Below are 113133 nucleotides of genomic sequence, written 5' to 3'. Positions count from 1 at the left end.
GATCTGCTGGTGATCAACAAGAAGGATCTCGCCCCTTACGTCGGTGCCGACCTCGGGGTCATGGAACGCGATGCGGCACGGATGCGAGCCGAAAAGCCGTTCGTGTTCTCGGATATGAAACGCGGCGACGGGGTGGAGCGGATCGTCGAATTCCTGACGGTGCACGGGGGACTCTGAGGAGAGCACCCCGGCGCAGCTCTCGTCCTATTCCGCGGCCAGCGCCGGATGGCTGATGACCTTGCCGTCGGACTTGCGGCGCTTCTCGTCTTCCAGCGCCTTGATGCGCTCTTCGAGGCTCTCGATCGTGCTGCCCTGTTCGGCGGCAAGCTTGCTCAGCGCCTCCTGGTCGAGCGGCGGTTCTTCCTCGTCCTTCTTGCCGATGTAGCGGCCGAAAGCCCAGGCGAGGAGACGCGACAGGTCGTCCATGATCAGGAAGAAGGACGGAACCACGACGAGGCTCAGGACCGTCGAGACGATAATGCCGCCGATGACGGCGATCGCCATCGGTGCACGGAAGGAACCGCCTTCGCCGACGCCCAGGGCCGAGGGCAGCATGCCCGCGGACATGGCGATCGATGTCATGACGATCGGACGGGCCCGCTTCCGTCCCGCCTCGATCATGGCAAGCGTCCGGTCCATGCCGTGATGCATCATCTCGATACCGAAGTCGACGAGCAGAATAGCATTCTTGGTGACGATGCCCATCAGCATCAGGATACCGATCAGCACCGGCATGGACAGCGCGTTCTGGGTGAGGATCAAGGCGGCTGCCACGCCGCCGATCGCGAGCGGTAGCGAGAACAGGATGGTGAAAGGCTGTATCACATCCTTGAACAGGAGGATGAGCACGACCAGAACCATCATCAGACCCAGCAGCATGGCGTTGCCGAAGCTCTCCTGCATCTCGGCCTGCACCTCGGCGTCGCCGCTTTCGAGGAACTGGACCGTCGCAGGCAGATCGGCGTCGGCGGCGATTTCCCTGAAGCGGGCCGATGCCGTGTCGAGCGCCACGCCGGCGGGCAGATCGGCGCCGAGCTTGACGACGCGGTAGCGGTCGTAGCGCTTGATCGAACTCGGCCCTTCCGCATAGTTGATGTCCGCGACGCTCGACAGCGGCACGGTCGCTCCGGATGCCGTCTGGACCTTCAGGTTGCGGATCGCCGCCAGGTCTGTGCGAAAATCACGGTCGAGCTGCACCCGGATCGGGATCAGGCGCCCATCGAGCGCGATCTTCGCCAACTGCGCGTCGATATCGCCGATCGTGGCGATGCGGATCACCTCGGAGATCTGCGCCGTCGTAATGCCAAGGCGCGACATCTGGTCGTCGCGGGGCCGGATCTGCAGTTCCGGTCGGGGCAGCGCCCCCTCGGGGCTGACGTTGGCAAGCAGCGGGTCTCGGCGCAGATCCGCTTCCAGGGTGGCGACCGCCTTGTCGAGATCCTCCTCGTTGTTGGAAAGCAGGTTGAACGACAGGTCACGTTCGCCGCGATCGTTGAGCTTGGTGACGCGGACATCGGGAATCGATCGCAATCGGGCGAAGATTTCCCTCTCGATCTCGGATTGCGGTTTGATCCGCCCGGCCGGGGGCAGCTTCGGCAGGTATTCGCCGATCAGCGGAGTGCGGCCGATCACGTCGTTGACGACCTTGTTGATCAGCGAATGATCGAGCTTCTCGAGCAGCACCGTGACGGCAGCGCGTCGCAGCTCGAGGTCGCCCTTGGGCGAGGCGCCGCCGAGCACGAAGACGTTTTCCACGCCGTCGATATCCTTGACGCGATTGTAGATCTCCGTGGTGGTCCGGTCCGTATCCGCGAGCATTGCGTCCGGCGGCAGTTCGATCGACAGGCTTACCCGCGAGCTGTCTTCCGGCGGCAGGAAGCTGCCCGGGACGAAGACGAGCAGCGCGACCACCGAACCGACCGAGAGCAGGATGGCGACGAGCAGCGTGGAGTAGCGCGTGTACCAGCGTTTCGTGGTGAAGCGTACGAGGCGCGTGTACTGGCGCATCATGAAGCCTTCATCATCATGATGCCCGCCGGCATCCGAAGGCTTCATCAGATAGGCCGCCATGACCGGCGTGATCAGGCGGGCGACCAGGAGCGAGAAGAACACCGAGACGGCGACCGTCAGGCCGAACTGGATGAAGTACTGTCCCGGAATGCCCGGCATGAAGGATACGGGCACGAAGACGGCGATGATCGTGAAGGTGGTGGCGATCACCGCAAGTCCGATCTCGTCCGCAGCCTCGATCGCTGCGCGGTAAGGCGACTTGCCCATCCGGATATGACGCTCGATGTTCTCGATCTCCACGATCGCATCGTCGACGAGAATACCCGTCGCGAGCGTCATCGCCAGGAAGCTGACGAGGTTCAGCGAGAAACCGAGCAGTTCCATCACCCAGAAGGTGGGGATCGCCGAGAGCGGCAGTGCGACCGCCGAAATCAAGGTCGCGCGCCAATTGCGCAGGAACAGCATCACGACGATGACGGCGAGCAGCGCGCCCTCGATCAGCGTATGAATCGCCGCCTCGTAATTGCCGTAGGTGAAGTAGACCGAATCGTCCACCATCTCGATGGAGACGTCCGGGTGCTTTGCCCGGATTTCATCGAGCGTCTTGCCGACGGTTTCCGCGACCGAGACTTCGCTCGCCCCCTTGGCGCGGAACACGGCGAAGGTGACGCCCGGCTGCCCGTTGAAGCGGGAGAACGACTTCGGCTCCTCATAGGTGTCGATGACATTGCCGAGTTCCGACAGACGGACGAAGCGGCCGTTCGGCAGCGAGATCATCGTACTCGCCAGCGCCGTTACGTCGCGCGTGTCGCCCAATGTGCGGATCGCCTGTTCGCTGCCGCCGACCTGGCCCCGGCCGGAACCGAGGTCCATGTTCATCCGGCGAAGTTGGGCGTTGACGTCGGCGGCGCTGATGCCAAAGGAATTCAGGCGGTCCTCATCGAGCTCGACCCGGACTTCGCGGTCGGAGCCGCCGTAACGGTCGACACGGCCGATGCCGGTCTGGCCCTGGATGGCGCGCTTGATCGTGTCGTCGACGAACCAGGAGAGCTCTTCCAGCGTCATGCCCGGCGACGAGACGGAAAATGTCTGGATCGCCTGGCCCTCCACGTCGACCTTGGAAACGATCGGCTCTTCGATCGAGGTCGGCAGATCGCTGCGGATGCGGTCGATGGCATCCTTGACATCCTGCACGGCCTGCGTCGTCGGGACTTCCATGCGAAAGATGACGGCGGTCGTCGAAATGCCGTCGGTGATCGTCGACTCGATATGGTCGACGCCGGAGACGCCGGCGACCGCGTCCTCGATCTCCTTGGTGACCTGGGTTTCCAGTTCGGCGGGCGCCGCACCGCTCTGCGTGACGGCGATCGAAACGATCGGCACGTCGATGTTCGGGAAGCGGGTGATGGGCAGCGAATTGAACGACTGCCACCCGAGCACCACGAGCACGAAAAACGCCAGGATGGGCGCGACCGGATTGCGGATAGACCAGGCGGAGAAATTCATGGTCTCATATTCCCGTCAGTTGGTTGCCGGCTCGGCGGATTCGACCGGATTGATGCGGTCGCCATCGCGCACATAGGCACCGGCCTTCGCCACCGCCTGTTCACCCGGTTCGATGCCGGAGAGTATCTCGATGAATTGTCCGTCCTGGATGCCCGTTTCGACAGGTACCAGGCGCACGACGCCGTCTTCTACCTTGCGGACGATGGACTTGCCGTCTTCCGATGTAACGGCCGTTTGCGGCAAAACCACCGTCTCCTTCTGCTCCGCCACGATCACGGCGCTGGCATACATGCCCGCGCGCGCCTTGGATGCGTCGGTCAGGCTGATACGCACCGTGCCGAGGCGCGTCTGCGGGTCGACCGTAGGGGCGATCAGGCGGATCTTCCCCTCGATCGTGGTGGTGCTGCCGGCAAGCTTGACTGTTGCGGTCTGCCCCACGGCAAGCTTGATCACATCGGACTCGGCGACATCGGCCCACATCTCGATTTCGCCGTCGCGAATGATCGCGAACAGCGGCTCGCCGCTGCCGCTGGCGATCGCACCGACCTTGGCGTTCTTTCGCGAGACGACGCCGCTGACCGGCGCCTTCACGGCGGTCCGTGCAAGACGCAGGTCGACGTCGTCTATCTGGGCCTGCACTACCTTGATATCTGCCGTTGCGACGCTCACCGACTGCTCCGCCGAGCGGACGCGTGCGCGGCCCGCTGCGGCAAGCGCTTTCAAGCGGTCGGCCTCGGCAGTCGAGACGGTACCGTGTTCCGACAGCTGCACAGCACGGTTCGCGACACGCGTCGCCTCTTCCGAATTGGCCGTCACTTCGGCAAGCTGGGCGTGCAACTGGGCGAGCGATGCCTCGGCCTTGGCGAGGTTGGCTTCGAGCTGACTTCTTTGCAGAAGCAGGGCGTCCTGGTTGAGGGTGGCCAGCGTGCTGCCTTTTTCCACCCGGTCACCGACGTCGACATTGAGCGACCGTATGGCGAGGCCATCCACCAGGGGAGAGACATAGATCTCCTCCACCGCCTCGATGGAACCGGTGGCGATGACGCGGTCGGTGATCGCACGCTTCGTCGCTTCGGTCACGACGATGGAGGGCGGCGCCTGTTTTTGCGGCGGCTTGGCGGCCTCTTCGGCCGAAGCGCTCACAAGCGCGGACAGGAGCATCGCTGCACAAGCGCCGATAAGAGGCAGGAGTTTCTGAGCCATAGGCCTGTTTTCCCGAAGCTGAAGCACACGTGCCCGATCACGCCCGCGCAGGGCGAATATCCGGCCGCAATCACGCTATTTCACCTACAGCGCCGCGCGTCTCTTTTCGGACGCGCAAGGACCGCTGCAGCATTTTGAATCGCTGCCCGGGCAGCGGTTTCAAGCCACAGGCACCGGATGGGAAGAAAATTCCCTGATGGGCAATCCTAAAGAAATAAAGATTCCTCCATTCGCTTGCCCTCCAGTCAAACGTTCCGGCCTATGTAGTCGCCGGAGCAAATGCTTACAAGAGCAGCGAAGCAATGGTGCCTCACTATTTCTACTGTCATGCGTCTTCGGATGCAATACGGGTGCAACCTGAAGGTAGTCTTAACAACCACAGCGTGGTGAGCGATTTTCGCCGTTCGACAGCGGACCCGCCACGCTAAGCCATTGGAATCGAGCCTTTGCGCGCGGGCGGGCGCTGATCGGTGCGCTTCTCCGGGAGTAACGCTGCGACCTTTGACCACGGGGTGCGAGTTCGCGGCAAGCGGCACGCCTCCGCATAGGGAGCGCGCGGCGAGTGCCACGCGCTCCTGATCGTCATGCGGCGCCTTATTTCAGCGCCGCGTCCGTGATCTCGTGGGTCCAGGCGCCTTCCGGCTCCTTGGAAATGACCGGGTCGGAGCCGCCGGCCAGCAGCGACTGGACGGTGCGCTGGTAATCCGCCTCGTCGAGCGCGCCGTCGGATCCTGCAGTCAGCTTGGCGACTTCGCCCATCATGCGCTTCTGGTGCTTTTCCGTCTGCGCGCCGGTGGAGTCGTTCTCGAGCACGATATCGGCCGCCTCGTCCGGATTCTCCTCGGCATATTTCCAGCCCTTCATCGAGGCGCGGACGAACTTCACCATCTTGTCCTTGAAGGCCTCGTCCTTGAGCTTGTCCTCGAGCACGTAGAGGCCGTCTTCGAGCGTGGCGACGCCCTGGTCCTCGTATTTGAAGGTGACCAGATCCTCCGGCTTGATGCCGGCATCGATGACCTGCCAGTACTCGTTGTAGGTCATGGTGGAGATGCAGGCGGCCTGCTTCTGAATCAGCGGATCGACGTTGAACCCCTGCTTCAGCACGGTCACGCCGTCCGGCCCGCCATCCGTCGGGATCTTCAGATGCGACATCCAGGAGAGGAACGGATATTCGTTGCCGAAGAACCAAACGCCGAGGGTCTTGCCCTTGAAGTCTTCGGGACCCTTCACTCCGGATTCCTTCAGACAGGTGAGCATCATCCCCGATGTCTTGAAGGGCTGGGCGATATTGACGAGCGGCACGCCCTTTTCGCGCGTGGCGAGGGCGGATGGCATCCAGTCGACGATGACGTCGGCGCCGCCGCCGGCGATCACCTGCGCCGGAGCGATATCCGGTCCGCCGGGCTTGATTTCGACGTCGAGGCCCTCTTCCTCGTAAAAGCCCTTGTCCTTCGCCACGTAGTAGCCGGCGAACTGCGCCTGGGTCACCCACTTCAGCTGCAGCGTGACCTTTTCGGCGGCATTGGCGTGGAAAGCGGCAAGCGAAAAGACGCTCGCTGCCAGCAGAATTCCAAGTTTCTTGTTCATTTCAGTTCCCTCTTATCGTTGCCTTGTCGTTCTAACACTTTGAAACTACGCATTTCGGCCGGGAAGGCCATTACGCATTTTCCCGGAAGTGCCCTGGAGCATTTCAATGTTTCATGGAAACACTGAAATGCTCCAACCCTTTGGTCCAACGCACTTCCGGACGGAAAACCGTTACACACTTTTCCTGGAAGTGCTCTAGGCTCGCCCACTGCGGATGGACGGATGCCAGAACGTGACCGCGCGCTCGATGAGCGCGACCACCCCGTAGAAGACGGAGCCAGCCACCGCCGCTACGGCGATTTCGGCCCAGACCATGTCGACGTTCATGCGGCCCACTTCCGTGGAGATCCGGAAACCCATGCCGACAATGGGCGTTCCGAAGAATTCGGCCACGATCGCACCGATCAGCGCCAGCGTGGAGTTAATCTTGAGAGCGTTGAAAATAAAAGGCCAGGCGGCCGGCAAGCGGAGCTTGACGAGTGTCTGCCACCAGGATGCGGCATAGGTGCGCATCAGATCGCGCTCCATGTGGCTGGCGGCTGCAAGGCCAGAAACCGTGTTCACCAGCATCGGGAAGAAGGTCATGATGACGACGACCGCCACTTTCGACTGCCAGTCGAAGCCGAACCACATGACCATGATCGGGGCGACACCGATGACGGGGAGGGCGGAGACGAAATTGCCGAGCGGCAGCAGCCCTTTCTGCAGGAATGGCGAACGGTCGATGAGGATTGCGACGACGAAGCCGAGGCCGCAGCCGAGCGCGTAACCGGTCAGCACGGACTTCAGGAAGGTCTGCCGGAAATCGGCCGCGAGTGTCGGCAGCGAGTTGATCAGCCGCTGCCAGATCATCGATGGCGCCGGCAACAGCACCGATGGGACGGCGAAGCCGCGGACGATGCCTTCCCAGAGGACGAGTATGGTGATGCCGAAGAGGAGAGGCACGGCAAGTCGTGCCGCGTTGTTTGCGGCGTCGCTTGCGAACTGACGCCGGACCAGCCATTCGTTGAAGGCCCAGGCAGCGAGCCAGAAGAGGATGGCGCCGGCGAGAGCGGCAATACTCATGGTTTTGCCCCCATGCGCTTCAGGACGGTCGTATGCGCCAGGCCGACGATCATGACGAGGACCGCGGCGAGTGCCGCAGCCATGAACAGCGCCGCCCAGATCTGCACGGTCTGTCCGTAATAGGACCCGGCGAGCAGGCGTGCGCCGAGCCCGGCAACTGCGCCGGTCGGCAGCTCGCCGACGATGGCGCCGACGAGCGAGATCGCGACGGCAACCTTCAGCGAGGTGAAGAGATAGGGCATGGACGAGGGCCAGCGCAGCTTCCAGAAGGTCTGGGCGGGCGAGGCGTTATAGGTGTGCATCAGGTCGAGCTGGATCGTTTCGGGGCTGCGCAGTCCCTTGACCATGCCCACGACCACCGGGAAGAACGAAAGATAGGTGGAAATCAGCGCCTTCGGAAGCAGGCCGGAAATCCCGATGGCGTTGAGCACGACGATGATCATCGGCGCGATCGCCAGGATCGGGATGGTCTGACTGGCGATCACCCAGGGCATGAGCGATCGGTCCATTGCGCGGTTGTGGACGATGCCGACAGCCAGCAGCACGCCGAGCACCGTGCCGATGCCGAAGCCGAGCAAAGTGGCCGAAAGCGTGATCCAGGCATGATAGACGAGGCTGCGCTTCGAGGTGATGGCCTTATTGGCAGTCGTATCCCAGATTTCGGCGACCACCTGATGCGGAGCGGGCAGCACCGGGCGTTCCTGGGCCATGGTATTGCGGAGGATTTCGGATAAGCCGATCTCGGTGCCGGCACGCGCGGCGGTATCTCTTTCAAAAGGTGCGTTCAGGAAAACCGCTGCGACGTACCAGCCGGCGATCAACAGGAAAACGACCGTGGAGACGGGAAGCAGTTTGTCCTTAAGGAAGCTCTCCTCGCGCATGGTCACGCTCTCCCGCCAGTCGTCGGACGCAGGTCGCGCAGCATGTTCCACATCGCCGCTTCGGCTTTGGTCATTTCCGTGCGCAGCTTCTTCGCGGGTTGTCTGGTCTTCGGGTCGATGTTCGAATGTGCCGAAAACCCCTCCCGGTTCGCTTCGCTCACCACCCACCCCACAAGGGGGAAGGACGACCCTGCCGCACCGGTTGCGGCACACGCCGCTAAGCCTCTCCCCCTTGTGGGGAGGGGTTGGGGAGGGGTCATCTCCGCCCGGCGGCTACTCGTCATAGCTGTGCCCCGCTCTCAAGCCCTCGCGCACGCGATGCGCGATCTCGAGGAATTCCGGCGTTTCCCGAATGCCGAGCGGCCGTTCCCTCGGCAGCGTCGATTCGATCACGTCCGTGACGCGGCCCGGGCGGGGGCTCATGACGATGATCTTGGTCGAGAGGTAGACCGCCTCCGGAATGGAGTGGGTGACGAAACAGATGGTCTTGTTGGTGCGCGCCCAGAGTTTGAGGAGTTGTTCGTTCAAATGGTCGCGGACGATCTCGTCGAGCGCCCCGAAGGGCTCGTCCATCAGCAGGAGATCGGCATCGAAGGCCAGCGCCCGGGCAATCGACGCGCGCTGCTGCATGCCGCCGGAAAGCTGCCAGGGATATTTCTTTCCGAAGCCCGAGAGGTTGACGAGTTCCAGCGTCCGCTCGATCCGCGCCTTCCGGTCCTCGCTGGAGTAGCCCATGATCTCCAGCGGCAGCGCGATGTTCTTTTCGATCGTGCGCCAGGGATAAAGGGCGGCCGCTTGGAAGACATAGCCATAGGCGCGCTGCCGGCGGGCCTCCTCCGGCGTCATGCCGTTGACGGAAATGGTACCGGCCGTCGCCTTTTCGAGATCGGCGATGACGCGCAGAAACGTCGTCTTGCCGCAGCCGGATGGGCCGATGAAGGAGACGAAGTCGCCCTTGACCACGTCGAGATTCACGCCGGTGAGTGCATTGACCGGACCGTCGCTGGTCTCGAACGTCAAACCGAGGTTCCGGGCCGAGACCACGGAGGCGGGATTGGATGTCATGGACGGATTCTCATTATCGACTGCCTGTGTCAGACTGCTATCCGGACCCGCAACATGCAATGGCGGATTTGCCGGCGAGGTCGCCTGCTGCTGGTTTTTCAGCGTATTCTGGAGGACGGTCATGTCTCGATCACCCAATCCTGGCTGTCGCGTGGTTCGCCCGGGCGATGCCTTTGCCGGCAAGCAGGGGCTCGATTATTTCGAGGGTATCGCCGCGGAAACGGTCGGCTCCACCGGCATCTGCATGCATCTCGTGACCATGCCGCCCGGTGCGCGCGCCAAGGCGCATCTTCACGAGACCCACGAAACGGCGATCTACGTGCTCTCCGGCGAAGCGCATACCTGGTTCGGCGAGCGGCTCGAAGAACACGTGATCACCAGGGCCGGAGATATGCTCTACATTCCCGCCGGCGTGCCGCACCTGCCGGCGAACCTCTCGCACGCCCCTTGCACGGCGGTGATCGCCCGGACGGATCCGAAAGGAAACGAGAGCGTCGTGCTGCTGCCCGAGCTCGACGGGCTCGTGCCCGCCTAGATCAATTCCGGGAAAAGTCATCAGCGCGATCGCCGTTTCTCGCATGCGATAAGGTTGCGGCATCTCTCAGACGCCGCTTGCGGGAATGCCGCTGCGCTGCACCGCCCGTGGCGCCGTCACTTCCTTCCAGGTGGAAAGCGCGGTGCTGACCGCCGGGAAGGGATCACGCCGGACGAATTCGCCGTGGCCCTCCCGGGTCTTCACGGTTCCGTCCTCGATCGAAACCACGCCGCGCGTCAGCGTGAAACGCGGAAGACCGGTGACCGTCTTGCCCTCGAAGACGTTGTAATCGATCGCCGATTGCTGCGTCTTCGCCGAAATCGTCTTGGAGCGCTTGGGGTCCCAGACGACGAGGTCCGCATCGGCGCCGACGAGGATCGCTCCCTTCCTGGGATAGATATTCAGTATCTTTGCGATGTTGGTGGAGGTTACCGCCACGAATTCGTTCATGGTGATGCGGCCGGTCGCAACACCATAGGTCCAGAGCATCGGCATGCGGTCTTCCAGTCCGCCGGTGCCGTTCGGGATTCTGGTGAAATCGCCGACGCCGAAGCGCTTCTGCTCGGTCGTGAAGGCGCAATGGTCGGTCGCGACCACCTGGAGCGAACCGGAGGCAAGCCCCGCCCAGAGGCTGTCCTGGTGAAGCTTGTTGCGGAAAGGCGGCGACATCACCCGGCGGGCGGCGTGGTCCCAGTCCTTGTCGAAATATTCGGTCTCATCGAGCGTCAGGTGCTGGATCAAGGGCTCGCCGAAGACACGCATGCCCTTGGCGCGGGCGCGCCGGATCGCTTCATGCGCCTGTTCGCACGAAGTATGAACGATGTAGACGGGACAGCCGGCCATGTCGGCGATCATGATCGCGCGGTTGGTGGCCTCTCCCTCGACCTCCGCCGGCCGCGAATAGGCATGTGCCTCCGGGCCGCTGTTGCCTTCCGCCAGCAGCTTCGCCTGCAGTTGCGCCACCACGTCGCCGTTTTCGGCGTGGACCAGCGGCAGCGCGCCGAGCGCCGCACAGCGCTGGAAGGAGGAAAACATCTCGTCGTCGTCCACCATCAGCGCGCCCTTGTAGGCCATGAAGTGCTTGAAGGTGTTGATGCCCTTTTCCTTTACGATCGTCTCCATCTCGTCGAAGACCTGCTCGCCCCACCAGGTGATCGCCATGTGGAAGGAATAATCGCAGTTGGCGCGCGTCGACTTGTTGTCCCACATGGTGAGCGCCTCAAGCAGCGACTGGCCGGGCGAGGGGAGCGCGAAATCGACGACCATCGTGGTGCCGCCGGCGAGTGCCGCGCGGGTCCCGCTTTCGAAATCGTCGGAGGAATAGGTGCCCATGAAAGGCATTTCGAGATGCGTATGCGGGTCGATGCCGCCCGGCATCACGTAGCAGCCGGTGGCGTCGAGCGTTTCGGCGCCGGAGAGATTCGGTCCGATTTCGACGATCTTGCCGCCTTCCACCTTTAAATCGGCCTTGTAAGTCAGGTCGGCCGTGACGATGGTTCCACCCTTGATGACAGTGCTCATTGGTTCGTTTCCCTGGAAGGTGCCTTCGGCGGCTCAGGCCACCACGAAAAAGGGCGGAACCACCGTCCCGCCCGCAAAACTCATTCCACGATCTCCGCCGTCTCGAGCACGGCGTGGAACAGGACGTCCGCGCCGGCCGCGGCCCATTCCCTGGAGATGTCCTCCGCCTCGTTATGGCTGAGCCCGCCGACGCAGGGGCACATGATCATCGTGGTCGGCGCGACCTTTGCGGCCCAGCAGGCATCGTGTCCGGCGCCGGAAACGAGATTCATGTGACTGTAGCCGAGCTTCTCGGCGGCCCCGCGTACCGTCTCGACCAGTTTGGGGTCGAAGGTGACGGGATCGAAATGCCCGACCGCCTCGATGGAACAGCCGACGCCGAGCCGCTCGCAGATTTTTGGCGCTTCGGCTTCGATCCGGGCGCGCATGCCGTCCAGTTTGGCCTGATCGGGCGAGCGGATGTCGACGGTGAACACCACTTGGCCGGGCAGGACGTTGCGCGAATTGGGCGAAAAGAACATCTGGCCGACGCCGCCGACGGCGCCCGGCTGGTTCTCCATGGCGACGGTCTGGACCATTTCGAGGATCCGCGCCATTGCGAGGCCCGCATTGACGCGCATGTCCATCGGCGTCGAGCCGGTGTGTGCTTCCCTGCCGGTCAGCGTGAACTCCAGCCACCAAAGACCCTGACAGTGCGTGACGACGCCGATCTGCCTGTCCTCGGCCTCGAGGATAGGTCCCTGCTCGATGTGGTATTCGAAATAGGCGTGCATCTTGCGCGCGCCGACCTCTTCATCGCCAAGCCAGCCGATGCGCTTCAGTTCATCGCCGAAGCTCTTTCCTTCGGGATCCTTGCGGGCATAGGCGTATTCGAGGGTATGGACCCCGGCAAAGACGCCGGATGCGAGCATGGCAGGCGCAAAGCGCGCGCCTTCCTCATTGGTCCAGTTGGTCACGACGATCGGGTGCTTCGTCTTGATGCCGAGGTCATTCATCGTGCGTACGGCCTCGAGGCCGCTCAGGACGCCGAGGACCCCGTCGAACTTGCCGCCGGTCGGCTGTGTGTCGAGATGCGAGCCGATGTGGACGGGCAGCGCATCCGGATCCGTACCGGGTCGGGTGAGGAACATGGTGCCCATCTTGTCGACACCCATGGAGAGCCCCGCCTCTTCGCACCAGGACTGGAAACGCCGGCGACCTTCGCCGTCCGCATCCGTCAACGTCTGGCGGTTGTTGCCGCCGGCAACGCCGGGGCCGATCTTCGCCATTTCCATCAACGAATCCCATAGACGGTCGGCATTGACGCGCCTATTCTCGCCAGGTGCTGCCATGGCGTTCTCCTCTATTGTCGGCCAGTCCCTCCCCGGGATAGCCCTCATGTTCCCGTCGGCCGAATCGGGGCCTTGTTGTGATGCCCTTCGATCAGGCGTTGCCTTTGTCGGCAATCTGACTGATAATTTGACCGGTTGGTAAACATTACAACTTCCGTGGCGGCACTCAAGCCGGAAAAAGAAAAAAACAGGAGTTACTGCTCAAGAAATCGGCGCGTCCGAATATTGGGCAAATTGTGCCGACGTCTTTCGCTGGGGACTTGGACAGGGGACGAGATGGTACTTCCGAGAGCGGCTAGAACCCAGAGGCGCACGCGCATTCAGGAGGAGAAGGAGGAGCAGATCCTCGAGGCGGCGCTGGAGGTGTTTTCCGCAAACGGCTTTCGCGGGTCGACGATCGATCAGATCGCTGACGTGGCGGGCATGTCGAAGCCGAACCTGCTCTATTATTTCCGCACCAAAGAGGCGATGCATCGCGCGCTGATAGACCGCGTTCTCGACACCTGGCTCGATCCTCTGCGCGCGTTCGATGCCGAGGGCAACCCGGTCGCCGAGATCCGCAGCTATATCCGGCGCAAGCTCGAAATGGCGCGCGACTTCCCGCGCGAAAGCCGGCTGTTCGCCAACGAGGTCCTGCAGGGCGCCCCGCGTATCGTGGACGAGCTCAAGGGTCCGCTGAAGCAATTGGTGGACGAGAAGGCCGAGGTTATCCGCAGCTGGGCCAAGGCCGGCAAGATCGCAAAATGCGACCCTTATCACCTCATCTTCGCCATCTGGTCGACGACGCAGCATTATGCCGACTTCGACGTTCAGGTGCGCGCCGTGCTCGGCCAGGAGAATGCCGGCGAAGGGCGCTTCGAGGACGCCGCGCGCTTTCTCGAGCGGCTATTCGTCGACGGGCTGCAGGTGCGGGAGTAGCCTATCCGGCTGTGGGCAGGGATCGGGAGAGCTGCGCGGCGTCACCGATGATCCAGGTTTCAAGCGTTGCCTTGCGGCCCCGCAGGCTGATTTCGAGCCGTCTGTGGCCCTCGAAGCTCAAACCCGCGCGCTCGACCAGTTCGGCCGAAACGGCAAGCTCGACGTCGTGCTCCTTCGCGAGGCCTTCCAGTCGGCTCGCGGTGTTGATCGTGTCGCCGACGACCGTGAGCGAGGTTGCCTGGCCGTAGCCCATTTCGCCGATGATTGCCGGCCCCGCGTGAAGGCCGATGGCGAGCCTCAGCGGCTGCTCGAGCTCCCCTTCGAAAGTCTGGTTGAGCGCCCGGATTCCTTGCGACAAGCGGGCGGCGGCCGAGAGGGCCTGGCGGCAGGCCTCCGGCAGAGGGGCCTTCAGTCCGAAGATCGCGAGCGCCCCGTCGCCGATGAACTTGTCGACGACGCCACCGGAACTTTCGACGGCTTCGCCGACGACCTCGAAGTAGCGGTTGAGCAGAAAGACCGTGTCGTAGGGCAGCCGGTGTTCGGCGATGCGGGTGAAATCACGCAGGTCGCAGAAGAGCACTGCGACGCGGCGCTCGCGTCCGCCGGCGTTCTGGCGGGCAAGCTGCGTCTTGATCCCGAGGCTGTCGGTGTCGAGGATGGGCACGACGCTCACATTGTGCACGGGGCGGAACTGGCAGGCGAGGCGTACGTTCTCGGGAGCGCCGATGCGGGTCAGCGTCGCGAGTTCTGCGGCTTCCGGCGTCGGTTGGCCTTCGAGCCCCTGCGTTATCCGCACGCGACAGGTCGAGCAGCGGCCGCGTCCGCCGCAGACGGACACATGCGGGATTCCAGCCGCCCGACTCGCCTCCAGAACGCTGAAGCCGAGGCTGACGGCAGCGACCCGGCCGTCCGGATAACGAATGCGAATACGGCCGCGCGCCGGCAGGGCGCGCAGAACGAGGGTGCCGCCGATCAGGCTTGCGAAGGCGCCATAGAATGCCAGCCTGATCCTATCGAGGAGGGCAGGGTCGACGCGAGGTGCCTCGCTGGCATAGGCCCTGTCGCCATAACCGCCATGTTCGGCGTAGTCGCGCTCCAGCGATCGGGCGCCGTTGACGAAGCCGAGCAGTGCGAAGATCGGCACCAGCAGGGCGACGGTATAGAGCAGCGTTTCGTACTTCGGAAACCAGGCGCGGCCGCGCATCCAGAACCAGGCACCAAGGCAGGCGTGACCCCAGACGACGATGAGTGCAAGCGACTGGCGAGAGGTGTTGAACGAGCTTGACCAGAGAGTGCGCAGGATTGCGGGGTAGTCGGGGTAAACACCTGAAAGAAGCGGCTCCACGCGGGCGGCGACAACGTGAGGAATGAGCAGAAAGGGCAGGCTCAGGCCGAAGATGATCTTCAGGGCTTCGCCGACAGGCATCCGGAAGGTTTGCCGCCGGTAGAGACTGTCGAGCGCCATCAGGAAATGCAGCAACAACGCGCCGTAGAGGAGGGCCGTTCCGGGGATGCTCTGCCAAACCGAGGTGAAGAGCCGCCGGCCCGTTTCCATGGCTCCGATCGACACCAGGCCGAGCGCATGGTTCGAGAAATGGAGGAGCACAAAGACGCCGAGCACAGCCCCCGAAATCAGGTGCATCTTCTTGCGCGTGCTGGCGGATAGGATCGTCAAACAATCTTGCCTGGGTCTGGCGGCCTCGAAACAGGCTCGCGTCAATGTCCTCCTTATTAACCAGATCACCGATGCCGGCAACTTACGTTTTCTAAACGAATTGTTTCGCTTTTCGGGTCTTGCGCGGAGTGCGCATCTCCCATGCCGTCCTACTCCATGATGCGCGGCAATCCTGCGGCGAGTTTGTCGATCACCACCCGCAGTTTCGGCAGCATGTGCTGCGTTCGCGGCCAGACCGCATGCGCCTTGAAGATCAGCCCGGGGCGGTCGGTGAGGACGCGGACAAGCTCGCCTTTCTGCACGCGCTCGCGCACCAGCCAGCAAGGCAGCCAGGCAAGGCCGTGCCCGGCGGAAGCCGCATCGGCGATCGCGGCGAGATCATCGAGCCTCAGCCGCGTTTGCGGCAGCACGATTTCGGCCGCTTTGCCGTCGGATGGAAAGGACCAGGATAGCGGCTCGCCTCCACGGGCGTAGACGATGCCTTCATGTGCTGCGAGTTCGGCCACCGTTCTCGGCGTGCCGTGCATTTCAAGATAGGCAGGGGAGGCGCAGACGGTCATCCGCTGTTCCGCCACCGTGCGCATCATCAGGCCGGAGCCGTTGCCGAGCGGGCTGTTGCGGATGGCGAGATCGAAGCCTTCGTCGAGAAGGTCCACGACCCGGTCGTTGAAGGAGAGATCGAGTTCCAGACGGGGATGCGCCCGCAACAGGTCGCGAAGCAGCGGCGCCACGCATTGGCGGCCGAAGAGGACCGGCATCGAGATGCGCAGGCGGCCGCGAATTTCCCGCTTCCCGGATTCGAGGAGGTCTTCGGCCGTTCTGATTTCGCCCAGCGCTTTTTGGCAGCTCTCGTAGAAGAGCTGCCCTTCTTCGGTAAGACTCTGCGTCCGTGTGGTGCGATGGAAGAGGCGCACGCCGAGCCGTCGTTCGAGCCGGGATACCGTCTTGCCCACGGCCGAGCGCGAAAGGTTGAGTCGCGCGCCGGCGGCGGAAAAGCCGCCGGCATCGGCAACTTCCACGAAAACTGAAATGCCGTTGAAGCGCTCCACGAATTGCGTCCTCCTGGGAACCAATGATGGGAAATCATATCGCAACCGAAGACGAATGTTCAACAGTATGCTCGCTTCACCGCAACGGATGAAAAGGAACGAGCATGTCCAAATGGATGCAGGAATGGAGCACGCAGACGGTGGGCCCCCACAATCTCAAGCGTGCCGAACGGCCGGTGCCGGAGGTCGGCGAGCACGATATACTCGTGCGAACGCTTGCCGTATCGCTCAACTATCGCGACAAGCTGGTACTGGAGACCGGCATGGGGCTCGATCTCGCTTTCCCCTTCGTGCCGGCCTCGGATATGAGCGGAGTGGTCGAGGCCGTCGGCAAGAGCGTGACACGCTTCCAGCCGGGCGATCGCGTGATCTCCACCTTCGCCCCCGGTTGGCTTGACGGCTTACGACCCGGCACCGGCAGGACGCCTGCCTATCAGACGCTCGGAGGGGCGCATCCGGGCGTCCTGTCCGAATATGTGGTTTTCCCTGAAGGCTGGTTCGTCGCAGCGCCGAAGAGCCTCGACGCGGCGGAGGCGAGTACCTTGCCCTGTGCGGGCCTGACCGCCTGGTTCGCTCTTGTCGAGAAGGGGCATCTGCGGGCGGGCGACCGTGTCGTCGTGCAGGGCACCGGCGGCGTTGCGCTGTTCGGGCTGCAAATCGCCAAGGCGACCGGAGCCGAGGTCATCGTGACCTCGAGCAGCCGCGAAAAGCTCGATCGGGCTTTTGCGCTCGGTGCCGATCACGGCATAAATCGCCTGGAGGAGGACTGGGTGGAGCGCGTCTATGCGCTGACCGGGGACCATGGGGCCGACCACATTCTGGAGATCGCCGGCGGCGCCGGGCTCGGCCAGTCCCTGAAGGCAGTCGCGCCGGACGGGCGCATCTCGGTGATCGGCGTGCTCGAGGGCTTCGAGGTCTCAGGTCCCGTCGGGCCGCTTCTCCTGAAGTCTCCCGTCGTGCAGGGTATCAGCGTCGGTCACCGCAGAGCACTCGAAGATCTGGTCGGGGCCGTCGATCGCCTTGGACTGAAGCCCGTCATCGACAGCCGTTACAAGTTCACCGAGGTCCCCGAGGCCCTCGCGCATCTCGACCGCGGCCCCTTCGGCAAGGTGGTGATAGAGTTTTGACGCGATAGAATACCGGAGGGCCGCCGGCGATGCCGGCGGCCCTCCGGTCCGACTTGTATGTCTTCACTCGGCGGCCTGGCGGGCCATCGGGTTATTCGGATGGGTCGTCCAGTTGGCGTAGTTCGGGTCGACCGGTTTCCCGGTGCGCCGGTCGAGCGTGCCGGCCGCGAGCGGCTCCATGGTGATGCAGTTCTCCACCGGGCAGACATTGACGCAGAGGTTGCAGCCGACGCATTCCTCCTCGATCACCTCGAAATGACGCACGCCATTGACGAATTGGGTGATCGCCTGATGCGAAGTGTCCTCGCAGGCGATATGACAGCGGCCGCATTTGATGCAGGCGTCCTGATCGATCTTCGCCTTGGCGATATAGTTGAGGTTGAGATATTGCCAGTCGGTGACGTTCGGGACGGCACGGCCGCTGATGTCGTCGAGCGACCGATGGCCCTTGGCGTCCATCCAGTCGGAGAGGCCCGTAATCATCTCCTGGACGATCTTGAAGCCATAGGTCATCGCCGCCGTGCAGACCTGCACGTTGCCGGCCCCGAGCACCATGAATTCCGCCGCATCCCGCCAGGTGGTCACGCCGCCGATGCCGGAAATCGGCAGGCCGTGGGTCTCGGGATCACGGGCGATCTCGGCCACCATGTTGAGCGCGATCGGCTTCACCGCCGGGCCGCAATACCCGCCATGGCTGCCGCGGCCGTCGATCGAGGGCTCCGGCGAGAAAGTGTCGAGATTGACCCCGGTAATCGAGTTGATCGTGTTGATCAGCGATACCGCGTCGGTGCCGCCGGCCTTGGCAGCGCGGGCGGGCTTGCGGATGTCCGTGATGTTCGGCGTCAGCTTGGTGATGACCGGCATGCGCGTATATTGCTTGCACCAGCGCACCACCATCTCGATATATTCCGGCACCTGGCCGACCGCCGAGCCCATGCCGCGCTCGGACATGCCGTGCGGACAGCCGAAATTGAGCTCGATGCCGTCGGCGCCTGTCTCCTCGACCAGCGGCAGGATCGCCTTCCAGGCGTTCTCCTCGCAAGGCACCATGATCGAGGCGATCAGGGCGCGGTCCGGCCAGTTCATCTTCACCTGCTTCATTTCGCGCAGGTTCACATAGAGATCGCGGTCGGTAATGAGTTCGATATTGTTGAAACCCAGCAGCCGCCGGTCGGCGCCCCAGATCGCGCCGTAGCGCGGGCCGTTGACATTGACAACGGGCGGTCCTTCCTCACCCAGGGTCTTCCAGACGACGCCGCCCCAGCCTGCCTTGAAGGCGCGCTCGACGTTGTAGGCCTTGTCCGTCGGCGGCGCCGAGGCGAGCCAGAACGGGTTCGGGGATTTGATGCCGACAAAATTGTTGCGAAGATCAGCCATTGTTCTCGTCCTCTCGATCCTGTTCTGCTTTTCAAGCAACGGCGCTCGCCAGCGGCTGAGCCGCGGCGAAAGCCCGGTCGATCGATCCGGCGGCATCGCGTCCCATCGCGACGGCGGAAACGGTGAGGTCCTCGCCCCCGAGCACGCAGTCACCGCCGGCCCAGACCTTGTCGAGCGAGGTGCGCCCTTCCGCATCGACGACGATGCGTCCGCTTTCCATGCGTAGCGCACCGAGGCCGGAGGCCTCGAAGGTCTGGCCGATGGCCTTGAAGATCTGGTCGGCGGCAATGATTCCGGTCTCGCCGGTCGTCGTCAGCCTACCGTTCTCTAGCGTGGTGTAGTCGAGTTCGATGCCGGCGACCTTGCCGTCCTTGACGGCGATGCGCTTCGGCTGCAGCCAGTGGCGGATGGTGACGCCCTTGGAAGCCGCGAGATCCTGTTCGAATTCCGAGGCGTTCATGTGCTCCTTGCCGCGGCGATAGCAGATCGTCACTTCCTCGGCGCCGAGCAGCTTCGCCTGGACCGCCGCGTCGATCGCAGTCATGCCGCCGCCGAGAACCACGACGCGCCGGCCGACCGGAATGTCGGCCTTTGTCTTCGACTGGCGAAGTGCGGCAATGAAGTCGACGGCATCCTCGACGCCTTGGGCATTCTCGCCTTCGATCCGCAGTGCATTGACACCGGCAAGACCGAGGCCGAGAAAGACGGCATCGAATTCTTCCGCCAGATCGGCAAGGGAGAAGTCGCGGCCGAGCGCCTTGCCGTGGCTGACCTCGATGCCGCCGACCGAAAGCACGTATTCGACCTCTTTCTGGGCGAAGTCGTCGACCGCCTTATAGGCGGCGATGCCGTATTCGTTGAGGCCGCCGGATTTTTCGCGCGCGTCGTAGATCACCACGTCGTGGCCTTTTACGGCCAGCCGATGCGCGCAGGCGAGCCCCGCCGGCCCGGCGCCGACGACGGCGACCCTGCGGCCGGAACGAGCGGCGCGTGTATAGAATTGCTTGTTCTCCCGCATTGCGATGTCGGTCGCGTAGCGCTGCAGGCGGCCGATTTCGACCGGCCGCTCCTCGGCCGTGTTGCGGACACAGGCCTCTTCGCAGAGCGTTTCGGTGGGACAGACGCGGGCGCACATGCCACCAAGTATGTTCTGGTCGAAGATCGTTTTCGCCGAGCCGATCGGATTGCCCGTCGCGATCTGGCGAATGAAGAGCGGGATGTCGATGGAGGTGGGACAGGCAGTCATGCAGGGCGCGTCATGACAGAAATAACAGCGGTCCGCGGCGACCAGCGCCTCGTGCCTGTCGAGTGGCGCATGAAGGTCGGAGAAATTGGCTTCGTACTCGGCAAGCGGCAGCCGCCCGCCGAGAATCCCAGATTGCGTCGTTCCCATTTTTGGCTCCCAATGTTTTCTCAGGATGACGGAACGGTAACACGCTTTATTTTTTTATCAAACGGTAAAATTTCCTTCCAAACCGCTGCAAAAGCCTGGAAAAGCGGACCTTGCCGGTGCCAAGGCGCGCCGCATATCGCCCCCCGTTTGACAGCGCATGGAAAATAGTGGCAGCAAATCAAGGGGAAGGGAGGCAATCGATGGCACGCAAGGCGGAAAGCAGCAACAGGCTGGACGATGCAGCCCGCGCAGGCTGGCTCTATTATGTCGCCGGCCGGACGCAGGACGAGATTGCGTCGGTCATGGGAATTTCGCGGCAATCGGCGCAACGGCTCGTGTCGCTTGCCATGGCCGAGCGGCTGATCAAGGTGCGCCTGGACCATCCGATCGCCGCCTGCCTCGAAATGGCGGCGCGTCTCAAGGAGAAATACGACCTCAAGCATGTCGACGTCGTTCCGAGCGACCCCGGTTCCCAATCCACGACCGTCGGAATCGCCGAGGCCGGAGCGGCGGAAATCGAGCGCTGGCTGAAGTCGGCCGAGCCCGTGGTGCTCGCGATCGGCACGGGCCGGACGCTGAAGGCGACCATCGACCAGCTTCCGTCGATGGAATGCCCGCAGCACCGTATCGTTTCGCTCACCGGCAATATCCGGCTCGACGGGTCGGCTGCCTATTACAACGTCATCTTCAGCATGGCGGATACGATCAAGGCGCGGCATTTTCCCATGCCCTTGCCGGTTCTCGTCTCCTCGCCGGAAGAGCGCGAAGTCCTGCACAAGCAGAGCCTGGTGCAGATCGCCCTGGAACTCGGCGCCGAGGCCGACGCCGCCTTCGTGGGCGTCGGCGAACTGGGGCCCGACGCGCCGCTTTGCGAAGACGGGTTCCTGGCTCGCGATGAAATGGCACGGCTGATGGCCGCGGGCGCTGCCGGCGAGATCTGCGGTTGGATGTTCGACCATGAAGGCGTGCTCCTGCCCGACAGCATCAATGAGCGCGTCGCCTCGGTTCCGCTGCCGCCGCGCGACCGCGCGTCGGTCATCGGGATCGCCAAAGGCAGGCGCAAATACGAGGCGCTGCGCGCCGCACTCAAGGGCAGGATCATCAACGGTCTCGTCACCGATGAGGCTACGGCCGACTATCTGCTCCGCGTCTAGATCGCGCAGCCGGCCGCGGGGCCGCGGCATCGGCGTCGTTCTCGTGAAATCCCTGTAAAAAATCCAAAGCTAAAACATCTTCTTAGCTGCTCTGCCGCACCGGAACGACAAATGCGGATTGACATTTCGTCTCAATCGGTGAGTAATTGCTCACGAGCAAGGCAAATGCTCAATTTCTTCTGGGAGGAAGTCGATGAATTTGAGAACTTTCCTGCTGGGCACGTGCTCGGCAGTCGCTCTGGCGGGTCTGGCCCAAGCGGAGACGCTGACCATTGCCACCGTGAACAATGGCGACATGATCCGGATGCAGAAGCTGACGGACGATTTCACGTCGAAAAATCCCGACATCCAGCTTGAGTGGGTCACTCTCGAGGAAAACGTGCTGCGCCAGCGGGTCACGACCGACATCGCGACCAAGGGCGGTCAGTACGACATCATGACGATCGGCACGTATGAAGTGCCGATCTGGGCGAAGCAGGGCTGGCTCCTGCCGCTCGACAATCTCGGTCCCGAATACGACGTCGACGACCTTCTGCCGGCGATCCGCAGCGGCCTGACGATCGACGGTAAGCTATATGCAGCACCGTTCTACGGCGAGAGCTCGATGGTCATGTACCGCAAGGACCTGTTCGAGAAGGCCGGGCTTAGCATGCCCGATGCGCCGACCTGGGATTTCATCGCCGATGCGGCCCGCAAGATCACCGACAAGGATAACGAGATCTACGGTATCTGCCTGCGCGGCAAGGCCGGCTGGGGCGAGAACATGGCTTTCCTGACGGCCACGGCAAACGCCTTCGGCGCCCGCTGGTTCGACGAGAACTGGAAGCCGCAGTTCGATCAGCCGGAATGGAAGAACACACTCGACTTCTACGTCAAGCTGATGAATGACGCAGGCCCGCCCGGCGCCTCGTCCAACGGTTTCAACGAGAACCTGTCGCTGTTCCAGACCGGCAAGTGCGGCATGTGGATCGACGCGACCGTGGCCGCCTCCTTCGTGACCAATCCGAAGGAGTCGACCGTTGCCGACAAGGTCGGTTTCGCGCTCGCTCCCGACACCGGCCTTGGCAAGCGCGGCAACTGGCTCTGGGCCTGGAATCTCGCCATTCCGGCGGGATCGCAGAAGGCCGAGTCGGCGCAGAAGTTCATCGCCTGGGCCACGGGCAAGGATTATCTGAAGCTCGTTGCCGAGAAGGAAGGCTGGGCGAACGTTCCTCCCGGTACCCGCACCTCCCTCTATGAGAACCCGGAGTACCAGAAGGCGGCCCCCTTCGCGAAGATGACCCTGGACTCGATCAATGCCGCCGACCCGAAGAACCCGGCGGTGAAGCCGGTGCCATATGTCGGCGTCCAGTTCGTCGCGATCCCGGAATTCCAGGGTCTCGGCACGGCGGTCGGGCAGGTGTTCTCGGCGGCGCTGGCCGGTCAGATGAGCGTGGATCAGGCGCTTGCCAGCGCGCAGCAGCTGTCGACCCGCGAAATGACCAAAGCCGGCTACATCAAGTGAGCTCCCAAGGAGCCGGAGCGTCTGCTGGAAACAGCGAACGCCCCGGCTACCTCCAGAGCGGGACGGGGAAAGGGGCAACCCGCCTTCGATCCGCGTTCCGCTCTGACTTTTCCAATTCATGGCGCGCGTTCGGATGGCGATACGCTTGCCGTTTTTGAAGAACCGCGTCGACTTCACACGGGGGACGCCATGGCGACCTTGCACACCCGCTCCGCCGCGCGATTGATGATCGCGCCCTCGGTGCTCCTGCTTCTGGCCTGGATGATCGTGCCGCTGGCCATGACGGTCTATTTCTCGCTGCTGCGCTACAACCTGCTGATGCCGGGGATGGAGGAGTTCGCCGGGCTTACGAATTACACCTATTTCCTCACCGACCCGGCCTTCTTCCAGGCGATATTCAACACGCTCGCCATCGTTCTCGGCGTGCTCTTCATCACCGTAGTCGGCGGCATCGGGCTGGCGCTTCTTCTCGACCAGCCGATGTTCGGGCAGGGGATCGTGCGCATCCTGGTGATCGCGCCCTTCCTCATCATGCCGACGGTGGCGGCGCTGGTCTGGAAGAACATGTTCATGAATCCCGTGAACGGACTTTTCGCCTGGCTTGCCAAGCTGCTCGGATTGCAGCCGTTCGACTTTCTCGCCAACGCGCCGCTTCTCTCGATCATTCTGATCGTCGCCTGGCAGTGGCTGCCCTTCGCCACGCTCATCCTGCTGACGGCGCTGCAGTCGCTCGACGAGGAGCAGAAGGAAGCCGCACAGATGGACGGCGCAGGCGCGGTAAGCCGCTTCATCTATCTCGTCCTGCCGCATCTCTCGCGTGCGATCACGGTGGTCATCCTGATCCAGACGATCTTCCTGCTGTCGGTCTTCGCCGAGATCCTCGTCACCACCAATGGCGGTCCGGGTACGCAGAGCACGAACCTCACATTCCTCGTCTACGCCCAAGCCCTTCTGCAGTTCGATGTGGGCGGCGCCTCGGCGGGCGGGATCATCGCGGTCATCCTCGCCAATATCGTCGCATTCTTCCTGATGCGCATGATCGGCAAGACGCTGGAGGCTTGAGACCATGGCACGCAATGTCTCTACCGGGCGCAAGCTCATCACGACCGTGGTGGCCTGGACGATCGGAATCCTGATCTTCTTTCCGATCCTCTGGACCTTCCTGACGAGCTTCAAGACGGAAGCCCAGGCGATCGCCTCTCCGCCGGTCTTCCTCTTCTTCGACTGGACGACAGAAAACTATTCCGAGGTGCAGAGCCGGTCGGATTACCTGAAGCACTTCATGAATTCGGTGGTCGTTTCCTTCGGCTCGACCCTGCTCGGCCTGTTGATCGCGATCCCGTCAGCCTGGGCGATGGCGTTTTCGCCGACGAAGCGCACCAAGGACGTGCTGATGTGGATGCTTTCCACCAAGATGATGCCGCCGGTCGGCGTGCTGGTGCCGATGTATCTGATATTCCGCAACTGGGGACTGCTCGACACGCGCACAGGGCTCGTGATCGTGCTGACGCTGATCAACCTGCCGATCATCATCTGGATGCTCTACACCTATTTCAAGGAGATCCCCGGCGAGATCCTCGAAGCGGCGCGCATGGACGGCGCCTCGCTCTCCAAGGAAATCATCTATGTGCTGACGCCGATGGCGATCCCCGGCATCGCCTCGACGCTGCTGCTCAACATCATCCTTGCCTGGAACGAAGCGTTCTGGACCTTGAACCTGAGCGCCGCGAAGGCCGCGCCGCTCACCGCGTTCATCGCCTCCTATTCGAGCCCGGAGGGCCTCTTCTACGCCAAGCTGTCGGCGGCCTCGACGATGGCGATCGCCCCTATCCTCATCCTCGGCTGGTTCTCGCAAAAACAGCTCGTGCGCGGCCTCACTTTCGGCGCAGTCAAGTAAGGGCGACGCGGTTCAAACAAGGGTAAAACCATGGGAAGCATCACTCTCAAGAACGTATCGAAGGTCTTCGGCGCCCACGCCGTCATTCCCTCGATAGACCTCGATATCACCGACGGCGAATTCGTCGTCTTCGTCGGCCCCTCGGGTTGCGGCAAGTCGACGCTTCTGAGGCTGATCGCCGGACTGGAGGACGTCAGCGACGGCGAGATCGTCATCGACGGCCGCAACGCCACCGAGCTGCCGCCGGCAAAGCGCGGCCTTTCGATGGTGTTCCAGTCCTACGCTCTCTATCCGCATATGAGCGTGCGCTCCAACATCGCCTTTCCGCTGAAGATGGCGGGCGAGGACAAGGCCACGATCGACAAGAAGGTCGAGGACGCGGCGCGCGTCCTCAACCTCACCGACTATCTCGACCGCAAGCCCCGCCAGCTTTCCGGCGGCCAGCGCCAGCGCGTCGCGATCGGCCGGGCGATCGTCCGCCAGCCGGAAGCCTTCCTTTTCGACGAGCCGCTGTCGAATCTCGACGCCGCGCTGCGGGTCAACATGCGACTGGAGATCAGCCAGCTTCACCAGCAACTGAAGACGACGATGGTCTACGTGACGCACGACCAGGTGGAGGCCATGACCATGGCCGACAAGATCGTCGTGCTCAACCGCGGCCGCATCGAGCAGGTGGGCTCGCCCCTCGACCTCTACCGCAGGCCGGACAATCTATTCGTCGCCGGTTTCATCGGGTCGCCGAAGATGAACTTCGTCACCGGTGCGCCTGCCGCGGCCCATCAGGCCCACACGATCGGCATCCGCCCGGAGCATATTGCCCTTTCGAGGGAACAGGGCACGTGGCGGGGCACGGTGGGAGTGGCCGAGCATCTAGGCTCGGACACCTTCCTGCACGTGCATGCAGACGGCATCGGCACTTTGACGGCGCGCGTCGGCGGCGACTTCGCGGTGACCCATGGCGATCAGGTCTATCTGACGCCGGATCCCGAGCGCCTTCACAGGTTCGATGAAAAGGGAATGGCAATTCGATGAAACGTCTTGAAGGAAAGAGCGCGTTGATCACCGGATCGGCGCGGGGTATCGGCCGCGCTTTCGCCGAAGCCTATGTGCGCGAGGGCGCCACGGTCGCCATCGCCGACATCGATATCGAGCGGGCGAGACGGGCGGCGGCGGAGATCGGGTCCGCGGCCTATGCGGTCGAAATGGACGTGACCCGGCATGACTCCATCGACGCCGCGATCGCCGCGACCGTCGAACATGCCGGCGGGCTGGACATCCTCGTCAACAATGCCGCGCTCTTCGACCTCGCGCCGATCGTCGAGATTACCCGCGAGAGCTACGAAAAACTGTTCGCGATCAACGTCGCCGGCACACTCTTCACCTTGCAGGCGGCCGCCAGGCAGATGATCGCGCAGGGCAGGGGCGGCAAGATCATCAACATGGCGAGTCAGGCGGGCAGGCGTGGGGAAGCTCTGGTGGCGATCTATTGCGCCACCAAGGCTGCGGTCATCAGCCTTACCCAGTCGGCCGGTCTCGACCTCATCAAACACCGCATCAACGTCAACGCCATCGCTCCCGGCGTCGTCGACGGTGAGCACTGGGAGGGCGTCGACGCGCTTTTCGCCAAATACGAGAACCGTCCGCGCGGCGAGAAAAAACGGTTGGTCGGGGAGGCCGTTCCCTTCGGACGCATGGGCACCGCAGAGGACCTGACCGGCATGGCGATCTTCCTCGCCTCGGCGGAAAGCGACTACATCGTCTCGCAGACCTATAACGTCGATGGCGGCAACTGGATGAGCTGAGGCTCGTTCGCGAAAGGATTGAAAGGATGGCGACCAAACTCTCCCTTGCCACGCTAGACGCGGTCAAAGCCAGGGCCGGCGTCCCGAACTACGGCCGGCATGACCTTCGGGCCGGCATCGTGCATTTCGGCGTCGGCAATTTCCACCGCGCGCATCAGGCGGTCTATCTCGATGACCTTTTCAACTTGGGACGCGATCGCGATTGGGCGATTATCGGCGCGGGTGTCCTGCCATCGGACAAGGTCATGCGCGACAAGCTCGAAGCGCAGGATTTCCTGACGACGGTGGTCGAGCAGGACAACAACCGCACGGGCGCGCATGTCACGGGCGCCATGATCGCCTATCTCGAGCCTGGCGACACGCCCGCGATCGTGGCGCAGCTCGCAAGCCCGCTCATCCGCATCGTTTCCCTGACGATCACCGAAGGCGGCTATTTCATCGATCCGGCATCCGGCGTCTTCGACCCGGCGCATCCGGCGATTGTCGAGGATGCGCGCGATCCGACGGCTCCAAAAACCGTCTTCGGCCTCATCCTGGCGGGGCTCGCCGAACGCCGCGCCAAGGGCATTCCGCCGTTCACGATCATGTCCTGCGACAATATTCCTGGAAACGGAGAGGTCACCCACGCTGCCGTCTCCGGTCTGGCGCGCCTCTCCGATCCGGGCTTTGCGGACTGGATCGATGCCAATGTCGCCTTTCCGAACGGCATGGTCGACCGCATCACGCCGGCAACCGGTGCCCGCGAGATCGGCATCGTCGCCTCGCAATACGGAGTCGACGATGCCTGGCCGGTCTTTTGCGAGGAATTCAAGCAATGGGTGCTGGAGGACCGTTTCCCGCAAGGCCGCCCGGCGCTAGAAGAGGTGGGCGTGCAGTTCGTGCCGGACGTCGCGCCATACGAGCATATGAAGATCCGTATCCTCAACGGCGGCCATGCGGCGATCGCCTATCCGGCGGCACTGCTCGACATCCATTTCGTTCATGAGGCGATGGAGGAGCCGTTGATCCGCGCCTTCCTGTCAAAGCTGGAGCACGACGAGATCATCCCGGTGATACCGCCGGTTCCGGACACGGATCTGAAGGATTATTACAAGCTCATCGAGACGCGTTTCTCCAATCCGAAGATCGGCGACACGGTCGCGCGGCTGGCGCAGGACGGCTCCAACCGACAGCCGAAATTCATCCTGCCGTCGACGGCCGACCGCCTGCGCCGCGGCGAAGACGTCGTCGGGTTGTCGCTCGTTTCGGCGCTGTGGTGCCGCTATTTCGCCGGCAAGTCGGATGGCGGCAAGGAGATCGTTTTCAACGATGCCAATGCCGACCGGCTGCATGCCGCCGCGGTTGCAGCGAAGGACGATCCGATGGCGTTCCTTGCGCTTGCCGACATCTTCGGCGATGTCGCGCAATCCGATCTCTTCCGCCGCCGTTTCGCTCACGCGTTGAAAGTGCTTTGGGAAAAGGGTACGCGTGCCACGCTCCAGCTTTATCTGGACGGAAACCTCGGGGAATGACGATGGTGGGGCACGCCTCCAGGCTGGTGATTTTCGATTGTGACGGCGTATTGGTGGACAGCGAACCGATTTCGCTCGGGGTCCTCGTCGACGCGCTCGCGGCTGCCGGCGTTTCGATGACGACCGAGGAGGCGAGCGAGCGCTTCCTCGGCCGCAGCTTGAAGACGATGTCGACGATCCTGCACGAAGAACACGGACTTGCGACCGACGAGGTTTTTCTCGAAGGCATGCGGACACGGCTCTATGCACGATTTCGCGAGGAACTGAGGCCAATCGCCGGCATACGCGAGGCGGTGGAAGGGCTGGGCACCGCCCATTGCGTGGCTTCGTCGAGCCAGCCGGAGCGCATCCGCCTCTCGCTGGCCGTGACGGGGCTCATCGATCTCTTCGAGCCGAACATCTTCAGCGCCAGCATGGTGGCGCGCGGCAAGCCGGCGCCCGACCTTTTCCTGCATGCAAGCGCTAAGATGGGCTATCACCCGTCCGATTGCATCGTCATCGAGGACAGCCCGGCCGGCATCGAGGCGGCAAAGTCCGCCGGCATGCGCGTCTTCGCCTTCGCGGGGGGCAGCCACGCACGAAACGACCGCCACCGGCGGACGCTCGCCAGCCTCGAACCCGACGTGCTGTTTGACGACATGGGCGAATTGATACAGTTTGTCCGTCAATAGGGAGAGCAGGACGGGGCGGTTTTGCTGCCGCGTCGTCCCGCTCGGCGAACTTCCATCATTTTTTCGGGACGGGGGCATCCATTGATGCGCGAATATGTCGTGGCGGTCGATATTGGAACCGGCAGCGCCCGTGCCGGCGTCTTCGACCGGCAAGGTAGGCTCCTGGCGCGGGCCGATCGGACGATTGCGATGAACCGTCCGGAGGAAAACCACGCCGAACACGATTCCGAGGACATCTGGGCTGCGGTCTGCGGGGCGGTCAGATCGGCGCGCGAGAAGGCGGCTGTGCCGGCGGAAAGCATTGCGGCGATCGGCTTCGACGCCACCTGTTCGCTCGTCGTGCGCGATCGCGACGGCCTCCCGCTCTCGGTCAATCGTCAGGGGGAGGCACGCTGGGACACCATCGTCTGGCTGGACCACCGGGCGTTGGCGGAAGCGGATTTCTGTACGGCGACGAAACATCCCGTTCTCGATCATTCGGGGCGGGTGATGTCGCCCGAGATGGAAATGCCGAAGCTGATGTGGCTGAAGCGCAACCTCCCGCAGCAATGGGAACGAGCGGGGTATTTCTTCGACCTCGCGGACTACATGTCCTGGCGGGCGACCGGAAGTCCGGCCCGCTCGCGCTGTACGCTGACGGCAAAATGGAACTATCTCGCCCACGAGAAACGCGGGTGGCAGCAGGACTATCTGGACCAGATCGGTCTTGAGGACCTCCTCGAACGTGGTGGCTTGCCCGAGGAGACGCTGCCGGTGGAGCGAGCCGTCGGGCGCCTGAGCGCGAGCGCGGCGGAGGAGCTCGGGCTCGACACCGCATGCCAGGTGGCGCCGGGGCTGATCGATGCCTATGCCGGGGCGCTCGGCGTGCTCGGCGGCTTCGCGGACGCGCCGGCGAAGCTGGAGCGCCAGCTGGCACTGATCGGCGGAACCTCGAGCTGCATCGTCGCCTTTTCCAAGGACATGAAGCCGGGTTTCGGCATGTGGGGGCCTTATTTCGAAGCGGTCTTGCCCGGGCTCTGGCTCATCGAAGGCGGTCAGTCGGCGACTGGAGCGCTGCTCGATCATATCGTGCGGCTGCACGGAGGCGGACTGCCGCCGACGACCGAAACCCATGCGAGGATCATCGAGCGGGTGCAGGAAATGCGCGCGCTTCATGGTGCGGACTTTGCCCAGCGCCTTCACGTGCTTCCGGATTTCCACGGCAACCGGTCGCCGCTTGCCGATCCGCATGCACTCGGCGTCATCAGCGGACTGCCGCTCGACTCCTCCTTCGATGCGCTGTGCCGGCTCTATTGGCGGACCTGCGTCGCGATAGCGCTCGGGATTCGCCACATCCTGGAGATGATGAAGGAAGCGGGCTACGAACTCGACACGCTGCACGTGACCGGCGGGCATGTGCGCAACCCCCTGCTAATGGAGCTTTATTGCGACGTCACCGGCTGCCGGGTCGTCGCACCGCAGGTGCCCGACGCCGTTCTCCTCGGCACGGCAATGACGGCGGCCGTCGCCGGAGAGCTCTATCCGGACCTCGCCAGCGCCGGACCGGCGATGTCGTCGGCTGGAACGGAACGGCTCCCCGATCCGGCGCTGCGCCGCATCTACGACCGGGATTATCGGCGCTTCCTCGCGCTCTATCGGCATCGCGAGGAGCTGGAGTCGATGGAGTGATTCGACATGTGAGGGGTGCAGATTTTCATCTGCAGATCTTGCCGATTATCCGCGGAACCTTTTTTCGCCTCGTGCATTATGGCGATAACCGGACGGTGACGCACATCGCCCCCAATGTGACGTCGGAGGCATACCGCCGGTTGCCAACTCACATCCCCCCTCAGTGAGTTGCCAAAGCTCAGCCAGTGCCCTTCCCTCGGCACTGGCTGTTTTGCTTCGGGAGCATCGGGGCGATCCGACCGAGTTCCTTATGGGCGTTTGCTATGGTGATCATCTTAGGCGCGGCGTTCCTGTGCTTGTCACAGGAATCCAGTCAGCCCAAGTTTTCGGGCTGAAAGAAACGTCTGCGCCGCCGACGCGGCGCCCTCATCTTGTGACGAGCATTTGGGATGAGGCCCCGACACTGTAAAAAAGCAATGCCGCCGGGGCCCCTGTGGGTGAGGGCAAATCTCGACTCAGGCCGCAGCCTTCGTCGTCTCGTTGAAGAACAGCGCCTGGCTGATCAGGGCCTTCACCATTTCCGGATTGAACGGCTTGGTAACGAGGAACGTGGGTTCGGGACGTTCACCGGTCAGGAGACGCTCCGGGAAGGCCGTGATGAAAATCACCGGAACGGCAGCCGTTTTCAGGATTTCGTTGACGGCATCGATTCCCGAGCTGCCGTCGGCGAGCTGGATGTCTGCGAGCACCATGTTCGGCTTCGTCGTCTCATAGAGGGCGATCGCTTCATCCTTGGTGCGTGCGATCCCGGTCACGCTGTGGCCGAGGCTTTCGACCATCTGCTCGATGTCGATCGCGATCAGCGGCTCGTCCTCGATAATCATGATCTCGGTTGCAACCTGACGGGAAATTTCCTGGGATGCGCGGTCGAGAAGTGCGGCCAGCTTGGCGGCGTCTACATCGAGTACTTCGGCGGCTTCCTGTGGGGTGAAGGCTTCGACCGATACGAGCAGGAACGCCTGGCGTGCGAGCGGCGAGACGGCCGCAAGGTTGACGGATGCGCGCTGTTCCCAGGCAAAGGGCGACACCGGCTCCGGCACGAGGACGGAAGACGATCCGAACATGGACGTGAAAAGACGGAACAACGCTACCCTGTCGCTGCTTGCTTCCGGAAAGATCGACGTATCCGCGATAAGTGCCTCAAGCACGGCCGCGACATAGGCATCTCCAGAGGTCTGCGACCCGGTCAGGGCACGCGAATAGCGGCGCAGATAAGGAAGAAATGGAGCAATACGGGTGGACAATGTCATTCAGGGACTCCCTCAATCCATGGGCGTAATATCGTTGCGAAAACGTTTCGCCGAAAAAATGGTTCCGCTTCGGAACATTTCATTTTTCCGCTGCGTTATGGAGCAGGCGAACTTTCAAGGGCGAAATTGTAACAATGAGATATACGACAGGGGCAGGGCGGATGAGCGGTAAAAGTCCGTCCTCCGACGATCCGAATGCGCAGATTGCGGTGAAGCTGAAGGCCCTCTATCAGTCGGTGCAGGAGGAAGCGATACCGGCACGCTTTCTCGATCTACTGGAAAAGCTGGAAGCTGCGGAACAGCAATCGGCTCTGCAGGGCAAGGAGTAAGCGCCGGATGTCATCCGAAAATCAAGAGTTCAAGCGTGAGATGCTTGCCGCGCTGCCGAGCCTGCGCGCCTTCGCGATGTCACTGATCGGGCGACATGACCGGGCCGACGATCTCGTGCAGGACACGATCATGAAGGCCTGGGCCAAGCAGGATCATTTCGAGATCGGTACCAATATGAAGGCCTGGCTTTTCACGATCCTGCGCAACGAGCTTTACAGTCAGATGCGCAAGCGTGGGCGCGAGGTGCAGGACAGCGACGGCCATTTGACGGAGACGCTCGCCCATCACCCGGAACAATACGGCTCGCTCGATCTGCAGGATTTCCGCCGGGCGCTCGAACAGTTGCCGCCCGATCAACGTGAAGCGATCATCCTTGTGGGGGCCTCCGGCTTTTCCTACGAGGAGGCCGCCACGATTTGCGGCTGTGCGCTCGGAACGATCAAGAGCCGTGTCAACAGAGCGCGTCAACGGCTGCAGGAAATTCTCCAGGTTAGGGGAGAAAACGACTACGGGCCCGACGAGACCTCCGCACCCATCACCTCGCGTGCCTTCGTTTCCTGATGCGATCCCGCAGCGTCCTGTCGGCCGCGCGAAGTCGCTGTAGCACCTCGATCTGCTGCATGTTTTGTCCTTGAATCGATAGCGGTTCAAGGACATATGCATAGACCGGTGCCGGATTGAAGTTCGTGCGGCGCTCGAAAGAGGGCATTCGGAGGGCTGCGTTCGACCGAGGGAGCGTGGTCGCCATATTGCTCCAATTTGCTGTATGTTTTCCTCCCTAGACCGGCTCCGGTCGAAGGCAACATTCAGCGGAGCTGAAATTCAGGTGCCTGCGCGAGTTTGGAGTTCAGGCCGAATGCGTGAAAAGACAGAGGCGATGCTTCCAGCGGTAGCGCAGGTGCTCGACGCGCCGGAGCGGCTCGGCGTCCTTCAGGCCGCCGTGCCGGACATGTCGATTCCCGACGAGGATTTCGACGGGCTGGCGCGGCTTGCCGCGAGCCTTTTCGACGCGCCTATCGCTCTCGTCAGCCTGGTCGACCGCGAGTGGCAATGGTTCAAGGCGTGCATAGGCACGGCTGAAACGCGGTCGCACGTTCGCGAGTCCTTCTGCGTCCATACGATTGCGGCAGGCGACGGCGGCCCCTTCCTCGTGCTTGATGCCTCCCGTCATCCGGCGTTCCGCCACCGCCGGGCGGTCGCCAGCCCGCCATTCCTGCGCTTTTATGCGGGCGCGCCGATTGTTCTGGACGGTCAGGCGATCGGAACCGTCGCGGTTCTCGATGTCGAGCCCCGGTCCGAGGTCTCGGCCAAACGGCAAAGCGAGCTGCAGCGCATCGCAGGTGTCGCCGCCTCGCTGTTCAAGCTGAAGGACGAGACGCGCCGGCGTGCGCTCAAGGAGGCCGCGCTTTCCCGCGAGGAGCAGCGGCTCGCCATGGCGCTCGACGCGGCCAATGTCGGCAGCTGGCTCTGGGACATTCGCGCCGGCACGGTTTCAGGCAATGGCGCGATGATGCGCATGTTCGGTCTTCCGCCGGAGCGCACCGTCGGCGCCAAGGCGATCTTTTCCGCCATTCATCCCGAGGATCGGATCCCGACCTTCTCGAAGCTCCGTCAGGCGATGGCTGCCAACGAGGAATATGACGGCATGTTTCGCATCGGCACGAACGGGCGATGGCTTCTGGGCCGCGGCCGCGTGCACGACCGCGACAGCAAGGGCGCGCCCCTGAGCTTTCTCGGCATGACGATCGACGTCTCGGACCAGCAGGCGTCGGTGAACCGTACGCGGCTGTTGCTGAAAGAGCTGAACCATCGGGTCAAGAACACGCTTGCAATGCTCCAGTCGCTCGCCCGCCAGACGCTCCGGCAAACGAGTGACCCAGCCGAGTTCATGACCGCCTTTGCCGGCCGCCTTCAGGCGATTTCCGAGGCGCACGGACTCCTTTCCGACTACGAATGGGGCACGATCCACCTCTCGGAACTGATTTCGAAACAGTTGCTGCCCTATGTCAGCGATTATTCCCAACAGGTCGAGCTGCACAAGGACGAGATCCTGCTGGGTCCCGACCAGGCCGTTGGGCTTGGACTGGTGCTGCACGAATTGGCGACCAATGCGGTAAAATACGGCGCGCTCTCGGTCCCGACGGGGAAAATCGTGCTGACGGCGCGCCGCGTGGTCGAGGACGGCGAGACCGTCCTGCATCTGACCTGGACCGAAGTGGGCGGACCGCCTATTCGCGAGCCGCGTCGCCGCGGTTTCGGCTCGATCCTGATCGAGCGCAGCCTGGACAAGATCATCGGGAGCTCGGTGAAAGTGGAATATCTGCCTGCGGGGGTCACGGCATTGATCCGACTGCCGCTTTGAGTGCAGTCTGAGGGACCGCGCCTCGGCGCACGGAAAAGGCCCCGCCGGCGCCTTTTCCGTGCGATATCAACTATCGATCGTCGCTGCGTTTGCGGCCCCGGCTCAGTCCCAGCAGCGCGGCAACGGCAATCCCGGTCGCGGCTCCCAGAAGCGGTTGTTTGCGCAGGATGCTTGTCACCGCAACGAGCGCAAGATTCGTCCGCATCGCCGAGCGGCGGCGGCGTTCGTCGGCAAGCCGGCGGTCGCGGGCGTTCAGCCCGGCCATGACGCCGATGACGACCAGAGCCGTCACGATCAGGGCGGCGGTGACCGTCAGCGCTGCGGCGACCGGCGAATAGCGCGCCGAGAGAAGCAGGGCGATTGCTATCAGGGCGAAGACGTAGGCGCTGCCGAGAAGCACGGCGATGATGGCCCAGAGGACCACATTTCGCTTATAGCGCGACGCCGCAGCGGCGGCGTCGAACGCAAGCAGGGCCGACAGGACAGTTCCGAGTGTCCCCATAAGGTAGCTCCCCTTCATACTCGGTCAACGCGACGCCTGACAGGTCCTCATCGGCGCAGCAAAGCGGCTGCGATGAGGCCGATAACGGCTGCGGTGCCGAGCGTCGCAAGAGGATGCTCGCGTATCGTCCGACGAACCTCCCTTTCCGTATCCGCATAGCGGCCGCGCAAGTCGGAAAGCATCTGCTCGCCGCTCTCCAACAAGGCGTGCAGATCGGTTTCGGCCTGGTCACGGGCGCCGCGCGCCTTGGCCTTTGCATCACGCGAAGCCGCAGCCCCGCGGTCGGCAATCAGCGTCATGAGCTGCGCGATGTCTTCGCGTATTTCGTTGAGCTGATCCTCCATCGACGGGTCGATCGCGCTACCGTTGCGCTTGCGGCTGCCCGAGCCCGAGAACATGCCTGTCGCCATTGTCTTTTCCCTCGCTGCTGTGCCGGCGCGAAACGGCCGGCATGTGGTCGGTTCATGCGAATCGGCCGGCGAAGGCACGCTTCCCGGCTCATTGTGCGCCCGATAGGACACGCGGCACTCCAAGCGGGCGCGGTCTACACGCCGGCATTGTAGATCAACGCATGAGGGAGGAATTTGTTTCGGTAATCCTGACGTTGCCTCTTGAGCCCGGTTTCACATCGTGGCGGACTGCGGCAATACGAACGGGATATCCTGTGCCGGAGCGACGCTCACCCGCATTCGGCAGCCGAAGACCGCTTCCATGGTCTCGTCGGTCAGCACGTCTTTCGGCGCTCCGCGCGCCCGGATGCGGCCGGCTTTCATCATCACGATCTGATCGGCAAACATCGATGTAAGGTTGAGATCGTGCATGACTGCGACGACACCGCCGCCGTCGGCACAGAATTGGCGCGCAAGCCGCATGATCGTGAGCTGGTGGCGGATGTCGAGGCTCGATACCGGCTCATCGAGCAGGAGATAGCGCGGTTCGCCGTCTGCGACCGGCGCCGAGATCTGGCAGAGGACGCGTGCGAGCTGGACCCGCTGCTGTTCGCCGCCCGAAAGTTCCTGGTAGAAGCGGCCGGAGAAGCCGGCGAGATCGACGGCCTCCAGAGCTTCATCGGCTGTCCGGTCGCCGGCGGCCGATTTGCCGGTTCCGTTTGCCTCGAGGCCGAGGCGAACGATTTCCCTGACGGTGAAGGGAAAGGAGATGACCGTCGATTGCGGCAACACGCCCCGCTTCAGTGCGAGCTCCCATGGTTTCAGGCTTGCGATGTCGCGACCGTTGATGGTGACCTTACCGGCCGAAGGCGTGAGCTCGCCCGAGATCGCCTTCAAGGTCGTGGTCTTGCCCGATCCGTTCGGGCCGACGATTGCAGTCATCGCACCGGGAGCGGCATCGAGGGAGATGCCGTGCAGCACCTGTCTTCCGGCAAGGCGGACGGAAATGTCGGATGCTCTGATCATGTTCGCAATCAAAGTCCCAAGTTCGACCGGCCCCTGAGCAGGACCCAGAGAAAGAAGGGCGCACCCACGAAGGCGGTGATGATGCCGATCGGCAGTTCGGCCGGCGACACGATGGTGCGGGCCAGCATGTCGGCGAAGATCAGCAGCGTGCCGCCAAGGAGGGCGGAGGCGGGCAGCAGGTAGCGGTGATCCGGGCCTATGATCAGCCGCAGGAGATGCGGAACGACGATGCCGACGAATCCGATGCCGCCGCTGACGGCCACCGACGCGCCGGTGGCGCCGGCGACGCTGAAGATGGCGATGTTTTTCAACCGCTGAACCGGGACGCCCATGTGATAGGCGGCGGCTTCGCCGAGCGTGATGGCGTTGAGCCCGCGCGCCAGGAAGGGGACGACTGCAAGTGACAGGAGGATGATCGGTCCGGCGGCGCCGATCTTGGTCCAGTTGGCGCCGGCGAGCGATCCGAGGCCCCAGAAAGTGAGATCGCGCAGTTGTTTGTCGTCCGCGATGAAGACGAGTACGCCCGTCACTGCACCGGCAAGCGCGCCCAGCGCAATGCCCGCCAGCAGCATCGTCGCGACCGAGGTCTGGCCGCCGCGGGTAGCGATCCGGTAGAGCAGCAGCGTGGTGGCGAGGCCGCCGAGAAAGGCGCCGAAGGGGAGGGCATAGAAGCCGAAGACCGCGAATAGCGGGCCAAAGGCAACGTCACCGAGCACGATCAGCAGCACCGCGCCGAGGCTTGCGCCGGAGGAAACTCCGACAAGGCCGGGATCGGCCAACGGATTGCGGAAGAGGCCCTGCATCACGACGCCGGAAACGGCAAGCGACGCGCCGACGAGCATGCCGAGCACGGCACGCGGCAGACGGATATCGAGGATGATGATTCGGTCGCGGGCGCTCATGGCCTGATCGGCCTCGCCGAAAAGCCACCGAAGGATATTGCCGAGCGAAGCGTCGGCCGCGCCGGTGGTGATGGAGGTCATGAACGTCACGGCCGCCAGTATCGCCAGAACGAGGATCAGGCCACGCGCCAGGCCCGCCCGGTCTCCGTTGCGCCAGTCGCGGACGATCCGGGCGGCAAGTGCCGGCCTGCGCATCGTGCCTTCCATGGCCTCACTGCGAGGCATTGGTCTTCTTTCCGTAAATTGCGGCGTTGAGTTCGCGGATAGCGCCTGCCGTGCGAGGACCGAAGCCGAGCAGATGCAGCCCGTCCATGCGGATCAGCGCCTTGGTCTTTGCCGCCTGGGTGAGGCTGAGGGCCGGAAGCGCGAAGAGTTCGTCGGGGCCTGCAGCATGGCTATCGCCGCGGTTCATCATCAGGACCACATCGGGCTTGGCCTCGATGATCGCCTCCTCCGTCAACGCCTTGTAACCGGGCGAGGTGCCGACGGCGTTGACCGCGCCGGCAAGCTCGATGATGCCGGCGGCGGCGGTGCCGGTACCGGAGGCGAGGATTCTGCCGCCCTGGGTGCTCAGAACGAAGAGGACACGCTTGCGCTCGGCTTGCGGGCGAGCGGCACTGTCGGCCACGGCGGCGGCGAGATCTCTCTCCACGGATTGCGCGAGCGTTTCGGCCTTTTCCTTCACGCCGAGGAAGGCTCCGACCGCGCGGATCTTGTTGACGATGCCGTCCTTGTCATAGGTCTCGGGGATGCTGGTGAAGGGAATGTTCGCCTCCTGGAGCACGGCGAGCGTTTCCGGCGGGCCGCTGCCCTCGACGGCCACGATTGCCGTCGGGTTGACGGCAAGAACGCCTTCGGGCGCCAATCGCCGCATGTAGCCGACATCCGGCAGCTTGGTCGCCGCCTCCGGGTAAATGCTGGTGGAATCGCGGCCGACGAGGCGGTTCTCCTCGCCGAGCGCATAGATGATTTCGGTAATCGCGCCGCCCACCGAGACGACGCGGGAGGTGTCCGGCTGCTCGAGCACCTCGGCCATCGCCGGGCGCAGGAACGGAGGAGTTCCCGGCGCAAGCAGGGGCAGAACGAAAGGCGCCGACAGCGCGAAGGCCGCGAGGGCCATTTCCCAACGCCGAAGACGGCGGATACCAAAGCCGTTCATCATCACTTCCTTTGATCTGTGCGTGTCGTCCCAAATCGCCGCCCGGTCGGGCGGCACCATCAGGCCGCGACGACGGCTTCCAGGCGGGGCAGCGCCTCGACCAGGCTGCGCCATTCGGCCCTCTCCGAGGAACCTTCCTTCCGCTTTCCGAAAAACTGGATGATCATCTCGCCCTTGGCGTCGAGCGCTTCGAGGGAGGTCACGTGTCCGTCCGCCGTCGGCTTGCGCACGGCCCAGAGTTCGGCGATGTGATCGGTGCGCAGATGCAGATGGAAGGTTTCGTCCATCACGTTCAGCCACGGCCCCATGGTGCCGATCTTGACGACGGGACCGGAATGAATCTGGATGACGCCGCGGTTGCCGACGAAGCACATGATCGGCAGGGCCGTCTCTGCAGCATTGCGCATCATCATCTCGATGCAGGCCGTGTCGAGCCGCCAGGCAAAGTCGTCGCCGATCGCGTGCAGCGCCCGGCGCCGTCCGATATTGAGCTTGCGCAACATGCCGGGGAACTGATGCGTGTCCGTGAGCTTCGACCAGCGGTCGCGCAGCTCCGCCGTATCGACTACAGCATCGGCCGAATCGTCGGCCGCGGGTGCGCCGGGATCGGCGATGAAGTCCTGCGACTGATCGTCCAGGCGAAGGTCTTCGACGATCTTCTCATAGGCGGCCAGGTTCGAGAGAGGACGCAGGTGAACCTTGTGGACGGCATTGCCCCACTTGTCGAAGAACTGCAGGCTGCGGCGAACCTCCCCTGTCGCATCCGTCTTGGTCACGGCGAAACCATGTGCCCAGGCGCCGGGAAAGATGCGCAGGTCGATTTCGGGACCAAGCACCAGAGCCGCGCCGTGCCCTTGCTTGATGTTCTCGTAGACGCCGACCTTTTCGTGGACGGCGCTTTCGTTGCGGGTAAGCGCAAGGACTTCGCCCAGCTCCTCGACGCGCTCGAGGAAGCGGCTGGCGCTGCATTCTATCCGGACGGCGGTAAGGCCGCATTCGGCGGCGACGAGCGCTGCCTCGGAAATGCCGAGCTTCGCGGCGATGTCGCGTTCGCGCAGCTTCGGATTCTCGGCGCGATAGGCCCGGATATCGGACGGGGTGGGGTGAGCGCTCTCAGTCATCGTCATCTCGCTACTTGTTCAGAATCAGCTTGCCCTGGCGGGTGATCTTCATTCGGTAGATCGCCCCGTCGTGGGAAATGAGAATCTCGTTGTGGCCGCGGAAAAGGTCGTGGCTCTCGACGATCGGTTGCGGCCGGTTCAGCGGCGTCTCGGTCTGCGGGGATCGTGGATTATCGTTGTCGTTCGGTGTCACGGTTTTGCCGGTTCGCGAGTAGGAGACGAGACGAGTGCGTCATCCATTGATCCCGCCCATTCCAGTTAGTATCTTGACTTCACTACTCATATTTCATTAAGGACGCAATACCGGAATGTTGCGGTCAAGTTAAAAGGAACGCGTGCGGGAACCCAAAGGACCGCCGCGGACAGCGAGTGGTGCCAGGATGACTTATTTTTCCCGTTTTGCCTTTGCGGCCTTTGCAGCTCTCTTCACGGCAGGGGCAGCCGGAGCGCAGGATGCTGCCGCGCCAGCCGGCCTTTCGATCGAGCTCAATGAGATCGCGTCGTCGGAAAAGGGATGCAAGTTGACCTTCGTCGCCAGTAGCGCGCTCGCTCTTTCGAAGGTCTCGTTCGAATTCGTGCTCTTCGATCAGAAAGGTCTGGTCGAGCGCATGGCCGTGCTCGACTTCAGGGATCTTCCCGCGGGCAAGACGAAAGTCAGGCAATTCGATCTGCCGGGTACGAAGTGCGAGGCGGTGAAAAGCCTGCTGATCAACGATGCGCCGACCTGCGTCGGCGAAGGCGTCGACAAGGGTGCATGTATGACGGGCCTGAAGACCGGCTCGAAATCGGCCGTGGAGCTCAAGGGCTGAGGTTCGCGTTCGCGAAATTGCCGACGGAAGGCAAGACAGAATGAAACACATGGTGAAATGGGCGGCGGCGATCGGCCTTTCCCTGCTGGCGCATGCCGGCGGGGCGATGTTGCTTGCTCCGGATGAGGAAAAGGAGCTGGCGCTCATCGCCGGCGGCTCCACCGTGGAAGTGTCGATGCTCGGCAACGCCTTCGAAGATGCCGTTCAGGCGGGGGACCCATCCGAAGTGGTGGAGCCGACGGAAGAGACCCCCGAGGAGCTGAAGCCGACCGAGATAGAACCGACGGAAGAGGTGGCCGAAGCCGTAGAGCCGGTGCAGACCGAACCTGTTGCCCAGGAGCCGTCCGAGATGACGCCGACGGAGGCGGACGTCATACTTCCCGCGGAAGAGATGCCGGCGAGCCAGGCCGAAGAAGCAGACGTGATCGCAAGCATCGCTCCGGTCGAGACCGTCATTCCGCAGGAGAGACCGGACCCTGAGGAAGTCTTGAAGCCCGAGGTCGAGAAGGTGGAGCCGAAGAAGGAGCCGGCGAAGAAAAAGAAGGTCGTCCGAAAAAAGGCAGGTGAGGGCGGCGCCCAGGCGAAATCGCAGAAAAAGGGCAAGGCCGACGGCGCCGAGAATGCCACGGCGGCTGCCGCCACCGGAGAAAGCCGCGGTGCGTCGCGGGAAATCGGCAATGCCGCGGTGTCGAACTATCCCGGCAAGGTCAGAAGAAAGCTGACCCGCGCTATTCGCTACCCGGCCGAGGCCAGACGGCAGGGGCTGCGGGGTGTTGCCCATGTCGCCTTTACCGTAACTTCCGGTGGTGGGGTGGCAAGGGTCGGCATAACGAAAAGCGCCGGTTCACCCGTCCTCGATCAGGCGGCGTTGGAAACCGTCCGCCGGGCGGCACCTTTCCCGGCCATTCCCGCCGGTGCGGGCCGCGACAGATGGGAATTCAACATCCCGGTTTCCTTCACCCGGTGAATTCAGGCTGTGAATCTGCTTCCGCGGGCGAGGAAAAAGTCGCGAAGGCGAGCATCGAAATATATGATTGAAACTCTCATGTTTATACTTTACTCCCGCTATCAAGTTTTATAGGTTGCCTCCGTCACGCAACCGATCGGTGTGTGCCAAATCTGATTGGCGATGGGCCGCAGGGCCGACGTCGCGGAGCAAGACGGAGACGACGGATGGGTGGCAAGCGGCACCAGAATGCAGGCAAGGGCGGCAAGGGCAGGGCAAAGGATGCGCAGAGCGAGCCGCAATCCAATGCCGGAAAGGTGACGCTCGAGGGCCGCAGCTTCCTCTATGTCGGCGGACGCGACTGCCAGGTTGCGCATCTGCGCCAGATCGCCAGTTCCTACGGTGCGGAACTCATCCACCATGACGGCGGTTTACGGGAGGCGGTATCGCGCATCGATCGCGTCCTGCCCTCGGTCGACTGCGTCTTCTGCCCGATCGACTGCATCAGCCACGATGCGTGTCTTCGCGTGAAGACCGGCTGCAAGAAGTGGGGCAAGGCCTTCGTGCCGTTGCGCAACGGCTCGAAGTCGAGTCTCGAGCGGGCGCTTCAGGATCTGACCGGAAACGGCAGCGAGAACTGAATCTTTTACGAGCGGTCAGACGAGATTCGCCGGCCGCATGGAGCTTTCAAATGCATGACGAACGTCCCGATCAGATGACGATGATCGGTCTCCACAAACTCGCTTCGCAATTCGGTGACGGACTGGTTCCCGAGCTCTACGAGCTTCTCACGCGCCGAGCACGGATGCTCGAGGAAAACGAAAACGTGACCGAGTTTCCGACCTGGCAGGCGCGCCCGCCGGCGAGGGATCCTCTCGGCCTTGCGCCGCCGAGCGGGGGAGCTGTCCTGCCGTTTCCGTCAACGATCGCGCAGCCCCTCTCGCAAAAGAAGGCCTAGATCGCTTCCAGGAAACGTGTGTAACCGCTTCCGTCCGGAAGTGCGTTGGACCAAGGGTTAGGGCATTCCAGTGTTTCCATGAAACATTGGGATGCGCTAATAGTTGAGGCGCGGGATGCGGGCGAAAAACCGCACACACTTTCCTCATCCCGCTACAGGAGAGCTAGCCATGTTTTTCGCCATGAACCGTTTCCGTGTCGCAGCCGGCCAGGAGGAGGCCTTCGAGGCGGTCTGGAAGGCGCGGGACTCTTCTCTCTCGGAGATGCCGGGTTTCATCGAATTCCATCTGCTGCGCGGCGACAGCGTGCCGGAGGAAGGCTACACGCCTTTTATTTCGAAATCGGCCTGGGAGACCAAGGACGCCTTCATCGCCTGGACCAAGTCCGATAATTTCCGGGCGGCGCACCGAAGCGCCGGCGAAAACAAGGCAATGTATCTCGGTCCCCCGAAGTTCGAGGGCTTTACCGTCGTCGAGGGTGCCTGATCTGCCGCGCCGTCATGCTTGGCGAACCCGCGGCGGCTTGTTTGATTTCCTCATTCCTGTGCTTGTCACAGGAATCCAGCCAGACCAAGTCCTTGGGCTGAAAAAACGCTTTCCGCGCCGCAGACGCGGCGCTGCTGGATCCCTGTGACAAGCACAGGGATGAGGATGAGAGAGATTGCGGTCCTCCGAATCTCAACAGGTGTGGTTCACTTTCATCCGGAAGGCCAGTCTGCCTCCGAAAATGTGCGACTGCATACTGAAACTCCCCTCTTACCGGAATTCCTGTACTTCGGGCTTGTCCCTCCTCACGCTTCCGGGCGCAGGAATGCCCCGATCGCGACGGCAAGCCAGCCGGCCATCATCGTCAGGCCCCCGAGCGGCGCCGACATTGGGAAGAGGCCGTGGCCCGAGAAATGGCGCATGGTGAGGTCTCCGGCAAAGAGTGCCGTGCCTGCCGCCAGCAGCAAGGCGGCGAGGGCGGCGGTGCGGAAGTGCGCCCATCCGGCATGAAGCGCGACGAGCGCCGGTGCGTGGGCGAGGCACATGGCCGATGCGCCGCCGAGAAGACGCGGATCGCCATGCGAAGCGGCGGCGGCACTCGCGACGCCGAAGAGGCCCATGAGGCCGGCGACGAAAAGCATGGTCGAGCGCAGTCCGCTGTTCGGCATCCTGGCTATTCCTTGTTCTGCATATGATGGGCGAGCCGGGTGATCGGCTCCAGGATGATGTCCCTCAGCTTCGGGTGGGAGACGGTTTCTTCGAGTGCGCGGGTGAAGCAGAGAAGCCATTCGTCGCGCTCGACAGGCCCGATCCCGGCAATGAAGTGCCGGCGGCGCAGCATGGGGTGGCCGCGTTTCTGCACATAGATCGGCGGTCCACCGAGCCAGCCGGTCAGATATTCGTAGAACTTTTCCTCGCTGCCGGTCAGATCCGGCGGGTGGATTGCGCGGCAGCGCGCCGCCTCGGGCAGACTGTCCATCAGTTCGTAGAAGCGCCGTGTCAGGGCGCGCACGGTGGCGTCGCCACCGATCGCCTCGTAAAGCGTCGTCGTTTGCGGTTCCGTCATGGTCACGTTCCTCGCCGGGATTGGTACAGCGCGCGAACCGGGCGGGCAATGGCTTGCCATTCCTTCGCTTGCGGCTTTTCGGCGCGGCAGACATCGTCGTCTGCCTTCCGCGCGACGAACATCGCCCCGAGGAAAGCCACTTGACAAACCGTCCAGACGGTATGTTTATGAGCTATGACAAACGCCCCTTCAAGAAAGAAGCAGCCGCAACGCGTCCGCCGGCAATTGCTGGAGGTCGCGGGACGCCTGTCGCTGGAGCAGGGCATCGCCGCGGTCACCCTCGACGCCGTATCGCAGGCGGCGGGTGTCAGCAAAGGCGGGCTGTTGCACCATTTCCCGAATAAGCTGGCTCTGCTCGACGCCCTCTTCGATGATCTCGTCGTGCGTTTCGACAGCGCCCTCGACGAAGCGATGGCCGGAGATGACGTCGAGAAGGGACGCTTTACGCGTGCCTATCTCGGCGTCTGTTTCGCGCTCGATGCGGAGGCGCAAGGCTGGCAGATGCTGACCATTGCGCTCTTGGCCGAGCCGCACCTCAAGGAGCGTTGGCGCGAATGGGTGGCGCGCCGGTCCGCGCAATTCGCCGCGACGGACAGTTCGCCAAATTGTCTGCTCGCCCGCTTCGCCGCCGATGGCGTCTGGCTGTCGGATCTGATGCGCAGCCACGACATCGAAGCGTCGACCAGGGCGATCCTGCTTCAGAAACTCAACGCGCTTTCGCTGGAATAGAGGGCAGACCCGTGCCGCTTTCCCATACTTCGATCGGAGACGTTCCGTGAATCCCGCCACGCTCTACACCGTTCTGGTGATCGCCATCGTCTTCGAAGTGCTCGGCACGTCCGCCATGCAGGCGGCGCAGCACTTCACGCGGCTGACGCCCACCGTGCTCATGGTTCTGTGCTACGCGGTCGCCTTCTTCTTCCTCTCCTATGCGCTCCGCTACATCCCGGTCGGGATCGCCTATGCGCTCTGGAGCGGCCTCGGCATCGTGCTGATCTCGATCGCCGGCTACGTGGTTTTCGGTCAGAAGCTCGATCTGCCGGCTATTCTCGGGCTGGGGCTCATCATCGCCGGCGTGCTGGTACTCAACCTCTTCTCGAAATCCACCTTCCATTGATCGCGGTGACGATCGCGCTCGGCTTCCTGCAAGTTTTCGCTACAGCCTATCCACTGAAATTCCCGGATATTCATTGAAATGCGCAGTCCGTTTCAATAGCATCGCCTTTCGTCTCCGTCCGGACGCGCGGTGGCGATGTCCCATCCGATCTCCCTGATATAACGAAGGAAAATTTGGGAATGCAGGCGGTTTTCGACGGCCATAACGATGTGCTTTTGCGCCTTTGGCAACATGCACGCGGCGGTGCCGACCCGGTGGCCGAGTTTTCGGAAGGCACCGATAAGGGCCACATCGATGCGGCGCGCGCCAGGGCAGGCGGTCTCGCAGGCGGCCTCTGTGCGATTTACGTCCCGTCCGGCGATCTGGTGCTCAAGACGCCGGATGAGAATGGCCATTACGCGACGCCCATGGCGGCGCCGCTCGACCACTTGCCGTCGCTCGCGACCGCCATGGAGCTCGCAGACATCGCGTTCAAGCTCGACCGCGCGGGCGCCTGGCGGCTTTGCCGTTCGGTTGAAGAGATACGCGCGGCAATGGCCGACGAGGTGTTTGCTGCCGTCCTGCATATGGAGGGCTGCGAGGCGATCGGGCCCGACCTCGCGGCGCTGGAGACCTTCCACGCCGCCGGACTTCGCTCGCTCGGCCCTGTATGGAGCCGCCATAACGTATTCGGTCATGGCGTTCCCTTCGCCTACCCGATGTCGCCCGATACGGGGCCCGGCCTTACCGAAGCCGGCTTCGAACTCGTGCGCGCCTGCAACCGGCTCGGCATTCTGATCGACCTCGCGCACATCACGGAAAAGGGTTTCTGGGACGTGGCCAGGACGACCGACCAGCCGCTCGTCGCCAGCCATTCCAATGCTCATGCGCTGACGCCGGTCGCCCGCAATCTGACCGACCGGCAGCTCGACGCCATCCGCGAGAGCCGCGGCATCGTCGGCCTCAACTATGCGACGACGATGCTGCGCCCCGATGGGCAGGAGAACGCGACGACGCCGCTTTCCGACATGGTCCGCCACGTCGACTATCTGGTCGAACGTATCGGTATCGAATGCGTGGCGCTCGGATCGGACTTCGACGGCGCGACCATCCCCGAGGAAATCGCCGACGCGGCGGGGAATCAGAAGCTCGTTGCCGCGCTGGAAGACGCCGGATATGGTGACGCCGACCTGGCGAAAATATGCCGGGAGAACTGGCTGAGAGTTCTGGGTCAGGCGTGGCACAAGCCTGCCTGATCATCATGAAGAAAAGCCCGAGAAGGGTTAAAAGAGGGAAGCGCGATATGATGCACAAGCTCAACGGACGTTTTCGAGTTCTTGCCGCCTCGGCGGCACTCGCCATGGCAATGGGTGCGGCCCAGCCGTCCTTCGCGGAAACGCCGAAGGATACGCTGGTCGAGGGATTCGCGTTCGACGACATCATCACCATGGATCCGGGCGAAGCTTTCGAGCTGTCGACCGCCGAGATGACCAGCAACACCTACAGCCTGCTCGTCCGGCTCGATCTCAACGACACGTCCAAGGTCATCGGCGACCTCGCCGAAAGCTGGACGGTCTCCGATGACGGCCTGACCTATACGTTCAAGCTCAAGTCCGGCATGAAATTCGCCTCCGGCAATCCGATCACCGCCGAGGACGTCGCATATTCGTTCGAACGCGCCGTCAAGCTCGACAAGAGCCCGGCCTTCATTCTTACGCAGTTCGGCCTCACCGGCGACAACGTCACGGAAAAGGCGAAGGCCGCCGACGCCGAGACCTTCGTCTTCACGGTCGACCAACCCTACGCGCCGAGCTTCGTGCTCAACTGTCTCACGGCGACCGTCGCCTCCGTCGTGGACAAGAAGCTCGTGCTCGAGCACGTGAAATCCGTTACGCCGAGCGACGAATACAAATACGACAACGACTTCGGCAATGAATGGCTGAAGACCGGTTACGCCGGATCCGGTCCGTTCAAGCTGCGCGAATGGCGCGCAAACGAGGTCGTGGTTCTGGAGCGCAACGAAAACTTCTACGGCGAACCGGCGAAACTCGCCCGCGTCATCTACCGTCACATGAAGGAAAGCTCCGGCCAGCGGCTGGCGCTCGAAGCCGGCGACATCGACGTGGCGCGAAACCTCGAGCCGGGCGACTACGAGGCGGTCGGCAAGAATGCCGATCTGGCGATGGCGAGCGCGCCGAAGGGCACGGTCTACTACATCAGTCTCAACCAGAAGAACGAGACGCTGGCAAAACCCGAGGTGCAGCAGGCCTTCAAGTATCTGGTCGACTATGACGCGATCGGCTCGACGCTGATCAAGGGCATAGGCGAGATTCACCAGAGCTTCCTGCCGAAGGGCGTGCTCGGTGCTCTCAACGAGAACCCCTACACGTTCGACGTTGCCAAGGCGAAGGAACTGCTGGCGAAAGCGGGTTATCCCGACGGCTTCACGGTCACGATGGATGTGCGCAACACCCAGCCGGTGACCGGCATTGCCGAATCTTTCCAGCAGACCCTGGCCGAGGCGGGCGTGAAGCTCGAAATCATTCCCGGTGACGGCAAGCAGACGCTGACCAAGTACCGCGCCCGCAACCACGATATGTATATCGGTCAGTGGGGCATGGATTATTTCGATCCGCACTCCAATGCCGATACCTTCACCAACAATCCGGACAATTCCGACGAAGGCACGAACAAGACGCTCGCCTGGCGCAACGCCTGGGACGTTCCGGAACTCAGCAAGAAGACCAAGGACGCGCTCCTCGAACGCGACAGCGCCAAGCGCGCCGATATCTACAAGGAGCTGCAGAAGACGGTTCTCGAGAATAGTCCTTTCATCCTGATCTTTCAGCAGACGGAGGTCGCCGGCCTCCGCGGCAACGTCGAGGGCTTCAAGCTCGGACCGAGCTTCGACACCAACTACGTCTGGAACGTATCCAAGGAATAGTCGAAAGGACCGTTCCCTTGAGCATGAGCGGAATTGAACCCATGAGCGGGCGCCGGCGCGCCCGTTCCCGGAAGGCGTTTGTCGCGGTACTGCAGTTTCTCGTCGTCGTGGCAACCACCTATCTCGGCCTTCTCGCCGTCACCTTCTTCATCGGCCGCGTCATCCCGATCGATCCGGTGCTCGCCGTTCTCGGCGATCGGGCGCCGAATCACGTCGTGGAACGCACGCGCGAGGCGATGGGGCTCAACCTGCCGCTTTACCAGCAGTTCTTCATCTACTGCCGGCAAGCATTCACCGGCGACTTCGGGACCTCGGTGCTGACCACCAATCCGGTCATGGCGGATATCCGCCGCGTCTTTCCGGCCACCATGGAACTCGCGACGCTCGGAACCTTGATCGGCGCATTCATCGGCGTGCCGCTGGGCGTTCTCGCCGCCGTCAAGCGCGGCAGCATCGCCGACCAGGTTGTTCGCGTCATCGGCCTCGTGGGCTATTCCGTGCCGATCTTCTGGCTGGCATTGCTCGCGCTGCTCGTCTTCTATGCGCGGCTGCAATGGGTCGCCTATCCCGGCCGCATAGATATCGTCTACGAATACAGCTTCACGCCGGCCACCGGTTTCTACCTCCTGGACTCGGCCTGGCAGGGCCAATGGGACGTCTTCCGCGACGTCTTCCGGCACATCATCCTGCCGGCTTCGCTGCTCGGCTATTTCTCGCTCGCCTATATCAGCCGCATGACCCGCAGCTTCATGCTGAACGAGCTGCAGCAGGAATATATCGTTGCGGCGCGAGCCAAGGGCCTTTCGGAGGCGCGGATCATATGGACGCACGCGCTGCGCAATGCGGCGGTGCCGCTGGTGACGGTGATCGCGCTCTCCTATGCCGGCCTGCTCGAAGGGTCGGTCCTGACGGAGACCGTATTCGCCTGGCCGGGGCTCGGCCTCTACATCACCAATTCACTGCAGAATGCCGACATGAATGCCGTTCTCGGCGGCACGATCATCATCGGATCGGTCTTCATCGCCATCAATCTCCTGTCCGATCTTCTCTACCGGACGCTTGACCCGAGGACGCGCGCCCGATGAGCCTTGCCACCGAAACACGCCCGATGACGCGCCGCGAGTGGCTGCTTTCAGATCGCCCGCAGTCGCGGACCCAGGCTCGGCTCGGCCGTGCCTATATGACCTGGCGGCGCTTCTCCGCCAACCGGCTTGCGGTGCTCGGCCTTTGCATTCTGCTGGCGCTCGTATTCGTTGCGATCTTCGCCGATGCGCTCGCGCCTCACTCTCCGGTCATCGGAAACCTTGCCGGCGCGCGGCTTCTGCCGCCCGGCAGCGAGGGCTACCTGCTCGGCACGGACGACCAGGGCCGCGATATCCTCTCCCGGCTGATACACGGTTCGCGGCTGACGCTCCTCGTCGTCCTTCTCGTCGCAGTCATCGCGGCACCGGTCGGCCTGATCGTCGGCGCCGTCGCCGGCTATGCCGGCGGATGGGTCGACGCGGTCCTCATGCGCATCACCGACATCTTCCTCGCCTTTCCGAAGCTCGTGCTCGCGCTGGCCTTCGTCGCGGCGCTCGGCCCGGGGATCGAAAATGCGGTGATCGCGATCGCCATCACCTCCTGGCCGCCCTATGCGCGCATCGCCCGCGCCGAAACGCTGACGGTGCGCAACTCCGATTACATCGCCGCTGTGCGGCTGATGGGCGCCTCGCCCCTGCGCATCGTCTTCCGCCATGTCATGCCCATGTGCATGTCGTCGCTGATCGTCCGCGTTACGCTCGACATGGCCGGCATCATCCTGACGGCCGCGGGCCTCGGCTTCCTCGGCCTCGGCGCGCAACCACCGCTGCCGGAATGGGGCGCCATGATCGCCTCCGGCCGGCGCTTCATCCTCGACCAGTGGTGGGTGGCGACCATGCCCGGCATCGCCATCCTGATCGTCAGCCTCGGCTTCAACCTGCTCGGTGACGGGCTGCGCGATGCGCTCGATCCCCGGGAGAGCGGCCAATGAGCGCGCTTCTGACAGTCGAGGACCTCCGGGTCCGGTTCCCGACGCGCGCCGGGGTTGTCGAGGCCGTTCGCGGGGTTTCCTTTACCCTCGGGCGCGAGCGCCTCGGCATCGTCGGCGAAAGCGGCTCGGGCAAGTCGCAGACGGGCCGTGCCATCATGGGGCTGACGCCGCCGCACGCGGAAGTGACGGCGAAACGGCTTGCCTTCGAAGGGATCGATCTTCTTTCGGCCTCCCCAAAACTCCGGCGGGACCTGCGTGGCAAGCGCATCGCCATGATCCTGCAGGATCCGAAATATTCGCTGAACCCGGTGATGAGCATTGGACGGCAGATCGTCGAGACCTTGCGGCGGCATGAGAAGGTCGGCCGCGCGGAAGCGCGGGAGAGGGCGCTCGACATGCTCGCGGCCGTGCAGATCCGCGATGCTTCCCGCGTCTTCGACCTCTATCCGCACGAGGTCTCGGGCGGCATGGGACAACGGGCGATGATCGCCATGATGCTGGTTGCCGGGCCGGAACTCCTGATCGCGGACGAGCCGACCTCGGCGCTCGACGTGACGGTTCAGCTCGAAGTCCTCGCGATCCTCGACAAGCTGGTGGCGGAACGCGGCATGGGGCTGATCTTCGTCTCGCACGACCTGCGCCTCGTCTCCTCCTTCTGCGACCGCGTTCTGGTGATGTATGCGGGCAGGATCGTCGAGGAGATCGCCGCATCGGAACTCGGCAACGCCAAGCATCCCTATACACGAGGTCTCCTGAACTGCATGCCGGTGATCGGGGCGGATCGCCATCCATTGCCGGTGCTCGACCGCAAACCGGAGTGGGCGCTATGACCGAGGCCGTATCCGTCGAAAATCTGAGCGTCGTCTTCGACGAGTTCAAGGCGCTCGATGCCGTCCGCGTGGATGTCGCGAAGGGCGAGTCCTTCGGTCTCGTCGGCGAATCCGGCTCGGGCAAGTCCACCCTGCTGCGCGCCGTCGCCGGTCTCACCGCGGCAAGCGAAGGAACGATCCGGGTTTCAGGCCGCGAGGTTCGTGGCACGCGTCGTGACAAGGCCTTTTATCGGGCGGTGCAAATGGTGTTCCAGGATCCTTACGGGTCGCTGCATCCGCGCCAGACGGTCGACCGGCAGCTGATGGAGCCTCTGGCGATCCACGGCATCGGCGACGGCGAGCGCCGCATCCTGAAGGCCCTGGACGAGGTGGGCCTCGGATCCGGTTTCCGCTTCCGCTATCCGCACCAGCTCTCCGGTGGCCAGCGCCAGCGCGTCGCGATCGCACGCGCCCTCATCTTGGAACCCTCGATCCTGCTCCTGGACGAGCCGACCTCGGCGCTCGACGCGTCCGTGCAGGCGGAAGTGCTGAACCTCCTCGAAGAGGTGCGGCGCGACCGCGGCCTGACCTTCATCATGGTGAGCCACGATCTCGGCGTCGTCACCCATATGTGCGAACGGCTGGCGGTGATGCAGAACGGCCGCGTTGTGGAGCGGCTGACCTCGGCCGACCTGGTCGCCGGCCGCATTGCCGAGGAATATACGCGCAATCTCATGGTCGCGAGCAAGGGGTTCCGGCGGGAGGCGGCGGCACGAAGCGCGTAGGGTACCCCTCCGCCCGGCAGGGGGGCTTGCTGCCACCTTCACCCGGATCGCGCTTTAACCCCGCGGCAGCTTGTCCCGTCCGATCAGCGCGCCATGGTGACCGATCACGGCGGCCGCAACACGGGCGGCGAAGGCCGCGGCATCGGCCGGACTGTCGCCGCTGGCAAGACGGGCGAGAAAGGAACCGTTGAAGCTGTCGCCGGCGCTGGTCGTATCGACGACGGCGGAAACCTGCGAGGCGGGAACGTGAACCCGGTCTTCACCCGTAAAATCGAGCGTGACGCCGTTTTCACCATCCTTGACCACAACGTTTTCGGCGCCGAGTTCCCGATAGCGCTCGATCGTCGCTTCCACGGATGCATCGCCGAAATGCGTGGCCTCGTCGTCGAAACTCGGCATCACCATCGTTGCCGCACGCGCACCGGCTTCGATCGTCGCGCGCATCCGTGCGGCGTCGTCCCAAAGGCGTGGCCGGATGTTCGGATCGAAGACGACCTGCCGCCCGCCCGCCTTTGCCCGCCGAAGCTCCGCAAGCAATGTTTCTGCCGCCTCCGGCGACAGGATCGCCAGGGTGATTCCCGAGAAGAACACCACATTCGCCGCCTCGATCGCCGTCCGGAGCCGATCGGGATCGTCCGCGAGCAGTTTCGCAGCGGAAGTCGAGCGCCAGTAGGAAAAGCTGCGCTCGCCGTTCTTGAGGTGGATCATATAGAGGCCGGGCGTTCGCCCTTCGATCCTGCGGATGTGCGCCGCGCCGACGCCGGTGCTCTCGATGAAGGCCAGCAGCTCGTCCGAAACCGTGTCGGTTCCGACGGCCGTGAAATAATCGACCGTCCAGTCCGCCGGCAGGAAGAGCCGGGCGTAATAGGCGGTATTGAAGGTGTCGCCGGCATAGCCCTTGCGCAGCATGTCGCCTTCCGCCTGCATGAGTTCCACCATGCATTCGCCGATCGAAAGCAGTTTGCCCGTCATTCAGTCCTCCCTTTCCGCTGATCCGAATTAAGCGCATGTCACTGCGCGAGCAAGCGAATGTTGACGGCGGCGTTTACTCGAAGAAGCGGTGAAGATAAATCTGGGTTGCTGAACCAACCATGGAGAGCTGCGCATGCCGGCGGCATCTGGATCGAACGAAAACTGGTGGCGCGGAGCGGTGATCTATCAGGTCTATCCGCGCTCCTTCCAGGATACGGACGGCGACGGAATGGGCGACCTTCGCGGTGTCACCCGGCGGCTTCCCCATATCGCCTCGCTCGGGGTCGACGCCATCTGGCTTTCGCCCTTCTTCACGTCGCCCCAGGCGGACATGGGCTATGACGTTTCGGATTATTGCGACGTCGATCCCATGTTCGGCACGCTTGCCGATTTCGACGAGATGCTGGCGGAGGCCCATCGGCTGGGGCTCAAGGTGATCATCGACCAGGTGATCTCGCATACATCCGACCGGCACCCCTGGTTCGTCGAAAGCCGCTCGAGCCGGACCAATGCCATGGCGGATTGGTATGTGTGGGCCGACCCGAAGCCGGACGGCACGGCGCCGAACAACTGGCTTTCGATCTTCGGCGGTCCGGGCTGGGAATGGGACGGGGTGCGCCGGCAATATTACCTGCATAACTTCCTGTCGTCGCAGCCGGACCTCAACTTCCACAACCCGGAGGTTCAGGAGGCGGTGCTCGCGACGGTCCGCTTCTGGCTCGACCGCGGGGTCGACGGTTTCAGGCTCGATACGGCGAATTTCTATTTCCACGACAAGCTTCTGCGGGACAATCCGCCGCTGGTGCCGGATCCGGATGCAACGAGCCGCGATGCTCCGGAGGTCAATCCCTACGGCATGCAGGACCACCTCTATGACAAGACGCAGCCGGAAAACCTCGGTTTCCTGCGCCGGTTTCGAGCGCTGCTCGATGAATATGGCGGCCGTGCGACGGTGGGGGAGGTCGGCGACGGGTCACGCTCGCTGCAGACGGTTGCCGCCTATACGAGCGGCGGCGACAAGCTGCACATGTGCTATACCTTCGACCTGCTCGGGCCGGAATTCACCGCGCGCCACTTCCGCCGCTGCGTCGAGAATTTCCAGTCTACGGTGACGGACGGCTGGGTCTGCTGGGCCTTCTCCAATCACGACGTCATGCGTCATGTCAGCCGCTTCGCGCCGCGCGAGGCCGACCGGGAGCGCGTGGCGAAGCTTGCGATCTCGCTGCTTGCCAGCCTTCGAGGCACCATCTGCCTTTATCAGGGAGAGGAGCTCGGCCTGCCGGAGGCGGAGCTTGCCTTCGAAGAATTGCGCGACCCATACGGTATCCGCTTCTGGCCGGCCTTCGCCGGACGCGACGGGTGCCGGACCCCGATGGTCTGGGAAAGAGAGCTGACGAATGCCGGCTTTTCCGAGGGGGCTCCCTGGTTGCCGGTGCGCGACGGGCACCGAAGGCTGGCGGTGGATGCACAGGAGGGCGTCGAAGGATCGGTGCTCGAGCATTATCGCCAGACCCTTGCGTTCCGTCGGGCGCAGTCCGCGTTGGTCGACGCAGACATGACCTTCCTGGGCACCAACCAGGACCTTCTGGTCTTCACCAGAGAAAAGGAAGGCGAGCGGCTGCTGTTCGTCTTCAACCTGACCCAGGAGCCGCAGACGTTTCACCTCCCGACGACGCTCGTCGCCGAGCCGCATCCCATGCCCGGTTTTGCACCGGTTTTCGCGGATAATGCGATCAGTCTCGCCGCGCTCGACGTTTTCTGCGGGAGGTTGCGGTAGTGGAGTCGAGGTGCGGCTGCGTCAGCGAATGCCGCGCCTCGACCTTCACCCGATCAGCATGAACCTGTCCACATCGACAAGCCCGCGGTCGGAAATCTTCAAATGCGGGATCACCGGCAGCGGCAGGAAGGCAAGTTGCAGGAAGGGCTCTTCCAGCGTGGCGCCCAGCGCAAACGCGGCCTGACGCAGATGGTGTAGCGTATCGCGCACGCGCTCGTGCGGTTCAAGGCTCATCAGGCCGGCGACGGGCAGGGCGATCTCGCCGGTGACCTTGCCGTCCTCGACGACGACGAAGCCGCCTTTGATCTCGCCGAGCCGGTTGGCGGCGACAGCCATGTCCTCCTCGCTCACGCCGACGACACAGATATTGTGGCTGTCGTGGCCGACCGTGGAGGCGATCGCGCCCTTTTTCAGGCCGAAGCCCTGGACGAAGCCATTGGCATGATTGCCGTTGACCCCGTGGCGCTCGATCACGGCGACCTTGATGATGTCGCGGTCGAGATCGACGCCGGTCCGGTTGCCTTCGGCGGGCAGGCGATATCGGCGGTGTTCGGTGATGATCTTGCCGGGCAGGACGCCGAGCACCGAAGTCTCGCCTTCATTGTAGGGGAGGCCGAAGTCCGCAGCCTTGACCTCACGCGCCTTGACGCTGTCGAGCCCCACCGGCTCGACCGGCTTGCGCCCGGCGAAGAGGGCATCCGTAACGCGCCGGCCGGCGGAGAGGACGAGTTCGGCCTTGCAATTTTCCAGGCTGTCGACGACGACGAGGTCGGCGCGCCAGCCAGGTGCCACGAGGCCGCGATCGCGCAGGCCGAAGGCGCGCGCGGCGGAAATCGAAGCGGCACGATAGATGGCGAGCGGCTCGACGCCGGCGGCGATAGCCGTGCGGATCATGTGGTCGAGATGGCCCTGCTCGGCGATATCGAGCGGGTTGCGGTCGTCGGTGCAGAGGGCCAGATAGGGCGACAGCCGCTCGGTGAGAATCGGCATGAGGGCCTGCAGGTCCTTGGAAACGGAACCTTCGCGAACGAGGATGTGCATGCCCTTGCGTATCTTTTCGAGCGCTTCCTCCGCGCTCGTGCATTCGTGATCGGTGCGGATCCCCGCGGCGAGATAGCCGTTCAGTTCCTTGCCGCGGAGCAGGGGGGCATGGCCGTCGATATGACCGTCCTGGAAGGCATCGAGCTTGGCGAGGCAAACCGGATCCTTGTTGACCACCCCGGGAAAGTTCATGAACTCGGCAAGGCCGATCACCTTCGGGTGGTGGCGGAAGGGCGTGAGGCGCTCGATCGGCAGGTCGGCACCGGACGTTTCCAGATGGGTCGCCGGCACGCAGGAGGAGAGCTGGACGCGGATGTCCATGATCGTCTCTGTCGCCGAATCCAGGAAATATTGTATGCCTTCGGTGCCGAGCACATTGGCGATCTCGTGCGGATCGCAGATAACAGAGGTGACGCCGAGCGGCAGCACGCAGCGGTCGAATTCGTGCGGGGTGACGAGCGACGATTCGATGTGGAGATGCGTGTCGATGAAGCCGGGAACGACGATGCGGCCGGTAACGTCGATCTCCTCACGGCCCTGGTAGTCGCCGCAGGTGCCGACGATCCGCTCGCCCGAAACGGCGATGTCGGAGGCGACCAGCTCGCCGGTGACCAGATCGAAGAACCGCCCGCCCTTGAGCACGATGTCCGCCGGCTCGCGGCCGACGCCCTGATCGATGAGACGCTCCAGCGCTTCGGACATGCGTGCACCTCGTCCTTGATATTGATTTCATGACAATAACCCTCTCCCCGTATCCGGGGAAAGGATTTTGCCTTTGGCAGGAATGCCTCAGATATTGTTCTTCAGAACGTCGCGCAGCTTGTCGAAAAGCTCGTCGATCTGTTGCTTTTCGATGATCAGCGGCGGCGACAATGCGATGATGTCGCCCGTAGTGCGGATCAGCAGACCTTTCTCGTAAGCCTTGAGGAAGGCGGAGAAGGCGCGCTTTGTCGGCTCGCCGGCGATCGGCTCGAGTTCGACCGCGCCGATCAGCCCGATATTGCGGATGTCGATGACATGCGGGCAGTCCTTCAGCGAGTGCAGCGCCTCCTCCCAGTAGGGGGCAAGTTCGGCGGCGCGCGTCAGCAGCCCTTCTTCCTTGTAGGTATCCAGCGTTCCAAGCGCCGCGGCCGAGGCGATCGGATTGCCCGAATAGGTGTAGCCGTGGAAGAACTCGATCAGGTGTTCCGGCCCGGTCATGAAGGCGTCGTGGATTTCCGATGTCACGAAGACCGCGCCCATCGGAATGACGCCATTGGTAAGCCCCTTGGCCGTGGTGATGATGTCCGGCTTCACGTCGAAATATTGAGCGGCAAAGGGCGTGCCGAGGCGGCCGTAGCCGGTGATGACCTCGTCGAAGATCAACAGGATGCCGTGCTTGGTGCAGATTTCGCGCAGCTTCTGGAGATAGCCCTTCGGCGGGATGAGAACACCGGTCGAGCCGGCGACGGGCTCGACGATGACTGCGGCGACCGTCGAGGCGTCATGCAGGGTGACGATGCGCTCGAGTTCGGCCGCGAGGTCGGCGCCGTGCTCGGGCTCGCCGCGGGTAAAGGCGTTCTTGGCAGGCAGATGCGTGTGCGGAAGGTGATCGACGCCCGTCAGCAGCGTGCCGAACATCTTTCGGTTGGCGACGATGCCGCCGACCGAAATACCGCCGAAATTGACGCCGTGATAGCCGCGCTCGCGGCCGATGAGGCGGAAGCGCGAGCCATTGCCCTTGGCGCGGTGGTAGGCGAGAGCCACCTTCAAGGCGGTATCGACCGATTCCGATCCTGAGTTGGTGTAGAGGACGTGGTTCATGCCCTCGGGCGCGATGTCGACCAGCCGGTTTGCGAGCTCGAAGGCTTTCGGATGGCCGAGCTGGAAGGCCGGCGCGTAGTCGAGTTCGCCCGCCTGTTCGCGAATCGCCTCGGTGATCTTCGGACGACAGTGACCTGCATTGACGCACCAGAGCCCTGCAGTTCCATCGAGAACCGTCCGCCCGTCATGGGTGGTGTAGTACATGTCCTTGGCGCCGACGAACAGCCGCGGTTCCTTCTTGAACTGCCGGTTGGCCGTGAAGGGCATCCAGAAGGCTCTGAGGTCGTTGGGCGTGGTGTTCAGGCGGTTGGACATGTCTTTCCTCCTCGTCGAGTCCCGGCAATCTGGATTTGCCGGGGCGGATTCTTTACCCGTTGGTCAAACTATCAGCCCGCCGATGGGCGTCAAGCCAGGCGAAACGATCCGCTTTCCAGGGCCTCGATCAGGGCACTCAGCGTGTCCTCCCGAGTGTGTCCTTCGGTCGGGAGAACATGCCGCTCGAGGGGGCCGAGCGATGAGAGCTGCTGATGAAGCGCCGCGATGGGCACGGGGTCTGTCAATGTGTCCCCGCCGCGCTGTTGGCAGCGCCGGATGGCGACACCGAGCGACGGACGCAGAACGACGTAGTGGAGCGGTGCCGTGATTTTCCTGAATGGTTCAAGGAACCACGGTCCGACGATGCCGTCCACAATGACGAAATAGCCGCCATGTGCGTAGGTTGCGGCAACTTTCGTCAACACGTCGACAACGACGGCGTTTTGTTCGTGAGCTTCGGGCAGATAGGGCGGTATCGCCCCGTGTTTGATGAAATGCCAGAAGTCGTCGCAGTGAAGATGGACCTTCGATGATCCTGGCTCTGCCGCGAGCGCCTGCGCTGTCGTGGTCTTTCCGGAGCCGGGTGGCCCGGTGAGGATGAGAATTTCGCTTTCAAGGTTCATGGCATGATCATGTAGCACGATGTTGCGGGCCAGTCTGCGACGGGACCGAGAAGGCTCGCCCGCCAAAAATGAAGCCCCGCGATCGGATCGGCGGGGCTTGATGAGGCGTGCTGTTCGGTCGAACGGACGTGCTGGGAGTTACGCCGATTTGCGAACCAGAGGCTTTTCGTCCACGGCATCGGTGTCTTCGCCGTAGATGTCGGATAGTGCGCCCAGAATCTTCAACACGGCGCCGGACGAGCTCGAATAGTAGATCGTCTGTGCGTCACGACGGGTGCTGACCAGATTCTGCGCACGAAGCTTCGAGAGGTGCTGAGAAAGAGCCGATTGGCTCAGCCCGACCTTATGGGCCAGGGCGCCAACCGCCATTTCCTCCTTGACGAGAGAGTCGAGGATGAGCAGGCGTTTCGGATTTGCCATGGCCGAAAGGAAACCGGCTGCTATTTCGGCGTCCTCGTGTTTTTCAGGCGGAAGAGGCTGCATCGTGTGCTCCATGCGAGAATTCATCACACGTAGTTATGATTGATGAAGCACGATAATTAGCCGTGATGCATAAAAGGGCAACCACCCCCTGCAAGAAATGGGGGTAGCTAAGATGCGATTAACGGTAAAGTTTTTTTAGAATTGGCCGTAATTCGGCCTCGTCGGCAAGGGGCGTCTCGAACTCCAGGCGGCGCAGACGGTCGCCGTCCGACAGGTCGAGCCCTGCCGAATCGATGCCGACGATCTTCCAGTCGCCTTCCGGTGCGCGGCAATGAGTGGTTGCATAATATCTCACGGCTTCGGCGTGATCGGCGTTCATGTGCTCGATCGCGCCGCCTTCCATTTCCGCGATGGCGGCAGCGGCCGGCGAAGCGATGGCGAGATCCTCCGCCGTCAGCACATAGGCGCGGCCGAAGCCGCCATTGAGGCTTGCCCGCAGCGGGTTGAGACGGAAGAAGCCGAAGTCCGGAAAATCGGCATAGAGCTTGGACTTGGGGTGCCGGCGAAGGAATCGTTCGCGAAGACGCCGGTGGAGCGCGCAATCGCGCGGGACGGCCTCCGCCTCGCACTGGATCGTCAAGCGCGGATGGGCGAGCGGGTCGCCTTTGCCCGGCTCGCCGGTCAGCAGCGAAGCGCGCCGGTCCGCCGTGAGCGCTTGAGTATGCGTCGACAGCCGCGACACGAGGATGACCGGCGTTCCGTCGATATCGATGCCGACGAGTACACGGCTGACGAAGGGAAAACCATCGCTCTCCGGCTCGATCCCGGCAAGCGCGCCGCTTCTCGCCGAACGAAGAAGCACCCGGGCGAGCTTGCGTGCTTCCTCGTCCGTCTCGCGCAGCACACTGGGTTTCTCGCTCATGATCGACTCCTTCCGGCGGGCCAGCGTGCCGCGTCAACTTTTGTTGCGGTGGCGCGTCAATCCTTCGACGATGTTCTGGGCGTCGATGGTCCCGACGACGGAGCCGTTGTCGACCACACCTATGCTGCCCGGCTGACGCGACATGGCGTCGAGAATATCGACGAGCGGCGTGGTGGGCCTGGCCGTTGCCGAAACGCCGGTACTGGCGGCGGCTCGCCCGACGCCGGTCTGCATCACATCCTTCGCTGTCAGCATGGTGATCGGGTTCATGTGCTGGACGAAATCGGCCACGTACTGATTTGCCGGCTCCTTCACGATCTCCTGTGGCGTCCCGCACTGGATGATTCTTCCGCCTTCCATGATGGCGATGCGGTTGCCGATACGGAAGGCCTCGTCGAGATCGTGGCTGACGAAGAGAATCGTCTTTTTCAGCCGCCGCTGGAATTCGAGCAGTTCGTCCTGGAGGCGCGTGCGGATCAGCGGGTCGAGAGCCGAAAACGGCTCGTCCATCAGCAGGATCGGGGCGCCGGTGGCGAAGGCTCTTGCGAGGCCGACCCGCTGCTGCATGCCGCCCGAGAGCTCGTTGACCTTGCGGTCCGCCCACTTGGCCAGGTTGACGAGTTCAAGCTGCTCGCCGACGCGCTTTCTTCGTTCGGCATCGGCGACGCCGGCCAGTTCGAGCCCGAAGCCGACATTGTCCGCCACCGTTCGCCACGGCAGAAGCGCAAACTGCTGGAACACCATCGAGACCGTATGCATGCGGAAGTCGCGCAGAGACTTGGCGTTGCAGCGATAGGGGTTCAGCGATCCGTTCGCGGTCTTGACCTCGACCTCGCCCCGCACCACCGGCGCGAGGCCGTTGACGGCCCTGAGCAGCGTCGATTTGCCGGAGCCGGACAGCCCCATCAGAACGAGGATCTCGCCTTCATTGATGGTCAGCGAAGCGCCGGCGACGCCCAGTACCAGGCCTGTGGCGGCACCGATCTCGTCGCGCGTCTTGCCCTGGTCGACCATCTGCACCGCAATCTGCGGGTTTTTGCCGAAGATGATGTCGACATTCTTGAAAACGACGGCGTCGGTCATGCGCCTTCTCCTTCATCGGACGAGCGGAAAAGACGGTCGAGAACGATCGCGAGAATGACGATACAGAGACCGGACTCGAATCCCCTTGCGATGTTCACCGTGTTCAGCGCCCTGAGGACGGGCACGCCGAGACCGTCGGCACCGACCAGCGCTGCGATCACCACCATCGAGAGCGACAGCATGATGGTCTGGGTCAGGCCTGCCATGATCTGCGGCATGGCGAAGGGCAGTTCGACCTTGCGCAGCACCTGCCAGGGCGTCGCGCCGAAGGATTCGGCGGCCTCGACCAACGCCGGCGGCGTCGAGATGATGCCGAGCCGCGTCAGCCGGATCGGCGCGGGAATGGCGAAAATGACGGTGGCGATCAGCCCCGGTACCATTCCGAGTCCGAAAAGGATCAGCGCCGGAATGAGGTAGACGAAGGTGGGGATCGTCTGCATCAGGTCCAGGATCGGCCGCATGATCGAGTAGATCCAGGCACGGCGCGCCGCAGCTATGCCGAGGGGCACGCCGACGGCCATGCTGACAAAGGTTGCCGCAAGGACCAGCGCCAGCGTTTCCGTGGTCTCCTGCCAATAGCCCTGATTGACGATCAGGAGTAGCCCGAGACAGGTGAAGGCGGCAATGCCGAGGGAGCGGCGGAACCACCATGCGAGCGCCGTCACGACGGCGATGATGATAAGCGGGTGCGGCGTCTGGAGGATGTAGAGCAGGACCGAAATGATCGCCGAAAGCACGTTGGCGAGCTGGTCGAAGAACAGGTTGAAATTCGTCGTCAGCCAGTCGACGAAAGACTTCGCCCAGGCGCCGATCGGGATGGGGTTTTCAGTCAGGAATTCCACGAAACAGGGTCCTCTTGCCAGGGTCAACACTCAGGTCAAAAGACCGGTGGAAAAAAGGCGGGGTGTTTCCCCGCCTCACTGCATTTCCCATATCGGAGCCGATTTGAGCACGGAACATGCAGCAATTCAAAATGCCACGCGTGATCTGCCGCCGGTCAGAGGCCGAGGGCGGTCTTGACCGCGGCCAGTCCGTCGCCGCCATCCTTGGTCGTGACCCCCGCAAGCCAGGGTTCGATGCTCTGCGGATTGTCCTTCAACCACGCGGCCGCAGCTTTCTCCGGGTCTTCGCCGTCGTTGAGGATCTTGCCCATGATCTCGTTCTCCATCTGGAGGGAGAACGAAAGGTTCTGGAGAAGCTTGCCGACGTTCGGGCATTCGGTCGTGTATCCGGCGCGCACATTGGTGTGCACCGTCGCGCCGCCGTAATTCGGGCCGAATACGTCATCGCCGCCGGAAAGATAGGTGAGCTTGAAGTTGGCGTTCATCGGATGCGGTTCCCATCCGAGGAAGACGATCGGGTCGCCGGACTTCTCGGCGCGGGCGACCTGCGCCAGCATCCCCTGCTCGGAGGATTCGACGACTTCGAAGCCCTTGAGATCGAAGGTGCCCTTTTCGACCATGTCGATGATCAGGCGGTTGCCGTCATTGCCCGGCTCGATGCCGTAGATCTTGCCGTCGAGTTCGTCCTTGTGGGCTGCGATATCCTTGAAGTCCTTGATGCCCAGTTCCACGCCCTTGGCATTGGTCGCAAGCGTGTATTTCGCGCCTGCGAGGTTTTCGCGCACCGTCTCGACGGATTTATCCTCGCGGTAGGGGGCGATATCCGCTTCCATGGTCGGCATCCAGTTGCCGAGGAAGACGTCGATGTCCTTGTTCTTCAGCGATGTGTAGGTAACCGGCACAGACAGGACCTTCACGTCCGTTTCGTAGCCGAGCGCCTCGAGGATGGTCGTCGCGGTCGCCGTGGTCGCTGTGATATCGGTCCAGCCGACGTCGGAGAAGCGGACCGTGCCACAGCTTTCAGGTTCGGCTGCAAAAGCGCTTCCGGCGGTCAGGGTTGCCATGCAAACGGCTCCCGCCAACGTGAATTTGAGAGAAAGCGTCCTTATCATCGTCGTCGTTCCCCTGCCTTGTGTTCTTTTTTGGCCAAACACCAATGAAGCGTTAGCCAAACACCAATGAAGCGCGAATTCAAGCGCCCTGGCGTTTAAAGAAGTGTATTGCCTCAGTACATTAACGGGATGCACAAAGCGACGCCTGATGTCGCAATGCCCGCGAAATACCGCCCCCCCGATGCGAGCAGGACTTGCGGGCCATCGCATGTGCGCCCTCTCGGAAATCTGTGAGTCGCTGCGGGATGCTCTGGTCATCGGACGCGTGCCCCGTCATGTAGCGGGCACAATGTCCGGAGATGGGACCATGTCCAAACTTTATTTCAGCTATGCGACGATGAATGCGGGCAAGAGCACGCTGCTCCTGCAGGCCGCCTACAACTATCAGGAGCGCGGCATGCGCGTCGTGATGCTGATCGCAGCTTTCGACGACCGCGCCGGCCAGGGTCGCATCGCGTCTCGCATCGGGCTGGAATCGGAGGCGATCCCCTTCCGCAGCGAGGACGATCTCCATGCGCTGATCGAGCGCCTGAACGGCGACGGCTCCGGTGAAATCGCCTGCGTCTTCGTGGACGAGGCGCAGTTCCTCGGTGAAGATCAGGTCTGGCAGTTGGCGCGTGTGGCGGATCGCCTCGGCATTCCGGTCATGGCCTATGGCCTGAGGACGGACTTCCAGGGCAAGCTCTTCCCCGGCTCCATGGCTCTGCTCGCTATCGCGGATGAGCTGCGCGAAGTCAGGACCATCTGCCATTGCGGGCGCAAGGCAACGATGGTCGTTCGCCTCGACGGCTGCGGCAAGGTCATGCGGGAGGGCGCTCAGGTGGACGTCGGCGGCAATGAGAAATACGTCTCCTATTGTCGTCGCCATTGGGAAGACCGGATGCGCGAAGGGTGAGGCGCAAGCCGGCCGGCGGCGATGCACCGGCCCTACTGTCGTGCGCTTGAAAAAGCGGCCACCGCCCTTGTCGATCCGTGCTAAACATCCTTTATATAAGTGCAATCAAGGGCTGAAATAGTCCGCTCGCACTGCTGGCTGGCTTAGGGGAGAAGGCAATGGCGACGCTTCAGAATTTTGACACCGAGATCGAGAAGACCAGAACCGTCGTCAAGGAGATGCGCAGCAAGCTCGAGCAGTCCGGCGTCGTTCTCGAGCAATTCGCCAAGGCGGACACCAAGCTCGGCGACGTCAATTTCGATATCGAGAACGCCCGCATTCAGGACGTCGTCAACCAGCAGAAGGTGATGGAAGCCAACATCGCCGATCTGATCATCGGACTGGAGGACGCCACCAACGTGTTCGGTGCCGAGTTCGAAAGCATGAAGAGCTACACCGGCTACGAGAAGTTCATCGGAATCTTCTCGAAGCAGAAGATGCAGAGGCTGCGGACCGATCGCGTGCGCAACATGTCGCTTGCAGGGAACCTGCAGGAACTGCTGTCGAAATCGGATACCATCGTCGGCATCCTCAAGGACCAGAAGGCGATTCTCGACCAGCGCTACAAGACCTCCGAGCAGAGCCTCGTCCAGGTGATCGAGCGCCGCAAGGGCACGATGGCTGCGCTGGAACAGACTCAGAAGCGGATCGAAGAGCTCAACCCGCTGCTGCTCGATATCGAGAACAGGATCGCCGCCTCGACAGACCAGAAGACCCGAACCGACCTCGAAGGCGAACGCTCGCAGCTTGCGACCGAATACAATGAAAAGCAGGCGAAGGAACAGGAGCTTCTGGCCGAGAGCCAGACGCTCGAGCGCTACACGGCCATGTTCCAGACCTTCGTCGATTCTTTGAATAACCAGATCGCGGCCCAGAACACGCTGATCAACAAGCTCACCATCGACACGGAACAGCGCATCGTTCTCTACAAGGCACTGGAAGATTCGTTGAAGACGGCTGCGCAGCAGGACGTGGCGCACAAGATCAACACGCTCGGCAGTCAGGTGGACACGGCCGCCGAGGAGACCATGGCCGGGATCGGCGCGGCCGCACAGCGCCACATCGGCGATTTGCTCGAGATGCATGAAAAGAACATGCTTGCGACGCAGGATATCCAGCGGCGCAAGAAACTCGCCGACGACGCCTTCGCGCGCCGCTTCCAGACGGTGATGGACAAGCATAATGCAGCAAATTATGTGAAGCAGTGATCGGCAAGGCGGCAATGATCCGATCTGCGACCGCCTTTCGACATTTGCCGGGAGAGCTGCCATGAATACCGCCATTCCTTCGGCCGTCAGGCAATATTTCGGCTCCGTCCGGGCGGCGCTCGCAGGGCTCGAGCTCTTCCTCGGAGACCGCAATTCGCCGCTTTACCGCGACAGCGTCGTCGGCGAAGTCATCGGTCCCTATCTTGCCCGGCTGAAAGCCTCGATCGCCTGCTGGGAAAACCGGATCGGTTTCGTCGAACAGTTTCGCATCTCGCGCGCCGAAAGCGGCTTTCCGGTTTTCCAGAACGTGCTGGAACTCGAAAACGACCGGCAGAATGCGGAGAAGCGGCTTGCGAGCATTCCTTCCGCCGATGCGCTGCGCGAGGAAATGGTCGATTTCATCCTGAGGCAGAGGGCGTTTCCCGAAGCGCTTCAGGTTCGCATGGCCGAAAGGCTCTATCTGGAGCAGATCGGCAAAGGGGATATCTTTTCGCCGTTCATCCTGCCGGAGACGATCCGGGTCGCGGTCAATCCGAAGACGATGCGGCCCTATTACGTCGTTTCCTGGGGCGCGTTCGACGGCAGCCAGACGCTGCCGATGATCTATATGGCGACGATCGAGGATTCCTCGGAGAATATCGTCGAGATGCTGGTGACCGAGGATGGCAAGCTCAATCCGGGAGTCGAGATTCCGCTGCCGGTCGGCGGCCTGCTCAATCCGGAGCTCGCAAGCCGTTTTGACGATTTCGCCTCCAAGAACAGCGCCTATTCGCTGACGCCGGCGACGATCGCCACAAATCTCGACAGGGACTTCCCCGAACTGCATCCGAAGCAGCTTCGCCGGATCGTGCTCGGCCCCTTCTATTCGGCGGGCATCACCGAGAACAATGCGAGGGTCAACGACATTCTCTCCAGGGTGCGCAAGACCGAGAATGCGTGGCTGCTCACCTGGACGGTGCAGGAGGTCTTCTCGAAGGCGGAGCGGCCGGCAACGCGTGGCTTCTGGTCCTCCACCCAGGCGCAGGAAGAGTTCCACATCGACACCGCCGATCTGGAGGCGGCGCGCATGGGGGTCAGCGCATATGAGAAGCATGCATTGGTGCCGCACGACGCGTACCAGGCGCTCTATGCCTCCGGCGAGGCCGCCCAGGTCTTCGGCGATTACAAGGTGCATGTCATATCCGGCAACCAGGTGGTGAGCGAGGTCTGAGCCATGGCATTGAACACAGGGCTGACGACACTGCATGAGGACGAGATCGCCAGACATCAGGCGGTGGCGCAGAGCCTGGTCACCAAGCTTGCCGTTATCGAGCGGGACGATGGCGCGGCCGCCACGCCGCTGGCAGGGACGGGGCGCCGTTTCGTCTCGACGGTCTCGACCGGCGGTCAGCGCCGCAGCCGCGAGGTCGAACTCGCACGCACCATCCAGGCGGTTCGCAGCGCCGACCCGCTCCTGTCGCCGGCGCAGCATTCGGTGCTCTATCGCACGCGTCGCGGCATCCAGGTGGCGCTGGCGGTTGCCGATGTCTTCGCGCGGCAGACGAACCTTGAACAGTTGCAGGCGCGTAACGCCACCGCGCCGCTTACCGGCGAGGATGCGGTCCATTTCAAAGCGCTGCTCTCCGCTTCGGCCTATATCGCCGCCTTCACGCTTGCCGCCTATCTCGGCGCGACGCTGCAGGAAGAGGGCGAGCCGGTGGACGATGCCGCGGAGCCGGATTTCCTTTTCGACACGCCGCAGGATGCGCTGAAAACCATGGTCGCCGGTCTCGACCGCAGCATCGCCGGTGCGCCGGACGAGCTCGCGCTGGTCGCACGATCCCGGGCCTTTTCTCGCATCGCGATCGAGGGTCTGATTGCGCGCAAGGCGCGTTTCACCGGTCTGCAGAATTTCGAGAGCGTGCATATCCGGCTCGACCAGGACGATTTTACGCTCAACGGTTTCGACGTCGCGCCCGGGCAGAAGCGCAAGCCGCTGGTGATGACCTTCAAGAAGCCCGAGGAGATCATCGGCAATCACATCGCCAAGTACCAGGCGCTGAAGCTCGCCAAGATGCTGATGGCCTACGACTTCGACCGGCAGATGAACCCTTTCGTCGAACTCGGCGGCTTTCTCTTCACCTTCATCGGCGACGGCATGCCGGGTACGGGTAAGACGATCCTGATCCAGATGCTCGCCGGCATGCTGCACGAATATTGCGGCATCGCCGGTTATCCCTTCCATTACGAGAATTTCGGCGTCGACCAGATTTCCTCCTATCAGGGCAAATCGGGCCAGAATTGCAAGGAATTCGTCAACAATGTCGTGAACCCGCGGGCGATCGGCTTCGGCACGATCGACGATGTCGACCAGGTGGCGGCAAAGCGCTCCGACGACCGTGCCTCGGCCGGTCAGCACGAGGTGACGGCAGTGCTGATGGAGAGCTTCGCCGGCGCCTCGACGGTGGTGCGCGGCAACTGCACCTTCGGCATGTTCTCCAACTATCCCGAGAATGTCGACGACGCGCTGCGCCAGCGGGCCGGTGCGCGCTGGCTGGTCGACGGGCCGCAGACGGAGGACGACTACATCGACATCTTCGCGCTGCTCGTCGGCAAGAACCACAAGATCCCTCTCGGCGAGCACGACCTCTATGCCGGTCAGGAGATCAAGCGCGCCGTCTCGCAATCCTATGCCGCGCATGCGCGACCGCAGGAGGAGGGGCTTGCCGCTGTCTGGGAGCGGCATCAGAAGGAGAAGGGCAAGATCGCCACGCTCGCCGATGTCGGCGCCTATCTGCACATGATCAAGGAGGCGGAACCCCGCTTCACCGGGCGCGCCATCAGGAACATCACCGATGCCGTCAAGCTGAGGGCCATGGACGTCGAACTGCCCGACGACTGGTTCAGGGACGCCGGCTCGTTCATGCACAGGTCCTACGACGAGAAAAAGGCGATGATCGAGCAACTGCGAGGCCCGATCACCATCGACATGGTGCTGCAGGAAATCAACCGCTATGCGGATAGCGAGTTCCGCTACACCGACAAATCCGACGATGCGGCCGTCGGCGAGATCATCCGCCGCGAGCGTCAGCGCGAGAGGGCGATCCGAGAGATCGAGACGATGAAGCGCGAGGGCAGGTGGCAGGGATGAAGGTTGTGTTCGCGGCATTTGCCCCTCACCCTAACCCTCTCCCCGCAGGCGGGGAGAGGGGACGAGATCCCTTGGGCGCGTTATCGGGTGCGATTGAACACAACGGTGTCCCCTCTCCCCGCGCGCGGGGAGAGGGCTAGGGTGAGGGGGCAACCCGCAAGCATGAGAGGAGCGAACGAACGTCAGACAGAACGCGCGAGAGGTCTGCGGCAAAGCGACAATGAAGCAGAAGCGCTCCTTTGGTCGGAACTGAGAGGCCGGCGACTAAACGGCTTCAAGTTCGTCCGGCAGGTCCCCATCGGTCGTTACTATGCTGATTTCGCCTGCCGCGATGAGCGGCTGGTCGTCGAGGTCGACGGCAGTCAGCATCAGATCGGCAGCGGCGATGAGAGGCGCGACGCGTTCATGGTCACGAATGGCTGGAGTGTGCTCCGCTTCTGGAATACGGACGTCTTCAATGACCGCGCGGCGGTGCTGGAAATGATCGTGGCGGTCCTGGAAAAGCGGATGGTGGGAGCAATGAGGAGTGCTGATTTGACCTTCATTCCGGGGGAGAAGAGATGAGTCGGGCGTCGAAATCGGCGTCTCGGTCCGCCCCTCACCCTAACCCTCTCCCCGCAGGCGGGGAGAGGGGACGAGATTGCTTCTGGCTGGGGAGGTTGAAGCAGACCACGACGGTGTCCCCTCTCCCCGCGCGCGGGGAGAGGGCTAGGGTGAGGGGCAGAATGCTGAGGAGCATCGCCGCATGAAGCGCCTGTTGGAAGCGGAGCTCATCTATGGACGGCTGCTCGACATTTCCGAACCGCATCTCGTCTCGCGCTACAACAAGGCTCTCAAAGGCTTCGGGCTGAAGCCGACGGCTCTTCAGCGGTTCAGCATCGACATGACCGGCTTCTCACCCGAAATCGCCGAGGAAATCGGCGACCGCGACTATCTGGATCCGAACCGGGTCAACCGGCGCTTCATCATCCTGACGCCGGCGCAGGCGGAGCTGCCGGTCGTGCACACGAGCTTCTCAAACACCGCGGCGCTGATGCACGAATTCTTCAACGCCAATGGCCGCGCGATCAATGCGATCACCATCAAGGATGCGCTCTACGGCGAGATCGAGGATTCGGTCTCGGTCGTCGAGGACATTGACGATCTGCTTTCCATCAACGAAGTCCGCTTCCGGGTGCTCTCGGCCGAGGACATGCTCGGCAAGGCGACCGAACTGCGCGAGCTCGTCGACCGGCTGAAAAAGGTGCCGAACGCGTGGGCGGACGACGCGATGCTCGATCGGATGGTCGAACTCGCCAGGACGACCGGCGACATAAGGCAGAACGTGCTCGTGCCGGACGAACTCGTCTTCCGCCATGAGGCCTTCTGGGCAAATCACTTCGGCGGCGTCTACGTCTTTCTCGACGAGAAGACGACGACGGTCATCTGCGACCCCTCCGTGCCCGGTTTCCGCCGGTCGCGGCCCTGGCAGGTCAGCTACATTGCCATAACCGACCACGCCCGCATCTATGACTTTCTGGCGACGACCAACCGGCTGCAATTGCCGCAGGCATCCTGGGTGCAGGAGTCCGGCCTCTTCCAGCATCGCGCGGACATGGTGATCCGTGGGCTCGTCAACGATGCCGATCCGCAGGCCGATCTGACGAGTGTCGACCGGATATGGCTCCAGACCTGGATCCACCGCAATGCCGCGCTCGTGGCGCGCGACGGGATTTATCCCTTCCTCCAGGAAATGGCGCGGGCGATCGCCGCGACGGGTACGATCAGGATGCAGGACGTCGCCCCGGAGAACCGGTTTCTGCTCGTCCGGGCCGCCCCGCAGCATCCGGATCAATGGCTCGTCAACCGCCTGATCTCCGAACTCGTCCCTCGCGATTTCGTCTCGCGATTCGTATTCGACAAGCAAGGCTTCTACAAAGCCTATGAGGGCTACAGCGAAAAGTTCCGCGAATATGTTGTTGCGACACTGACCGGCACATATCTCAAGGACAAGGCCGCCTTCCGTCATAAGCTCTACGGTCTCAAAGAGGAATAAAACATGTTCGATCCGATCGTTGCGTTCTTCCAGCGTGTATTCACGGCGATCGGCCGTGGCATCGGATTGGCGGTGGCTTGGCTTCTGTGGCCGTTCGTCGCGCTCGGCAACTGGTACCGGGGACGAAGCTGGATCATCAAGGGGCCGATCGGCCTGATCCTCCTCTGCCTCGTGCTCTTCTACGCCTACTTTGTCTGGCAGACGCAAGCCTGGACGAATTTCGACCCGGACTATGTCGACCGCTACAAGCTCGCCGACCGCAGGACTCCGGCCGGTTCGCCCGTCAGCGGACCTGGAACGACGACGGGCCAGTCCGGTTCTGCGGCTGACGCGAACCGAGCTACGGTCGCACCCTCCGCTGCGGACAGCACGACCGAGGCTCTCGCAGTGGCGGAGCTTCCGGCCGGAACGGTTTGCCAGACCTCGGCCGTCGTCGAGGTGGCGGCCGATCTCATCGATCTCAATGTCAATCAGAATGCCTGGATCTCGTCGATGCTCGGCTACAAGCTCGGCTTTTTCGGACTGGACTGGGACGATACGCCCTGGCTGGACAACAAGGCGTCCTTCCAGCGCGGCATCAATCAGGCGGTCCGGCGCACAGCGGTGGAACTGGTGGATTCGCTCGGCCGTGTCCGCGGTACATCGGGAGTCAATGCGGACCTGCAGAGCGCGCGCGGCAATATCCAGTTCGACGAGGAAACCTGGTATTTCGGCCTTAACCCCTTTGGTCCGAAGACCCCGACGCCCAGCTTCTATCGCTCGGCGATGCGCGACCTCAGGAAGTTCAACGTCTCGCTCGGCAAGTGCGAGGCGATCTTCGACGGACGGTCCGACAACATGGTCGAGTTCCTCGATCGCGTAGCCAATGATCTCGGCAACACCTCGGCGATCATCCGCGAACGATCGGAGTTCCACAATGGCGGCTGGTTCGACACGCGGGCCGACGACCGCTTCTGGTTCGCCTTCGGCCAGCTCTACGGCTATTACGGCATTCTCTCGGCTGCCGGTGCCGATTTCGAGAATGTCGTCACCCAGCGTGGCCTGGGGCCGATCTATACCGAAACGATGAAGCAGCTTCGCGCGGCGCTCAGAATCCAGCCGCTCATCATTTCGAACGGCCGCGAGGACGGCTGGATCATGCCGACGCACCTCGCCACCATGGGTTTTTATATCCTCAGGGTTCGGTCGAACCTCGTGGAAATGCGCGACATTCTTGCCCGTTGACGGGTGACGTGCGAGCCTAGGCAAAGGAACGGAACCTGCGCACCCCGCGGAGGAGGCGGGATGCGCGAGGCAAACTGGGGGGAAGCCGTGGGAGAGGTAAAGTCCGACATCGAGATCGCGCGTGCCGCGCGCAAGCAACCGATTATGGAGGTGGGCGCCAAACTAGGCATTCCGCCGGAGCATCTGCTTCCCTATGGCCATGACAAGGCCAAGGTGAGCGCCGAGTTCATCGCGGCTCAGCAGGAAAAGAGGGACGGCCGGCTCATCCTGGTGACCGCCATCAACCCGACGCCGGCGGGCGAGGGCAAGACGACGACCACCGTCGGTCTCGGCGACGGCCTGAACCGGATCGGCAAGAAGACGATCGTCTGCATTCGCGAGGCGTCGCTCGGCCCCTGCTTCGGCATCAAGGGCGGGGCGGCGGGCGGCGGTTACGCCCAGGTGGTGCCGATGGAGGATATCAACCTTCACTTCACCGGCGATTTCCATGCCATTACGTCGGCGCATAATCTTCTCGCCGCCCTGATCGACAACCACATCTATTGGGGCAACGAACAGGCGATAGACATTCGCCGCATTGCCTGGCGGCGGGTCATGGACATGAACGACCGGGCGCTTCGCCAGATCGTCGGCTCGCTCGGCGGCGTCGCCAACGGCTATCCAAGAGAGACCGGCTTCGACATCACCGTCGCCTCGGAAGTCATGGCGATCCTGTGTCTGGCTATGGACATCAAGGACCTCGAAAGGCGGCTCGGCAACATCATCATCGGCTACCGCCGCGACAAGAGCCCGGTCTTTGCACGCGACATCAAGGCCGACGGGGCGATGGCGGTCCTGCTCAAGGACGCGATGCAGCCGAATCTGGTGCAGACGCTCGAGAACAATCCCGCCTTCGTACACGGCGGCCCCTTCGCCAACATCGCGCATGGCTGCAATTCGGTCGTGGCCACCACGACGGCGTTGAAGCTCGCCGACTACGTCGTGACCGAGGCCGGTTTCGGAGCGGATCTCGGCGCAGAGAAATTCTTCGACATCAAGTGTCGCAAGGCAGGTCTCAAGCCGGATGCAGCGGTGATCGTCGCAACGGTCCGGGCGATCAAGATGAACGGAGGCGTCAAGAGAGAGGATCTCGCCAGGGAGAACGTCGAGGCGTTGAGGAAGGGATGCCCGAACCTCGGCCGTCACATCCAGAACGTCAAGAAATTCGGCGTCCCCGTGCTCGTCGCGATCAACCACTTCACCTCCGATACCGAGGCCGAGATCCGTGCGATCAAGGACTATGTCCGCACGCTCGGCTCCGAAGCGGTCCTCTGCAAGCACTGGGCCGAGGGTTCGGCGGGCATCGAGGAGCTCGCTTACAAGGTTGTGGACCTCGCCAATGCTGGCCATTCGCAGTTCTCACCGCTCTACGCGGACGAGATGCCTCTCTTCGAAAAGATCGAAACGATCGCCAAGGATATTTATCATGCGAGCGAGGTGATCGCCGACAAGGTGGTTCGCGATCAGCTGCGCACCTGGGAAGATCAGGGCTACGGCCATCTGCCGATCTGCATGGCTAAAACGCAGTATTCCTTTTCCACCGACCCGAACCTGCGCGGAGCGCCGACCGGTCACACCGTGCCGATTCGCGAGGTCCGGCTGGCGGCCGGCGCCGGCTTCATCGTCGTCATCACCGGCGAGATCATGACGATGCCCGGCCTGCCGAAGGTGCCTTCTTCGGAACGGATACGGCTGAACGAGCAGGGGTATATCGAGGGGTTGTTTTGAGGCGGCTCGGCCGCGCTGGCGCTCGCCGCAAGCCCCTTCTCCCCGCATGCGGGGAGAAGGTCGTGGCAGCGGGTTGAGGGGCGACCGCGTCTCCTCAGCGGCAATAGCGGTATCCGTTCTTTCGTTCGATAATGTCCAGATGCAGATGATCTTCATGCGCCGCGTCACTGCCGGGGTCGAGGACGGTCGTGAAATACAGGCAGGCCGAAGCCGTGACCGCCCGCTGGAACGCGCCGGTGAGGGTGCCGTCCTCGTCGCGGGGCTGGATCTCGATCGTCTTGTCGTTGCTCAGCGTGAACGAGGCGATGTCGACCGCGTTGCCGCGCGCATGTTCGGATATCTTGCCGGTCTCTGCATTGTTCCTCAGGCGGCAGATATAGGTTGATGCCTGGTTCAAGGCGACGATGCGGGTCTCGGCCCCGAAGGCGCTTCTGGTGGCCGGTGCCGCCGTTTCCTTCGTCCAGCGCGCGAGCGCCAGCGCCGCCTTGCAGCGCATCACCCCCTCGGGCTTCAGCGTCACATCGGGCAGTACCGCACTGACCCGGATCGGCTTGTCGATGCCGCAGCCCTTGCCGTCATCGATGCCATCGACCTCGGCAAAGGCGGCGCCGAGCGATTTCAATTCCGAGAGACAGGATGCATATTCCTTAGGGTTCTCTTTTTCGATCGTCAGCACAGGGCCGACGTCGAGGGCGTCGTCCTTCCAGCTCGGAGGCAATTCCTGCGCCGCTCGCGCGCCGTCCTTCTTTTCTCCGCCGGATTTTTCCAGGCTCTCAGCATCACCCGGCGGTGGCGTAACGGGCTTGGGCGTGGGCGTCGGCTGGCCGCTGCCGGCGGAGGGACGCGGCGCGGGTACCGGTCCGGTCTTCGGCAAGGCCGCTCCTGAAAGGAGAAACGCGGAGATCAGAATGATTCCGGCGTGGCGCATGAGGTCCTCTCCATCTTTTCTGCAGCCCCAGGCTTTTCTGCAGCCCCAGACGGCGAAACGCACCGGGAACGATCCTGTTTCAAATTGTGCTGAAACTGAGGACGAAGTTCGCGCCGCAGGCATGAAGATGAGGAAGAACCCCAAATTTATATTGACAATTACACTCATGTTTTCGTATGTGGCTGAAATAAGGCGGAAATTGCCGCCTTGTTCGATTTCCGCACTGCCCAGCCAGCCCTTGAGTTCGCCGCTCAACAGCAAGCCCGGCCAACACTTTCAAAGGACTGGTCCATGCTCAACCGGCATCATCGCCTGGCGCTTTTGGCTTGCACGGCATTCGCTACCCTCGCCGGAGCAACAATTTCTCATGCGCAATCCATCGAAGAGGCGGCGGGCGCCGCCGAAAAGCAGGGGCGCGTAACGGTCTTAAAGAAACTTTCCGTCAGGGGGGGAGAGAAAGAGGGCGTGGCGGACACACCGCTTGCAGAGCAGGTGACGGAAGAGGAACTGGACAACAACCAGATTTCGAGCTTCGAGGATCTGGGCAGGAGCCTCGAGCCAGGGGTGAACTTCAACCGCACGAATGGCAGCGTCAATATACGGGGCCTCGAAGGGCCGCGCGTGCTGACGACGATCGACGGTATTCCCATCCCCTTTATCGACGATGGGGCGCGCGACGCCGATGGAGGCATCGACAGCTTCGATTTTGCCGCCCTTTCGACGATCGACATCGTTCGCGGCGCCGATTCCAGCCGTGCGGGCGGCGGCGCGCTCGGGGGAGCCGTGGTGCTGCGCACACTCGAGCCGGAGGACCTGATCGGCGAGGGCAAGACCTGGGGTGGTATCTTCAAATTCGCCTATGACGGCGAGGACGAAAGTCTCGGCGGGTCCGCTGCAGTTGCCGCGCGCTACGACGATACGGCGGTCCTTTTCCAGGGCGGCTACAAGAAAGGGCATGAGCAGGAAAGCAACGGCAACATTGGCGGCTATTCCACAACGCGCACCGAGGCCGACCCTGCCGACTACGATCAGAACAATCTCCTCTTCAAAGTAAGGCAATATACCGAGAGCGGCCACACCTTCGGCTTTACGGCCGAGCGCTTCGACCGTGACAAGGACATCGATTTCATGTCCGGCCAGAGCCCTACCGGCAATTATCAGCCAGGTAACTACGACAAGCTCGACAACACCCGGCGCGAGCGCCTGTCGCTCGATTACGAATTCGAGGCCACCGACGACAACGCCTGGTTCGACAGCGCCTCGGCCACGATTTACTGGCAGCGCCTGCTTCGCGAGAACGGTAGCGACGCCTATCGCAGCACCTCGGTGATCGGGGATTATTCCCGTCTCAACGAGGCCGAAGAAGCGAGCTTCGGCGCCAGCGGTTATGTCGACAAGTACTTCGACACTGGCTCCCTGCAGCATAAGGTCACGCTCGGCGGCGACTTTGCCATCGGCAAGCTGCACCAATATTCCTCGGGCGAGGATAGCTGCGACACGGCGCCGAGTCCTTCCTGCAACTTCCTGCACACAAACCAGTCGGACAGCCCCGACGTCGACAGCAGGAAGATCGGCATCTACCTGCAGGATCGCATCTCGATCGGCGATGGTCCCTTCGCGCTGACGCCGGGCCTGCGCTTCGACTGGTACGATTATTCGCCGGAGAATACCGCCGCCTATATGCGCAACCCCAATTATGACGGCTTGCCGCCGGGACAGAGCGATCTGGCGCTGTCGCCGAAGCTTCTTGCAACCTATCAGGCAGCGCAAGAGGTCGAGCTCTTCGCGCAGTGGGCGATGGCTTTCCGGCCGCCGACGGCCGAGGAACTCTATCTGAATTACGGCGCGCCGGGCAGCTATCTGAGCATTGGCAATCCCGATCTCAAGCCCGAAACGAGCCATGGTTTCGAAATCGGCGCGAATCTTGGTGACGACGAGTTCGGCGGCCGAGTCAGCGCCTTCTACAACCGCTATAAGAACTTCATTGACGAACGCTTTTCTCGCGATCCGACCGGCATCTACCCGATCGGCATCACGGAGGCGATCAACCGTGCTAATGTCTCTATTCATGGAGTCGAGGTATCGGGCCATAAAGTCTTCGGCAATGGCGTCCATGTTCGCACCGCACTCGCCTATGCCTATGGCCGAGATCTCGATACCGACGAGGTGCTTGGCTCCGTTGCCCCGCTGAAGGGAGTCCTCAATGTCGGTTACGCCGCCGAAACCTGGGGGACTGACGTCATCCTGACGGCGGCGATGGACGTTTCGGACAAATCGACGAACACTTTCAAGGCACCGGGTTACGGCATCGTCGATGTCACCGGCTGGTGGGAGCCGGAGCAGTTGCCGGGTCTGAGGGTGAATGCAGGGGTCTACAACGTCTTCGACAAGACCTATTGGGATGCGGTGAACACGCAGAATGCGTTCACGCAGCCTGCCGAATTCTATTCGGAGCCGGGGCGAACCTTCAAGGTTTCGATGACGCAGCGGTTCTGAGGATCCGGCGGCACACATAGAGAGCGCGGCCGCTGTGGCCGCCTTCTTTTTTTAAGGGACAGATTGGGTCCGCGGTTTTCCCGCTTGCGCGCCACTGCAAGCCGCGCTAACACTTCCGCCCATGGCAAACACGCAGAACATTTCGATCTGGTGGTGGGCTCGCTGAGGCGGCCTTGACCAGTCATGCGTGATTGAGAGATGGAGCCGCCCGGAGATTTCGAGGCGGCTTTTTTCGTATTCTGGCCGCGTGGAAAGACCGGGCTTTTACGGAGCGAAACGAATGGCAGCGGTAATTCTGGAAGACGGCGCGGAGAGCTATACCACGAAGGGCGGCATCGTCGTCACCCGCAGGCGGCGCGAGGCATCCTACAGCGACGCGATCGCCGGCTATGTCGACAGGCTCGACGAACGCCGCGGCGCGGTCTTCTCCTCGAACTACGAATATCCCGGCCGCTATACCCGCTGGGACACTGCGGTGGTCGACCCGCCGCTTGCCATCTCCTCCTTCGGTCGCTCGCTCTGGATCGAAGCCTATAACGAGCGCGGCGAAGTGCTGCTGGCACTGATCGCCGAGGATCTGAAGTCCGTTGCCGACATTACGCTCGGCGCGCTTGCGCCCCGTCGTCTCGACCTGACAATCAATGAGCCCGATCGTGTCTTCACCGAGGAAGAGCGGTCGAAGATGCCGACGGTCTTTACGGTTCTTCGCGCGGTGACGAACCTCTTCCACTCGGAGGAGGACTCGAACCTCGGCCTCTACGGCGCCTTCGGCTACGACCTCGCCTTCCAGTTCGATGCGATCGAACTGAAGCTTACGCGTCCGGACGACCAGCGCGACATGGTTCTCTTCCTGCCGGACGAGATACTGGTGGTCGATCACTATGCGGCAAAGGCCTGGATCGACCGCTACGATTTCGCCAGGGAGGACCTTTCGACCGAGGGCAAGGCAGCGGACATCGCTCCCGAGCCGTTCCTGAGCGTCGACAGCATCCCGCCGCACGGGGATCACCGCCCGGGCGAATATGCCGAACTGGTCGTCAAGGCGAAGGAAAGCTTCCGTCGCGGCGATCTCTTCGAAGTGGTGCCGGGGCAGAAATTCTACGAGCGCTGCGAAAGCCGCCCGTCCGAGATTTCCAATCGGCTGAAGGCGATCAATCCGTCGCCCTATTCCTTCTTCATCAATCTCGGCAACCAGGAATACCTGGTCGGTGCTTCGCCGGAGATGTTCGTGCGCGTTTCCGGCCGGCGCATCGAGACCTGCCCGATTTCCGGCACGATCAAGCGCGGCGACGATCCGATCGCAGACAGCGAGCAGATCCTGAAGCTCTTGAACTCGAAGAAGGACGAGTCCGAACTCACCATGTGCTCGGATGTGGACCGCAACGACAAGAGCCGGGTCTGCGTGCCGGGCTCGGTCAAGGTGATCGGTCGCCGTCAGATCGAGATGTATTCGCGGCTGATCCACACGGTCGATCACATCGAGGGGCGCCTGCGCGACGATATGGACGCCTTCGACGGGTTCCTCAGCCACGCCTGGGCGGTGACCGTTACCGGCGCGCCGAAGCTCTGGGCCATGCGCTTCATCGAGAGCCACGAGAAGAGCCCGCGTGCCTGGTACGGGGGCGCGATCGGCATGGTCGGCTTCAACGGCGACATGAACACCGGGCTGACCTTGCGTACCATCCGCATCAAGGACGGGATCGCCGAGGTGAGGGCGGGTGCGACGCTCCTCTATGATTCCAATCCGGAAGAAGAAGAAGCCGAAACCGAACTGAAGGCCTCTGCCATGATTGCAGCCATCCGCGACGCCAAATCCGCAAACAGCGCCAAGGCCGCGCGCGACGTCGCTGCCGTTGGCGCCGGAGTGAGCATCCTGCTCGTCGATCACGAGGACAGCTTCGTCCATACCCTGGCGAACTACTTCCGCCAGACGGGCGCGACTGTCACCACCGTGCGCACGCCCGTGGCCGAGGAAATCTTCGACCGGGTCAAGCCCGACCTCGTCGTGCTTTCGCCCGGTCCCGGCACCCCGAAGGACTTCGACTGCAAGGCGACGATCAAGAAGGCGCGGGCGCGGGACCTGCCGATCTTCGGCGTCTGCCTGGGGCTGCAGGCGCTCGCGGAGGCTTATGGCGGCGATCTTCGTCAGCTGGCGATCCCGATGCACGGGAAACCCTCGCGCATCCGCGTGCTCGAACCCGGCGTCGTCTTCTCCGGCCTCGGCAAGGAGGTGACGGTCGGGCGCTATCATTCGATTTTCGCCGATCCGTCCAACCTGCCGCGCGAATTCGTGATCACGGCCGAAAGCGAAGATGGTACGATCATGGGCATCGAACACAGCAAGGAGCCGGTGGCGGCCGTACAGTTCCATCCGGAATCGATCATGACGCTCGGCGGCGACGCCGGCATGCGGATGATCGAGAACGTGGTTGCCCATCTCGCCAAACGGGCGAAGACAAAGGCAGCCTGACCTCTTGCGCGTCGGCTGTATCGGCTCGAGGCATTCGACCGTTTGACAAGCGGCCCGTAATCGCCCATATGGCGCCCATGATCCGCCTGCGCGAAAACCCGCGCGGGCGGTTTTGCATTTGAATGGCCTTGCATCTGCAACTCGTTTGCATCTGCAGGAGGAATGACGATGACCGGAACCGACAATAGAACCGTCCTGCGACTCGCCTTCTGGGGCATCCCCCTGTCGCTGGCCGTGATGGGTCTTAAAATGCTCGCCTGGTGGGTGACGGGCTCGGTGGCGCTCCTGTCCGACGGGCTGGAATCCTCCGTCAACGTGGTCGCCGCGGTGATTGCCTATGCGATGATCGGCTATGCGGCAAAGCCGGCCGATGCCGATCACCCCTTCGGGCATCACAAGGCGGAATACTTCTCCGCGGTCATCGAAGGCGTGCTGATCGTCCTGGCGGCGTTGCTGATTATCTGGGAAGCCATCCCCGAAATGATGGCACCGGTGCTTCTGAATGCACCGACGCTGGGCCTCGCCATCAATTTTGCTGCCGGCGTCGTCAATGCGGTCTGGGCCTATGTGCTTATCCGGGCGGGCAGCCGCCATCGCTCGCCCGCGTTGAGTGCGGACGGCCAGCATATTCTCTCCGATGTCGTGACCTCCGTGGGCGTGCTCGTCGGCCTTCTTCTCGCCATCGCCACCGGCTACGCGATCCTCGATCCGCTGCTCGCCGTGATCGTCGCGGGCAACATCCTCTTCCAGGGCTGGAAGGTGATTTCGCGCTCCGTCGACGGGCTGATGGACAAGGCGGTGCCGGCGGACGAGGAGGAGGCGATCAAGGCGGCGATCGCGGCTAATGCCGGCGGGTCTCTCGGGGTCCATGATCTGAAGACGCGTCAGGCGGGCCCGGCGATTTTCGTGGATTTTCACATGGTCGTGCCCGAGGCGATGGCGGTCGGTGACGCGCACGATATCTGCGACCGGATCGAGGAGGCGATTCGCTTCGTGCACTCGGGCGCGGAGATCGCCATTCACGTCGAACCGGAAGGCGAAAAAGCGCACGGGGTGCGCGTTAAGGTTAGTGGAGCATCACGGAAATGACCAAGACTGACGTATCGGGACTTTCACAACTGGGGACGAAGGTCGATCTGCCCCAGAGCCCGGAAGAAGCGGTGCTCGAAAGGGTGCCGAGCGGGCACGGCGGCACGGATTTCGTCGTGCGCTTTACGGCGCCCGAGTTCACCTCGCTTTGCCCGATGACCGGGCAGCCCGACTTCGCGCATATCGTCATCGACTATGTGCCGGACGGCTGGCTGGTCGAATCGAAATCGCTCAAGCTGTTCCTGCATTCGTTCCGCAACCACGGCGCTTTCCACGAGGATTGCACGATCGAGATCGCCAAGCGGCTGGTTTCGCTGCTTTCGCCGAAGTGGCTACGGATCGGCGCCTACTGGTATCCCCGCGGCGGCATCCCGATCGACGTTTTCTGGCAGACGGGAAACCCGCCGGAGGGCGTCTGGCTGCCGGATCAGGGCGTGCCGACCTATCGCGGACGGGGATGATGGCGGTTGCCGACTTGCAATGGCGGGTTTCATGAGCAGGCGCGACGCGGGTGACGAAACGCTACTTCCGAAACTGCCCGTAGGTCGGGAATGGATACCGGTTCGTCACGGCGAATCCGGTGACCGCGTCTATCGTCGCAGCGACGGTAGCGCCTGTGCGAAGATTGCGAGCGGTAAGGCCATGGCACTGCTCGAGGGCGAGCGCGATCGTGTCGCGTGGCTGGCGCCGTTCCGCGTGGGCTCGCCGTCCGTCTGCGAGTGGATCGCGGCAGAGAATGAAGCATGTGTCGTCATCAGCGCGCTGCCGGGCGTGCCGGCAAGCGAGCTCTCCGCGGTCGACCTCAAGAAGGCCTGGCCGTCGATCGTGCGGCAATTGAAGCTGCTGCATGGACTGCCAACGGAATCCTGCCCCTTCGAGCGGCGACTCGCGTCGATGTTCGACCGGGCCGCGGATGTCGTCCGGCGCGATGCCGTCAATCCGGATTTCCTGGCCCCGGAGGATCAGAACACTCCGGCGGGCGAACTGTTCGACGCTCTGCGGGCTGAACTGCCGAGGCACCTGATCGATGAGCCTTCCGGTCTCGTAGTCTGCCATGGCGACGCATGCCTGCCCAACTTCATGATTGATCCGGATACACACCGCTGCACGGGCGTTATCGATCTGAGTCGGCTGGGAACGGCGGATCGATACGTCGATTTTTCGCTCCTCCTTGGCAACGCTCGCGAAAGCTGGACCGGACAGGGCGATGCGGAGACCGCCCGGGACTGCCTCTTCGCCATTCACGGGATCTCGGCACCGGACGAAGATCGTCTCGCTTTCTATCTTCGGCTGGATCCGCTGACCTGGGGATGAGCCGCCCGCCGGTTCGGACGGATTGCCCTATCGATCGAGCCGAAGTGCTTTTGACAGGCCGATCTTTTCCAGTTCGGTCTGGAGGATCGGGTCGAAAGCGACCTTCCTCCAAAGCACTCGGTAGCCGAGACGCTGGTAGAGCTGAAGCGCCCGCTCATTTTGGGCCGCCACCTGGATTGCGGCTTGCCTGTATCCACGCTCGGCGATTTGCGCTTCGAGCGCCTTTATGAGGGCCGATCCGGCGCCCCGTCCTTCGAAGGCGGGAGCCACCCAGATATCGCTGATGACATCGTCGTCGTGCTCGCGGGCGCCGAGGCCGGCAGCTTCTCCATCGACTTCAGCGACGAGAATGCGAGGCCCCAGTTCTCGCACGAACGGCAAGAACGGGTTGTTTTGTTCGGTGGCCGCCGCAACATGCGCCGGCACAAGCGGCTTTATGCCTTTGCGCCAGGCTGCAAGGCCGATTTGAGCGAGAAAGTCCGCCTCCTGCGGAAGCGCGGAGCGAACCAATATCATCCGAGGATCAAGGCTGCGCCGGCTATGGCGGTGGCGCCGCCGACGATACGGGTGACGACGCCGCGGTCCGCAAGCCGGGCGAGCCCCATGCCGAGACCCATGCCGGCAATGTGCAGAAGAGCGGTTGCGATCACGAATCCTGCTGCAAACGACCAGGTGCCGGCCGAGCCCAACTCTCCGCCGTGGGCATGGCCATGGAAGAGCGCGAAGGCCGCGACGATGGCTGCAGCCGTTGCCGCGTCAAGCCGGACGGCTACGGCGACGACCAGGCCGAGCGCCACGACAGAGGCGAGAATGGCCGGTTCGACAAGGGGCAGGGGAGCGCCGGCGCGGGCGAGGACGAAGCCGAGCACCATCGTCGCGACAAAGGCAGCCGGCACGCTCCACAGCGCCCTGCCGCCGATCTGAGCCGCCCAAAGGCCGACGGCGATCATCGCAAGAACGTGGTCGGCTCCGAACAGCGGATGGGTAAGGCCCGCCATCACCGACCCGTGTTCGGCTGGATCGAGATGGGCGAAGGCAGGCGCGGAGGAGCCGGCGAAGAGCGCGGCTGCGAGAAGGACGGGTTTCTTCATTCTGGGCCCCGATACAGACATTGATGATCCGCTGATCTTATTGGGCTCCCGCCGGCTGTCCATACGTCATTTGGCGGACCCTGTTTACCATCGCGCCGAGGCGGGCGGTTCGAACCGTGTTAACGCCGCCGTTTGCATTGTTTTCGCCGTCGAGTCGCATTATCTGGTTGGAAGACATTTCATGAGGAGTCCGAAGAATGCGGAACGACGACGACCAGGAAGAAAAGAAGACCGAATTGCCCTTGGGCAAGGAGACGGAGGCGAACCTTTTCAAGTCGCGTTCGATTTTCATTTACGGGACCATCACCCAGGAACTCGCGCAGAAGGTCTGCTCGCAGCTCGTGGCGCTTGCCGCGGCCAGCGACGACGATATCCGCCTCTTCGTCAACTCGCCCGGCGGCCATGTCGAATCCGGCGACAGCATCCACGACATGATCAAGTTCGTGAAGCCGAAGGTCTGGACTATCGGCACCGGCTGGGTCGCGTCCGCCGGCGCGCTCATCTATGTCGCTGCGCCCAAGGAGCAGCGCCTGTGCCTGCCGAACACCCGCTTCCTTTTGCACCAACCCTCGGGCGGAACGCGCGGCATGGCTTCCGACATCGAGATCCAGGCACGCGAGATCATCAAGATGAACGAGCGTCTGAACCGGATCTTCTCCGAAGCGACCGGACAGCCGGTCGACAAGATCGCCAAGGACACGGATCGCGATTACTGGCTCGGTGCGGAAGAGGCGAAGGCCTATGGTCTCGTTTCGCGCATCGTCACCTCCATCGCGGAGATCTAGAGCGTCCGCCCCTCATCCGCCTGCAGACACCTTCTCCCGCAAGCGGGGCGAAGGGACGCGAGGCGCCGCCTCAGACCCTTTCCCCCGCGCGCGGGGAAAGGGCTAGTCCTCGGACCAAACCCGAGGAAAGGGCACTCTTGCTCCGCATTACCAAGCCGTGTATAGGCTTTTCCATGACTGAGGCCGACGCACACAAGATCGCAGCGATCTTTTCGGGACACGATGCCAATCGTGCTCCTGCGCGCGCCTTCGCCTCCCTTCTTCTTCTCGGCCTTATCCGCGGTTGCCGGGTTCGCTGAGGAGCGCCCGGCGGCCGAAAAGCCTTGCCGGCACCTGCTCCTCGAAATCCAGAAAAGCTGAACCAAATCGCGCGGCCCCCGCGGCATCGCCATCGCAATGTCCCGAATGATCGGCTATTGCTGCGGCAGGCTACGCTCCAGTGACGAAGAGAAGCTGCACATGATTTTGAAATCGCATTCCATCAAGACCGGCATGCCCGAAGCGGCTGTGAAATATCAGCCCTATCCGCAGATCGCGCTGCCGGATCGCACGTGGCCGTCAAAGGCGATCACCGAGGCGCCGATCTGGTGTTCCGTGGATCTTCGCGACGGCAACCAGGCACTCGTCGACCCGATGGGTCACGACCGGAAGGCGCGCATGTTCCACCTCCTCCTGGACATGGGCTTCAAGGAGATCGAGATCGGCTTCCCCTCCGCGTCGCAGACGGATTTCGATTTCGCCCGCTGGTGCGTCGAGGAAGGCAACGTCTCCGAAGACGTGTCGCTGCAGGTGCTGGTACAGTGCCGGCCGGAATTGATCGCGCGGACCTTCGAGGCGCTTGAAGGTGCGCACCGGCCGATCGTGCATTTCTACAATTCGACGAGCGAGCTGCAGCGCCGCGTCGTCTTCGGCAAGGACGTGGCCGGCATCAAGCAGATCGCGACCGACGCCGCCAAGATGATCACCGATATGGCCGCGAAAGCGGGCGGCGGCTATCGCTTCGAGTACTCGCCGGAAAGCTTCACGGGCACCGAACTCGAAGTGGCATTGGAGATTTGCAACGCCGTGATCGAGATCGTCCGGCCGACGGCGGACAACAAGCTCATCATCAACCTGCCCTCGACCGTGGAGATGGCGACGCCGAACATCTATGCCGACCAGATCGAATGGATGTGCCGCAATCTCGACAATCGCGAGAACCTGATCGTCTCGCTGCATCCGCACAATGACCGCGGCACCGGCATTGCCGCAACCGAGCTGGGGCTGATGGCCGGCGCCGACCGTGTCGAGGGGACGCTCTTCGGCAATGGCGAGCGCACCGGCAACGTCGATGTGGTGACGCTGGCGCTCAACATGTTCACACAGGGCGTCGATCCCAAGCTCGACTGCTCGGACATCGAACGGATCAAGGAAGTCTACGAATATTCCAACCAGATGGTCATTCCGGAACGCCACCCCTATGTCGGCGAACTGGTTTACACGGCTTTCTCGGGCTCGCATCAGGATGCCATCAACAAGGGCATGAAGGCGATCAAACAGGCGAACAAGCCGACCTGGGAGGTACCCTATCTGCCGATCGATCCGCGCGATGTCGGACGCAGCTACGAAGCGATCATCCGCATCAACTCGCAGTCGGGCAAGGGCGGCATCGCCTATATCCTGCAGGAGGACTACGGGATCAATCTGCCGCGCAATCTGCAGATCGAGTTCCGTGAGGAAGTCCAGCGCATCACCGACGAGGAAGGCAAAGAGCTGCCCTCGAAGCGCATCCATCAGCGCTTCATCGAAAGCTATGTCGAGCAGCCGGGCGCGCGCATCAAGTTCGTCGACCATCACACCTACCCTGTAGGCGAGCACAAAGGCTTGCGCGTCGTTGCCGCCGAGATCACGGACGGCGGCGAGACCAGACACATCGAGGGCAAGGGCACAGGCCCGATCGACGGCTTCATCAATGCACTGTCGATCTATCTCGGCGTCGAACTTTCGGTGGCGGATTACTCCGAGCATTCGCTGCAGCATGGTTCGAACGCCGCTGCGATCGCTTATGTCGAGGTCGAGTATCCGGGCGGCAAGCTCTTCGGCGTCGGCATCAACACCAATATCGTGGCCGCCTCACTGGAGGCGATCGTCTCGGCTGCCAACCGCGTGCTGGACTTGATGGGGAAGTGACGCGCTTGCCCTGGTAGGTGCCCCTTGCCCCGACCCTCTCTCCGCGCGCGGAGAGAGGGGAGACGGTATTGGGCGGCGCTCATTAGCCTGATCTTCGATAGGTGGATCGCGGAAACGCTCCCGACCCTGGCTCATATGCGATGGCCCTGCCTCCCAGGGGAAGAAGGTCGCGACGGCTCTATGCAGGGCAGCTACTCGGTCTTGATCAGCGTCAAATGTTCGCCGCCACCGTTTCGGCAAGGTCCTGCAGAGCGGGGTCGGAAGACGGACCGATCATCACGAATGAGACGCTTTCCCGTTGCCACGATATCAAGCCGAGGTCGCCGCGGATGGTTTCGGTGAATTCGCCGGATTGTTGCGCGTCACCTTGCTTGAGAAAGCAGATGGTGAAGACCTCTCCCTCCCGGTCGCGATAGACGAGCTGGGCAACCGGCCTGCCGTTGGCGGCAAGGAGCCTCGCCCCTTCGAAGGATAATCCCTTGCGGGCGAGATCGGGGACAGCGAAGGTCACGCCGACGCTTGCGGCAAGCCAGGTCTCGATCTCGGCCGCCTGCGTTCCCGGCACCTCGACCAGATGCTCCTTCTGGCGCGAATAGATGCGGTGAGACCCGACGATATCGTCGATCCAGGGGCGGTCATCGGCCTGGTTCATCGGCTCGGCGAAATCCGTGGCGCTGCCGAGAATGAAGCCGGCGGCTCCGCCGAGCAGGAAAAGGGCGGTGGAAGCGGCGAGGATGCGCGGCCAGATGCGAGCGCTTCGTCTTGGAAGGCTGGCCGTCGTTACCCGCTCCGATTTCGGGTTGATGCCGGGGCCTTGCTTTATCTGGCGCACCAGCGCCAGCGGCACCGGATCATGGAGGAAGTTTTCGAAAGCCCCGTTGCCGAAGGCGCTGCCCGACTTGAGCTTGTCGAGCAATGCCCTTGCCTCGTCGTCGCGGGCGAGAAGAGCGTCAAGCTCGGATTTTTCGCCTTCTGCGAGTTCGCCGTCGATATAGGCGGACAACCGCACCTCGAGCGCCAGGCCCTTCGTTTGCAGCAACGGTCAGGCCCTCCTTTCCGTATTTTCGGACAACATGGCCGCGAGCCTGAGCCGCGCCGTCGACAGCCTGCTCATGACCGTACCGACGGGGATGCCGAGGATCTCCGCCGTTTCCCGGTAGCTGTGGCCTTCGACATTGACGAGGAGGAAGACGCTTGCCAGTCCCTCCGGCATCGACAGGATCATCTTCTGCACCTGATTGGCATAGGCGGCCTTTTCGGCTGTTGCTTCGACGTGCGGTTCTTCCCGCTCGAAAACGTCGACCGCACCGGCGCTGCGCACCTTGCGCTTGCGGATTTCGTCCACCCAGAGATTGCGGGTCATCGCATAGACCCAGCTTTCCAGCCGGCCCTCGCCGTTCCAAAGGTGACCGCGCGCGATTGCCCGCTCGCAAACTTCCTGGACGAGATCGTCGGCATCATTGGCATTGCTGGCCAGCGTGATCGCGAAGCGGCGCAGTTTGGGCAGCAGGCTGACCAAATCCCGTCTGAAATCCTTCATTTCTGCCGCTGGGCGCATTGCTCTTCCAGTAAAACGTGCCGGATCGCGCGTCCATTCGCCATGCGGACGCACCATCAATGATATGGAACATTTGGTCCTAAGTCTGCAAGGGACGAGCCGGAACGGAAAGAGGTTTTTGCGCCCCGGCAACCGGTTTTCCCCACGCCGGCGCGGGTCCTTGAATCGGCCGGGACCGAGAGGCTTCCGGCGGTTCAGAAATACGTCGTTTCGGCGAGCACCACGCCGGTCGCGTCCGGGTTGATCGCGTAGCGCTCCCGGGTCAGCCGCCAGTCTCCGGGCTCACCGTCGACGGAAAAGAGATTATAGGCGGCGACGGGCTTGCTGCCTCCGGGACCCTGCGAGGCGGATGCGATGCCGACGACCGGCACCGGCCCCGTATGCCCCTTGAGCCAGTGGAGCGTATTGAGATGCGTGTGGCCGTGCAGAACCAGCTCGGCCCCGCCGGCGGAGATGGTGGCAGCGAAACGGCGGATGCCGATCATGCGCTTGTGCATCGAGGTCGCGCCGCGAATCGGCGGGTGATGGATCATGACGATGCGGAACAATCCGGCTTCGCCGGCCTGGCGAAGGAGGTTGACCGTCGCGCGCGCCTGTCGCGGCCCGAAATAGCCGCTCGCGGCGAAAGGGGGAGTGGCCACGGCCGTCGAGCAGCCGATGAGCGCCACCCTGCCGCGCACCCGCATATAGGGAAAGCAGGCATGCTTCTTCATCCAGCCGCTGGGGCCGTCGTCGCCGCGCATGAAGGGATACCATGCATGCGTGATCTTCTCGTATGCGCCGGGCACGTAGGCGTCGTGGTTGCCCGGAACCACCGAGATTTCATTGGGGTCGCCCGCTTCCGCGAGCCATTCGGTAACCGCCTCGATCTCGAGCGAAGAGGCGAGGTTGACGAGATCTCCGGTGATCGCCAGGTGATCCGGATTGCGCACCTCGATGTCCTGCATCAGGCAGTCGAGCGTCCCGGGAAAGAGATGGCGCACCCTGTTCCTGTGCCAGTTGACGAAACCGGTGATCCGCTTGGAGGCGAGTTCGCGGAGGGAGAGATCGGGCAAAGGCCCCAGGTGGACATCGGATATATGCGCAAGTTTGAACATTAATCTCGTCTAGCGCATATTCCCGGGAAGGGGAATCAGTAATGGACTATTCCCGGAAACCGTGAATGTGAGGAGAAGGCGTATGGACGAGAGCCGCGGGCCGGAGATGCCCTCCTGGCGGCTCCGCTTTCTGACGCGGTTTGCCCATGTTTATTTCGCCCTGGCCCGCGGCATGACGCTCGGCGTGCGGGCTGCCTGTTTCGACGATGAGGGGCGGGTCTTTCTCGTAAGGCATTCCTATCTGCCGGGCTGGCATCTTCCCGGCGGCGGACTCGATCGCAACGAGACTGCGGTGGAGGGCCTTGCCCGCGAGCTCAGGGAGGAGGGCAACCTCGTGCTGACGACGGCACCGCTGCTCTTTCAGGTCTACTACAACCGGCGCACCAGCAAGCGCGATCACGTCATCTTCTTCCGCTGCGATAATGTCCGCCAGGAGCGGCCGAAGCGTCCGGATCTCGAAATCGCCGCGGCGGGCTTCTTTCCGCTCGACGACCTTCCGGCGGACACGACGCCTGCGACCCGGCGCCGGCTGGCGGAGCTCGCTGGAAGCGCGGCGCCCGATACGTTCTGGTAGGGGACCGATCGCGTCGGATCGCCCCCTTAGCCGCCTGCTTGTCCCTTCTCCCCAGCAAGCGGACGAAGGGACAAGCGGCTAGCGCCCATTTTCTCTCATCCTTGTTCAGAGGTTATCCCGCCCGTGCGGTGCTCCAAGGTCGAGTACCGGACCCGCCGGCACGATGCCCGTGGGATTGATCGTCGTATGGCTGCGGTAATAGTGCTGCTTGATGTGGTGCATATTGACCGTCTCGGCGACGCCCGGCACCTGGTAGAGCTCGCGCAGATAGCCGTAGAGATTCGGATAGTCCGCAATGCGGCGGATGTTGCATTTGAAATGGCCGACATAGACCGGATCGAAACGGACGAGTGTCGTGAAGAGCCGCCAATCGGCTTCCGTCAGGCGGTCTCCCGTGAGATAGCGCTTCGACGCGAGGCGGTTCTCCAGTTCGTCCAGCATGGAGAAGAGGGCGGCGACGCTCTCCTCATAGGCCGCCTGGCTGGTTGCGAAGCCGGCCTTGTAGACCCCGTTGTTGACCGCGTCGTAGATACGCGCATTGAGCGCGTCGATTTCGGGACGTAGATCTTGCGGGCAGAAATCTGCCGTCGAGCCGGTCAGACGATCGAAGGCCGAGTTGAACATGCGGATGATTTCGGCGGACTCGTTCGAGACGATCGTGTTCTTCCGCTTATCCCAGAGGACCGGCACCGTCACCCGGCCGGAATAGACCGGGTCGGCGCGCAGATAGACTTCCCAGAGCATGCGCGAGCCGAAGAGGTGATCGGCGGTGCCGCCGTTCTCGCCCTCACGGTCCTCTCCCTTGAATTCCCAGCCATTGGCCAGCATCAGCGGGTCGACGATGGAAAGAGAGATGAGGTCTTCGAGCTTCTTGAGCTTGCGGAAGATCAGCGTGCGGTGCGCCCAGGGGCAGGCAAGGGACACATAAAGATGATAGCGGCTCGCTTCGGCCTCGAAGCCGCCTTCGCCGGAAGGGCCGGGCGATCCATCTGCCGTGATCCAGTTGCGGAACTGCGATTCGCTGCGCTTGAAATGACCGTTCGTCGCACGCGTGTCGTACCAGACATCCTGCCAGACGCCATTCACGAGCCTACCCATAGGCCAACTCCTTTCGATCGTTTGCTGACGTCATAATTAGTGCTGAGAACCGCGGCCGATAGATGTGAAATTCCGAACAGTGCGTTTTACCCTTTGACTGGCAGCATTTTTCTGCTATCGGCGAAACGGTAGCTCTTTCATCTGGGAACGATCACAACAATGATCCTGTCGGGAAGCCTGCGACGACGCTGATGCTGCAAACGCCCATTCGGGGCGAGCCATCCTCCATGTCCGTTCGCATGCCGGTTCTCGACACATGAAAAAGCACGATCTCGTCTATCTGACCGAAGACGCATCCCACGACGCAGCCATCGAAATCATCAATGAAGAGGCGTTCGGGCCGGGTCGCTTCACCCGCGCCGCCGCGCGGATTCGCGAGCAGGGGCCCCATGACCGGTCGCTCTCCTTCATCTGCGCCGATAACGGCGAAACGATCGCGTCGGTCCGGATGACGCCGGTAACGGCCGGTTCGGTGAAAGGACATCTGCTCGGCCCGCTTGCCGTCCGGCCCTCGCACAAGAACCAGGGCATCGGCCGGGAACTCGTCCGTATTGCAGTCGAAGCGGCGCGCCGCAAGGGCACCGAAGCGGTTATCCTCGTCGGCGATCCGCCCTATTACCAGCCGCTCGGTTTCGAGAAGGTACGCCATGGCGCGCTCCAATTCCCGGGTCCCGTCGATCCCGCGAGGGTTCTCGTCGTGCCGGTCGCGCCGGACGTTCACGCCCGGCTTGAAGGCGTGATCGCCTGGCGGGATGACGGCGCCACCTGCCTCACTGCGCGCACGGAGGCGCAAGGGGCGGCTGCCTGATCTCTGGACGTCGGCCTATTCGTCGTCCTCGGCCCGAGAATGGCGAAGCCGTGGCCTCGTCGGCGTTCACCGCCCCTCGCGATACCAGGTAGCGGAGATGAGGAAGAGCAGTGCCGCCAGGCCGAAGAGCCCCGCGAATAGCGAAAGGGAATCGATGCCCTTCAACACCGTCTCGTCGGTCATGCGCAGCGACAGGCGCTGATCGTCGGCGACGCGGACGGCGCCGCGAACCGGGAGGATAGACGGGAGGTCGACGGGTCCGTCGGCGCTCGCCAGACGGCGGACCAGGCCCTTCGTCTTCTCCGCCCAGGGTTTGATCTTCTCTTCCGTGGAAATCGCCGCCTTGAATTCGGGCGCATCGACGTTGCCGACATGGACGAGCGTCGTCAATTCGTCGTTGGCAACTTCGAAAAGGCCGATTTCATTGGTCTCGACCTCAGCCTTGTAGAGCCCCGGCTCGCCTTCCGTGAGCGTGACTTCCTGGGTCCGGCCGGAAGGATAGGTGAGGGTCGCCTGGCCGGGATCTCCTTCGATCGTCTGGCGCGTGATCTCGAGAGTCCGGCCCATCGCGCGGGCGGTGAGCGCCTCCTCTTCGAGCGCCGGCTCCTGCATCAGCCAATGCGCCGTGCGGCGATAGAGCGAGACATGCGGCCCACCCCCTTCGAAGCCGCGCGCCCACAGCCAACCCTGGTCGGAGAGCAGCATGGCGACACGCCCCTTGCCGACGCGATTGAGGACCAGCAGCGGCTTGCCGTCAGCAGCTTCCATTACCGTCTGCCCGAGCGGCCTGTCCACGTCGACGGTACGGAACCAGCGGCCCCAGGCCGGCGGTTCGTCCGCTGCCCCTTCGAGCCCGCGGGTGACCGGGTGCTTCTTTCCTTCCTCCGAGAGCCGGGGGAAGAACGCCTTCTCGTTCATGACGCCGGTCGGCGTTGCCGGCAGCACCGCCGCAAGCGGGGTCGCGGCGATCGAATCGTCGCCGGCGTGCTCCGGCCCGGCGGCGATCAGCAGCGCTCCACCGTTCTGCACGTACTGGGCGATGTTGTCGTAATAGAGGATCGGCAGCACGCCACGATGCTGGTAGCGATCGAAAATGATGAGGTCGAACTCGCTGATCTTGTCGACGAAAAGCTCCCGCGTCGGGAAGGCGATGAGCGAGAGTTCGTTGATCGGCGTGCCGTCCTGTTTCTCCGGCGGCCGGAGAATGGTGAAATGGACGAGGTCGACCGCGGCATCGGATTTCAAGAGGTTGCGCCAGGCGCGCTCGCCCGCATGCGGCTCTCCCGAAACGAGGAGCACGCGAAGATTTTCGCGGATGCCGTCGAGCACATGCACGGCGCGGTTGTTCGTCTCCGTCACCTCGCCGGCAACCGGATTGACGGCGAATTCCAGGATGTTGTTGCCGCCGCGCGGAACGGTGAAGCTGAACGGAACGTCTGTGCCGGGCTCCGCCTGCTCCGTGGCGATCTCGTTGCCGTTCAGGCGGATCGTCACCTCGGCGCTGCCGCCGGGAGCCGCGCCGTCATCCACGACTCGAAAGGTCATTCTCTGCTGTTCGCCGACGATGCCGAAGCGGGGGGCGCTGACGATTTCGATGCGCCGGTCGAACTCGTCCGGCTTGCCGCTGATCAGGGCGTGGACGGGTGCATCGAAGCCGAGCTTCTGGTTGACGTCCGGCACGTCGTGGATCTGGCCGTCGGTAATGAAGATGGCGCCGCCGACACGGGCGGGCGGCACGTCTGCGAGCGCCGTTGTCAGGGCGCCGAAGAGCCTGGTCGAGGGGGCCTCGGTTTCCTCGCTGTCGGCGGCTTCGACAATGCGCGCCTCGATCTGGGGGAAACGGGAAAGGCGTTGCTTGAGCCCCTCGAGCGCCTGGTCGGTCTGCGCGCGGCGGTCACCGTTCTCCTGGCTCTGGCTGCGGTCGACAACGACGGCGACAATGGTGGAGAGGGGTTCGCGCTCCTCCTGGAAGAGGACGGGATTTGCAAGCGCGAGGCAGAATGCAGCCAGTGCCGCCGCCCTGATCCAGGCTCCCCGAACGCCGCGCCAGATACCGAGTGCCGCCAGAACGGCTGCGACAAGCGCCAGTGCCGCGAGATACGGCCAGGCGAGAAGCGGCGAGAAATCGATTGTCATCGCCGGGTCCTCATTGTCCGAGCCGCTCGAGCAGGGCGGGCACGTGCACCTGGTCGGCCTTGTAGTTGCCGGTCAGCATGTACATCATGATGTTGACACCGGAGCGAAAGGCGTATTCGCGCTGCATTTCGTCCGGCGGCACGGTCGGCAGCAGTGCGACTCCGTTCGAATCCACGGCCCATGCACCGGCAAAGTCGTTGCCGGTGATGATGATCGGCGTCACCCCGTCGCCCGGCCGCGCCGGCCGGTTGCTCGGTTCCTCGCGACTATCGAGCTGGGATTCGATCCACAGCGGGCTGCCGGTATAGCGGCCGGGAAAATTCGTCAGCAGATAGAAGGCCTTGGTCAGGACATGGTCGGCCGGAACCGGCTCCAGCGGCGGTATGTCGAGATTGCCGAGGATCGCCTGGAGACGTTCGGTGTTCGCGCTGGTTCCGTTCGAGGAAGAGCCGAGCGAGGAAAACTGATCACGCGTGTCGAACAGGACCGTGCCGCCCGCCCGCATATAGGCATCGATTCGGCTGACGGCTTGCGGGCTCGGCATGGGCGCGCTGGCGGAAATCGGCCAGTAGATGATGGGGTAGAGGCTCAGTTCGTCCTTGGAGATGTCAAGGCCGACGGGCGCGCCGGGCTCGAGCGTGGTGCGATAGGTCAGGAAGTCGGTGAGGCCTCTCAGCCCGTCTTCGGAAAGGCGGTCCACCTCTTCCTCGCCGGTGACCACATAGGCGAGATGCGTGGTGTCCAGCCGCTCGAGGATGCGCTGGTCGTCCGGGCGCGTGTCGTCGGCAAAGGCCTGCGGTGGGGCGAGGAAGACGGTTCCGGCGAGGACTATGATGATTGCCGAAGCGGCCCTTGCCATCCGAGCGCGTGAAAATACGCCACCCATGAAGAGCACGATCAGAGCGTCCGCGAGCAGCAGCAGGAGGGCGAGCGTCATCAGCGCCGGCTTCAGCGACCAGCTTTCCGTACCGGCCAGCCGCTCGGAGGTATGAGGGCCGGCGGTGGTCATGTCGATCCGCTTGAGCTCGGCGTCGCGCGGTAAGAGGTTGAGCGCCGTGAAGCCGTCCTCGGAGCCGTAGAGTCCCGGAGGATTGTCGGTTGTCGCGACCGGTGCCTTGCCGGGCACGATGTCGAGGGGACGGGCATTGCCCGTCTCGGCGACGAGCACGCCATCGGCGTTCAGAAGCCGGTAGGGCGGCAAGGTCTGCGCCTTCACGGCCTTGCCGTCGCTGGCGATACCGCCGCCGCGCGAGAGCTGGACACTGCGGCGGAGCATTTCAACGAAATGGCCCGAGATCGGCAGGTTCGACCATGTGGCCTCGGCGCTGACGTGAAAGAGCACGATGCGGCCCGCCCCGCGTGTCGCAGTCGTGACCAGCGGTGTGCCGTCGGCGAGGTTTGCCCATGTGCGCTCCGCCAGATCGGCTGTCGGTTCGGCCAGAACCTGACGCTTGACGAGAATGTCGGTGGGGCGGGCCATGCCGGCGAAGGGACTGTTGCCGGGATAATCGGCGAGCGGCTGCGGTTCGGACCAGGAGAGCGCGCCGCCGAGCGCCCGTTCGCCCTGGCGAAGCGTGACCGGGACGAGCGGATCGTCCGCAGGTGCGGCGGCCAGGCGGGGGCCGGCGAAGCGGATCAGCGTGCCGCCGTTGTCGATCCATTTCGCAAGCAGGGGATAGGTCTCTTCCGGCAGCCGTCCGATGTCGGCCATGATCAGAACCGAGGGGCGCTGCTCGAGAAGCTCCGGAATCGCAACGGCAAGATCGTTCTGGCGGGGCTCGACGAGATCGGCATAGGGGGCGAGCGCCCGATTGATATAGTAGAGGGGCGAGAGCAGCGGCTGCGACAGGTCACGTGCCTCGCCGCTCAGTAGAGCCACGCGACGGCGGCGAAAGCCGTCGTCGAGGAGATGCTGGGCGCCTGCGGTCGCGGCTCCTTCGATGCCGATGCGGGCGAAGTCGTTGCGCAGTTCGAACGGGGCCTCGATCATCCCCTTGGCGGTTGCTGCGCCGGGTGCGAAATCGATCGCCCCGCTGGCGATCGCCCGGCCGCGGGTATCGAAGGCAATGATGGGCAGGGAACGGCCGTCGTCGGTCTTCAGCCGGCTCGCCGTCACCGACATGCCGCCGGACTCGTTGCTCGTCGTAGTGAGTGCCACGGCCTCGCTGCCGTCCGCTTCGATCACCTTGAGACCGGCCGCGCCGATCCCGGCCAGCGCCTCCATCGTCTTGCCGTCGCCCCCTTCGATGCCGTCGGTGATGAAGGCGACCGTTCCCGGAGGAGCGTCTTCGAAGGCCGCCTGCAAGGCCGCGATTGCGGAACCACGGTCGGCGGGCAGCGGCTCGGGTCTGGCCGCCGCCAGTCGGTTGCGCGCAGTGCTCGCCGATCCGGGGGTCGCGTCGTGCTGGCGCTCTCCGGTGAAGACGATCGAAATCGCGACATCCTTCGCCTCGGCGTCGTCGATCAGCGCCGAGGCGGCTTCGACACGCCGCTCCCAGTCGGGCGCCGTTGCCCAACTGTTGTCGATCAGCAGCGCCAGCGGCCCGGAGGTCGCGAGCGTATTGCTGCGCGGGTTGAAGACGGGGTCGGCGATCGCGAAGATGACAGCCGCGGCCATCAGCATCCTGAGAAGGGTCAGCCACCAGGGGCTTTTCGAGGGTGTCTCCTCGCGCTTCATCACCGAAGCCAGGATGCGCAGCGGCGGAAAGATTTCGGCCGCAGGTCTTGGGGGCGTCATGCGCAGCAGCCACCAGATCACCGGCAGTGCCACGAGTGCTGCCAGAATGGCGGGGTTGGCAAAAATGAAGGAGAGGCCGCCGATCATGCAAGCCCCCCATGGGCCGCTCGGCCCGGCATGCCTGAAAGATGCATATGCACCGTGACCAGAGCTTCCGACGCCGCCCGATCCGTTCTGTGCGGAATGAAGGTCCAGCCGAGATGGCGCAGGCTCGTGCCGAGGCTGTCGCGGCGGGCGCGATAGGCACGCTGGTAATCCTCGCGCAGGATCTCGGCGCGTCCCGCGGTCAGCTTCTCGCCGGTTTCAGGATCGGTGAACTCGGTTCTGCCGGCATAGGGGAAGACTTCCTCCGCCGGATCGGCGATCTCCACGACATGGCCGCGCAGGCCCCGGCGGGCGAGCGGTCCAAGTCGTTCCATCACCCTGTCGGCGGGGTCGAGAAAATCGCCGATCAGAACGAGGTCGCTGGCGCCGCGGATCATTGCGGTATCGGGCAGGCCCTCCGAAAGCGGACTATGCATGATTGCCGTTGCCAGCCGCTCGGCGGCGTTGCGTGCCGAAACCGGCTCCATCACGCCCGGGCAGCCGATCCGCTCGCCGGAACGGGCGAGAATTTCGGCGAGCGCCAGCATCAGCACCAGAGCGCGGCTCTCCTTCGAAACGGCGCCGAGCGTCGATTTGTACATCATCGAGGGCGAGAGATCGGCCCAGAGCCAGATCGTGTGCGCTGCCTCCCATTCGCGGTCGCGGACATAGGTGTGGTCGTCCTTGGCGGAACGGCGCCAGTCGATACGCGAGAAGCTTTCCCCGTCGCTGTAGGGGCGGAACTGCCAGAAGTTCTCGCCGATACCGCGCTTGCGCCGGCCGTGCCAACCGGTGATGACCGTGTTGGCGATCCTGCGGGCCTCGACAAGACAGTCGGGCACCAGCATCGCGCGCTGCTGCGCGCGCGACAGGACCTCACCGGAAGGGGTACGCGCGACAATGTGCCCGATGGAGGCCATGCGTCAGCCCTTGGCCCGCTTCACCAGGTCGGCGATGACGTCGCGCACCGACATGCCCTCGGCGCGGGCGGCGAAGGTCAGCGCCATGCGGTGCTGGAGAACCGGCTCGGCGAGCGCAAGGACGTCGTCGATCGAAGGGGCAAGCCGCCCGTCGTAGAGCGCGCGGGCGCGGGCGCAGAGCATGAGCGCCTGTCCGGCGCGCGGACCCGGCCCCCAGGCAACGTTCTTGTCGGTGTCGGCATTGCCGTTGCCGGGGCGTGCGGAACGAACGAGCGCCAGGATGGCGTCGACCACCTTTTCGCCGACAGGCATCTGACGGATCAGACCCTGGATCTGCTGCAGGCGGCCTGCGTCGATCACGGGCCGCGCCTCGGTTTCTGCGAGTCCGGTCGTCTCGAGCAGGATCTGTCTTTCGGCGGCAAGCTCGGGGTAGCCGACATCGACCTGCATCAGGAAGCGGTCGAGCTGGGCTTCGGGAAGCGGATAGGTGCCTTCCTGCTCCAGCGGGTTCTGGGTTGCGAGCACGTGGAACGGCTGTGGCAGGTCCTTGCGGTCGCCCGCGATGGTGATGTGATACTCCTGCATCGCCTGCAGCAGGGCCGACTGCGTGCGCGGCGAGGCGCGGTTGATCTCGTCGGCCATCAGGAGCTGCGTGAAGATCGGGCCGGGAATGAAGCGGAAGGAGCGATGACCGGCCGCGTCCTGGTCCATGACTTCCGAACCCAGGATATCGGAGGGCATGAGATCGGGCGTGAACTGAATGCGGCTGTTGTCGAGCCCGAGAACGATGCCGAGCGTGGCGACGAGCTTGGTCTTGGCAAGCCCCGGAACGCCGACAAGCAGCGCGTGCCCGCCGGAAAGTACCGCGAGCAGCGTTTGTTCGACGACGCTCTCCTGACCGAAAATGACCTTGCCGATCTCGGCGCGGACCAGCGCGACCTCTCCGAGCGCCGCCTCGGCTGCGGCGACGATCGCCTTTTCGTCGGCCAGTTCGGTCGCGCCTCTCATTACACTCATTGCAAGTCTCCCGGTCGTCCGCTTCTGGATCGATCGCCGATGCCGGCTGTCCAGTTCCTGTTTTTCAATTTAGACCCCGCGGGGCGGCTGACAAGCCGCCGCCGTCGCACTATCTCGTGAGCTTGACACCAAAGCCTGAAGCATTGCGTTCCAGGCGCGAATGCGGACATATGCGCCGAAGCGCGCTTGTGGTGCATACCCGCTACAGCGCCGCGTCTTATCAGACGCGCAAGGCTTGCTGTAGCACTTTTAACTGCTGCATGCGTTTGTCCTCGATCGGCCACGAACAAGGAAACATGCAGCAGGCAACGGCGTCATGCTTCGGATGCAAGATCGAGACCAAACGGGACGGAACAATGGCAGAAGCCAAGATTCAGCAAATGGGCGATGCGGCCGGCCTGGCGGCGCTGATCGCACGCGCGGCCGGGCAGACGGGCGGCGAGGCGAGAGGGTTGCCGCCGGTCGACCGCTGGAATCCGCCGTTCTGCGGCGACATCGACATGGAGATCCGCGGCGATGGAACCTGGTTCTACATGGGCACGCCGATCGGCCGGCAGCCGCTGGTGAGGCTGTTCTCGACCGTGCTTCGCAAGGACGAGGACGGCAAGACCTATCTCGTCACGCCTGTGGAAAAGGTCGGCATCCGGGTCGCCGACGCGCCGTTCATCGCCGTGGAGATGAGCGTGACCGAGAAGGACGGCGAGAATGTGCTGACCTTCCGCACCAATGTCGGCGACGTGGTCGAGGCGGGCCCGGAGCATCCCTTGCGCTTCGTTATCCACGGCGACAATCGTGAACTCAAACCCTATCTGCATGTGCGCGGGCGGCTTGAAGCGCTCGTCTCGCGACCGGTGATGTACGACATCGTCGAGCTCGGCGAGACCATCGCGGTGGAAGGGGTGGAGATGTTCTGCGTCAGATCGGCCGGAGCGATCTTCCCGATCATGCCCGCGGCCGAGCTGGAAGCTTTGTGCCGATGAACGGTCACCCATACTCCGCCGACGAATTCCGTCGCCGCGCGCTGCAGCAGGCGGGGGGGCCGATCGAGACTGCCTGGCGCGATCACGGCGATTTCCTGCTGAACCCGGGCATCGTATCCTATCTCGAGTCCCTGCATCTGAAGGACGCCGCAGTCCTCGTCCCCGTCGTCGACGACGGCGAAGACGCCAACGTCATCTTCACCCAGCGCACCTCGAATTTGCGCAAGCATTCCGGTCAGATCGCCTTTCCGGGCGGTGCGGTGGATCCGGAAGATCACTCCATCGAAGTCGCCGCACTGCGCGAGGCTGAGGAGGAGATCGGGCTCGATCCGCGTTTCGTCGAGACGGTCGCTCGGCTGCCGCATTACATGGCCATGTCCGGCTTCCGCATCACGCCGGTGCTTGCGGTGGTTCAGCCCGGCTTCGTGCTTGAGCCGAACCCGGAGGAAGTGGAGAGCGTGTTCGAGGTGCCGTTGTCGTTCCTGATGAATCCGCGAAATCATGGACGAGGAAGCAGTCACTGGCAGGGCGCTGAGCGCCACTTCTATCGCATGCCCTATGGCGAAAGGAACATCTGGGGGATCACCGCGGGGATCGTCCGCATGCTCTATGAAAGGCTCTATGCATGACTTCCATTGTCGCCGAGCGCTGGTTTCAGGCTCCTCATCTTCGCCGCATCTTCGACCTGTTGAACGCCGATGGCGGCGAGGTTCGGGTCGTCGGAGGCGCGATCCGCAACAGCCTCATGGGTTTGCCGGCCGGCGACGTCGACCTGGCAACCACCTGGCGTCCCGAGGAGGTGACCGAGCGGGCGGGGCGCGCCGGCATCAAGGCGGTGCCGACGGGAATCGACCATGGCACCGTGACGCTCGTCATAGAAGGTGTTCCCTATGAGATAACGACCCTGCGCCGAGACGTCGCGACCGACGGGCGTCGCGCCGAAGTGGCCTTCGGGACCGACTGGAAAGCGGATGCGGAACGCCGCGACTTCACCATCAACGCCCTCTACGCCGGTGCGGACGGCGAGATCATCGACCATGTCGGGGGCCTCGGGGACATCGAGACGCGGACGGTGCGCTTCATCGGCAGCGCGGCCGAACGCGTGGCGGAGGATTATCTCCGTATTCTTCGCTTCTTCCGCTTCTTCGCCCATTACGGCAGCGGCCGTCCGGACGCCGAGGGCCTGCGGGCCTGCGCCCAGGCCCGCGCGAAGCTCGCGACGCTTTCCGCCGAACGCGTGTGGACGGAGACGAAGAAGCTGCTTTCGGCCGACGACCCCGGCCGTGCGCTCCTGTGGATGCGGCAGGCAGGTGTGCTGAGCGAGATCCTGCCCGAGACCGAGAAATGGGGCATCGACGCTATCCCCGCGCTGATCGCGGCGGAGAAGAGTTTTTCCTGGCAGGCGGACCCGCTCCTGAGGCTTGCGGCGATGGTCCCGCCCGACGCCGACCGGCTCGAAGCCATGGCGAAACGTCTGCGGCTGTCCAAGGCGGAGAGCGCTTACCTCGACCGGTTCGCCGAAGCGCCGGAAATCGCCGCTACTCTTGCGGATGCGGCGCTCGAGCGCAGGCTCTATCGCCATGGCGCAGAAGGCATCGTCGTCCGGCTGAGGCTTGCGCTTGCCTCGGCACGCCGCAAGGCCGAAACCGATCCGGCATTCCTTGCCGACAGCGCGTCCTTTCACCGACTCCTTGCACGGGCGGAGAAATGGCAGCGGCCTGTCTTCCCGTTGAACGGTGCCGATGTCCTCAAGCTGGGGGTTCCCGCCGGTCCCAAGGTGGGGGAAGTGTTGGCAGAGCTCGAAGCCTTCTGGGTCGAGCGCAACTTCAAGGTCGAGCGGGCGACCCTCGTCGCCCGGCTCGAGTCGATGGTGCAGTCGGGCTGAGACCGGTTCGGGCCGCGGTCAGGCGACCTTGGTTTCGTCGACGATGCGGGCCTTGATGTTGTCGACCATGTTTTCGCGGATGATCGTCTCGCCATGGGTCTCGCGCATGTGCTCGACGACCCGCCGCACGATTTCCGCATCATTGTCAGCGCGGGTGTGCCAAGCGCAACCCGGGACGAGCGAACCGCATTCGAATAGGCGCATGGTGTTCCTCCTTCCTACAATCGGCAAGCCTCCCCTTGAAAAGCCTAGCATCAACCCGCGCTCTCGCCAAATTGTTCCGGCCCGGGCCCCGAGCGAAGAAAATCCTGTAAACGGGCGCTTTGTTGGTGCTATGCCTGTGGCAATCGAGGATCCAGCAAAGGCCGCATTCACACATGACCGCTGTTCAATCGGAACTGATTTCAGCCATTCGAAGCATTCCGGACTATCCGAAGCCCGGCGTCATGTTCCGTGACATCACGACCCTGCTCGGCAATCCGCGGGCCTTCCGCCGGGCGATAGACGAGCTCGTCCATCCCTATGCCGGTACCAAGGTCGACAAGATCGCCGGCATCGAGGCGAGGGGCTTTATCCTTGGCGGGGCGATTGCGCACCAGCTTTCGGCCGGCTTCATACCCATTCGCAAGAAGGGAAAGTTGCCGCACGACACGGTGCGGATCGCCTACAGTCTGGAATACGGCGTGGACGAGATGGAAATGCACAGGGACGCGGTCGCTCCCGGCGACAAGGTGATCCTCGTCGATGACCTGATCGCCACCGGCGGCACCGCCGAGGGCGCCGCCAAGCTCCTGAAGCAGATGGGTGCGGACATCGTCGCAGCCTGCTTCATCATCGATCTGCCTGAGCTCGGCGGGCGCAAGAAGCTCGAAGCGCTCGGCGTCAATGTGCGCACGCTCATCGAATTCGAGGGGCATTGAGCCCACAGGCTCATAGGCCAGGATCGAACAGCTGGCCCCGGCCATTCAAGCGAATTCGATGACCTTGCTCTCGAAGCGGATGACCGGCTCGCCGTGCTGGTTCTCGCCCTCGCAGAGGATCGTGTTGATCCGCCAGCCGGGTCGCGAGGCGACGATCCGGGCCTCCAGCAAAGTGACCGCATAGGTGATCGTGTCGCCGGCATAGACCGGCTTCAGCCACCTGAGTTCCTTGAAGCCGGGCGAGGGACCGAGCTTCGGCGCATGCAGTCCCTCGGCTGCAAGGCGGCGGCTCTCGTCTTTCCAGAACCGCAGGAAGCACTGCATCCAGCCGGCGCTGGTATGCCATCCGGAGGCGCAAAGACCGCCGAAAAGCGACTGTTTCGCCTGATGCTCGTCGACGTGGAAGGGCTGCGGGTCGAAATCGCGGGCGAAGCGGATGATGTCCTCCGCGGTGAATGTCAGGCTGCCGGTGACGACCTTGCGCCCGGCCTGGTAGAGCTCCTCCAGCGTCATCATGCGCGCGCCTCCCCATTGCGGCGCCTGAACATGACGGAGCATTCCGAAACCGCCACGGCTTCACCGCTCTGGTTCTCGATCTCGTTGCGAAATTTGACGAAGCCGATCGCGGGCTTGGTTGTCGACGGGCGCGCCTCCAGGACAAGGCTGAAGCCTGAAAGGATATCTCCGGCAAGGACCGGCTTCTTCCACTCCATGAAGTCGATGCCCGGTGACCCTTGCGAGGAGGAATTGCCGAGAAAGGCCTCGATCATCATCCGCATGCCGACCGCGCTCGTGTGCCAACCGGAAGCGGCGAGGCCGCCGAGAATGCTGCTCTTGCCGACCTCTTCATCCAGATGCATGGGCTGCGGATCGAATTCGCTGGCGAAGGCGATCATGTCGTTGGCCTGCATCAGGACCGGGCTGTAGTCGAAACGCCGCCCCTGAGTGAAATCCTCGAAATAAAGCATGCCTCATTCTCTCCTTGGGCGACGCGCGTTCCAAGAGAACGCACAAAGGCCGGCCCTTACGTGGCTTCGGTCCGGCTGATTTTCCAGGTTGCGCATGTCGATTGTTCATGCGATCACCTTACCGAAAGTTGTGCGTTGCAGTATTTTCCCGCAAGGATTCGACCGTGACAGATTTGAACAAGGCCCTGGCGGCAGCCGCCGAAAAGGGACTCATATCAGCCGATCGTGTCAATGATCTTCATACTTTTCTTTCGGCGCGGGGGGTGAGTGCAGGCCCCGCAATGGCCGCAGCAAGCCGCCCTGGCGAGACACTTCACGATGCGCTAGCGGCAGAAGAGAGCGAGCAGCCGCGCTTCCTGCGCGGATTCCACGACATTCTTATCACGATCGGCGTGGTGGTCGTGCTTGTGGGTCTCTGGGGCATCGGCGGCACGATCGCCGTGCTGCCGCTAATCATCGTTCTGGCGGAAATACTCGTGCGCCGGCAGAGGCTGGCCTTGCCCGCGGTTGCGCTGACCCTGGCGCTCGTCCATTGGGTCGGGCAGGGAATGTACAACGTCATGGCGGCCGGACAGCCTGCGTGGACGGACGAGACCTATTTGATATTGGCCTATGTCTGCGCTTTTCCAGTCCCTCTGGGGCTGTTTTACTGGCGCTACAGAGTTCCCCTGTCTTTCGCCCTGTTCCTGCTGTCGATAGCAGCCGTGGCGGTCGCCTTCGTTTTCCTCGCTCTGGACAAAGCCTTCGGGGTCGACTTCGTTCTGGAACAGTATCCCCATCTGGTCGCAGCGATTCTTCTCGTGGCGGCGCTGGCGATTTTTGCGCTTGCCATGCGCTACGACATCTCGGACCCGAATCGTCTGACCTTGCGCTCCGACATAGCCTTCTGGCTGCATCTCGCCGCGGCACCGGCCTTACTCCATGCGATGCTCGGTTTCATCGTCTTATCCGGTCAGGGCGACGTTTGGTGGAGAGGCGAGGGGGGCCTGGGTCAGTCAGCCGCCGTCATTTTCCTCGTGGCGCTTTTCATGACGATCGGTCTGGTGATCGATCGCCGCGCATTCGTGACCTCGGGCCTTTTGTCGCTGGGCGCGGCCATTTGGACGATCCTGCAGAAAAGCGGCGCCTCGCTCGATACCTACGTCTTCATCGCCTTCGCGGTGGTTGGGCTGACGGTACTCGTGATCGGCATTTTCTGGCAGCCGCTGCGCCGCGCAGCGATGAGCCTGTTGCCGGTCGCGATCACCGCGCGGCTGCATGCCGTGCGGTGATCCTGGCTCGCAACAGTTCCGCGCTTACGTATTGAACCGGAAATGGATGACGTCGCCGTCCTGGACGACGTATTCCTTGCCTTCGTCGCGAGCCTTGCCGGCCTCCTTCGCGCCGTTTTCGCCGCCATAGGCGATATAGTCGTCATAGGCGATCGTGTTGGCGCGGATGAAGCCGCGCTCGAAATCCGAATGGATGACGCCGGCGGCCTGCGGGGCCTTGGTGCCGCGCGGGATCGTCCAGGCGCGGGTCTCCTTCGGTCCAACCGTGAAATAGGTGATGAGATCGAGGAGCTTGTAGCCGGCGCGGATCAGACGGTCGAGGCCGGCTTCCTCGAGACCGAGCGCCGCGAGGAATTCCTTCGCTTCCTCTTCCGGAAGCTGCGCGACTTCGGATTCGATCGCCGCCGAAATGACGACCGTTTCGGCGCCCTGTTCCCTGGCCATCTTCTCGACGGCGCGGGTGTGCTCGTTGCCGGTCGCGGCGTCGCTTTCGGCGACGTTGCAGACGTAGAGAACCGGGTGCGAGGTGAGCAGGTTGAGGCTCTGGAGAATGCGAAGCTCGTCGGCGTCGAGCTTGGAAAGCAGGGTGCGCACGGGCTTGCCTTCCTGCAGCAGCTTCAACGATGCTTCCATGATCGGAAGCTGCGCCATCGACTCCTTGTCCTTGCCGGTCGCACGCTTGCGCGTCTGTTCGGCACGCCGCTCGAGGCTGTCGAGATCGGCGAGCATCAGCTCGGTCTCGATGGTGTCGGCGTCTTCGACCGGATGGATGCGGCCTTCGACATGGGTGATGTCGTCGTCCTCGAAACAGCGCAGCACGTGGACGACGGCATCCACCTCGCGGATGTTGGCGAGGAACTGGTTGCCGAGGCCCTCGCCCTTGGACGCGCCGCGCACCAGCCCGGCGATGTCGACGAAGGAGATGCGGGTCGGGATGATTTCCTTCGACTTGGCGATGTCGGCGAGTTTGCGCATGCGCGGGTCGGGCACGGCGACTTCGCCGGTGTTCGGCTCGATCGTGCAGAAAGGATAGTTCGCCGCCTGCGCCGCCGCCGTCTTGGTCAGCGCGTTGAAGAGTGTGGACTTGCCGACATTCGGCAGCCCGACGATACCGCATTTGAAGCCCATGGCTATAATCCGTCGTTCCTGATTTCTTGAGCGTGGCTATGGGATAAAGGAGAGAGGCGGTCAAGCTTTTCGCGCCGGTCCGCTTGCTCCGGGAGCCGGGTTTCACTTGAATGCCGGGGGACGGAGCGCGATATTGGCGGTAGCGGAGCGAGGAAAAAGGTGGGCGGTTTGCCACCTTCGCCCGCTTGATCGCCAACGCTTTTCTCATGTCATCGACGGCGGATTACCCATGAGCGACAATGATGTAGCCGCAAAGCGCCTGACCAAGCCGAAGCTGGAGCGGCCGAAGCTCTACAAGGTGCTGCTGGTCAATGACGACTACACGCCGCGCGAATTCGTGGTCATGGTGCTGAAGGCGGTTTTCCGGATGAGCGAGGAGGCAGGCTACCGGGTGATGATGACGGCCCACAAGATGGGCACTTCGGTCGTGGTGGTGTGTGCAAAGGACGTTGCGGAGACCAAAGCCAAGGAAGCGACCGACCTCGGCAAGGAGGCAGGCTTTCCGCTGCTGTTCACCGCAGAGCCCGAGGAGTGAGGCGGCGGCCTGCGCGTGGAGCGGGATGCGGGCGAAACCGCGCATATCTCTCGTCATTCCTGTGCTTGTCACAGGAATCCAGCCAGACCTGGTCCCTGGGCTGGAAAGGCTCTTCCCGCGCCGCAGACGCGGCGCTGCTGGATCCCTGTGACGAGCACAGGGATGAGGGTAGGAGAGGGTGCGGTCTCCCGGCGCGCTTCATTGCGTCACAGGTTGATCATTCCCTTGCATATTCGCAAGTGAAGGTTGTGGTGGCGGCACATCCCCAGGCCCTCATTCCTGTGCTTGTCACAGGAATCCAGCCAGACCAAGTCCTTGGGCTGGAAAGGCTCTTCCGCGCCGCAGACGCGGCGCTGCTGGATCCCTGTGACGAGCACAGGGATGAGGGCGGAGAGGGTGCGGTCCTCGGCGCGTTTCATTGCGTGACAGGTGACCATTCCCTAGCATATTCGGAATCGAAAGTTGTAGTAGCCGCACATCCCCAGGCCCTCATTCCTGTGCTTGTCACAGGAATCCAGCCAGGCCAAGTCCTTGGACTGAAAGACTCCTCCGCGCGGCAAGGCCTTAATCCCCCTTCGGCCCGAACATCTTCTTGAGCATGTCGGCCATCGGCCCCGTCGCCGGCAGCTTCTTCGGCTGGGCCGTGACGCGCGCCTGATGGATATGGGATTGCCCCGCCTGCTTTTTCGCAGCGACGGGTTTTTCCGCCTCCGGCTTGCCGCCGGTTGCCAGGGCGATCTTGTTCATGATCTGCGAATCCTCGCCCTTCACCAGCATGTCGGCATTGTCGGCGATCGCTTCGAGCAGCGGTGACAGCCAGGCCTGGTCGGCCTTGGCGAAGTCGCCGAGCACATGTGCGTGGACCAGATCCTTGACTCCGGGATGACCGATGCCGAGGCGCAGGCGGCGGTATTCCTTGCCGCAATGGGCATCGATCGACTTGATCCCGTTGTGCCCGCCGTGGCCGCCGCCGGTCTTGATCCGGGCCTTGCCGGCGGGAAGGTCCAGTTCGTCATAGATGACGACGATGTCCTTCGGCGCGAGCTTGTAGAAGCGCATCGCTTCGCCGAGCGCTTCGCCGGAGAGATTCATGAAGGTCTGCGGCTTCATCAGCAGAACGCGTTCGCCGTCGATCTCGCCTTCGGAGATCTCCGACTTGAATTTCCTCGACCAGGCGGAAAAGCCCTGGCGCCGCTGAATGGCGTCGACGGCCATGAAGCCGATATTGTGGCGGTTGCCGGCATATTTCGGGCCGGGATTGCCAAGTCCCGCGATGATCTGCATGCGGCCAAACTCCTGCATTCGCCCCTGTGGCGATATATTTGAGTGGCAATCGCCACGCCCAGTTTCCTCAGCCCAAAATCACCGCCATCACCCAAAGTCAACGGCTATTTCCGGTACCACTTTATCCGGTTCGCGCGCGGGAGGCAGCATTTGACGGGCAAAAGAAAACCCGCCCCACGAAAATGGGACGGGTTCTTTCACTCGGGGGCGATCCGGCGTGGACAGGGCCTCCGCCGGAAACAGAGATCAAGCCTCTTCTTCGCCGCCTTCAGCTTCTTCTTCAGTCGGTTCGACTTCCTGCGTGCGGCCGGCGATCGTGGCAACCGTGAAGTCGCGGTCGGTGATGACCGGGGTCGCACCTGCGGGAAGCGCGACGTTCGAAATGTGAACGGTGTCGCCGATCTTGAGGCCGGTGAGGTCGACCGTCAGGAATTCCGGGATGTTGTCGGCGGACACGTTGAGTTCGACCTCGTGACGGACGATGTTCAGCGCGCCGCCCTGCTTCAGGCCCGGCGACTTCTCTTCGTTCTCGAAGCGAACCGGAACCTGTACGGATACCTGGCTGCCCTTGGTGACGCGCAGGAAATCGACGTGCATGGTGAAGTCACGCACCGGATCGAGCTGATAGTCCTTCGGCAGGACGCGGATCTTTTCGCCGTTGACGTTGATCGTCGCAACGGTGGTCATGAAACCGCCGCCGTGGATCTTCATCGTCACTTCCTTGGTGGAGAGTGCGATGGCAAGCGGGGCCTGCTTGTCACCGTAGATGACAGCCGGGATAAGACCGTTGCGGCGAAGTTCACGGGAGGACCCCTTACCAACCCGTTCGCGCGTCTCGGCCTTGAGCTCGTAGGTTTCGCTCATAGGTAGACCTTTCTATGTTGTTTGGAGAGTTCGTCCGTCAAGAATGCGGAAAAACCTGAAGCCGCCATGCGGCTTCATCCGCGTTGCCTCCAAGGGTGTCTGCGCGGACGCGGGGTCCATAACCGAGAACCGGCGCAAATGCAAGGCGCGGCGTCAGGCCCTCTTTTTGGCTAGACGCGCGAGCGCCAGCATGAGGCCGCCCGCGACAAGCCCCCAAAAGGCCCCCGACACGCCGGCGAAACCGACGCCCGAGGCGGTGACGAGAAACGTGATGGCGGCTGCTTCGCGGGTCTCGGCATTCGTGAAGGCGGCAACTGCGGAACCAGAAAAGGCGCCGATCAGCGCAAGTCCGGCAACGGCCTCGATGAGGACCGATGGGGCAAGGCTGACGAAGGTCGTGACGGCTCCGGCCAGGAGGCCGAAGACGACGTAGGCGATGCCGGCATTGATTGCCGACCAGTAGCGGCGCGTTCGATCCGGATGAGAATCGGAGCCGGCGCACATCGCCGCGGTGATCGCCGCGAGATTGACCGCATGTCCGCCGAAAGGCGCGCTCAGCAGCGTGAAAAGCCCGGTCGTGGCGAAGAGGGGACCCGGATCGGGGTGGTAGTCATTCACCTTCAGGACCGCGATGCCGGGAATGTTCTGCGATGCCATCGTAACGATGAAAAGCGGCAGAGCGATGCTGACCAGGGCGGAGGTGCTGAGGGAAGGCGGAACGAACTCGAGCTTCGGAACGAGCGCGGCGGAGAGCCCGGCCACGGCGCCCTCCGGCATCTCGATCCCGAAGGCGACGACGAGAACGAAGGCGACGAGCGCGGCGGGAACGGCATAGAGCCTGCTGAAGCTGCCGACGACGGCCCAGGCAAGAACGATAGGCAGGCCGAAGAGCGGGTTGAAGGCGATCGCCTTGACCGGAGCGAAGCAAAGGCTCAGGAGTACGCCGGCGAGCATCGCGTTTGCCAATGCCGCGGGGATGGCGGACACCATCCGGCCGAGGGGCTTCCACAGGCCGGCGACGATGATCAGCACTCCGCAGACGAGGAAGGCGCCGACGGCAGCGCTGAAGCCGCCTTCCACTGCGCCGGAACTCGCGAGCAGAGCCGCGCCCGGTGTCGACCAGGCGACGCTGACGGGAAGTCTCGTGACGGCGCTGATGACGATAGCGCAGATGCCCATCGAGACCGACAGCGCCATCAGTCCGGAGGCTGCCTGCGTCTCGTTCGCACCGACGCCGGCGAGCCCGTGCAGGACCACGGCGAAGGAGCTGGCAAAGCCCACGAATGCAATCAGCACGCCCATGAAGAGGCTTTGGACGGAGAAATCTCGGAGCATGGCGGACAACCGGGTGTTGCGATAAGCGAGGTCCCGTGTCGAGTAGCATATCCTCGCCGCCTGTCGATACCGATCTGACGGCGCGCGTCGAGGGCGGAACGAAAAAACCTTCGTCTAGCTGGACCTCCCGCAGCATCGATGCCTATAGTTAGGCCGGGGGAATTGCGCCGTGGGGGAGTTCGGCGCCTGGTTCCGCCGAAGAACGCTGTCCAAGCGGAGGAGGGGAGCGCGGGTCTCGCCCGTGTGCCTTGCTTGTAAGCGTTGATCACGTCCACGGGCCGGCAGGCCCGATCGCCGCGATCCAGGGAGGGAGCGAATGCCTTCGATCAGGGACCACTCCGAGCGGGTCTACCGCATCGCACATCAATCTTCCGCTGCGGTGACTTCGCCGGTCGCTGCATCGTGGCGCCGCTGCATGACGCTGCACGGCCTGGCGCCCGAGGAGGCGCGTTCACCCTGGCGGCTTTCCGAGAGCGAGTTCCGGCTGGCGCGCGAAAGCTCCGGCGTCCTGATCGCGGAGGCGAAAGGCGAGCTCGACCGGCTGTTCGCCACAGTCGGCAAGGCCGGGTGCTGCCTGCTGCTGACCGACGGAAAGGGCGTTGCGCTGGAACGACGCGGCGCCGGCGGCGACGATGCGGACTTTCGCGGTATCGGATTGTGGTCGGGAACCGTGTGGAGCGAGGCGAGCGTCGGGACCAATGGCATCGGTACGGCGATCGCGGACGAGCGTCCGGTCCTCATCCAGCGCGACCAACACTTCCTCAGCCGCAATATCGGCCTGAGCTGCGCGACGGCACCGATCCGCGACGAGAGCGGCAAGCTCGCCGCGGCGATAGACATCTCCACCTGCCGCGACGACGCATCCGAGGCGGCGCTTTCGATCCTCTCGCAGGCGGTGCGCGATGCCGCAGCGCGGATCGAGGCCAATCTTTTCCGCCGCGCTTTCGTCGGCGCTCGCATCGTTCTCGTCCCGGTCGATCGGACGGGACCTGCACTGCTTGCGGTCGACCGTGACGATCTCGTTCTCGGCGCGACGCGGGCTGCCCGGCTGTGGCTCGGACTCGACGACGAGCGTATCGCCGCCGGCGTCCCGGCTTCCGACCTGCTTCAGGAAGACCTGCCTGGCGAGGGCGGCGAATTGCCGGACGCCGAACGTGCGGCGCTGCGCCGTGCGCTCTCTCGGGCGAAGGGAAATGTGTCGATGGCGGCCGATCTCCTCGGCATCAGCCGCGCGACCCTCTACCGCAAGATGAAGCGCCTTTCTCTCAACTGATCGATATGGACGTCGACCTGTCGCAATTCTGAAACAGTCGGTGCCATCAACCGCGGCGCCGCCCTACCGGAAAAGCACGTTCGGCCTCACTCTCCTTCCACAGCAACCGCACCGCTGTCATCCAAGGGAGGAAGTCCATGCTGCATCAGAAGATCGTCGAGAACCCCTACAAGCAGAAATACGGAAACTTCATCGGCGGCGAATGGCGCGAACCCGTTGCGGGACGCTATTTCGACAACACGACGCCGATCACCGGCGGCACGCTTTGCCAGGTCGCGCGTTCGGACGCCGCCGACATCGAGCTTGCTCTCGACGCGGCGCACGCCGCAAGGGAGAAATGGGGCCGGAGTTCGGCGACGGAGCGGTCCAACATACTGATGAAGATCGCCGCCCGCATGGAGGACAATCTGGAGCTTCTGGCACGGGCCGAAACCTGGGACAACGGCAAGCCGATCCGCGAGACGATGGCCGCCGACATTCCGTTGGCGATCGATCATTTCCGCTATTTCGCGGCCTGCATCCGTGCGCAGGAAGGTTCGATCGGCGAGATCGACCATGACACCGTCGCCTACCATTTCCACGAGCCGCTCGGCGTCGTCGGCCAGATCATTCCCTGGAATTTCCCGATCCTAATGGCCGCCTGGAAGCTCGCGCCGGCGCTTGCCGCGGGAAATTGCGTCGTGCTCAAACCGGCCGAGCAGACGCCGGGGTCGATCCTGGTCTGGGCGGAACTTATCGGCGACCTCCTGCCGCCGGGTGTCCTCAACATCGTCAACGGCTTCGGCCTCGAAGCGGGCAAGCCGCTCGCCACCAGCCCGCGCATCGCCAAGATCGCTTTTACCGGCGAGACGACGACCGGGCGGCTTATCATGCAATATGCCAGCCAGAACCTCATCCCGGTCACGCTGGAGCTCGGCGGAAAGTCGCCGAACATCTTCTTCGCGGACGTCGCCAGCGAGGACGACGACTTCTTCGACAAGGCGCTCGAGGGCTTCGCCATGTTCGCGCTGAACCAGGGCGAAGTCTGCACCTGCCCGAGCCGCGCGCTTGTCCAGGAGAGCATCTACGACCGCTTCATGGAGCGGGCGGTAAAGAGGGTCGAGGCGATCCGGCAGGGCAATCCGCTCGATGAAGCAACGATGATCGGTGCCCAGGCTTCGAGCGAACAGCTCGAGAAAATCCTCGCCTATATCGAAATCGGCAAGGAGGAAGGCGCCGAGGTGCTGACTGGCGGCGGGCGGAATGTGCTCGAAGGCGATCTCTCGGGCGGCTACTACGTCAAGCCGACCGTGTTCCACGGCCACAACAGGATGCGCATCTTTCAGGAGGAGATTTTCGGGCCGGTCGTGTCGGTCACGACCTTCAAGACGGAAGCCGAGGCGCTGGAAATCGCCAACGACACGCTCTACGGGCTCGGAGCCGGCGTGTGGAGCCGCGATGCCAATCGCTGCTACCGCTTCGGCCGCGCGATCGAGGCCGGCCGTGTCTGGACCAATTGCTACCACGCCTATCCGGCGCACGCCGCCTTCGGCGGTTACAAGCAATCCGGCATCGGGCGCGAGACGCACAAGATGATGCTCGATCACTACCAGCAGACGAAGAACATGCTGGTAAGCTACAGCCCGAAAGCGCTCGGCTTCTTCTGATCCGGCCGGGCCCGTGCCGGCCCGATCCGCGCGGCGGGCTCCCGATGCTTCATCGGGGGCCTTCCGGCTTCTGCGAATGAGGAGATGCAAATTGAGCGACGGAGCAACGGAGTCGCGCGTGCTTGCGACGGATGCGGCGATCGACCTCATCCGCGAAATCCGGCGCGATCATCCGGATATACTCTTTCACCAGTCGGGCGGCTGCTGCGACGGCTCGTCGCCCATGTGCTACCCGGCGGACGACTACATCGTCGGCGACAACGACGTGAAGCTCGGCGAGATCGACGGCGTGCCCGTCTATATCAGCTCAAGTCAGTACGAGGTCTGGAAGCACACGCAGCTGATCATCGACGTCGTGCCCGGCAGGGGCGGCATGTTTTCGCTGGATAACGGCCGGGAGAAGCGGTTCCTCACCCGCTCGCGCCTGTTTGGTGGGGGCGAGGCTTGCCTGGTGCAGCCTCGGGGTTGACCACGGGAAATTTGTCCGCGTGTTTTCGTTTCATGCTATCGCTGGTTATCTTCAAGCGACGGATGGCCGGCATGGAAAAGCAGCAAGACAAGCACCTGAAATTCCGCGCATTGCATGATCGCGAGGGCGCTTTCGTAATTCCCAATCCCTGGGATGCAGGTTCTGCGCGCATTCTCGCGGCGGTCGGCTTCGAGGCGCTGGCGACGACGAGCGCGGGGCTTGCGTTTTCCATCGGCCGCAGGGATTCGGCGGCGGCTCTCTCGCGCGACGTCATATTGCAGAATGCCCGCGATATCGTCGAGGCGACCGAATTGCCGGTGTCTGCGGATCTGGAGGACGGCTTCGGTAAGGATCCGCTGTGCTGTGCCGAGACGATTTCGCTCGCGGCAGGCGTCGGGCTCGTCGGTGGTTCGATCGAAGACGCAACCGGTGATCCCGCCGATCCCGTTTTCGAGTTCGGCCTGGCCGTTGAACGTGTTGCCGCTGCCGCAGAGGAAGCCCGCAAGCACCCCTTCGTCCTCACCGCGCGCGCCGAGAACTTCCTGTGCGGACGGCCTGACCTCGACGATACCATCCGGCGCCTCGTCGCATTCGAGGAGGCCGGTGCGGATGTCCTCTATGCGCCGGGGCTGCCCGACATCGAAGCGATCCGAACGGTCTGCTCCGCCGTCAAGCGCCCGGTCAATGTGGTCATGGGGCTCGCCGGGCAGGTCTACACAGTGGACCAACTGCAGGAGGCGGGCGTGAAGCGCATCAGTGTCGGCGGCTCTTTTGCTCGGGCGGCCCTTGCCGCACTCATGAGCGCGGCGCGAGAGGTCAAGGAGCACGGCACTTTCACCTATGCGAAAAGTGCCATGCCGGCCCGCGAGGCGGCCTCATACATGCTGGACGTCAAGAGATGAGCGACGTGCGCGTCTGATGAGACGCGCGGCGTCGTAAACGTCAATCGAACAGGCTCGATACCGATTCTTCCTGGCTCGTGCGGCTGATCGCCTCGCCGAGCAGCGCGGCGGTCGAGATCACACGGATATTGTGCGCGGACTGCACTGCCGTCGTCGGCTGGATCGAATCGGTGATCACCAGTTCTTTCAGCATCGAGGAGGTGACGCGCGCGACAGCGCCGCCGGAGAGGACGCCGTGGGTGATATAGGCAGTGACGCTGGTCGCGCCGTTCTTCAGCAGTGCCTCGGCGGCGTTGCAGAGCGTACCGCCGGAATCGACGATATCGTCGATGAGAAGGCAGTCCTTGCCGTTGACTTCGCCGATGACGTTCATGACTTCCGATTCACCGGGGCGGTCACGACGCTTGTCGACGATCGCCAGCAGACAGTCCAGCCGCTTGGCGAGCGCCCGGGCACGCACGACGCCGCCGACATCCGGCGAAACGACCATGACGTTCTTGAGATTGTAGTTCTCCTTGACGTCTCGCGCGAGGATCGGAACGGCGTAGAGGTTGTCGGTCGGGATATCGAAGAAGCCCTGGATCTGGCCGGCGTGCAGGTCGAGGGTCAGAACGCGGTCGGCACCGGCTTCGGTAATGAGATTGGCGACCAGCTTGGCGGAGATCGGCGTGCGAGGACCGGGTTTTCGG

At 63.1% G+C, this 113133-nt stretch carries 109 protein-coding genes (2 of these 109 cut by a window edge); 58 read left to right on the top strand and 51 right to left on the bottom strand.

The window, feature by feature from the left end; all coding sequences use genetic code 11:
• Positions 1-177: the 3' end of an urease accessory protein UreG gene (ureG, locus tag AC5J09_RS24925; RefSeq protein ID WP_494298776.1), read on the top strand. Its footprint begins 435 nt before the window's first position; only the last 177 of its 612 coding nucleotides appear in the window; the start codon falls outside the window, past its left edge; its stop codon occupies positions 175-177.
• A 27-nt stretch (positions 178-204) separates the two neighbouring features.
• On the opposite strand, the gene AC5J09_RS24920 is transcribed toward ureG, so the two are convergent.
• The 7 genes from AC5J09_RS24920 to AC5J09_RS24890 form a co-directional block, all read right to left on the bottom strand.
• Complete coding sequence (locus tag AC5J09_RS24920; protein WP_494298775.1) at positions 205-3516, bottom strand: efflux RND transporter permease subunit; 3312 nt, start codon at positions 3514-3516, stop codon at positions 205-207.
• 15 nt (positions 3517-3531) lie between these two features.
• Positions 3532-4719, bottom strand: a complete 1188-nt coding sequence (locus AC5J09_RS24915; protein WP_494298774.1) for an efflux RND transporter periplasmic adaptor subunit — start codon at positions 4717-4719, stop codon at positions 3532-3534.
• 594 nt (positions 4720-5313) lie between these two features.
• A complete protein-coding gene (locus AC5J09_RS24910) occupies positions 5314-6306 on the bottom strand; it encodes an ABC transporter substrate-binding protein (RefSeq protein ID WP_127710205.1) in 993 nt (330 codons plus the stop codon).
• A gap of 195 nt (positions 6307-6501) precedes the next feature.
• Complete coding sequence (locus AC5J09_RS24905; RefSeq protein ID WP_324762173.1) at positions 6502-7371, bottom strand: ABC transporter permease; 870 nt, start codon at positions 7369-7371, stop codon at positions 6502-6504.
• The gene (locus AC5J09_RS24900) at positions 7368-8252 is read right to left on the bottom strand and encodes an ABC transporter permease (RefSeq protein WP_494298773.1); all 885 of its coding nucleotides are present in this window, start codon (positions 8250-8252) and stop codon (positions 7368-7370) included. The genes AC5J09_RS24905 and AC5J09_RS24900 overlap by 4 nt, the downstream gene beginning before the upstream one ends.
• Before the next feature lie 2 nt (positions 8253-8254).
• Positions 8255-8413, bottom strand: a complete 159-nt coding sequence (locus AC5J09_RS24895) for a hypothetical protein (RefSeq protein ID WP_494298772.1) — start codon at positions 8411-8413, stop codon at positions 8255-8257.
• 112 nt (positions 8414-8525) lie between these two features.
• Positions 8526-9317, bottom strand: coding sequence for an ABC transporter ATP-binding protein (locus AC5J09_RS24890; protein WP_026168675.1), 792 nt, complete (start codon positions 9315-9317; stop codon positions 8526-8528).
• Between the two features lie 121 nt (positions 9318-9438).
• On the opposite strand from AC5J09_RS24890, the gene AC5J09_RS24885 reads away from it, so the two are divergent.
• Complete coding sequence (locus AC5J09_RS24885; protein WP_100671894.1) at positions 9439-9852, top strand: cupin domain-containing protein; 414 nt, start codon at positions 9439-9441, stop codon at positions 9850-9852.
• Between the two features lie 66 nt (positions 9853-9918).
• Here AC5J09_RS24885 and hydA read toward each other — a convergent pair whose 3' ends face one another.
• Positions 9919-11373: a dihydropyrimidinase gene (gene hydA / locus AC5J09_RS24880; protein WP_324762170.1), complete on the bottom strand. Its 1455-nt coding sequence runs from the start codon at positions 11371-11373 to the stop codon at positions 9919-9921.
• A gap of 80 nt (positions 11374-11453) precedes the next feature.
• Complete coding sequence (locus AC5J09_RS24875; RefSeq protein ID WP_494298771.1) at positions 11454-12704, bottom strand: Zn-dependent hydrolase; 1251 nt, start codon at positions 12702-12704, stop codon at positions 11454-11456.
• Between the two features lie 276 nt (positions 12705-12980).
• Here AC5J09_RS24875 and rutR point away from each other — a divergent pair, with 276 nt between their 5' ends.
• Positions 12981-13622, top strand: a complete 642-nt coding sequence (gene rutR / locus AC5J09_RS24870; RefSeq protein ID WP_003525590.1) for an HTH-type transcriptional regulator RutR — start codon at positions 12981-12983, stop codon at positions 13620-13622.
• 1 nt (position 13623) lies between these two features.
• Here the strand turns inward: rutR and cyaC are convergent, their stop codons facing one another.
• A complete protein-coding gene (gene cyaC / locus AC5J09_RS24865) occupies positions 13624-15297 on the bottom strand; it encodes an adenylate cyclase CyaC (protein ID WP_494298770.1) in 1674 nt (557 codons plus the stop codon).
• A 149-nt stretch (positions 15298-15446) separates the two neighbouring features.
• Positions 15447-16346 carry a LysR family transcriptional regulator gene (locus AC5J09_RS24860; protein WP_494298769.1) on the bottom strand — a complete coding sequence of 300 codons (900 nt, stop codon included), beginning with the start codon at positions 16344-16346 and terminating at the stop codon, positions 15447-15449.
• Between the two features lie 104 nt (positions 16347-16450).
• On the opposite strand from AC5J09_RS24860, the gene AC5J09_RS24855 reads away from it, so the two are divergent.
• Positions 16451-17473 carry a zinc-dependent alcohol dehydrogenase family protein gene (locus AC5J09_RS24855; RefSeq protein ID WP_324762168.1) on the top strand — a complete coding sequence of 341 codons (1023 nt, stop codon included), beginning with the start codon at positions 16451-16453 and terminating at the stop codon, positions 17471-17473.
• Between the two features lie 63 nt (positions 17474-17536).
• On the opposite strand, the gene preA is transcribed toward AC5J09_RS24855, so the two are convergent.
• Positions 17537-18850: an NAD-dependent dihydropyrimidine dehydrogenase subunit PreA gene (gene preA / locus AC5J09_RS24850; protein WP_026168674.1), complete on the bottom strand. Its 1314-nt coding sequence runs from the start codon at positions 18848-18850 to the stop codon at positions 17537-17539.
• 31 nt (positions 18851-18881) lie between these two features.
• Positions 18882-20243 carry an NAD(P)-dependent oxidoreductase gene (locus AC5J09_RS24845; RefSeq protein WP_494298768.1) on the bottom strand — a complete coding sequence of 454 codons (1362 nt, stop codon included), beginning with the start codon at positions 20241-20243 and terminating at the stop codon, positions 18882-18884.
• A 200-nt stretch (positions 20244-20443) separates the two neighbouring features.
• On the opposite strand from AC5J09_RS24845, the gene AC5J09_RS24840 reads away from it, so the two are divergent.
• The 9 genes from AC5J09_RS24840 to AC5J09_RS24800 all read left to right on the top strand — a co-directional run bounded on the left by AC5J09_RS24840 (position 20444) and on the right by AC5J09_RS24800 (position 30450).
• Complete coding sequence (locus AC5J09_RS24840) at positions 20444-21397, top strand: sugar-binding transcriptional regulator (RefSeq protein ID WP_018095731.1); 954 nt, start codon at positions 20444-20446, stop codon at positions 21395-21397.
• Positions 21398-21590: 193 nt separating this feature from the next.
• A complete protein-coding gene (locus AC5J09_RS24835) occupies positions 21591-22901 on the top strand; it encodes an ABC transporter substrate-binding protein (RefSeq protein WP_018095730.1) in 1311 nt (436 codons plus the stop codon).
• Positions 22902-23090: 189 nt separating this feature from the next.
• Entirely contained in the window at positions 23091-23963 is an 873-nt protein-coding gene (locus tag AC5J09_RS24830) for a carbohydrate ABC transporter permease (RefSeq protein ID WP_018095729.1), read from the top strand.
• A 4-nt stretch (positions 23964-23967) separates the two neighbouring features.
• Complete coding sequence (locus AC5J09_RS24825; protein ID WP_018095728.1) at positions 23968-24798, top strand: carbohydrate ABC transporter permease; 831 nt, start codon at positions 23968-23970, stop codon at positions 24796-24798.
• A 30-nt stretch (positions 24799-24828) separates the two neighbouring features.
• Positions 24829-25830 carry an ABC transporter ATP-binding protein gene (locus tag AC5J09_RS24820; RefSeq protein WP_494298767.1) on the top strand — a complete coding sequence of 334 codons (1002 nt, stop codon included), beginning with the start codon at positions 24829-24831 and terminating at the stop codon, positions 25828-25830.
• Positions 25827-26600 carry an L-iditol 2-dehydrogenase gene (locus AC5J09_RS24815; protein ID WP_494298766.1) on the top strand — a complete coding sequence of 258 codons (774 nt, stop codon included), beginning with the start codon at positions 25827-25829 and terminating at the stop codon, positions 26598-26600. The genes AC5J09_RS24820 and AC5J09_RS24815 overlap by 4 nt, the downstream gene beginning before the upstream one ends.
• 26 nt (positions 26601-26626) lie before the next feature.
• Complete coding sequence (locus AC5J09_RS24810; RefSeq protein ID WP_494298765.1) at positions 26627-28111, top strand: mannitol dehydrogenase family protein; 1485 nt, start codon at positions 26627-26629, stop codon at positions 28109-28111.
• Entirely contained in the window at positions 28108-28782 is a 675-nt protein-coding gene (locus AC5J09_RS24805; RefSeq protein WP_198516699.1) for an HAD family hydrolase, read from the top strand. The genes AC5J09_RS24810 and AC5J09_RS24805 overlap by 4 nt, the downstream gene beginning before the upstream one ends.
• An 84-nt stretch (positions 28783-28866) precedes the next feature.
• Positions 28867-30450, top strand: coding sequence for an FGGY-family carbohydrate kinase (locus tag AC5J09_RS24800; protein ID WP_494298764.1), 1584 nt, complete (start codon positions 28867-28869; stop codon positions 30448-30450).
• A gap of 455 nt (positions 30451-30905) precedes the next feature.
• Here the strand turns inward: AC5J09_RS24800 and rsiB1 are convergent, their stop codons facing one another.
• On the bottom strand, positions 30906-31700 hold the full coding sequence (rsiB1, locus tag AC5J09_RS24795; RefSeq protein WP_003525566.1) for a PhyR-type response regulator RsiB1: 795 nt from the start codon (positions 31698-31700) through the stop codon (positions 30906-30908).
• A gap of 161 nt (positions 31701-31861) precedes the next feature.
• Between rsiB1 and rsiA1 the strand changes: the two genes are divergently transcribed.
• The 3 genes from rsiA1 (at position 31862) to AC5J09_RS24780 (ending at position 34392) form a co-directional block, all read left to right on the top strand.
• Entirely contained in the window at positions 31862-32029 is a 168-nt protein-coding gene (rsiA1, locus tag AC5J09_RS24790) for an anti-sigma factor RsiA1 (protein ID WP_018095722.1), read from the top strand.
• A gap of 7 nt (positions 32030-32036) precedes the next feature.
• Positions 32037-32591, top strand: a complete 555-nt coding sequence (locus tag AC5J09_RS24785; RefSeq protein ID WP_003525557.1) for an RNA polymerase sigma factor — start codon at positions 32037-32039, stop codon at positions 32589-32591.
• A gap of 295 nt (positions 32592-32886) precedes the next feature.
• On the top strand, positions 32887-34392 hold the full coding sequence (locus AC5J09_RS24780; RefSeq protein ID WP_324762163.1) for a sensor histidine kinase: 1506 nt from the start codon (positions 32887-32889) through the stop codon (positions 34390-34392).
• A gap of 70 nt (positions 34393-34462) precedes the next feature.
• On the opposite strand, the gene AC5J09_RS24775 is transcribed toward AC5J09_RS24780, so the two are convergent.
• The 7 genes from AC5J09_RS24775 to hemP all read right to left on the bottom strand — a co-directional run bounded on the left by AC5J09_RS24775 (position 34463) and on the right by hemP (position 39684).
• Positions 34463-34894 (bottom strand): hypothetical protein, encoded by a 432-nt coding sequence (locus AC5J09_RS24775; RefSeq protein ID WP_100671881.1) that lies wholly within the window; start codon positions 34892-34894, stop codon positions 34463-34465.
• A 47-nt stretch (positions 34895-34941) separates the two neighbouring features.
• Complete coding sequence (locus AC5J09_RS24770; protein ID WP_324762161.1) at positions 34942-35304, bottom strand: ElaB/YgaM/YqjD family protein; 363 nt, start codon at positions 35302-35304, stop codon at positions 34942-34944.
• Between the two features lie 213 nt (positions 35305-35517).
• On the bottom strand, positions 35518-36309 hold the full coding sequence (locus AC5J09_RS24765; RefSeq protein WP_100671988.1) for a heme ABC transporter ATP-binding protein: 792 nt from the start codon (positions 36307-36309) through the stop codon (positions 35518-35520).
• Positions 36310-36317: 8 nt separating this feature from the next.
• On the bottom strand, positions 36318-37436 hold the full coding sequence (locus AC5J09_RS24760; RefSeq protein WP_494298763.1) for a FecCD family ABC transporter permease: 1119 nt from the start codon (positions 37434-37436) through the stop codon (positions 36318-36320).
• Entirely contained in the window at positions 37423-38373 is a 951-nt protein-coding gene (locus AC5J09_RS24755; protein WP_411921679.1) for a heme/hemin ABC transporter substrate-binding protein, read from the bottom strand. Before AC5J09_RS24755 ends, AC5J09_RS24760 begins: the two co-directional genes overlap by 14 nt.
• A 56-nt stretch (positions 38374-38429) precedes the next feature.
• A complete protein-coding gene (locus AC5J09_RS24750) occupies positions 38430-39491 on the bottom strand; it encodes a hemin-degrading factor (RefSeq protein ID WP_494298762.1) in 1062 nt (353 codons plus the stop codon).
• Between the two features lie 10 nt (positions 39492-39501).
• The gene (gene hemP, locus AC5J09_RS24745; RefSeq protein ID WP_411921605.1) at positions 39502-39684 is read right to left on the bottom strand and encodes a hemin uptake protein HemP; all 183 of its coding nucleotides are present in this window, start codon (positions 39682-39684) and stop codon (positions 39502-39504) included.
• A gap of 187 nt (positions 39685-39871) precedes the next feature.
• Here hemP and AC5J09_RS24740 point away from each other — a divergent pair, with 187 nt between their 5' ends.
• The 5 genes from AC5J09_RS24740 (at position 39872) to hmuQ (ending at position 42688) form a co-directional block, all read left to right on the top strand.
• Entirely contained in the window at positions 39872-40300 is a 429-nt protein-coding gene (locus AC5J09_RS24740) for a hypothetical protein (RefSeq protein ID WP_127710171.1), read from the top strand.
• Positions 40301-40340: 40 nt separating this feature from the next.
• Positions 40341-41267 carry an energy transducer TonB family protein gene (locus AC5J09_RS24735; protein WP_494298761.1) on the top strand — a complete coding sequence of 309 codons (927 nt, stop codon included), beginning with the start codon at positions 40341-40343 and terminating at the stop codon, positions 41265-41267.
• 206 nt (positions 41268-41473) lie between these two features.
• A complete protein-coding gene (locus tag AC5J09_RS24730; RefSeq protein ID WP_494298759.1) occupies positions 41474-41887 on the top strand; it encodes a DUF2325 domain-containing protein in 414 nt (137 codons plus the stop codon).
• 50 nt (positions 41888-41937) lie between these two features.
• On the top strand, positions 41938-42204 hold the full coding sequence (locus AC5J09_RS24725) for a hypothetical protein (RefSeq protein WP_494298758.1): 267 nt from the start codon (positions 41938-41940) through the stop codon (positions 42202-42204).
• Between the two features lie 169 nt (positions 42205-42373).
• Positions 42374-42688 carry a heme-degrading protein HmuQ gene (gene hmuQ / locus AC5J09_RS24720; protein ID WP_100671872.1) on the top strand — a complete coding sequence of 105 codons (315 nt, stop codon included), beginning with the start codon at positions 42374-42376 and terminating at the stop codon, positions 42686-42688.
• Between the two features lie 305 nt (positions 42689-42993).
• Here the strand turns inward: hmuQ and AC5J09_RS24715 are convergent, their stop codons facing one another.
• Both AC5J09_RS24715 and AC5J09_RS24710 read right to left on the bottom strand, forming a co-directional pair.
• Positions 42994-43356 (bottom strand): DUF423 domain-containing protein, encoded by a 363-nt coding sequence (locus AC5J09_RS24715; protein WP_018095708.1) that lies wholly within the window; start codon positions 43354-43356, stop codon positions 42994-42996.
• A 5-nt stretch (positions 43357-43361) separates the two neighbouring features.
• Positions 43362-43754, bottom strand: coding sequence for a globin domain-containing protein (locus tag AC5J09_RS24710; RefSeq protein ID WP_494298757.1), 393 nt, complete (start codon positions 43752-43754; stop codon positions 43362-43364).
• A gap of 174 nt (positions 43755-43928) precedes the next feature.
• Here AC5J09_RS24710 and AC5J09_RS24705 point away from each other — a divergent pair, with 174 nt between their 5' ends.
• From AC5J09_RS24705 to AC5J09_RS24670, 8 genes are all read left to right on the top strand, one after another.
• The gene (locus AC5J09_RS24705) at positions 43929-44483 is read left to right on the top strand and encodes a TetR/AcrR family transcriptional regulator (protein ID WP_018095706.1); all 555 of its coding nucleotides are present in this window, start codon (positions 43929-43931) and stop codon (positions 44481-44483) included.
• A 46-nt stretch (positions 44484-44529) separates the two neighbouring features.
• Positions 44530-44871: a DMT family transporter gene (locus AC5J09_RS24700; RefSeq protein WP_018095705.1), complete on the top strand. Its 342-nt coding sequence runs from the start codon at positions 44530-44532 to the stop codon at positions 44869-44871.
• Positions 44872-45050: 179 nt separating this feature from the next.
• Positions 45051-46106 (top strand): dipeptidase, encoded by a 1056-nt coding sequence (locus AC5J09_RS24695; protein WP_494298755.1) that lies wholly within the window; start codon positions 45051-45053, stop codon positions 46104-46106.
• 47 nt (positions 46107-46153) lie between these two features.
• Entirely contained in the window at positions 46154-47794 is a 1641-nt protein-coding gene (locus tag AC5J09_RS24690; protein WP_100671868.1) for an ABC transporter substrate-binding protein, read from the top strand.
• 23 nt (positions 47795-47817) lie between these two features.
• Positions 47818-48879: an ABC transporter permease gene (locus AC5J09_RS24685; protein ID WP_033047285.1), complete on the top strand. Its 1062-nt coding sequence runs from the start codon at positions 47818-47820 to the stop codon at positions 48877-48879.
• Positions 48876-49808: an ABC transporter permease gene (locus AC5J09_RS24680; RefSeq protein ID WP_100671867.1), complete on the top strand. Its 933-nt coding sequence runs from the start codon at positions 48876-48878 to the stop codon at positions 49806-49808. The genes AC5J09_RS24685 and AC5J09_RS24680 overlap by 4 nt, the downstream gene beginning before the upstream one ends.
• Positions 49805-50638, top strand: a complete 834-nt coding sequence (locus AC5J09_RS24675; RefSeq protein ID WP_494298754.1) for an ABC transporter ATP-binding protein — start codon at positions 49805-49807, stop codon at positions 50636-50638. The genes AC5J09_RS24680 and AC5J09_RS24675 overlap by 4 nt, the downstream gene beginning before the upstream one ends.
• The gene (locus AC5J09_RS24670) at positions 50635-51402 is read left to right on the top strand and encodes an ABC transporter ATP-binding protein (RefSeq protein WP_494298753.1); all 768 of its coding nucleotides are present in this window, start codon (positions 50635-50637) and stop codon (positions 51400-51402) included. The genes AC5J09_RS24675 and AC5J09_RS24670 overlap by 4 nt, the downstream gene beginning before the upstream one ends.
• A gap of 54 nt (positions 51403-51456) precedes the next feature.
• On the opposite strand, the gene AC5J09_RS24665 is transcribed toward AC5J09_RS24670, so the two are convergent.
• Complete coding sequence (locus AC5J09_RS24665) at positions 51457-52374, bottom strand: sugar kinase (protein WP_494298752.1); 918 nt, start codon at positions 52372-52374, stop codon at positions 51457-51459.
• A gap of 133 nt (positions 52375-52507) precedes the next feature.
• Between AC5J09_RS24665 and bglA the strand changes: the two genes are divergently transcribed.
• Positions 52508-54151, top strand: coding sequence for a beta-galactosidase BglA (bglA, locus tag AC5J09_RS24660; protein ID WP_127710157.1), 1644 nt, complete (start codon positions 52508-52510; stop codon positions 54149-54151).
• A 45-nt stretch (positions 54152-54196) separates the two neighbouring features.
• On the opposite strand, the gene ade is transcribed toward bglA, so the two are convergent.
• The 8 genes from ade to AC5J09_RS24620 form a co-directional block, all read right to left on the bottom strand.
• On the bottom strand, positions 54197-55894 hold the full coding sequence (gene ade, locus AC5J09_RS24655) for an adenine deaminase (RefSeq protein WP_494298751.1): 1698 nt from the start codon (positions 55892-55894) through the stop codon (positions 54197-54199).
• 87 nt (positions 55895-55981) lie between these two features.
• Positions 55982-57310, bottom strand: coding sequence for an omega-aminotransferase AptA (gene aptA, locus AC5J09_RS24650; protein ID WP_018095695.1), 1329 nt, complete (start codon positions 57308-57310; stop codon positions 55982-55984).
• Positions 57311-57399: 89 nt separating this feature from the next.
• Positions 57400-57933, bottom strand: coding sequence for an ATP-binding protein (locus tag AC5J09_RS24645; RefSeq protein WP_494298750.1), 534 nt, complete (start codon positions 57931-57933; stop codon positions 57400-57402).
• A 138-nt stretch (positions 57934-58071) separates the two neighbouring features.
• Positions 58072-58416: an ArsR/SmtB family transcription factor gene (locus AC5J09_RS24640; protein WP_020487479.1), complete on the bottom strand. Its 345-nt coding sequence runs from the start codon at positions 58414-58416 to the stop codon at positions 58072-58074.
• 118 nt (positions 58417-58534) lie between these two features.
• The gene (locus AC5J09_RS24635; RefSeq protein ID WP_494298748.1) at positions 58535-59278 is read right to left on the bottom strand and encodes a HugZ family pyridoxamine 5'-phosphate oxidase; all 744 of its coding nucleotides are present in this window, start codon (positions 59276-59278) and stop codon (positions 58535-58537) included.
• A gap of 33 nt (positions 59279-59311) precedes the next feature.
• Positions 59312-60361 (bottom strand): choline ABC transporter ATP-binding protein, encoded by a 1050-nt coding sequence (gene choV / locus AC5J09_RS24630; protein WP_324762149.1) that lies wholly within the window; start codon positions 60359-60361, stop codon positions 59312-59314.
• Positions 60358-61203: a choline ABC transporter permease subunit gene (choW, locus tag AC5J09_RS24625; protein WP_003535852.1), complete on the bottom strand. Its 846-nt coding sequence runs from the start codon at positions 61201-61203 to the stop codon at positions 60358-60360. The genes choV and choW overlap by 4 nt, the downstream gene beginning before the upstream one ends.
• A gap of 155 nt (positions 61204-61358) precedes the next feature.
• Positions 61359-62315: a choline ABC transporter substrate-binding protein gene (locus AC5J09_RS24620; RefSeq protein WP_100671859.1), complete on the bottom strand. Its 957-nt coding sequence runs from the start codon at positions 62313-62315 to the stop codon at positions 61359-61361.
• 307 nt (positions 62316-62622) lie between these two features.
• Here AC5J09_RS24620 and AC5J09_RS24615 point away from each other — a divergent pair, with 307 nt between their 5' ends.
• The 8 genes from AC5J09_RS24615 (at position 62623) to AC5J09_RS24580 (ending at position 72613) form a co-directional block, all read left to right on the top strand.
• Positions 62623-63210: a thymidine kinase gene (locus AC5J09_RS24615; RefSeq protein WP_324762148.1), complete on the top strand. Its 588-nt coding sequence runs from the start codon at positions 62623-62625 to the stop codon at positions 63208-63210.
• A 158-nt stretch (positions 63211-63368) separates the two neighbouring features.
• Positions 63369-64457, top strand: coding sequence for a hypothetical protein (locus tag AC5J09_RS24610; RefSeq protein ID WP_494298747.1), 1089 nt, complete (start codon positions 63369-63371; stop codon positions 64455-64457).
• A gap of 61 nt (positions 64458-64518) precedes the next feature.
• Entirely contained in the window at positions 64519-65667 is a 1149-nt protein-coding gene (locus AC5J09_RS24605) for a hypothetical protein (protein ID WP_494298746.1), read from the top strand.
• Between the two features lie 3 nt (positions 65668-65670).
• The gene (locus tag AC5J09_RS24600) at positions 65671-67587 is read left to right on the top strand and encodes an AAA family ATPase (protein ID WP_494298744.1); all 1917 of its coding nucleotides are present in this window, start codon (positions 65671-65673) and stop codon (positions 67585-67587) included.
• A gap of 162 nt (positions 67588-67749) precedes the next feature.
• Positions 67750-68151 carry an endonuclease domain-containing protein gene (locus AC5J09_RS24595; protein ID WP_494298743.1) on the top strand — a complete coding sequence of 134 codons (402 nt, stop codon included), beginning with the start codon at positions 67750-67752 and terminating at the stop codon, positions 68149-68151.
• Positions 68152-68332: 181 nt separating this feature from the next.
• Positions 68333-69622, top strand: coding sequence for a DUF6638 family protein (locus tag AC5J09_RS24590; RefSeq protein WP_275597530.1), 1290 nt, complete (start codon positions 68333-68335; stop codon positions 69620-69622).
• Positions 69623-69625: 3 nt separating this feature from the next.
• Positions 69626-70846 carry a DUF2333 family protein gene (locus AC5J09_RS24585; protein ID WP_275599891.1) on the top strand — a complete coding sequence of 407 codons (1221 nt, stop codon included), beginning with the start codon at positions 69626-69628 and terminating at the stop codon, positions 70844-70846.
• A gap of 60 nt (positions 70847-70906) precedes the next feature.
• Positions 70907-72613 (top strand): formate--tetrahydrofolate ligase, encoded by a 1707-nt coding sequence (locus tag AC5J09_RS24580; RefSeq protein ID WP_440852075.1) that lies wholly within the window; start codon positions 70907-70909, stop codon positions 72611-72613.
• Positions 72614-72707: 94 nt separating this feature from the next.
• Here AC5J09_RS24580 and AC5J09_RS24575 read toward each other — a convergent pair whose 3' ends face one another.
• Positions 72708-73541 carry an extensin-like domain-containing protein gene (locus AC5J09_RS24575; RefSeq protein ID WP_494298940.1) on the bottom strand — a complete coding sequence of 278 codons (834 nt, stop codon included), beginning with the start codon at positions 73539-73541 and terminating at the stop codon, positions 72708-72710.
• A gap of 291 nt (positions 73542-73832) precedes the next feature.
• Here AC5J09_RS24575 and AC5J09_RS24570 point away from each other — a divergent pair, with 291 nt between their 5' ends.
• The 6 genes from AC5J09_RS24570 (at position 73833) to AC5J09_RS24545 (ending at position 80910) form a co-directional block, all read left to right on the top strand.
• Positions 73833-76037 carry a TonB-dependent hemoglobin/transferrin/lactoferrin family receptor gene (locus AC5J09_RS24570; protein WP_494298742.1) on the top strand — a complete coding sequence of 735 codons (2205 nt, stop codon included), beginning with the start codon at positions 73833-73835 and terminating at the stop codon, positions 76035-76037.
• Positions 76038-76158: 121 nt separating this feature from the next.
• The gene (gene trpLE / locus AC5J09_RS24565) at positions 76159-76203 is read left to right on the top strand and encodes a trpE operon leader peptide TrpLE (RefSeq protein ID WP_178385068.1); all 45 of its coding nucleotides are present in this window, start codon (positions 76159-76161) and stop codon (positions 76201-76203) included.
• 114 nt (positions 76204-76317) lie between these two features.
• Entirely contained in the window at positions 76318-78507 is a 2190-nt protein-coding gene (locus AC5J09_RS24560; protein ID WP_494298741.1) for an anthranilate synthase, read from the top strand.
• Between the two features lie 168 nt (positions 78508-78675).
• The gene (locus tag AC5J09_RS24555) at positions 78676-79596 is read left to right on the top strand and encodes a cation diffusion facilitator family transporter (RefSeq protein WP_494298740.1); all 921 of its coding nucleotides are present in this window, start codon (positions 78676-78678) and stop codon (positions 79594-79596) included.
• Positions 79593-80057 (top strand): preQ(1) synthase, encoded by a 465-nt coding sequence (gene queF / locus AC5J09_RS24550; protein ID WP_018095676.1) that lies wholly within the window; start codon positions 79593-79595, stop codon positions 80055-80057. The genes AC5J09_RS24555 and queF overlap by 4 nt, the downstream gene beginning before the upstream one ends.
• Positions 80058-80088: 31 nt before the next feature.
• Complete coding sequence (locus AC5J09_RS24545) at positions 80089-80910, top strand: APH(3'') family aminoglycoside O-phosphotransferase (RefSeq protein ID WP_494298739.1); 822 nt, start codon at positions 80089-80091, stop codon at positions 80908-80910.
• 27 nt (positions 80911-80937) lie between these two features.
• On the opposite strand, the gene AC5J09_RS24540 is transcribed toward AC5J09_RS24545, so the two are convergent.
• Both AC5J09_RS24540 and AC5J09_RS24535 read right to left on the bottom strand, forming a co-directional pair.
• Positions 80938-81426 (bottom strand): GNAT family N-acetyltransferase, encoded by a 489-nt coding sequence (locus AC5J09_RS24540; RefSeq protein WP_494298738.1) that lies wholly within the window; start codon positions 81424-81426, stop codon positions 80938-80940.
• Entirely contained in the window at positions 81423-82001 is a 579-nt protein-coding gene (locus AC5J09_RS24535) for a HupE/UreJ family protein (protein WP_494298737.1), read from the bottom strand. Before AC5J09_RS24535 ends, AC5J09_RS24540 begins: the two co-directional genes overlap by 4 nt.
• A 197-nt stretch (positions 82002-82198) precedes the next feature.
• Here AC5J09_RS24535 and AC5J09_RS24530 point away from each other — a divergent pair, with 197 nt between their 5' ends.
• Complete coding sequence (locus tag AC5J09_RS24530) at positions 82199-82786, top strand: ATP-dependent Clp protease proteolytic subunit (RefSeq protein WP_003534438.1); 588 nt, start codon at positions 82199-82201, stop codon at positions 82784-82786.
• A 459-nt stretch (positions 82787-83245) separates the two neighbouring features.
• Positions 83246-84955, top strand: coding sequence for a 2-isopropylmalate synthase (gene leuA, locus AC5J09_RS24525; protein ID WP_494298736.1), 1710 nt, complete (start codon positions 83246-83248; stop codon positions 84953-84955).
• Between the two features lie 211 nt (positions 84956-85166).
• Here the strand turns inward: leuA and AC5J09_RS24520 are convergent, their stop codons facing one another.
• The 3 genes from AC5J09_RS24520 to AC5J09_RS24510 all read right to left on the bottom strand — a co-directional run bounded on the left by AC5J09_RS24520 (position 85167) and on the right by AC5J09_RS24510 (position 87610).
• Positions 85167-85994 (bottom strand): anti-sigma factor family protein, encoded by an 828-nt coding sequence (locus AC5J09_RS24520; RefSeq protein ID WP_494298735.1) that lies wholly within the window; start codon positions 85992-85994, stop codon positions 85167-85169.
• Between the two features lie 3 nt (positions 85995-85997).
• Complete coding sequence (locus tag AC5J09_RS24515) at positions 85998-86513, bottom strand: RNA polymerase sigma factor (protein WP_494298734.1); 516 nt, start codon at positions 86511-86513, stop codon at positions 85998-86000.
• A 194-nt stretch (positions 86514-86707) separates the two neighbouring features.
• On the bottom strand, positions 86708-87610 hold the full coding sequence (locus tag AC5J09_RS24510) for a metallophosphoesterase family protein (protein ID WP_018095668.1): 903 nt from the start codon (positions 87608-87610) through the stop codon (positions 86708-86710).
• Between the two features lie 82 nt (positions 87611-87692).
• On the opposite strand from AC5J09_RS24510, the gene AC5J09_RS24505 reads away from it, so the two are divergent.
• Positions 87693-88184, top strand: coding sequence for an NUDIX domain-containing protein (locus tag AC5J09_RS24505; protein ID WP_494298733.1), 492 nt, complete (start codon positions 87693-87695; stop codon positions 88182-88184).
• Positions 88185-88289: 105 nt separating this feature from the next.
• Here the strand turns inward: AC5J09_RS24505 and AC5J09_RS24500 are convergent, their stop codons facing one another.
• Positions 88290-89282 carry a glutathione S-transferase family protein gene (locus tag AC5J09_RS24500; protein WP_494298732.1) on the bottom strand — a complete coding sequence of 331 codons (993 nt, stop codon included), beginning with the start codon at positions 89280-89282 and terminating at the stop codon, positions 88290-88292.
• A 256-nt stretch (positions 89283-89538) separates the two neighbouring features.
• Between AC5J09_RS24500 and AC5J09_RS24495 the strand changes: the two genes are divergently transcribed.
• Positions 89539-90090, top strand: coding sequence for a GNAT family N-acetyltransferase (locus AC5J09_RS24495; RefSeq protein ID WP_411921631.1), 552 nt, complete (start codon positions 89539-89541; stop codon positions 90088-90090).
• 66 nt (positions 90091-90156) lie between these two features.
• Here AC5J09_RS24495 and AC5J09_RS24490 read toward each other — a convergent pair whose 3' ends face one another.
• From AC5J09_RS24490 to AC5J09_RS24475, 4 genes are read right to left on the bottom strand one after another with little or no spacing between them, the layout of a single operon-like run.
• Positions 90157-92226, bottom strand: coding sequence for a hypothetical protein (locus tag AC5J09_RS24490; protein ID WP_494298731.1), 2070 nt, complete (start codon positions 92224-92226; stop codon positions 90157-90159).
• Between the two features lie 10 nt (positions 92227-92236).
• Positions 92237-95050 carry a DUF4159 domain-containing protein gene (locus tag AC5J09_RS24485; RefSeq protein ID WP_494298730.1) on the bottom strand — a complete coding sequence of 938 codons (2814 nt, stop codon included), beginning with the start codon at positions 95048-95050 and terminating at the stop codon, positions 92237-92239.
• The gene (locus tag AC5J09_RS24480; RefSeq protein WP_494298729.1) at positions 95047-95967 is read right to left on the bottom strand and encodes a DUF58 domain-containing protein; all 921 of its coding nucleotides are present in this window, start codon (positions 95965-95967) and stop codon (positions 95047-95049) included. The genes AC5J09_RS24485 and AC5J09_RS24480 overlap by 4 nt, the downstream gene beginning before the upstream one ends.
• Before the next feature lie 3 nt (positions 95968-95970).
• The gene (locus AC5J09_RS24475; RefSeq protein ID WP_275597544.1) at positions 95971-96984 is read right to left on the bottom strand and encodes an AAA family ATPase; all 1014 of its coding nucleotides are present in this window, start codon (positions 96982-96984) and stop codon (positions 95971-95973) included.
• A 356-nt stretch (positions 96985-97340) separates the two neighbouring features.
• Between AC5J09_RS24475 and AC5J09_RS24470 the strand changes: the two genes are divergently transcribed.
• The 3 genes from AC5J09_RS24470 to AC5J09_RS24460 are packed head-to-tail and all read left to right on the top strand — an operon-like array spanning position 97341 to position 99849.
• Positions 97341-97964, top strand: a complete 624-nt coding sequence (locus AC5J09_RS24470) for a DUF1285 domain-containing protein (RefSeq protein ID WP_494298728.1) — start codon at positions 97341-97343, stop codon at positions 97962-97964.
• The gene (locus tag AC5J09_RS24465) at positions 97961-98593 is read left to right on the top strand and encodes a CoA pyrophosphatase (protein ID WP_494298727.1); all 633 of its coding nucleotides are present in this window, start codon (positions 97961-97963) and stop codon (positions 98591-98593) included. The genes AC5J09_RS24470 and AC5J09_RS24465 overlap by 4 nt, the downstream gene beginning before the upstream one ends.
• Positions 98590-99849 carry a CCA tRNA nucleotidyltransferase gene (locus AC5J09_RS24460; protein ID WP_494298726.1) on the top strand — a complete coding sequence of 420 codons (1260 nt, stop codon included), beginning with the start codon at positions 98590-98592 and terminating at the stop codon, positions 99847-99849. The genes AC5J09_RS24465 and AC5J09_RS24460 overlap by 4 nt, the downstream gene beginning before the upstream one ends.
• Before the next feature lie 18 nt (positions 99850-99867).
• Here the strand turns inward: AC5J09_RS24460 and AC5J09_RS24455 are convergent, their stop codons facing one another.
• A complete protein-coding gene (locus AC5J09_RS24455) occupies positions 99868-100053 on the bottom strand; it encodes a DUF1059 domain-containing protein (RefSeq protein WP_003534500.1) in 186 nt (61 codons plus the stop codon).
• 173 nt (positions 100054-100226) lie between these two features.
• Between AC5J09_RS24455 and AC5J09_RS24450 the strand changes: the two genes are divergently transcribed.
• On the top strand, positions 100227-100769 hold the full coding sequence (locus AC5J09_RS24450; protein ID WP_028010466.1) for an adenine phosphoribosyltransferase: 543 nt from the start codon (positions 100227-100229) through the stop codon (positions 100767-100769).
• 45 nt (positions 100770-100814) lie between these two features.
• Here AC5J09_RS24450 and AC5J09_RS24445 read toward each other — a convergent pair whose 3' ends face one another.
• Together AC5J09_RS24445 and AC5J09_RS24440 are read right to left on the bottom strand one after the other, a co-directional pair.
• Positions 100815-101285, bottom strand: a complete 471-nt coding sequence (locus tag AC5J09_RS24445) for a MaoC family dehydratase (protein WP_100671835.1) — start codon at positions 101283-101285, stop codon at positions 100815-100817.
• Positions 101282-101737: a MaoC family dehydratase gene (locus AC5J09_RS24440; RefSeq protein ID WP_494298724.1), complete on the bottom strand. Its 456-nt coding sequence runs from the start codon at positions 101735-101737 to the stop codon at positions 101282-101284. The genes AC5J09_RS24445 and AC5J09_RS24440 overlap by 4 nt, the downstream gene beginning before the upstream one ends.
• A 164-nt stretch (positions 101738-101901) precedes the next feature.
• Between AC5J09_RS24440 and AC5J09_RS24435 the strand changes: the two genes are divergently transcribed.
• The gene (locus tag AC5J09_RS24435; RefSeq protein WP_494298723.1) at positions 101902-103008 is read left to right on the top strand and encodes a hypothetical protein; all 1107 of its coding nucleotides are present in this window, start codon (positions 101902-101904) and stop codon (positions 103006-103008) included.
• A gap of 24 nt (positions 103009-103032) precedes the next feature.
• Here the strand turns inward: AC5J09_RS24435 and ychF are convergent, their stop codons facing one another.
• Positions 103033-104136: a redox-regulated ATPase YchF gene (gene ychF, locus AC5J09_RS24430; protein WP_127516871.1), complete on the bottom strand. Its 1104-nt coding sequence runs from the start codon at positions 104134-104136 to the stop codon at positions 103033-103035.
• Positions 104137-104365: 229 nt separating this feature from the next.
• On the opposite strand from ychF, the gene clpS reads away from it, so the two are divergent.
• Positions 104366-104671, top strand: a complete 306-nt coding sequence (gene clpS, locus AC5J09_RS24425; protein ID WP_028001145.1) for an ATP-dependent Clp protease adapter ClpS — start codon at positions 104366-104368, stop codon at positions 104669-104671.
• 564 nt (positions 104672-105235) lie between these two features.
• Here the strand turns inward: clpS and pth are convergent.
• The 3 genes from pth to AC5J09_RS24410 all read right to left on the bottom strand — a co-directional run bounded on the left by pth (position 105236) and on the right by AC5J09_RS24410 (position 108154).
• Positions 105236-105955, bottom strand: coding sequence for an aminoacyl-tRNA hydrolase (gene pth, locus AC5J09_RS24420; protein ID WP_494298721.1), 720 nt, complete (start codon positions 105953-105955; stop codon positions 105236-105238).
• Between the two features lie 246 nt (positions 105956-106201).
• Entirely contained in the window at positions 106202-106819 is a 618-nt protein-coding gene (locus AC5J09_RS24415) for a 50S ribosomal protein L25/general stress protein Ctc (RefSeq protein ID WP_018095651.1), read from the bottom strand.
• 153 nt (positions 106820-106972) lie between these two features.
• On the bottom strand, positions 106973-108154 hold the full coding sequence (locus AC5J09_RS24410; protein ID WP_100671829.1) for a benzoate/H(+) symporter BenE family transporter: 1182 nt from the start codon (positions 108152-108154) through the stop codon (positions 106973-106975).
• A 316-nt stretch (positions 108155-108470) separates the two neighbouring features.
• Between AC5J09_RS24410 and AC5J09_RS24405 the strand changes: the two genes are divergently transcribed.
• The 4 genes from AC5J09_RS24405 to AC5J09_RS24390 all read left to right on the top strand — a co-directional run bounded on the left by AC5J09_RS24405 (position 108471) and on the right by AC5J09_RS24390 (position 112444).
• Entirely contained in the window at positions 108471-109427 is a 957-nt protein-coding gene (locus tag AC5J09_RS24405) for a helix-turn-helix domain-containing protein (protein WP_494298719.1), read from the top strand.
• Positions 109428-109564: 137 nt separating this feature from the next.
• Positions 109565-111073 (top strand): aldehyde dehydrogenase, encoded by a 1509-nt coding sequence (adh, locus tag AC5J09_RS24400; protein ID WP_100671828.1) that lies wholly within the window; start codon positions 109565-109567, stop codon positions 111071-111073.
• A gap of 91 nt (positions 111074-111164) precedes the next feature.
• Positions 111165-111542, top strand: a complete 378-nt coding sequence (locus AC5J09_RS24395; RefSeq protein ID WP_100671827.1) for a DUF779 domain-containing protein — start codon at positions 111165-111167, stop codon at positions 111540-111542.
• A gap of 71 nt (positions 111543-111613) precedes the next feature.
• The gene (locus AC5J09_RS24390; protein WP_324762116.1) at positions 111614-112444 is read left to right on the top strand and encodes an isocitrate lyase/PEP mutase family protein; all 831 of its coding nucleotides are present in this window, start codon (positions 111614-111616) and stop codon (positions 112442-112444) included.
• Between the two features lie 40 nt (positions 112445-112484).
• Here the strand turns inward: AC5J09_RS24390 and AC5J09_RS24385 are convergent, their stop codons facing one another.
• Positions 112485-113133, bottom strand: partial view of a ribose-phosphate pyrophosphokinase gene (locus tag AC5J09_RS24385; RefSeq protein ID WP_018095645.1) — the 3' portion only. The gene runs 284 nt beyond the window's last position; the window shows 649 of its 933 coding nt (coding positions 285-933); the start codon falls outside the window, past its right edge; the stop codon is at positions 112485-112487.

This window comes from Sinorhizobium sp., from assembly GCF_059070375.1.
Note: the sequence above shows the minus strand (reverse complement) of the source record. Positions and strands in the feature narration are given on the sequence as shown.

Excerpts from the sequence above, each read along its gene's own strand:
- AC5J09_RS24920 (WP_494298775.1), bottom strand. The coding sequence starts at position 3,516 with ATGAATTTCTCCGCCTGGTCTATCCGCAATCCGGTCGCGCCCATCCTG.
- AC5J09_RS24915 (WP_494298774.1), bottom strand. The coding sequence starts at position 4,719 with ATGGCTCAGAAACTCCTGCCTCTTATCGGCGCTTGTGCAGCGATGCTC.
- AC5J09_RS24910 (WP_127710205.1), bottom strand. The coding sequence starts at position 6,306 with ATGAACAAGAAACTTGGAATTCTGCTGGCAGCGAGCGTCTTTTCGCTT.
- AC5J09_RS24905 (WP_324762173.1), bottom strand. The coding sequence starts at position 7,371 with ATGAGTATTGCCGCTCTCGCCGGCGCCATCCTCTTCTGGCTCGCTGCC.
- AC5J09_RS24900 (WP_494298773.1), bottom strand. The coding sequence starts at position 8,252 with ATGCGCGAGGAGAGCTTCCTTAAGGACAAACTGCTTCCCGTCTCCACG.
- AC5J09_RS24890 (WP_026168675.1), bottom strand. The coding sequence starts at position 9,317 with ATGACATCCAATCCCGCCTCCGTGGTCTCGGCCCGGAACCTCGGTTTG.
- AC5J09_RS24885 (WP_100671894.1), top strand. The coding sequence starts at position 9,439 with ATGTCTCGATCACCCAATCCTGGCTGTCGCGTGGTTCGCCCGGGCGAT.
- hydA (WP_324762170.1), bottom strand. The coding sequence starts at position 11,373 with ATGAGCACTGTCATCAAGGGTGGAACCATCGTCACGGCCGACCTGACT.
- AC5J09_RS24875 (WP_494298771.1), bottom strand. The coding sequence starts at position 12,704 with ATGGCAGCACCTGGCGAGAATAGGCGCGTCAATGCCGACCGTCTATGG.
- rutR (WP_003525590.1), top strand. The coding sequence starts at position 12,981 with ATGGTACTTCCGAGAGCGGCTAGAACCCAGAGGCGCACGCGCATTCAG.
- AC5J09_RS24855 (WP_324762168.1), top strand. The coding sequence starts at position 16,451 with ATGTCCAAATGGATGCAGGAATGGAGCACGCAGACGGTGGGCCCCCAC.
- preA (WP_026168674.1), bottom strand. The coding sequence starts at position 18,850 with ATGGCTGATCTTCGCAACAATTTTGTCGGCATCAAATCCCCGAACCCG.
- AC5J09_RS24845 (WP_494298768.1), bottom strand. The coding sequence starts at position 20,243 with ATGGGAACGACGCAATCTGGGATTCTCGGCGGGCGGCTGCCGCTTGCC.
- AC5J09_RS24840 (WP_018095731.1), top strand. The coding sequence starts at position 20,444 with ATGGCACGCAAGGCGGAAAGCAGCAACAGGCTGGACGATGCAGCCCGC.
- AC5J09_RS24835 (WP_018095730.1), top strand. The coding sequence starts at position 21,591 with ATGAATTTGAGAACTTTCCTGCTGGGCACGTGCTCGGCAGTCGCTCTG.
- AC5J09_RS24830 (WP_018095729.1), top strand. The coding sequence starts at position 23,091 with ATGGCGACCTTGCACACCCGCTCCGCCGCGCGATTGATGATCGCGCCC.
- AC5J09_RS24825 (WP_018095728.1), top strand. The coding sequence starts at position 23,968 with ATGGCACGCAATGTCTCTACCGGGCGCAAGCTCATCACGACCGTGGTG.
- AC5J09_RS24820 (WP_494298767.1), top strand. The coding sequence starts at position 24,829 with ATGGGAAGCATCACTCTCAAGAACGTATCGAAGGTCTTCGGCGCCCAC.
- AC5J09_RS24815 (WP_494298766.1), top strand. The coding sequence starts at position 25,827 with ATGAAACGTCTTGAAGGAAAGAGCGCGTTGATCACCGGATCGGCGCGG.
- AC5J09_RS24810 (WP_494298765.1), top strand. The coding sequence starts at position 26,627 with ATGGCGACCAAACTCTCCCTTGCCACGCTAGACGCGGTCAAAGCCAGG.
- AC5J09_RS24805 (WP_198516699.1), top strand. The coding sequence starts at position 28,108 with ATGACGATGGTGGGGCACGCCTCCAGGCTGGTGATTTTCGATTGTGAC.
- AC5J09_RS24800 (WP_494298764.1), top strand. The coding sequence starts at position 28,867 with ATGCGCGAATATGTCGTGGCGGTCGATATTGGAACCGGCAGCGCCCGT.
- rsiB1 (WP_003525566.1), bottom strand. The coding sequence starts at position 31,700 with ATGACATTGTCCACCCGTATTGCTCCATTTCTTCCTTATCTGCGCCGC.
- rsiA1 (WP_018095722.1), top strand. The coding sequence starts at position 31,862 with ATGAGCGGTAAAAGTCCGTCCTCCGACGATCCGAATGCGCAGATTGCG.
- AC5J09_RS24785 (WP_003525557.1), top strand. The coding sequence starts at position 32,037 with ATGTCATCCGAAAATCAAGAGTTCAAGCGTGAGATGCTTGCCGCGCTG.
- AC5J09_RS24780 (WP_324762163.1), top strand. The coding sequence starts at position 32,887 with ATGCGTGAAAAGACAGAGGCGATGCTTCCAGCGGTAGCGCAGGTGCTC.
- AC5J09_RS24775 (WP_100671881.1), bottom strand. The coding sequence starts at position 34,894 with ATGGGGACACTCGGAACTGTCCTGTCGGCCCTGCTTGCGTTCGACGCC.
- AC5J09_RS24770 (WP_324762161.1), bottom strand. The coding sequence starts at position 35,304 with ATGGCGACAGGCATGTTCTCGGGCTCGGGCAGCCGCAAGCGCAACGGT.
- AC5J09_RS24765 (WP_100671988.1), bottom strand. The coding sequence starts at position 36,309 with ATGATCAGAGCATCCGACATTTCCGTCCGCCTTGCCGGAAGACAGGTG.
- AC5J09_RS24760 (WP_494298763.1), bottom strand. The coding sequence starts at position 37,436 with ATGCCTCGCAGTGAGGCCATGGAAGGCACGATGCGCAGGCCGGCACTT.
- AC5J09_RS24755 (WP_411921679.1), bottom strand. The coding sequence starts at position 38,373 with ATGATGAACGGCTTTGGTATCCGCCGTCTTCGGCGTTGGGAAATGGCC.
- AC5J09_RS24750 (WP_494298762.1), bottom strand. The coding sequence starts at position 39,491 with ATGACTGAGAGCGCTCACCCCACCCCGTCCGATATCCGGGCCTATCGC.
- AC5J09_RS24740 (WP_127710171.1), top strand. The coding sequence starts at position 39,872 with ATGACTTATTTTTCCCGTTTTGCCTTTGCGGCCTTTGCAGCTCTCTTC.
- AC5J09_RS24735 (WP_494298761.1), top strand. The coding sequence starts at position 40,341 with ATGAAACACATGGTGAAATGGGCGGCGGCGATCGGCCTTTCCCTGCTG.
- AC5J09_RS24730 (WP_494298759.1), top strand. The coding sequence starts at position 41,474 with ATGGGTGGCAAGCGGCACCAGAATGCAGGCAAGGGCGGCAAGGGCAGG.
- AC5J09_RS24725 (WP_494298758.1), top strand. The coding sequence starts at position 41,938 with ATGCATGACGAACGTCCCGATCAGATGACGATGATCGGTCTCCACAAA.
- hmuQ (WP_100671872.1), top strand. The coding sequence starts at position 42,374 with ATGTTTTTCGCCATGAACCGTTTCCGTGTCGCAGCCGGCCAGGAGGAG.
- AC5J09_RS24715 (WP_018095708.1), bottom strand. The coding sequence starts at position 43,356 with ATGCCGAACAGCGGACTGCGCTCGACCATGCTTTTCGTCGCCGGCCTC.
- AC5J09_RS24710 (WP_494298757.1), bottom strand. The coding sequence starts at position 43,754 with ATGACGGAACCGCAAACGACGACGCTTTACGAGGCGATCGGTGGCGAC.
- AC5J09_RS24705 (WP_018095706.1), top strand. The coding sequence starts at position 43,929 with ATGACAAACGCCCCTTCAAGAAAGAAGCAGCCGCAACGCGTCCGCCGG.
- AC5J09_RS24695 (WP_494298755.1), top strand. The coding sequence starts at position 45,051 with ATGCAGGCGGTTTTCGACGGCCATAACGATGTGCTTTTGCGCCTTTGG.
- AC5J09_RS24690 (WP_100671868.1), top strand. The coding sequence starts at position 46,154 with ATGATGCACAAGCTCAACGGACGTTTTCGAGTTCTTGCCGCCTCGGCG.
- AC5J09_RS24685 (WP_033047285.1), top strand. The coding sequence starts at position 47,818 with ATGAGCGGAATTGAACCCATGAGCGGGCGCCGGCGCGCCCGTTCCCGG.
- AC5J09_RS24680 (WP_100671867.1), top strand. The coding sequence starts at position 48,876 with ATGAGCCTTGCCACCGAAACACGCCCGATGACGCGCCGCGAGTGGCTG.
- AC5J09_RS24675 (WP_494298754.1), top strand. The coding sequence starts at position 49,805 with ATGAGCGCGCTTCTGACAGTCGAGGACCTCCGGGTCCGGTTCCCGACG.
- AC5J09_RS24670 (WP_494298753.1), top strand. The coding sequence starts at position 50,635 with ATGACCGAGGCCGTATCCGTCGAAAATCTGAGCGTCGTCTTCGACGAG.
- AC5J09_RS24665 (WP_494298752.1), bottom strand. The coding sequence starts at position 52,374 with ATGACGGGCAAACTGCTTTCGATCGGCGAATGCATGGTGGAACTCATG.
- bglA (WP_127710157.1), top strand. The coding sequence starts at position 52,508 with ATGCCGGCGGCATCTGGATCGAACGAAAACTGGTGGCGCGGAGCGGTG.
- ade (WP_494298751.1), bottom strand. The coding sequence starts at position 55,894 with ATGTCCGAAGCGCTGGAGCGTCTCATCGATCAGGGCGTCGGCCGCGAG.
- aptA (WP_018095695.1), bottom strand. The coding sequence starts at position 57,310 with ATGTCCAACCGCCTGAACACCACGCCCAACGACCTCAGAGCCTTCTGG.
- AC5J09_RS24645 (WP_494298750.1), bottom strand. The coding sequence starts at position 57,933 with ATGAACCTTGAAAGCGAAATTCTCATCCTCACCGGGCCACCCGGCTCC.
- AC5J09_RS24640 (WP_020487479.1), bottom strand. The coding sequence starts at position 58,416 with ATGCAGCCTCTTCCGCCTGAAAAACACGAGGACGCCGAAATAGCAGCC.
- AC5J09_RS24635 (WP_494298748.1), bottom strand. The coding sequence starts at position 59,278 with ATGAGCGAGAAACCCAGTGTGCTGCGCGAGACGGACGAGGAAGCACGC.
- choV (WP_324762149.1), bottom strand. The coding sequence starts at position 60,361 with ATGACCGACGCCGTCGTTTTCAAGAATGTCGACATCATCTTCGGCAAA.
- AC5J09_RS24620 (WP_100671859.1), bottom strand. The coding sequence starts at position 62,315 with ATGATAAGGACGCTTTCTCTCAAATTCACGTTGGCGGGAGCCGTTTGC.
- AC5J09_RS24615 (WP_324762148.1), top strand. The coding sequence starts at position 62,623 with ATGTCCAAACTTTATTTCAGCTATGCGACGATGAATGCGGGCAAGAGC.
- AC5J09_RS24610 (WP_494298747.1), top strand. The coding sequence starts at position 63,369 with ATGGCGACGCTTCAGAATTTTGACACCGAGATCGAGAAGACCAGAACC.
- AC5J09_RS24605 (WP_494298746.1), top strand. The coding sequence starts at position 64,519 with ATGAATACCGCCATTCCTTCGGCCGTCAGGCAATATTTCGGCTCCGTC.
- AC5J09_RS24600 (WP_494298744.1), top strand. The coding sequence starts at position 65,671 with ATGGCATTGAACACAGGGCTGACGACACTGCATGAGGACGAGATCGCC.
- AC5J09_RS24595 (WP_494298743.1), top strand. The coding sequence starts at position 67,750 with ATGAGAGGAGCGAACGAACGTCAGACAGAACGCGCGAGAGGTCTGCGG.
- AC5J09_RS24590 (WP_275597530.1), top strand. The coding sequence starts at position 68,333 with ATGAAGCGCCTGTTGGAAGCGGAGCTCATCTATGGACGGCTGCTCGAC.
- AC5J09_RS24585 (WP_275599891.1), top strand. The coding sequence starts at position 69,626 with ATGTTCGATCCGATCGTTGCGTTCTTCCAGCGTGTATTCACGGCGATC.
- AC5J09_RS24580 (WP_440852075.1), top strand. The coding sequence starts at position 70,907 with ATGCGCGAGGCAAACTGGGGGGAAGCCGTGGGAGAGGTAAAGTCCGAC.
- AC5J09_RS24575 (WP_494298940.1), bottom strand. The coding sequence starts at position 73,541 with ATGCGCCACGCCGGAATCATTCTGATCTCCGCGTTTCTCCTTTCAGGA.
- AC5J09_RS24570 (WP_494298742.1), top strand. The coding sequence starts at position 73,833 with ATGCTCAACCGGCATCATCGCCTGGCGCTTTTGGCTTGCACGGCATTC.
- AC5J09_RS24560 (WP_494298741.1), top strand. The coding sequence starts at position 76,318 with ATGGCAGCGGTAATTCTGGAAGACGGCGCGGAGAGCTATACCACGAAG.
- AC5J09_RS24555 (WP_494298740.1), top strand. The coding sequence starts at position 78,676 with ATGACCGGAACCGACAATAGAACCGTCCTGCGACTCGCCTTCTGGGGC.
- queF (WP_018095676.1), top strand. The coding sequence starts at position 79,593 with ATGACCAAGACTGACGTATCGGGACTTTCACAACTGGGGACGAAGGTC.
- AC5J09_RS24545 (WP_494298739.1), top strand. The coding sequence starts at position 80,089 with ATGAGCAGGCGCGACGCGGGTGACGAAACGCTACTTCCGAAACTGCCC.
- AC5J09_RS24540 (WP_494298738.1), bottom strand. The coding sequence starts at position 81,426 with ATGATATTGGTTCGCTCCGCGCTTCCGCAGGAGGCGGACTTTCTCGCT.
- AC5J09_RS24535 (WP_494298737.1), bottom strand. The coding sequence starts at position 82,001 with ATGAAGAAACCCGTCCTTCTCGCAGCCGCGCTCTTCGCCGGCTCCTCC.
- AC5J09_RS24530 (WP_003534438.1), top strand. The coding sequence starts at position 82,199 with ATGCGGAACGACGACGACCAGGAAGAAAAGAAGACCGAATTGCCCTTG.
- leuA (WP_494298736.1), top strand. The coding sequence starts at position 83,246 with ATGATTTTGAAATCGCATTCCATCAAGACCGGCATGCCCGAAGCGGCT.
- AC5J09_RS24515 (WP_494298734.1), bottom strand. The coding sequence starts at position 86,513 with ATGCGCCCAGCGGCAGAAATGAAGGATTTCAGACGGGATTTGGTCAGC.
- AC5J09_RS24510 (WP_018095668.1), bottom strand. The coding sequence starts at position 87,610 with ATGTTCAAACTTGCGCATATATCCGATGTCCACCTGGGGCCTTTGCCC.
- AC5J09_RS24505 (WP_494298733.1), top strand. The coding sequence starts at position 87,693 with ATGGACGAGAGCCGCGGGCCGGAGATGCCCTCCTGGCGGCTCCGCTTT.
- AC5J09_RS24500 (WP_494298732.1), bottom strand. The coding sequence starts at position 89,282 with ATGGGTAGGCTCGTGAATGGCGTCTGGCAGGATGTCTGGTACGACACG.
- AC5J09_RS24495 (WP_411921631.1), top strand. The coding sequence starts at position 89,539 with ATGAAAAAGCACGATCTCGTCTATCTGACCGAAGACGCATCCCACGAC.
- AC5J09_RS24490 (WP_494298731.1), bottom strand. The coding sequence starts at position 92,226 with ATGACAATCGATTTCTCGCCGCTTCTCGCCTGGCCGTATCTCGCGGCA.
- AC5J09_RS24485 (WP_494298730.1), bottom strand. The coding sequence starts at position 95,050 with ATGATCGGCGGCCTCTCCTTCATTTTTGCCAACCCCGCCATTCTGGCA.
- AC5J09_RS24480 (WP_494298729.1), bottom strand. The coding sequence starts at position 95,967 with ATGGCCTCCATCGGGCACATTGTCGCGCGTACCCCTTCCGGTGAGGTC.
- AC5J09_RS24475 (WP_275597544.1), bottom strand. The coding sequence starts at position 96,984 with ATGAGTGTAATGAGAGGCGCGACCGAACTGGCCGACGAAAAGGCGATC.
- AC5J09_RS24470 (WP_494298728.1), top strand. The coding sequence starts at position 97,341 with ATGGCAGAAGCCAAGATTCAGCAAATGGGCGATGCGGCCGGCCTGGCG.
- AC5J09_RS24465 (WP_494298727.1), top strand. The coding sequence starts at position 97,961 with ATGAACGGTCACCCATACTCCGCCGACGAATTCCGTCGCCGCGCGCTG.
- AC5J09_RS24460 (WP_494298726.1), top strand. The coding sequence starts at position 98,590 with ATGACTTCCATTGTCGCCGAGCGCTGGTTTCAGGCTCCTCATCTTCGC.
- AC5J09_RS24455 (WP_003534500.1), bottom strand. The coding sequence starts at position 100,053 with ATGCGCCTATTCGAATGCGGTTCGCTCGTCCCGGGTTGCGCTTGGCAC.
- AC5J09_RS24450 (WP_028010466.1), top strand. The coding sequence starts at position 100,227 with ATGACCGCTGTTCAATCGGAACTGATTTCAGCCATTCGAAGCATTCCG.
- AC5J09_RS24445 (WP_100671835.1), bottom strand. The coding sequence starts at position 101,285 with ATGATGACGCTGGAGGAGCTCTACCAGGCCGGGCGCAAGGTCGTCACC.
- AC5J09_RS24440 (WP_494298724.1), bottom strand. The coding sequence starts at position 101,737 with ATGCTTTATTTCGAGGATTTCACTCAGGGGCGGCGTTTCGACTACAGC.
- ychF (WP_127516871.1), bottom strand. The coding sequence starts at position 104,136 with ATGGGCTTCAAATGCGGTATCGTCGGGCTGCCGAATGTCGGCAAGTCC.
- clpS (WP_028001145.1), top strand. The coding sequence starts at position 104,366 with ATGAGCGACAATGATGTAGCCGCAAAGCGCCTGACCAAGCCGAAGCTG.
- pth (WP_494298721.1), bottom strand. The coding sequence starts at position 105,955 with ATGCAGATCATCGCGGGACTTGGCAATCCCGGCCCGAAATATGCCGGC.
- AC5J09_RS24415 (WP_018095651.1), bottom strand. The coding sequence starts at position 106,819 with ATGAGCGAAACCTACGAGCTCAAGGCCGAGACGCGCGAACGGGTTGGT.
- AC5J09_RS24410 (WP_100671829.1), bottom strand. The coding sequence starts at position 108,154 with ATGCTCCGAGATTTCTCCGTCCAAAGCCTCTTCATGGGCGTGCTGATT.
- AC5J09_RS24405 (WP_494298719.1), top strand. The coding sequence starts at position 108,471 with ATGCCTTCGATCAGGGACCACTCCGAGCGGGTCTACCGCATCGCACAT.
- adh (WP_100671828.1), top strand. The coding sequence starts at position 109,565 with ATGCTGCATCAGAAGATCGTCGAGAACCCCTACAAGCAGAAATACGGA.
- AC5J09_RS24390 (WP_324762116.1), top strand. The coding sequence starts at position 111,614 with ATGGAAAAGCAGCAAGACAAGCACCTGAAATTCCGCGCATTGCATGAT.